The sequence below is a fragment of the Arthrobacter sp. TJ-240 genome (assembly GCF_058269195.1).
This window is the reverse complement of the sequence record NZ_JBZCNG010000001.1, coordinates 283,418-395,086: the sequence shown is the minus strand read 5'-3', so window position 1 is coordinate 395,086 and position 111,669 is coordinate 283,418. Positions and strand designations below refer to the sequence as shown.

At 69.5% G+C, this 111,669-nt stretch carries 105 protein-coding genes and 2 pseudogenes (2 of these 107 only partly in view); 43 read left to right on the top strand and 64 right to left on the bottom strand.

What is annotated here, in order from left to right; genetic code table 11:
- On the bottom strand, positions 1-1,439 hold the 5' portion of the coding sequence (gene pta / locus AC4D2C_RS01875) for a phosphate acetyltransferase (RefSeq protein ID WP_490911976.1). Its footprint begins 640 nt before the window's first position; only the first 1,439 of its 2,079 coding nucleotides appear in the window; the start codon lies at positions 1,437-1,439; the stop codon falls past the left edge of the window.
- 190 nt (positions 1,440-1,629) lie between these two features.
- On the opposite strand from pta, the gene AC4D2C_RS01870 reads away from it, so the two are divergent.
- Together AC4D2C_RS01870 and AC4D2C_RS01865 are read left to right on the top strand one after the other, a co-directional pair.
- Positions 1,630-1,974, top strand: a complete 345-nt coding sequence (locus AC4D2C_RS01870; RefSeq protein WP_490911973.1) for an ArsR/SmtB family transcription factor — start codon at positions 1,630-1,632, stop codon at positions 1,972-1,974.
- 12 nt (positions 1,975-1,986) lie between these two features.
- Positions 1,987-2,487: an SRPBCC family protein gene (locus AC4D2C_RS01865; protein ID WP_490911971.1), complete on the top strand. Its 501-nt coding sequence runs from the start codon at positions 1,987-1,989 to the stop codon at positions 2,485-2,487.
- Between the two features lie 61 nt (positions 2,488-2,548).
- On the opposite strand, the gene AC4D2C_RS01860 is transcribed toward AC4D2C_RS01865, so the two are convergent.
- A complete protein-coding gene (locus tag AC4D2C_RS01860) occupies positions 2,549-3,694 on the bottom strand; it encodes a fatty acid desaturase family protein (RefSeq protein ID WP_490911969.1) in 1,146 nt (381 codons plus the stop codon).
- A 21-nt stretch (positions 3,695-3,715) separates the two neighbouring features.
- Positions 3,716-4,828, bottom strand: a complete 1,113-nt coding sequence (locus AC4D2C_RS01855) for a ferredoxin reductase (RefSeq protein WP_490911967.1) — start codon at positions 4,826-4,828, stop codon at positions 3,716-3,718.
- Between the two features lie 117 nt (positions 4,829-4,945).
- Here AC4D2C_RS01855 and AC4D2C_RS01850 point away from each other — a divergent pair, with 117 nt between their 5' ends.
- Complete coding sequence (locus tag AC4D2C_RS01850; RefSeq protein ID WP_490911965.1) at positions 4,946-6,124, top strand: PucR family transcriptional regulator; 1,179 nt, start codon at positions 4,946-4,948, stop codon at positions 6,122-6,124.
- Here AC4D2C_RS01850 and AC4D2C_RS01845 read toward each other — a convergent pair.
- Positions 6,121-6,990 (bottom strand): DNA-3-methyladenine glycosylase family protein, encoded by an 870-nt coding sequence (locus tag AC4D2C_RS01845; RefSeq protein ID WP_490911963.1) that lies wholly within the window; start codon positions 6,988-6,990, stop codon positions 6,121-6,123. The two genes, AC4D2C_RS01850 and AC4D2C_RS01845, sit on opposite strands and share 4 nt — an antisense overlap.
- The gene (locus AC4D2C_RS01840; RefSeq protein WP_490913004.1) at positions 6,987-7,781 is read right to left on the bottom strand and encodes an SDR family NAD(P)-dependent oxidoreductase; all 795 of its coding nucleotides are present in this window, start codon (positions 7,779-7,781) and stop codon (positions 6,987-6,989) included. The genes AC4D2C_RS01845 and AC4D2C_RS01840 overlap by 4 nt, the downstream gene beginning before the upstream one ends.
- Positions 7,782-8,035: 254 nt before the next feature.
- On the opposite strand from AC4D2C_RS01840, the gene AC4D2C_RS01835 reads away from it, so the two are divergent.
- The 3 genes from AC4D2C_RS01835 to AC4D2C_RS01825 all read left to right on the top strand — a co-directional run bounded on the left by AC4D2C_RS01835 (position 8,036) and on the right by AC4D2C_RS01825 (position 10,109).
- Positions 8,036-8,341 carry a DUF4193 domain-containing protein gene (locus AC4D2C_RS01835; RefSeq protein WP_104048589.1) on the top strand — a complete coding sequence of 102 codons (306 nt, stop codon included), beginning with the start codon at positions 8,036-8,038 and terminating at the stop codon, positions 8,339-8,341.
- 168 nt (positions 8,342-8,509) lie between these two features.
- Positions 8,510-9,151, top strand: coding sequence for an alpha/beta hydrolase (locus AC4D2C_RS01830; protein WP_490911962.1), 642 nt, complete (start codon positions 8,510-8,512; stop codon positions 9,149-9,151).
- A gap of 31 nt (positions 9,152-9,182) precedes the next feature.
- Positions 9,183-10,109 (top strand): AEC family transporter, encoded by a 927-nt coding sequence (locus AC4D2C_RS01825; protein ID WP_490911960.1) that lies wholly within the window; start codon positions 9,183-9,185, stop codon positions 10,107-10,109.
- On the opposite strand, the gene AC4D2C_RS01820 is transcribed toward AC4D2C_RS01825, so the two are convergent.
- Positions 10,099-11,118, bottom strand: a complete 1,020-nt coding sequence (locus AC4D2C_RS01820) for a GlxA family transcriptional regulator (RefSeq protein WP_490911958.1) — start codon at positions 11,116-11,118, stop codon at positions 10,099-10,101. The genes AC4D2C_RS01825 and AC4D2C_RS01820 overlap by 11 nt on opposite strands.
- An 81-nt stretch (positions 11,119-11,199) precedes the next feature.
- Between AC4D2C_RS01820 and AC4D2C_RS01815 the strand changes: the two genes are divergently transcribed.
- A complete protein-coding gene (locus tag AC4D2C_RS01815; protein ID WP_490911956.1) occupies positions 11,200-11,367 on the top strand; it encodes a hypothetical protein in 168 nt (55 codons plus the stop codon).
- Between the two features lie 75 nt (positions 11,368-11,442).
- Here AC4D2C_RS01815 and AC4D2C_RS01810 read toward each other — a convergent pair whose 3' ends face one another.
- Positions 11,443-12,654, bottom strand: coding sequence for a low temperature requirement protein A (locus AC4D2C_RS01810; protein ID WP_490911955.1), 1,212 nt, complete (start codon positions 12,652-12,654; stop codon positions 11,443-11,445).
- Positions 12,655-12,792: 138 nt separating this feature from the next.
- On the opposite strand from AC4D2C_RS01810, the gene AC4D2C_RS01805 reads away from it, so the two are divergent.
- Positions 12,793-13,644, top strand: coding sequence for a YsnF/AvaK domain-containing protein (locus AC4D2C_RS01805; protein WP_490911954.1), 852 nt, complete (start codon positions 12,793-12,795; stop codon positions 13,642-13,644).
- A 93-nt stretch (positions 13,645-13,737) separates the two neighbouring features.
- Here the strand turns inward: AC4D2C_RS01805 and AC4D2C_RS01800 are convergent, their stop codons facing one another.
- From AC4D2C_RS01800 to AC4D2C_RS01780, 5 genes are all read right to left on the bottom strand, one after another.
- Positions 13,738-14,136: a VOC family protein gene (locus AC4D2C_RS01800; protein WP_490911952.1), complete on the bottom strand. Its 399-nt coding sequence runs from the start codon at positions 14,134-14,136 to the stop codon at positions 13,738-13,740.
- Between the two features lie 76 nt (positions 14,137-14,212).
- Positions 14,213-16,306 (bottom strand): iron ABC transporter permease, encoded by a 2,094-nt coding sequence (locus tag AC4D2C_RS01795; RefSeq protein WP_490911950.1) that lies wholly within the window; start codon positions 16,304-16,306, stop codon positions 14,213-14,215.
- Between the two features lie 4 nt (positions 16,307-16,310).
- Entirely contained in the window at positions 16,311-17,306 is a 996-nt protein-coding gene (locus AC4D2C_RS01790) for an ABC transporter substrate-binding protein (protein WP_490911948.1), read from the bottom strand.
- A 41-nt stretch (positions 17,307-17,347) separates the two neighbouring features.
- On the bottom strand, positions 17,348-18,187 hold the full coding sequence (locus AC4D2C_RS01785) for an ABC transporter ATP-binding protein (protein WP_490911946.1): 840 nt from the start codon (positions 18,185-18,187) through the stop codon (positions 17,348-17,350).
- Between the two features lie 175 nt (positions 18,188-18,362).
- Positions 18,363-18,821, bottom strand: coding sequence for a DUF4383 domain-containing protein (locus tag AC4D2C_RS01780; protein WP_490904861.1), 459 nt, complete (start codon positions 18,819-18,821; stop codon positions 18,363-18,365).
- A 355-nt stretch (positions 18,822-19,176) separates the two neighbouring features.
- On the opposite strand from AC4D2C_RS01780, the gene AC4D2C_RS01775 reads away from it, so the two are divergent.
- From AC4D2C_RS01775 to AC4D2C_RS01765, 3 genes are all read left to right on the top strand, one after another.
- A complete protein-coding gene (locus AC4D2C_RS01775; RefSeq protein WP_490911944.1) occupies positions 19,177-19,617 on the top strand; it encodes an iron chaperone in 441 nt (146 codons plus the stop codon).
- Between the two features lie 19 nt (positions 19,618-19,636).
- Positions 19,637-20,398: a class I SAM-dependent methyltransferase gene (locus AC4D2C_RS01770; RefSeq protein WP_490911942.1), complete on the top strand. Its 762-nt coding sequence runs from the start codon at positions 19,637-19,639 to the stop codon at positions 20,396-20,398.
- 121 nt (positions 20,399-20,519) lie between these two features.
- Positions 20,520-21,356 (top strand): SRPBCC family protein, encoded by an 837-nt coding sequence (locus AC4D2C_RS01765; protein ID WP_490911941.1) that lies wholly within the window; start codon positions 20,520-20,522, stop codon positions 21,354-21,356.
- An 87-nt stretch (positions 21,357-21,443) separates the two neighbouring features.
- Here the strand turns inward: AC4D2C_RS01765 and AC4D2C_RS01760 are convergent, their stop codons facing one another.
- The 5 genes from AC4D2C_RS01760 to AC4D2C_RS01740 form a co-directional block, all read right to left on the bottom strand.
- Positions 21,444-24,629: an RICIN domain-containing protein gene (locus AC4D2C_RS01760; protein WP_490911939.1), complete on the bottom strand. Its 3,186-nt coding sequence runs from the start codon at positions 24,627-24,629 to the stop codon at positions 21,444-21,446.
- Between the two features lie 30 nt (positions 24,630-24,659).
- Positions 24,660-26,705: a beta-galactosidase gene (locus AC4D2C_RS01755; RefSeq protein ID WP_490911938.1), complete on the bottom strand. Its 2,046-nt coding sequence runs from the start codon at positions 26,703-26,705 to the stop codon at positions 24,660-24,662.
- 171 nt (positions 26,706-26,876) lie between these two features.
- A complete protein-coding gene (locus AC4D2C_RS01750; RefSeq protein WP_490911936.1) occupies positions 26,877-28,229 on the bottom strand; it encodes an ABC transporter substrate-binding protein in 1,353 nt (450 codons plus the stop codon).
- A 37-nt stretch (positions 28,230-28,266) separates the two neighbouring features.
- A complete protein-coding gene (locus AC4D2C_RS01745) occupies positions 28,267-29,193 on the bottom strand; it encodes a carbohydrate ABC transporter permease (RefSeq protein WP_490904850.1) in 927 nt (308 codons plus the stop codon).
- A gap of 2 nt (positions 29,194-29,195) precedes the next feature.
- Complete coding sequence (locus tag AC4D2C_RS01740) at positions 29,196-30,134, bottom strand: carbohydrate ABC transporter permease (protein ID WP_490911933.1); 939 nt, start codon at positions 30,132-30,134, stop codon at positions 29,196-29,198.
- Positions 30,135-30,229: 95 nt separating this feature from the next.
- Between AC4D2C_RS01740 and AC4D2C_RS01735 the strand changes: the two genes are divergently transcribed.
- A complete protein-coding gene (locus tag AC4D2C_RS01735) occupies positions 30,230-31,264 on the top strand; it encodes a LacI family DNA-binding transcriptional regulator (protein ID WP_490911931.1) in 1,035 nt (344 codons plus the stop codon).
- A 42-nt stretch (positions 31,265-31,306) separates the two neighbouring features.
- On the opposite strand, the gene AC4D2C_RS01730 is transcribed toward AC4D2C_RS01735, so the two are convergent.
- Positions 31,307-31,603: a hypothetical protein gene (locus AC4D2C_RS01730; protein ID WP_490911929.1), complete on the bottom strand. Its 297-nt coding sequence runs from the start codon at positions 31,601-31,603 to the stop codon at positions 31,307-31,309.
- Positions 31,604-31,913: 310 nt separating this feature from the next.
- Here AC4D2C_RS01730 and AC4D2C_RS01725 point away from each other — a divergent pair, with 310 nt between their 5' ends.
- Complete coding sequence (locus AC4D2C_RS01725; RefSeq protein WP_490911927.1) at positions 31,914-32,330, top strand: ester cyclase; 417 nt, start codon at positions 31,914-31,916, stop codon at positions 32,328-32,330.
- Between the two features lie 94 nt (positions 32,331-32,424).
- On the opposite strand, the pseudogene AC4D2C_RS01720 reads toward AC4D2C_RS01725, so the two are convergent.
- From AC4D2C_RS01720 to AC4D2C_RS01685, 8 genes and pseudogenes are all read right to left on the bottom strand, one after another.
- A pseudogene (locus tag AC4D2C_RS01720) lies at positions 32,425-32,523 on the bottom strand (SCO1664 family protein); the annotation flags it as partial.
- Positions 32,524-32,667: 144 nt separating this feature from the next.
- Positions 32,668-33,021: a GNAT family N-acetyltransferase gene (locus tag AC4D2C_RS01715; protein ID WP_490911926.1), complete on the bottom strand. Its 354-nt coding sequence runs from the start codon at positions 33,019-33,021 to the stop codon at positions 32,668-32,670.
- Between the two features lie 312 nt (positions 33,022-33,333).
- A complete protein-coding gene (locus tag AC4D2C_RS01710) occupies positions 33,334-34,020 on the bottom strand; it encodes an ANTAR domain-containing protein (protein ID WP_490911924.1) in 687 nt (228 codons plus the stop codon).
- A 58-nt stretch (positions 34,021-34,078) separates the two neighbouring features.
- Positions 34,079-34,378, bottom strand: a complete 300-nt coding sequence (locus AC4D2C_RS01705) for a hypothetical protein (protein WP_490911923.1) — start codon at positions 34,376-34,378, stop codon at positions 34,079-34,081.
- A 47-nt stretch (positions 34,379-34,425) separates the two neighbouring features.
- Positions 34,426-35,181 (bottom strand): GAF and ANTAR domain-containing protein, encoded by a 756-nt coding sequence (locus AC4D2C_RS01700; RefSeq protein ID WP_490911921.1) that lies wholly within the window; start codon positions 35,179-35,181, stop codon positions 34,426-34,428.
- Between the two features lie 193 nt (positions 35,182-35,374).
- The gene (locus AC4D2C_RS01695; RefSeq protein WP_490911920.1) at positions 35,375-36,208 is read right to left on the bottom strand and encodes a GAF and ANTAR domain-containing protein; all 834 of its coding nucleotides are present in this window, start codon (positions 36,206-36,208) and stop codon (positions 35,375-35,377) included.
- 68 nt (positions 36,209-36,276) lie between these two features.
- A complete protein-coding gene (locus AC4D2C_RS01690) occupies positions 36,277-36,531 on the bottom strand; it encodes a hypothetical protein (protein ID WP_490911918.1) in 255 nt (84 codons plus the stop codon).
- Positions 36,532-37,160: 629 nt separating this feature from the next.
- Positions 37,161-37,610, bottom strand: a complete 450-nt coding sequence (locus AC4D2C_RS01685) for a pyridoxamine 5'-phosphate oxidase family protein (protein WP_490911916.1) — start codon at positions 37,608-37,610, stop codon at positions 37,161-37,163.
- 375 nt (positions 37,611-37,985) lie between these two features.
- On the opposite strand from AC4D2C_RS01685, the gene AC4D2C_RS01680 reads away from it, so the two are divergent.
- The 3 genes and pseudogenes from AC4D2C_RS01680 (at position 37,986) to AC4D2C_RS01670 (ending at position 40,720) form a co-directional block, all read left to right on the top strand.
- On the top strand, positions 37,986-38,891 hold the full coding sequence (locus AC4D2C_RS01680) for a universal stress protein (protein ID WP_490911914.1): 906 nt from the start codon (positions 37,986-37,988) through the stop codon (positions 38,889-38,891).
- 233 nt (positions 38,892-39,124) lie between these two features.
- Positions 39,125-39,496: pseudogene (locus AC4D2C_RS01675) on the top strand (GAF domain-containing protein); the annotation flags it as partial.
- 321 nt (positions 39,497-39,817) lie between these two features.
- Positions 39,818-40,720: a sensor histidine kinase gene (locus AC4D2C_RS01670; protein WP_490913003.1), complete on the top strand. Its 903-nt coding sequence runs from the start codon at positions 39,818-39,820 to the stop codon at positions 40,718-40,720.
- Here AC4D2C_RS01670 and AC4D2C_RS01665 read toward each other — a convergent pair.
- A complete protein-coding gene (locus AC4D2C_RS01665) occupies positions 40,710-41,366 on the bottom strand; it encodes a response regulator (RefSeq protein ID WP_490911912.1) in 657 nt (218 codons plus the stop codon). The genes AC4D2C_RS01670 and AC4D2C_RS01665 overlap by 11 nt on opposite strands.
- Positions 41,367-41,681: 315 nt before the next feature.
- Between AC4D2C_RS01665 and AC4D2C_RS01660 the strand changes: the two genes are divergently transcribed.
- Positions 41,682-41,927, top strand: coding sequence for a hypothetical protein (locus AC4D2C_RS01660; protein ID WP_490911910.1), 246 nt, complete (start codon positions 41,682-41,684; stop codon positions 41,925-41,927).
- On the opposite strand, the gene AC4D2C_RS01655 is transcribed toward AC4D2C_RS01660, so the two are convergent.
- Genes AC4D2C_RS01655 through AC4D2C_RS01645 form a run of 3 tightly spaced genes read right to left on the bottom strand, consistent with a single transcriptional unit; the run spans position 41,924 to position 43,968 of the window.
- Complete coding sequence (locus AC4D2C_RS01655; protein WP_490911908.1) at positions 41,924-42,691, bottom strand: SCO1664 family protein; 768 nt, start codon at positions 42,689-42,691, stop codon at positions 41,924-41,926. The genes AC4D2C_RS01660 and AC4D2C_RS01655 overlap by 4 nt on opposite strands.
- Positions 42,691-43,251, bottom strand: a complete 561-nt coding sequence (locus tag AC4D2C_RS01650; protein WP_490904841.1) for a DUF3090 domain-containing protein — start codon at positions 43,249-43,251, stop codon at positions 42,691-42,693. Before AC4D2C_RS01650 ends, AC4D2C_RS01655 begins: the two co-directional genes overlap by 1 nt.
- Positions 43,252-43,266: 15 nt before the next feature.
- Positions 43,267-43,968, bottom strand: a complete 702-nt coding sequence (locus AC4D2C_RS01645; RefSeq protein ID WP_490911907.1) for a histidine phosphatase family protein — start codon at positions 43,966-43,968, stop codon at positions 43,267-43,269.
- A 238-nt stretch (positions 43,969-44,206) separates the two neighbouring features.
- Here AC4D2C_RS01645 and AC4D2C_RS01640 point away from each other — a divergent pair, with 238 nt between their 5' ends.
- Positions 44,207-45,304 (top strand): TerC family protein, encoded by a 1,098-nt coding sequence (locus AC4D2C_RS01640; protein WP_490911905.1) that lies wholly within the window; start codon positions 44,207-44,209, stop codon positions 45,302-45,304.
- Positions 45,305-45,554: 250 nt separating this feature from the next.
- Positions 45,555-46,484: an NADP-dependent oxidoreductase gene (locus AC4D2C_RS01635; protein ID WP_490913002.1), complete on the top strand. Its 930-nt coding sequence runs from the start codon at positions 45,555-45,557 to the stop codon at positions 46,482-46,484.
- Positions 46,485-46,606: 122 nt separating this feature from the next.
- Here AC4D2C_RS01635 and AC4D2C_RS01630 read toward each other — a convergent pair whose 3' ends face one another.
- Positions 46,607-48,940, bottom strand: coding sequence for a coiled-coil domain-containing protein (locus AC4D2C_RS01630; RefSeq protein ID WP_490911904.1), 2,334 nt, complete (start codon positions 48,938-48,940; stop codon positions 46,607-46,609).
- Positions 48,941-49,265: 325 nt separating this feature from the next.
- Between AC4D2C_RS01630 and AC4D2C_RS01625 the strand changes: the two genes are divergently transcribed.
- The 3 genes from AC4D2C_RS01625 (at position 49,266) to AC4D2C_RS01615 (ending at position 52,221) form a co-directional block, all read left to right on the top strand.
- Positions 49,266-50,096 carry an oxidoreductase gene (locus AC4D2C_RS01625; protein ID WP_490911902.1) on the top strand — a complete coding sequence of 277 codons (831 nt, stop codon included), beginning with the start codon at positions 49,266-49,268 and terminating at the stop codon, positions 50,094-50,096.
- A 71-nt stretch (positions 50,097-50,167) separates the two neighbouring features.
- Complete coding sequence (locus AC4D2C_RS01620; RefSeq protein ID WP_490911901.1) at positions 50,168-51,052, top strand: NAD-dependent epimerase/dehydratase family protein; 885 nt, start codon at positions 50,168-50,170, stop codon at positions 51,050-51,052.
- A gap of 149 nt (positions 51,053-51,201) precedes the next feature.
- Positions 51,202-52,221 carry a DUF808 domain-containing protein gene (locus tag AC4D2C_RS01615; RefSeq protein WP_490911900.1) on the top strand — a complete coding sequence of 340 codons (1,020 nt, stop codon included), beginning with the start codon at positions 51,202-51,204 and terminating at the stop codon, positions 52,219-52,221.
- A 159-nt stretch (positions 52,222-52,380) separates the two neighbouring features.
- Here the strand turns inward: AC4D2C_RS01615 and AC4D2C_RS01610 are convergent, their stop codons facing one another.
- The 16 genes from AC4D2C_RS01610 to AC4D2C_RS01535 form a co-directional block, all read right to left on the bottom strand.
- Positions 52,381-52,629 (bottom strand): hypothetical protein, encoded by a 249-nt coding sequence (locus AC4D2C_RS01610; protein WP_490911898.1) that lies wholly within the window; start codon positions 52,627-52,629, stop codon positions 52,381-52,383.
- 260 nt (positions 52,630-52,889) lie between these two features.
- On the bottom strand, positions 52,890-53,852 hold the full coding sequence (locus AC4D2C_RS01605; RefSeq protein ID WP_490911897.1) for a sugar kinase: 963 nt from the start codon (positions 53,850-53,852) through the stop codon (positions 52,890-52,892).
- Positions 53,849-54,523 carry a bifunctional 4-hydroxy-2-oxoglutarate aldolase/2-dehydro-3-deoxy-phosphogluconate aldolase gene (locus tag AC4D2C_RS01600; RefSeq protein ID WP_490911895.1) on the bottom strand — a complete coding sequence of 225 codons (675 nt, stop codon included), beginning with the start codon at positions 54,521-54,523 and terminating at the stop codon, positions 53,849-53,851. The genes AC4D2C_RS01605 and AC4D2C_RS01600 overlap by 4 nt, the downstream gene beginning before the upstream one ends.
- 57 nt (positions 54,524-54,580) lie before the next feature.
- Positions 54,581-55,348: an SDR family oxidoreductase gene (locus tag AC4D2C_RS01595; RefSeq protein WP_490911894.1), complete on the bottom strand. Its 768-nt coding sequence runs from the start codon at positions 55,346-55,348 to the stop codon at positions 54,581-54,583.
- Entirely contained in the window at positions 55,345-56,370 is a 1,026-nt protein-coding gene (locus AC4D2C_RS01590) for a zinc-dependent alcohol dehydrogenase (RefSeq protein WP_490911893.1), read from the bottom strand. Before AC4D2C_RS01590 ends, AC4D2C_RS01595 begins: the two co-directional genes overlap by 4 nt.
- A 58-nt stretch (positions 56,371-56,428) precedes the next feature.
- The gene (locus AC4D2C_RS01585) at positions 56,429-57,280 is read right to left on the bottom strand and encodes a fumarylacetoacetate hydrolase family protein (RefSeq protein WP_490911892.1); all 852 of its coding nucleotides are present in this window, start codon (positions 57,278-57,280) and stop codon (positions 56,429-56,431) included.
- A 39-nt stretch (positions 57,281-57,319) separates the two neighbouring features.
- Positions 57,320-58,072: an SDR family NAD(P)-dependent oxidoreductase gene (locus AC4D2C_RS01580; RefSeq protein WP_490911891.1), complete on the bottom strand. Its 753-nt coding sequence runs from the start codon at positions 58,070-58,072 to the stop codon at positions 57,320-57,322.
- Between the two features lie 38 nt (positions 58,073-58,110).
- On the bottom strand, positions 58,111-58,824 hold the full coding sequence (locus AC4D2C_RS01575) for a GntR family transcriptional regulator (RefSeq protein ID WP_490911890.1): 714 nt from the start codon (positions 58,822-58,824) through the stop codon (positions 58,111-58,113).
- Positions 58,821-60,020 (bottom strand): fumarylacetoacetate hydrolase family protein, encoded by a 1,200-nt coding sequence (locus tag AC4D2C_RS01570; protein WP_490911889.1) that lies wholly within the window; start codon positions 60,018-60,020, stop codon positions 58,821-58,823. Before AC4D2C_RS01570 ends, AC4D2C_RS01575 begins: the two co-directional genes overlap by 4 nt.
- The gene (locus AC4D2C_RS01565) at positions 60,017-61,504 is read right to left on the bottom strand and encodes an aldehyde dehydrogenase (NADP(+)) (protein WP_490911888.1); all 1,488 of its coding nucleotides are present in this window, start codon (positions 61,502-61,504) and stop codon (positions 60,017-60,019) included. Before AC4D2C_RS01565 ends, AC4D2C_RS01570 begins: the two co-directional genes overlap by 4 nt.
- An 18-nt stretch (positions 61,505-61,522) precedes the next feature.
- Entirely contained in the window at positions 61,523-62,827 is a 1,305-nt protein-coding gene (locus AC4D2C_RS01560) for an enolase C-terminal domain-like protein (RefSeq protein ID WP_490911887.1), read from the bottom strand.
- Between the two features lie 31 nt (positions 62,828-62,858).
- Positions 62,859-64,139, bottom strand: a complete 1,281-nt coding sequence (locus AC4D2C_RS01555) for a TRAP transporter large permease (protein ID WP_490911886.1) — start codon at positions 64,137-64,139, stop codon at positions 62,859-62,861.
- 7 nt (positions 64,140-64,146) lie between these two features.
- Complete coding sequence (locus AC4D2C_RS01550) at positions 64,147-64,761, bottom strand: TRAP transporter small permease (protein WP_490904799.1); 615 nt, start codon at positions 64,759-64,761, stop codon at positions 64,147-64,149.
- Entirely contained in the window at positions 64,758-65,807 is a 1,050-nt protein-coding gene (locus tag AC4D2C_RS01545; RefSeq protein WP_490911885.1) for a sialic acid TRAP transporter substrate-binding protein SiaP, read from the bottom strand. Before AC4D2C_RS01545 ends, AC4D2C_RS01550 begins: the two co-directional genes overlap by 4 nt.
- Before the next feature lie 28 nt (positions 65,808-65,835).
- Positions 65,836-66,894: an Ldh family oxidoreductase gene (locus AC4D2C_RS01540; RefSeq protein WP_490911884.1), complete on the bottom strand. Its 1,059-nt coding sequence runs from the start codon at positions 66,892-66,894 to the stop codon at positions 65,836-65,838.
- Between the two features lie 317 nt (positions 66,895-67,211).
- A complete protein-coding gene (locus AC4D2C_RS01535; RefSeq protein ID WP_490911883.1) occupies positions 67,212-68,675 on the bottom strand; it encodes a protein adenylyltransferase SelO in 1,464 nt (487 codons plus the stop codon).
- 132 nt (positions 68,676-68,807) lie between these two features.
- Between AC4D2C_RS01535 and AC4D2C_RS01530 the strand changes: the two genes are divergently transcribed.
- Both AC4D2C_RS01530 and AC4D2C_RS01525 read left to right on the top strand, forming a co-directional pair.
- A complete protein-coding gene (locus tag AC4D2C_RS01530; protein ID WP_490904792.1) occupies positions 68,808-68,972 on the top strand; it encodes a hypothetical protein in 165 nt (54 codons plus the stop codon).
- A gap of 59 nt (positions 68,973-69,031) precedes the next feature.
- Positions 69,032-69,727, top strand: a complete 696-nt coding sequence (locus tag AC4D2C_RS01525) for a DsbA family oxidoreductase (RefSeq protein ID WP_490911882.1) — start codon at positions 69,032-69,034, stop codon at positions 69,725-69,727.
- Between the two features lie 38 nt (positions 69,728-69,765).
- Here the strand turns inward: AC4D2C_RS01525 and AC4D2C_RS01520 are convergent, their stop codons facing one another.
- From AC4D2C_RS01520 to AC4D2C_RS01510, 3 genes are all read right to left on the bottom strand, one after another.
- Positions 69,766-69,948 (bottom strand): hypothetical protein, encoded by a 183-nt coding sequence (locus AC4D2C_RS01520; RefSeq protein WP_490904790.1) that lies wholly within the window; start codon positions 69,946-69,948, stop codon positions 69,766-69,768.
- Between the two features lie 71 nt (positions 69,949-70,019).
- Complete coding sequence (locus AC4D2C_RS01515; protein ID WP_490911881.1) at positions 70,020-70,862, bottom strand: metal-dependent hydrolase; 843 nt, start codon at positions 70,860-70,862, stop codon at positions 70,020-70,022.
- A 115-nt stretch (positions 70,863-70,977) separates the two neighbouring features.
- Positions 70,978-71,301, bottom strand: coding sequence for a hypothetical protein (locus AC4D2C_RS01510; RefSeq protein WP_490911880.1), 324 nt, complete (start codon positions 71,299-71,301; stop codon positions 70,978-70,980).
- 123 nt (positions 71,302-71,424) lie between these two features.
- On the opposite strand from AC4D2C_RS01510, the gene AC4D2C_RS01505 reads away from it, so the two are divergent.
- The 5 genes from AC4D2C_RS01505 to AC4D2C_RS01485 all read left to right on the top strand — a co-directional run bounded on the left by AC4D2C_RS01505 (position 71,425) and on the right by AC4D2C_RS01485 (position 77,789).
- A complete protein-coding gene (locus tag AC4D2C_RS01505; protein WP_490911879.1) occupies positions 71,425-72,399 on the top strand; it encodes an MsnO8 family LLM class oxidoreductase in 975 nt (324 codons plus the stop codon).
- Between the two features lie 170 nt (positions 72,400-72,569).
- The gene (locus tag AC4D2C_RS01500) at positions 72,570-73,487 is read left to right on the top strand and encodes a PRC and DUF2382 domain-containing protein (protein ID WP_490911878.1); all 918 of its coding nucleotides are present in this window, start codon (positions 72,570-72,572) and stop codon (positions 73,485-73,487) included.
- 111 nt (positions 73,488-73,598) lie between these two features.
- Positions 73,599-74,576 (top strand): D-cysteine desulfhydrase family protein, encoded by a 978-nt coding sequence (locus AC4D2C_RS01495; protein WP_490911877.1) that lies wholly within the window; start codon positions 73,599-73,601, stop codon positions 74,574-74,576.
- On the top strand, positions 74,573-75,706 hold the full coding sequence (locus AC4D2C_RS01490; RefSeq protein WP_490911876.1) for an aminotransferase class V-fold PLP-dependent enzyme: 1,134 nt from the start codon (positions 74,573-74,575) through the stop codon (positions 75,704-75,706). The genes AC4D2C_RS01495 and AC4D2C_RS01490 overlap by 4 nt, the downstream gene beginning before the upstream one ends.
- 253 nt (positions 75,707-75,959) lie before the next feature.
- The gene (locus AC4D2C_RS01485; RefSeq protein WP_490911875.1) at positions 75,960-77,789 is read left to right on the top strand and encodes an immune inhibitor A domain-containing protein; all 1,830 of its coding nucleotides are present in this window, start codon (positions 75,960-75,962) and stop codon (positions 77,787-77,789) included.
- 191 nt (positions 77,790-77,980) lie between these two features.
- On the opposite strand, the gene AC4D2C_RS01480 is transcribed toward AC4D2C_RS01485, so the two are convergent.
- The 5 genes from AC4D2C_RS01480 to AC4D2C_RS01460 all read right to left on the bottom strand — a co-directional run bounded on the left by AC4D2C_RS01480 (position 77,981) and on the right by AC4D2C_RS01460 (position 81,669).
- Complete coding sequence (locus AC4D2C_RS01480) at positions 77,981-78,745, bottom strand: hypothetical protein (protein ID WP_490911874.1); 765 nt, start codon at positions 78,743-78,745, stop codon at positions 77,981-77,983.
- 326 nt (positions 78,746-79,071) lie between these two features.
- Positions 79,072-79,491 carry a GtrA family protein gene (locus tag AC4D2C_RS01475; RefSeq protein ID WP_490911873.1) on the bottom strand — a complete coding sequence of 140 codons (420 nt, stop codon included), beginning with the start codon at positions 79,489-79,491 and terminating at the stop codon, positions 79,072-79,074.
- Between the two features lie 183 nt (positions 79,492-79,674).
- Positions 79,675-80,196, bottom strand: coding sequence for a flavin reductase family protein (locus AC4D2C_RS01470; protein WP_490911872.1), 522 nt, complete (start codon positions 80,194-80,196; stop codon positions 79,675-79,677).
- Between the two features lie 54 nt (positions 80,197-80,250).
- Positions 80,251-80,691, bottom strand: a complete 441-nt coding sequence (gene soxR, locus AC4D2C_RS01465) for a redox-sensitive transcriptional activator SoxR (RefSeq protein ID WP_490911871.1) — start codon at positions 80,689-80,691, stop codon at positions 80,251-80,253.
- 120 nt (positions 80,692-80,811) lie between these two features.
- Positions 80,812-81,669: an SDR family oxidoreductase gene (locus tag AC4D2C_RS01460; RefSeq protein ID WP_490911870.1), complete on the bottom strand. Its 858-nt coding sequence runs from the start codon at positions 81,667-81,669 to the stop codon at positions 80,812-80,814.
- Between the two features lie 152 nt (positions 81,670-81,821).
- On the opposite strand from AC4D2C_RS01460, the gene AC4D2C_RS01455 reads away from it, so the two are divergent.
- Entirely contained in the window at positions 81,822-82,925 is a 1,104-nt protein-coding gene (locus AC4D2C_RS01455; RefSeq protein WP_490911869.1) for a Gfo/Idh/MocA family protein, read from the top strand.
- Positions 82,925-83,707, top strand: coding sequence for a ThuA domain-containing protein (locus AC4D2C_RS01450; protein WP_490911868.1), 783 nt, complete (start codon positions 82,925-82,927; stop codon positions 83,705-83,707). The genes AC4D2C_RS01455 and AC4D2C_RS01450 overlap by 1 nt, the downstream gene beginning before the upstream one ends.
- A 20-nt stretch (positions 83,708-83,727) precedes the next feature.
- On the opposite strand, the gene AC4D2C_RS01445 is transcribed toward AC4D2C_RS01450, so the two are convergent.
- Both AC4D2C_RS01445 and AC4D2C_RS01440 read right to left on the bottom strand, forming a co-directional pair.
- Complete coding sequence (locus AC4D2C_RS01445; RefSeq protein WP_490911867.1) at positions 83,728-85,200, bottom strand: mannitol dehydrogenase family protein; 1,473 nt, start codon at positions 85,198-85,200, stop codon at positions 83,728-83,730.
- A gap of 37 nt (positions 85,201-85,237) precedes the next feature.
- A complete protein-coding gene (locus AC4D2C_RS01440) occupies positions 85,238-85,873 on the bottom strand; it encodes a nucleoside/nucleotide kinase family protein (protein WP_490913000.1) in 636 nt (211 codons plus the stop codon).
- 239 nt (positions 85,874-86,112) lie between these two features.
- On the opposite strand from AC4D2C_RS01440, the gene AC4D2C_RS01435 reads away from it, so the two are divergent.
- Positions 86,113-86,763 carry an SGNH/GDSL hydrolase family protein gene (locus AC4D2C_RS01435; RefSeq protein ID WP_490911866.1) on the top strand — a complete coding sequence of 217 codons (651 nt, stop codon included), beginning with the start codon at positions 86,113-86,115 and terminating at the stop codon, positions 86,761-86,763.
- A 13-nt stretch (positions 86,764-86,776) separates the two neighbouring features.
- Here the strand turns inward: AC4D2C_RS01435 and AC4D2C_RS01430 are convergent, their stop codons facing one another.
- The gene (locus AC4D2C_RS01430) at positions 86,777-87,550 is read right to left on the bottom strand and encodes a hypothetical protein (protein WP_490911865.1); all 774 of its coding nucleotides are present in this window, start codon (positions 87,548-87,550) and stop codon (positions 86,777-86,779) included.
- 194 nt (positions 87,551-87,744) lie between these two features.
- Between AC4D2C_RS01430 and AC4D2C_RS01425 the strand changes: the two genes are divergently transcribed.
- The 5 genes from AC4D2C_RS01425 to AC4D2C_RS01405 all read left to right on the top strand — a co-directional run bounded on the left by AC4D2C_RS01425 (position 87,745) and on the right by AC4D2C_RS01405 (position 94,410).
- Entirely contained in the window at positions 87,745-88,059 is a 315-nt protein-coding gene (locus tag AC4D2C_RS01425) for an MmcQ/YjbR family DNA-binding protein (protein WP_490904769.1), read from the top strand.
- A gap of 412 nt (positions 88,060-88,471) precedes the next feature.
- Positions 88,472-89,932 (top strand): hypothetical protein, encoded by a 1,461-nt coding sequence (locus AC4D2C_RS01420; RefSeq protein WP_490911864.1) that lies wholly within the window; start codon positions 88,472-88,474, stop codon positions 89,930-89,932.
- A 45-nt stretch (positions 89,933-89,977) separates the two neighbouring features.
- Positions 89,978-91,672: a GT4 family glycosyltransferase PelF gene (gene pelF / locus AC4D2C_RS01415; protein ID WP_490911863.1), complete on the top strand. Its 1,695-nt coding sequence runs from the start codon at positions 89,978-89,980 to the stop codon at positions 91,670-91,672.
- The gene (locus AC4D2C_RS01410) at positions 91,669-92,745 is read left to right on the top strand and encodes a putative glycoside hydrolase (protein ID WP_490911862.1); all 1,077 of its coding nucleotides are present in this window, start codon (positions 91,669-91,671) and stop codon (positions 92,743-92,745) included. The genes pelF and AC4D2C_RS01410 overlap by 4 nt, the downstream gene beginning before the upstream one ends.
- Positions 92,746-92,955: 210 nt before the next feature.
- Positions 92,956-94,410, top strand: coding sequence for a hypothetical protein (locus AC4D2C_RS01405; protein WP_490911861.1), 1,455 nt, complete (start codon positions 92,956-92,958; stop codon positions 94,408-94,410).
- A gap of 89 nt (positions 94,411-94,499) precedes the next feature.
- Here AC4D2C_RS01405 and AC4D2C_RS01400 read toward each other — a convergent pair whose 3' ends face one another.
- Together AC4D2C_RS01400 and AC4D2C_RS01395 are read right to left on the bottom strand one after the other, a co-directional pair.
- Complete coding sequence (locus AC4D2C_RS01400) at positions 94,500-95,471, bottom strand: acyl-CoA thioesterase (RefSeq protein WP_490911860.1); 972 nt, start codon at positions 95,469-95,471, stop codon at positions 94,500-94,502.
- Between the two features lie 94 nt (positions 95,472-95,565).
- Positions 95,566-96,135 carry a TetR/AcrR family transcriptional regulator gene (locus AC4D2C_RS01395; RefSeq protein ID WP_490911859.1) on the bottom strand — a complete coding sequence of 190 codons (570 nt, stop codon included), beginning with the start codon at positions 96,133-96,135 and terminating at the stop codon, positions 95,566-95,568.
- A 90-nt stretch (positions 96,136-96,225) separates the two neighbouring features.
- Between AC4D2C_RS01395 and AC4D2C_RS01390 the strand changes: the two genes are divergently transcribed.
- Positions 96,226-97,260, top strand: a complete 1,035-nt coding sequence (locus AC4D2C_RS01390) for an NAD(P)-dependent alcohol dehydrogenase (protein WP_490911858.1) — start codon at positions 96,226-96,228, stop codon at positions 97,258-97,260.
- A 1-nt stretch (position 97,261) separates the two neighbouring features.
- On the opposite strand, the gene AC4D2C_RS01385 is transcribed toward AC4D2C_RS01390, so the two are convergent.
- From AC4D2C_RS01385 to AC4D2C_RS01370, 4 genes are all read right to left on the bottom strand, one after another.
- Positions 97,262-98,302: an alcohol dehydrogenase catalytic domain-containing protein gene (locus AC4D2C_RS01385; RefSeq protein ID WP_490911857.1), complete on the bottom strand. Its 1,041-nt coding sequence runs from the start codon at positions 98,300-98,302 to the stop codon at positions 97,262-97,264.
- A gap of 54 nt (positions 98,303-98,356) precedes the next feature.
- Positions 98,357-99,982, bottom strand: a complete 1,626-nt coding sequence (locus AC4D2C_RS01380) for a BCCT family transporter (protein ID WP_490911856.1) — start codon at positions 99,980-99,982, stop codon at positions 98,357-98,359.
- A 326-nt stretch (positions 99,983-100,308) separates the two neighbouring features.
- Positions 100,309-101,541 (bottom strand): MFS transporter, encoded by a 1,233-nt coding sequence (locus AC4D2C_RS01375; RefSeq protein ID WP_490911855.1) that lies wholly within the window; start codon positions 101,539-101,541, stop codon positions 100,309-100,311.
- Between the two features lie 189 nt (positions 101,542-101,730).
- Positions 101,731-102,651 carry an AEC family transporter gene (locus AC4D2C_RS01370; RefSeq protein ID WP_490911854.1) on the bottom strand — a complete coding sequence of 307 codons (921 nt, stop codon included), beginning with the start codon at positions 102,649-102,651 and terminating at the stop codon, positions 101,731-101,733.
- Positions 102,652-103,069: 418 nt separating this feature from the next.
- On the opposite strand from AC4D2C_RS01370, the gene AC4D2C_RS01365 reads away from it, so the two are divergent.
- The 5 genes from AC4D2C_RS01365 to AC4D2C_RS01345 form a co-directional block, all read left to right on the top strand.
- A complete protein-coding gene (locus tag AC4D2C_RS01365; protein WP_490911853.1) occupies positions 103,070-108,496 on the top strand; it encodes a rhamnogalacturonan lyase family protein in 5,427 nt (1,808 codons plus the stop codon).
- 220 nt (positions 108,497-108,716) lie between these two features.
- The gene (locus tag AC4D2C_RS01360; protein ID WP_490911852.1) at positions 108,717-109,994 is read left to right on the top strand and encodes an Nramp family divalent metal transporter; all 1,278 of its coding nucleotides are present in this window, start codon (positions 108,717-108,719) and stop codon (positions 109,992-109,994) included.
- 29 nt (positions 109,995-110,023) lie between these two features.
- Complete coding sequence (locus tag AC4D2C_RS01355; protein ID WP_490911851.1) at positions 110,024-110,365, top strand: thiamine-binding protein; 342 nt, start codon at positions 110,024-110,026, stop codon at positions 110,363-110,365.
- 50 nt (positions 110,366-110,415) lie between these two features.
- Complete coding sequence (locus tag AC4D2C_RS01350; protein ID WP_490911850.1) at positions 110,416-110,952, top strand: GNAT family N-acetyltransferase; 537 nt, start codon at positions 110,416-110,418, stop codon at positions 110,950-110,952.
- 14 nt (positions 110,953-110,966) lie between these two features.
- Positions 110,967-111,669, top strand: the 5' portion of a protein-coding gene (locus tag AC4D2C_RS01345; protein WP_490911849.1) for a spermidine synthase. Its footprint extends 110 nt past the window's final position; 703 of the gene's 813 nt are visible here — the first part of the coding sequence; its start codon is at positions 110,967-110,969; its stop codon lies beyond the right edge, outside the window.

Below are 111,669 nucleotides of genomic sequence, written 5' to 3'. Positions count from 1 at the left end.
AGCTGCACCATCATGGTCCCGAAGTATGCCCCTTCGAGCATGCGTTCGCCGGCCTGGTCGATGGAGACGTTCTTGTGCGCGCGGAGGCGGGCGTACTCGGCCGCGAACTCGTCGCGCAGCTCGGAGGTGGCCGGATCGATCAGCGTGATCCCGGTGAGGTCGATGCCCTGCCCGGTAGCGAGTTCCCGCACCTTCGCCTCGGGGCCGAGGATCGTGAGGTCGCAGACGTCCCGGCGGTGCAGGATCTCGGCGGCCTTCAGCACGCGGACGTCCTCGCCCTCCGGGAGCACGATGTGCCGGCGCTCGGCCCGTGCCCGCTGGATGAGCTCGTGGAGGAAGCGCAGCGGGGTCATGCTGACGGGGCGGGGGAGTTCGAGGCGCTCGAGCAGTTCGTTCTCGTCCACCTGCCGCGACCAGGCGCCGAGGGCTGCGGCGGCCTTGCGGCGCAGTCCGCTCGCGATCTCCCCCCGCACCTCGCTGACGCGGCGTGCCGCGGTGTAGGTGTCGTCGTCGAGCGCGAAGACGGGGAACGGTGCCTGGGCGAGGAGGGCGAGGATGCTGGGTTCGGGGGCGAGCCCGCCCGTCAGCATCATGCCGGACGGCACGGGGAACTCCGGGGAGAACGACGACGCGAGGGTCGCCACGTGCACATCGGCGCGGTCGCCGGGCACGATCACGAGGGCGCCGTCCTTCAGCAGGTGCAGGAAGTTGCCCACGTTCATGGCGGCCACGCGGATGCTCGTGACGTCGCGTTCGAGGTTGGAGTTGCCCGCGATCTGCCGTGCACCGAGCGCGACGGACACCTCGGCGACGGTGGGCTGCGAGATCTCGGCGAGCTCCGGGATCACGTAGACGGGACGCCCGGACTTCCCGGGCCGCACGTGCTCGCTGATGGCTGCGACGGCGTCGTCCGCCGCACGGTTGACCATCATCGCGAGGAGGGACACCTTGGCGGCGTCGAGTTCACGGCGGGCCACGTCGACGGCGTCGGCGGCCTCGTCCACGGACATGTCCTTGGCGCTGACGACCGCGAGCACCATGGCGCCGAGGTTGTTGGCGAGGCGTGCGTTGAGGTCGAACTCGACCGCGGCGTCGTTGCCCGAGAGGTCCGTGCCCTCCACGATGACGACGTCGCACTCCGCCGCGATCTCGCTGTAGATCGCGACGCAGCGCGCGTCGATCTCGGCGCGGTCGCCGGCCACGAGCAGGGCGCGCGCCTCCGCCCGGGTCAGGCCGCCGCGGGCGCGGCTCGCGGGGAGGTTGAAGGCGCGCTGCATGAGGCCCACCATCGGGTCCTCGGCGGGGTCGCTGCCCTCGACGATGGGCCGGAAGAAGCCCACGCGGTCGGCGTGCCGGTGCAGCATGTCGGCGAGGCCCAGGGAGATCAGGGCCTTGCCGGAGCCGTTGGTCATGGCGCTCACATAGATTCCGCGGGTCATGGGCCCAGTCTTGCAGGCTCCCGGGAGGGCCGCCATAACGGGTGTCACGCTCACCTTCTGCCCGGCCGCGGCGTCGCGACGGCAGCAACGACCACCTGTGGACACCGTGCCCGGTCGTTCCTGCGGTCCCGACGCGGAGGATGCCCCGAGGCATTGACGGTTCCCTGCGTCCGGCGTAACGTACAACCACATGGTTGTAGATAAGTTGCACGAGGACGAGGTGAGCCGCCTGTTCCAGGCGCTCGCCGACGCGACACGGAGGGACATCGTGGCGCGCGTCCTGGTCGCCGATTCTTCGGTATCCCGACTCGCCGAGCAGTACGCCATGAGCTTCGCCGCCGTGCAGAAACACGTGGCAGTGCTCGAGCGGGCATCACTCGTCACCAAGGAGAAGCGCGGACGGGAGCAGATCGTGCGCGGAGAGGTCGACGGCGTGCAGAGGGCCCGCCGCCTGCTCGACGACTACGAGAGGATCTGGCGGCAGCGGGTCGACCGGATCGAGGACATCCTCGCCGAAGACGAGGATCGGAACTAGGAAGGCAGCATCATGGCGGTCATCAGCGCAGACAAGGACACACAGGAGCTCAACTTCCGGATCGTCGCCGAGTTCGACGCCGACGTGAAGCGGGTCTGGCGGATCTGGGAGGATCCCCGCCAGCTCGAGCGGTGGTGGGGCCCGCCCACCTGGCCCGCGACGTTCGACACCTACGACTTCACGGTCGGCGGGCGCGCGGAGTACTACATGACCGGGCCCGACGGCGAGAAGGCGCACGGCTGGTGGGTCATCACCGGCATCGACGCCCCCACGCGCCTCTCGTTCGACGACGGCTTCGCGGACGAGAACCGTGAGCCGATGGACGAGCTCGGCCGGACGCACGCCGTCGTCACGCTCGAGGACCTCGGTGGCCGTACCCGCATGACCCTGGTGACGGGCTTCGAGTCCCTCGAGCAACTCGACCAGATGGTCGGGATGGGCATGGAGGAGGGGCTGAAGGGCGCCCTGGGGCAGGTGGACGCCATCCTCGCCGAGCAGGACGCCGTCGCCTGACGGACACACGAAGGCGCCGCCGTCCCCGAAAGGGACGACGGCGCCTTCGTGCCTGTGCGGTCTACGCCGTCGCGGTCTTCGCCTTGCGGGGCGGCAGGGCGAGCTTGAAGATCTTCGCCCAGGTGGAGCCGACCTGCTTGGGCAGGGGGCCCGTGGTGTAGGGGAGCTTGTAGCGGGTGCAGATCTCGCGGACCCTGACCGCCACCTCGGCGTAGCGGTTGGACGGCAGGTCCGGGAAGCAGTGGTGCTCGATCTGGTGGGACAGGTTGCCTGTGAGGAAGTGCATGAGCTTCGAGCCGGAGATGTTGGCCGAGCCGATCATCTGGCGGACGTACCAGTCACCGCGCGTCTCGCCGTCGACCTCCTCCTCCGTGAACGTGTCCGTCCCGTCGGGGAAGTGGCCGCAGAAGATGACGGCGTGCGCCCAGAAGTTGCGGATGGCGTTGGCGGCAAGGGTGCCGTACAGCGCCTGCTTGCCGGAACCGGTCAGCATCGCGACGGCCGGCGTGGCGGCGTAGTCCTTGGAGAACTGCTTGACCACCTTGACGCCCACCGCCTTGAGGTCGCGGTTCATGGCCTCCTTGGACTTGAGGCCCTCCTTGTACTCGGGGATCTCGAGGTCGTACAGGGCGATGCCCCACTCGAAGACCGGCGCCAGGATGGCGTTGTACAGGGGGTTGCCGAGGTTGAACGGCCTCCACGGCTGGTCGGGGTCCATGCGGAGCAGGTTGTATCCGATGTCCCTGTCCTTGCCGATGACGTTGGTCCAGCGGTGGTGCAGGTCGTTGTGCGTGTGCTGCCAGGAGCGCGCCGGGGTGACGAAGTCCCACTCCCAGGTGGTGGAGTGGATGTCCGGATCGCGCATCCAGTCCCACTGGCCGTGCAGCACGTTGTGCCCGATCTCCATGTTCTCGAGGATCTTGGCGAGGCTCAGCATGGCCGTGCCGGCGAACCAGGCCGGCTTGTACTTGCTGAACAGGAGGGTGCCGCGCCCGGCGAACTCGAGGGAACGCTGCAGCTTGATGACGCGGCGGATGTATGCGGCGTCGGTAGCACCGCGCTTGGCCAGGATGTCGTCGCGGACGGCGTCGAGTTCGCGGCCCAGCTCCTCGACCTGCTCGTCCGTCAGGTGCTTCGCGGCGTCGGGGCGGACCAGGGGGTGGCCCGAGGCCGCGAGGGCGCCGGGGCGGGTCAGGGTGTCGGTCATGGGGACTCCTCTGGTGGGGGATTAAAGGTCGAGGTTCACGGGCCCGGCGGCAGCCGAGACGCAGGTCTGGATGAGTTCGCCGGGGGTGTTGTGCAGTTCACCGGTGCGGAGGTCGCGGACCTGGCCGGCGCGCAGCGGGATCAGGCAGCTGTGACAGATGCCCATCCGGCAACCGCTCGGCATGAGGACACCGGCGTCCTCGCCGATGTCGAGCAGAGGCGTGTCGCCGTCGGCCTCCACCTCCCGGTCGGACTGTTCGAAGGTGACGAGTCCGCCGTCGTGCCCGGCGCCGGCCGTCAGGTCCGTGCTGAACCGCTCGATGGTCAGCGTGCCCGTGCTCGAGGCCTGCCCTTCGGCGCCCGCCGTGACGCCCGGCGCGCTGCGTGCGGTCTCCAGGGCCGCCTCGCGCTCCCACAACTCCTCGGCGGCATTGAGGAAGCCCTCCGGCCCGCAGGCGTAGGCTGCCCGTGAGCGCCAGTCCGGGCAGAGGTCCGCGATGGTCTTCGCGGTGAACTCGAGCCTGCCGCGGACGCCCGTGAACCAGTGGCGGACCGTCAGGTTGGGGAACTGGTCGGCGAGCTCGTCCAGTTCCTCGCGGAACAGGCTCTTCTCGGGTGTGCTGTTGGAGTTGATGAGCACCACGTCGGCGTCCGGCCTGCGGGGGACGAGCGTGCGGATCATCGACATGACCGGGGTGATCCCGCTTCCCGCCGTGAGCATGAGCAGTGACCGCGGGTGTTCGGGCAGCACGAAGTCGCCCTGCGGTGTGGCCAGGAAGAGGACGTCGCCCGGCTTCGTGTCCCGCACCAGCACGTGGGACACCGATCCGGCGTCCTTCACCGTGATGGCGGGATCATGCCCGGCCGCGTTGCTCAGCGAGTAGGAGCGCCACTGGCGCACGCCGTTGAGCTCCACGCCGATGCGCGCCCACTGGCCGGCTTCGTGTGCGTGCCAACCGTGGCCGGGGCGGAAGTAGATGGTGGCCGAGTCCTCCGTCTCGTGCACCACGCGCGTGACGATGCCGCGGAGCTGCCGAGAGGAGTACACCGGATTGAACAGCGCGAGGAAGTCTTCCGGCGTGAGGGGGGTGATGAGCGCGGAAGCTGCACGCGCCAGCTTGGTGAGCCGGATCATTGTATCTACGATATAGCCTCTCCCGCTAGAAATCTTCTCTCTCGGCATACAGTTGGAGGAGAAGAACTATCGTGGCGAAATAGATGGGGTGCTCGAGTGGATCGTGACAAGGTATCCGTGACTCCACCGGAGCCACCGTGGCTGGCCCTTCCGCCGGAGGTGAGCGACCGCCTGAGGCCCCTCACCGCCGATCTGGTCGAGGCGATCATCCAGGCCGTCCCCCAGCTGGTCCCGGCCTATGCCCGGCCGATCGAGGGCGGCTTCGGCCGCGGACTGCGCCTCGGCGTGGCCGTGGCCCTGGACCGGTTCCTCGAATTGCCGGGCACGAGGCTGCCCGCCCTGTCCGACCAGAGCCGCCAACTCGTGGCGGGCCTCGGCCGCGGCGAATTCCAGCACGGACGCAGTATGGATTCGTTGCTCGGCGCCTACCGGATGGGGGCACGCGTGACCTTCCGTGAGATGTCGCGACGCTCCATGGAGGAGGGCCTCGGCTCCGCCGTCGTGGTGGACCTCGGCGAATCGATCATGGCGTACATCGACGAGCTCTCCGCCGTGAGCGCCCAGGCCTATGCGTTCGAGCAGTCCGAACGCGCGGGTGCCGTCGACCGGCGGCGCGCCGAACTGCTCGAACTGCTGCTGCTCGGCCAGGCGGACGAGACGGCGCTGCGCCAGGCGGCATCGCTCGCCGACTGGGCCGTGCCCGCGCAGCTCGCCGTCGTGACGCTTCCGCTGGAGCGGGCCCAGGGGCTCCGGCAGCGGCTCGCGCCCGGGGCGATCGTCGTCGAACGGGAGACCGACGCCGTCGCACTGGTGCCCGAGCGGGGGCCGGCGTCGCGTGCTGAACTGCACCGGGTCCTCGCCGGCAGGAGCGCGGCGATCGGTCCTGCAGGCACTCTCGACCAGGTCGCGGAGTCGCTGCGCCTGGCGGTCCTGGCGGCGTCCATGGTGCCGCCGCGCGAGGGTGACGACGATCCGCCGGTCTGGGCGGACGAGCACCTGACGGAGGTGGTCCTGGCCGCCGAGCCCTCGGCCGTCGAAGAACTGGCCCGGCGGCGGCTCGCACCGCTGGCAGGGCTGCCGGACGGCCAGCGGAAGAAGCTCGAGGAGACCCTGCTGGCCTGGCTGCGGCACTGGGGCCAGCGGGCGCCCATCGCCGAGGAGCTCGGCATCCATCCGCAGACCGTCGGCTACCGCGTGCTGCAGTTGCGCGAGTTGTTCGGCGACGCCCTGAAGGATCCGAAGGTGCGCTTCGAGCTGGAGATCGCGCTGCGCAGCCACCGGCGGGCTGCCGCCTAGGTCCCGCTGTACGTGGCCGCGGTCCAGAGGTGGAACAGCGCGTAGGCGCGGTAGGGGCGCCAGGCCTCCGACAGCCGCTCGGCGTCCCGGATGGTCGGGCCGCCCATGGCGCGGCGTGCCACGAGATCGCCGGGTGTGAACGCGTCGGGGTCCCGCAGGACACGCACGGCCAGGTAGTCGGCGGACCACGGGCCGATCCCCGGGATGGCGAGCAGGTCCTTCCGCAGCATCGCGTGGTCACCCGCAGGGTCGAGCGTCAGGCCGCGGGCGACGGCGCGCGCCACGTGCTGCACCGTCGCGGCCCGCGTCCGGGTCACGCCGACGGCGGCCCGCAACTCCTCGTGCGGAGCTGCGGCGATGGCCTGCGGTGTGGGGAACAATGTGAGGCCGGCGTCGGTCGGCGTCCCGTAGGCGGCGACGAGCCGTCCGCCGAACGTGCCGCCCGCGGCCACCGACACCTGCTGCCCGAGGACCGTCATGATCGCGGCCTCGAAGGCCTCCGGATAACCGACCGCACGGAGGCCCGGGCGGCGGCGGACGAGCGGGCCGAGGAGGGGGTCGCCGTCGAACGCGCGGGCGACGGCGGCGACGTCCGTGTCGAGGTCCAGCCACGTCCGCGTGGTGCGCACGAGGTACGCGAACTCACCGTCGTCGTCCGTGTCCGCGGTGAGCTCGACGTCGTCGGACCGGACGGTGACGGTGACGCGGCGCGGGCCTCCAGGCGTCGGAAGCAGGCGCGTGTGCGTGCGGCCGGACACACCCGAGCCGGCGATCTCGCAGCCGGGGATGGCATGGTTCGCGAGGATCGCCGCCAGCGGACCGGGCTCGAGCGCGCCGTTCGGGGTGAGGACCGCGGTGCGGCTCACGGGAGGATGGCGTCCACGTAGCCGCCGTCCACGCGGACCGCCGCGCCGGTGGTGGCCGAGGCGAGCGGGGAGGCGAGGTAGGTGACCATGTTCGCGATCTCGCGCGGCTCGATCAGGCGCTGCAGCAGTGACTGTGGTCTGTGGTCCTTCATGAACTGCCGTTGCGCGTCCTCCCACTCGAGGTCCTTGTCCACGAGCTGGTAGACGAAGTCCTCGACCCCGCCGGTGTGGGTGGGGCCCGCGATGATCGAGTTCACCGTCACGCCCGTGCCGCCGGCCTCCTTCGCGAATCCGCGCGAGACCCCCAGCAGTGCCGTCTTGGACACGCCGTAGTGGATCATCTCGGCGGGGATGGCGACCGCGGAATCGCTCGCGATGTACTGGACGCGGCCCCAGCCGGTATCGATCATGCCGGGCAGGTAGGAGCGGGTGAGGCGGATGGCAGTGAGGACGTTGACCTCGAAGTAGCGGCGCCACTCGGCGTCGTCGATCTCCAGCGCCGGCTGCGCACCGAAGATCCCGAGGTTGTTGATGAGGATGTCCACGGCGGGCAGGATGCCGAGCGCCGTGGCGACGCCGTGGTCCGCGGTGACGTCGGCCGCGACGGCCACGAGGTCGGCGTCGGGCACGTCCTGGCGGATGGTCTCCATGGCACGGACGACCCCGCGGTTGCTGCGGCCGTTCACCCCCACGCGGGCACCCGCGGACGCGAGACCCGCCGCGATGGCCATCCCGATGCCCTGCGTGGACCCGGTGACGAGCGCCGTCCTGCCGCTGAGGTCGATTGCCAATGCCATGGAAGCTCCTGGGCCGTCGGGGGAGGGGATCGGAACCAACCCTACGACGGCGGCGCCCGGCCGGTGCGTGTAGCACGCGCGGCCCCGGTCCGTCACATCGGGGCGCGGATCGGCGGGCGAGCGGGGCGTGGAGAAAAGTTCCAGTTCCAGCCGGTATATTGCTCCCGGTATATGGAATACTTCCGCCTCCCCCGAGGTTGAGAGTGGCATCTGGGCGTATTCCCGCCCACAGAAGGAGATCTACCCCCATGGCAACCGACTACGACGAACCACGCGTCCGTCCGGAAGACCAGCCAGCCAACGAGTCCCTCGAGGCTATCCAGGCACAGCGCAGCGCGACCACGCAGACCGCGTTGATCGATGTCGAGGACGGCGAGACCGCCGAAGGGATCGACCTCCCCGGGGCCGACCTCTCCCACGAGGAACTCCTCATCCAGGTCATCCCGCAGCAGGAGGACGAGTTCACCTGCATGTCCTGCTTCCTGGTCCACCACCGCAGCCAGCTTGCGCGCGAGAAGAACGGCGACAAGTACTGCACCGAGTGCGAGGGCTGACACGACGTCCGGACCGCTCTACGAAAAGCCCCTGGCCCTTCGGCCAGGGGCTTTCTTCGTCAGGCGGCCGGCGTGCGCAGCCCCGGCTGATCCGCACCGACCAGACGTGCGCGATCGGGTGCTCGTGGTGGGCGTGGTTCCGCGCGTGCCGCCCAGTACGGTGGAGGGATGGAGTCCTCACACGTCATCGTCCTGCCCGGAGGCGGCTACGGCATGCTGTCCGACACCGAGAGCGAGGTCATCGCTGAGCGACTGCGCTCGCTCGGCCTCTCGGCCGGTGTCTTCTACTACCCGGTGCAGACCCGGCACCCCGGCCCGCTCGACGCCGTCCGTGAGGAGATCCGCCGCGTCCGCGCCGCCGGCGTCGAGCGGCTGGCCCTCCTCGGGTTCTCCGCGGGCGGGCACCTCGCCGGTCACGCGGCGCTGACGGCGTCGGCGGACGCCGTGGAGGGCGTCGACGCCGCCGTCCTCTGCTACCCCGTGGTGTCGATGGAGCTCGCGACGCACCGCGGCTCGCAGGACGAACTGCTCGGGCCCGGCGCCGGCGGGGAGCTCCGCGCCGCCACCTCCCTGGACCGCCTCGTGACGGCCGACGCCCCGCCGTTCTTCATCTGGCACACCGCCGAGGACGACGCCGTGCCCGTGGAGCACACGTACCTGCTGGGGCAGGCGCTCGCCGCGCACTTCGTCCCGCACGCCCTGCACGTGTTCGCCGAGGGCGAGCACGGCCTCGGGCTGGCCGAGGGCGCCGGCGCCGCCCAGCAGTGGACCCGGCTCGCCGCCGACTGGCTCACGGCCCAGGGCTGGTGACCGGCCCGGTCCTTCCCGGGGGTGGGGCCGCGTGATCCTGCAGACCCTCGTGGTGCTCGGCCCGGTCATCGGGCTGATCGCGCTCGGCTACGCCCTCCGGGCGCGCAGGTTCCTGGCGCCGGCCTTCTGGCCGCCCGCGGAGAGGCTCTGCTACTTCGTCCTGCTGCCCGCGCTGTTCATCAGCGGCACCGCGACGGCGGATCTCGCGGGTCTGCCGATCGCCCTGATGGCGCCGATCCTCGCCGGGCCGGTCGTCGTGACGGCGCTCGGGCTCGTGGTCGCGCAGCGATGGCTGGACCTCGACGGGCCCGCGTTCACCTCCGTGCTGCAGGGCAGCATCCGGTTCAACAACTACCTCGGCCTCTCGATCGCCCTCGCGCTCTTCGGACCCGGCGGCGTCGCGCTCGCCGCCATCGCGAACACCGTCCTCGTGCCGCTCGTCAACGTCCTGTGCACGCTCGGATTCGCGCGCTACGGGGCGGAGCGGCTGACGCTCGCCGGCACGGTCCGGAGCATCGCCACCAACCCGCTGATCGTCGGCTGCGTCGTCGGGATCCTGCTGAACGTGTCGGGTGTCGGACTGCCGCCGGGCGTCGCCGAGTTCGTGCGGGCGCTCGGCAGCGCGTCGCTGCCGCTGGGGCTTCTCTGCGTGGGCGCGGCCCTGGACCTTCGGAGTATCGGCCGGAACCCGGGCGCCGTCGTCCTGGCCACCGCGGTGAAGTTCGCGGTGCTGCCCGGTCTCGGTATCGCCGGGTGCCTGTTGCTGGGCCTCACGGGGGAGCCGGCCGCCACGGTGATCCTGTTCCTGTCCCTGCCCACGGCGTCCTCGGCGTACGTCATGGCGCGGGCCCTCGGCGGGGACGCGCAGCTCATGGCCTCGACCATCACGCTGCAGACCATCGCCGGGGTGCTCTACCTCCCGGTGGTGTTCTTCGTCATCCGTGCGCTCACCGGCTGAGCGCGCGTCCGCCGAACTGTTCCTCAAGCTCGTGCAGGTCGAGGTCGCAGCCCTTGTCGGATCCCCGGAACGTGCGTCGGTATGCGGCCGGACTGACGCCGAGGGCCTTCTGGAAGTGGTGGCGCAGCAGCACCGCCTGCCCGAACCCTGCCGCACGGGCGACGGCATCCACGGTCAGCCGCGTCTCCTCCAGCAGCGACTGCGCACGCAGCAGGCGCTGCCCGGTGAGCCAGGCGGCCGGTGTGGTGCCCGTCTCCGAGCGGAACCGCCGGGCGAAGGTGCGTTCGCTCATGTGCAGGCGCCGGGCGAGGGTCGCCACGGTGATGTCCTGATCCAGGTGATCGGCGAGCCACACCAGCAGTTCCTCCATCGACGCACCGCACTCGGTGGGGATGGGCCGCTCGATGAACTGTGCCTGACCGCCGTCCCGGTGCGGGGGCACCACCATGCCGCGGGCGATCGCCGTCGCGGCCTTCGGCCCGAATGCCTGGCGGACGAGGTGCAGGCTCGCGTCGATCCCGGCGGCCGTACCGGCACTCGTGAGGATGTTGCCGTCCTCCACGTAGAGCACGTTCTCGTCCACGCGGATCTTCGGGTAGGTGTCGGCGAGGGCGCTCGTGTACCGCCAGTGCGTCGTCGCGGAGCGGCCGTCCAGCAGCCCGGCCTCCGCGAGCGCGAAGGCGCCCGAGCAGACCGAGAAGATCCGCGCGCCCCGGCGGTCCGCGGCCTGCAGGGCCTCCAGGACGGCGGCGGGGACGTCGGTCCCGGCCGAGAAGGGCGCCATGATCACGAGGTCCGCGTCGTCGACTCCGGAGAGATCCTCGTCGACCTGCAGGGACACGCCCGAGGACGTCCGCACCATGCCGGGGGCGGGCGTGCAGATGCGGAGGCCGAAGGCGGGCAGGCCGACGCCGAGCGCCGAGCGGTCGACGCCGAACACCTCGCAGACCACCCCGAACTCGAACAGGGCGAGGTCCGGCAGGACGATGACGGCGACCGTGGAGAACATGCAAGCAGTATGGCAGTTTCTGAGCGTTGCGGGTCGTTCCTGCCACTCTTTTTTACGGCCCAGGAGGATCAGGATCGGTGCATGAATCTTCTCCTGATCCTCCTGGCCATCGTCCTCACGACCCTCCTGGTGCGGTACCTGCTGCGGATCATCCGCACCGACGCGCCGTCGGACCAGCCGGCGTCGCACGCCGACTGGAACGTCGACTCCCTGCCCAGTTCCGCCTACGCCCTGCGGCACGACGCCTAGGGCGACCGTTCGGGTGCCCGTTCAGGCGCCCGCGTCACGCCGGGCCGCCTGGAGCCGGTCGCTCGATACGTGCGCTCAGTGCTGGCCCTTGGCGTGCTCCTCGCGCACGGAGGCCCGCGTCTCGGCGTACAGGAGGCTCTCCACCGCCACGAGTACCGCGGCGATCGCGGCCGCGAGCGCGAGGGCCGCCAGCGGTGCGAGGGGCGCGGCCACGGGGATCAGCAGGATCAGCACCGCCGCCCCGCCGAGCCGCCACTTCTTCCAGTACCCGCCGATGCGGCGCCAGAAAGCGGAACTGCCGAGCAGGAACAGGGCGGCACCGCCGAAGAGCGCGAAGGAACCGAGCACACCGAAATCCTTCGTCTTGTCGATGTACGCCAGGACGTCCTCCACGCCGAACGCCGACAGGATGATCCCGGCGACCAGGGGCAGGTGCAGGTACGTGTAGCCGTCCACCGCGGCCGAGGTGCGTGCGTTGCCCTGCAGGGCTGCGAAGCGGTGCTCGGCGGCAATCGCGGTCACATCGAAGTGGAGCCACCACAGACACACCGACAGGGCGATCCCGAACAGCGCGCCGAGGAGGATCGGGATGCTCACGGGCTCCTGTGAGGCGCCCACCCCGATGGCGACGATCGATTCCCCGAGCGCCAGGATGATCACGAGGCCGTGGCGCTCGGTCCAGTGTGCCGCGGAGAGCACGCGCCAGTCGCCGCCCGAGGAGGTGAGGTAGGTCAGCGTGATGTCGAGGGCGAGTCCGGCGAGCCAGAACCAGGTCTGCGACGGCCCGCCGATGACCGCGCCGGCGGTGATGAGTGCAGAGCCCGAGAACATCGCCACGGAGGTCCTGATCACCTGCCGCTGGAGCGGTTTGTCGTCGACCGACGCGTACAGGTAGAGCAGGAGGTGCAGCAGGCGCACCACGAAGTACGCGAGGGCGAGGACGAGCGGCCCGCTGAGGCCGCCCTCGAGGTCGGTGAATGCCTCGGGGATGGCGAGGGACGCGATGAACATCGCCACCATGACGGCGGACAGGCCGAGGCGCATGATGCCCTCGTCCACGTGCGTCTGGTTGCCGAGCCAGGCGTAGGACACCCAGGACCACCAGAGCAGGCCCAGGACGATCATGCCCTGCAGCACACCGGTGAAGGAGTGCTCGTGGGCCATGAAACCGGTGACCTGCGTGAACGCGAACACGAAGACGAGGTCGAAGAAGAGCTCGAAGGTGGTGACGCGGTGCGATTCGTCCGAGACGCGCGCCGCCCGAAGGGGTCTCCGCGGGAGATGCATGCAGCCAGAATAGGACCGGTACGGCCGATCGCCGAGGGCTCCCGGTAGATGAAGTCGACACCCGAGTAGTAAGCATGCTTGCTATCGCCTCGGGTGGGACCTACGGTGAACGAAAGCAACCTCTTCGAAAGGGACGTCATGATCACGCTTGACCAGATGAAGGACGCCATGAACGCCGGCGCCAACGTGCTGAGCGAGGACGGGGCGGTTCTCGGCCCCATGGGCCAGCTCTACGTCGACGACGCCACGGGGGAGCCCAGCTGGGTCACCGTGGCCACGCACGCCATGGGCAACCCCGAGTCCTTCGCACCGTTGCGAGGGGCGACGCTGACGGGCCGCGACGTCCGCCTGCCCTACACGCATGCCAAGGTGTACGACTCCCCGAAGATGTCCCTGGATGGCCACCTCAGCCCCGAGGAGGAGCAGCACCTGCTGCGGTACTACGGCCTCATGGCCGAGAAGGACGACGCCGCCGACCCGACGGCCGCGGGTGTGGCGGACACGTCCGACACCTCCGACACCTCCGAGACCTCCCGCGCCGGCCGCGCCCGCACGCAGGTCTCCCGCCCCGAGGGCGACTACTCCATGACGCGGTCCGAGGAGCAGCTGCGCGTGGGCACGGAGATCCGCGAGACCGAGCGCGTCCGCCTCGTGAAGCGCGTGGTCACCGAGGACGTCACCATGACGGTGCAGATCCGCCGCGAGGAGCTCGTCGTCGAGCGCGTGCCCGTCAAGGACGGCGTGCCGTTCTACGACGACGGCCAGAACTCCTACACGGAGGCCGAGCGCGAGCGCCTGTACTCCGCCGTCGAGACGGCCTTCAACGGCGACACCGTCGAGGTGGTCCTCTACGAGGAGAAGCCCCGCGTGGAGGTGGACGTGGTGCCGATCGAGCGCGTGCGCGTACGCCGCGAGGCCCGCACCCACGACGAGGTCGTCAGCGGCCAGGTGCGCAAGGAAGTCATCGATACGGAGCGCGTCGAGCTGTAGGCGTCCCGGCCGGGCTTCGGCCCGACCTCGAGAACAGGAGTGACCGTCCCACCGCAGGTGGGGCGGTCGCTCCTGTCCTTCCTCCGTCGGGCCCTAGTGCTCGCGGGCGGAAAGGATGCAGAACTCGTTGCCGTCCGGGTCCGCCAGCACCTCCCAGCTGACGTCGGGCCCCTGCCCGACGTCGACGCGGCGTGCGCCGAGGGCGACGAGGCGCTCGATCTCGGCGGCGCGGTCGTCCGTGCTGTGCGGTGCGAAGTCCAGGTGAAGACGGTTCTTCCCCTGCTTCTCGTGATCCACAGCGACGAACACGAGGCCCGGCGGGACCTGCTCGAAGGAGAGTCTCGGCTCCAGCTCGCGGGCCCACGGCGGCACGACGGCGGCCTCTTCGTCGTCCTCGAAGATCACCTCCCAGCCCAGGGAGTCGGACCACCAGTGCGCGAGGGCGCGATGGTCGGAGGATTCGATGACGGTGGAGTACCAGCGGAGAGTCATGTGTCGATTGTGCCGCGGCCACGGTCCGCGCGCAGCGGGCCGCAGGACAGCTTCCGTCCGCGGTCCCGGCCGCCCATCAGCGGCTGAGGCGGCTCCGGAACAGCAGGTGGATGAAGTAGGGCGCTCCGAGCAGCGCGGTCAGGAGTCCCGCCGGCAGCTGGGCCGGGGCGATCGCAGTCCGGCCGATGAGGTCCCCGAGGCAGACGAGGATCGCGCCGAGCAGCATCGCCGTCGGGATGATCAGCCGGTGCGAGGCGCCCACGAGGGCCCGGGCCGCGTGCGGTGCCACGAGGCCCACGAAGCCGATCACCCCGATCCCGGCCACCGACGACGCCGTCAGCAGCACCGCCGCGGCCAGCAGGAGCACGCGTGCCTGCGGCACCCGCAGGCCGAGCAGGCGCGGGGTGTCCTCATCGAGGGCCAGCAGATCCTGTGTGCGGTGGTGGGACGCGGCGATGGGCAGGGCGATGAGCAGGGACACGGCCATGGGCACGAGGTGCTGCACCGACCGCCCGTAGGTGGAGCCGGACAGCCAGGTGAGCGCCTTCGCCTCGTTCCACGGGTCGGTGAGCACGATCAGCAGCGTGATCACGGCCGTCGCTGCCGCGGAGACACCGATGCCGATGAGCACCAGGCGGTCGGTCTGCATGCCGCCGCGGAAGGACAGCCCGAACACGATCAGGGCGACGACGGCGGCACCGATGCCGGCTGCCGCACTGATGGTCCAGAAGCCGGCCAGCGGCACGAGGGTGATCACGAGGATCGCGCCCACGCCGGCTCCGCCCGAGACGCCGATGATCGCCGGCTCGGCGAGGGGATTGCGGGTCACAGCCTGGATGGCGGTTCCGGCCAGGGCGAGGGAGGCGCCCGCGAGCAGCGCCGCCCCTACGCGCGGAGCCCGGGTGTCCATCACGCTGGACACCACCGGTCCGGCCTGGCCGGAGACCCAGTTGGCGATGTCGCCCAGGAGGAGCTTCGCGTCTCCGAGCAGGAATCCGGCGATCGTCACCGCGACGAGCAGCACGGTGAGCACCACGAGGACCGCCGCGCTGCGGGCCCCGACGGTGTGCAGGGAGACGGTCCGCGCCTCCCGCGTGGGTCCGTCGGAGCGCATGCGGTGTGCGAGGGCCACGAGGAACACGGCGCCGAAGACGGTGGTCACCACGCCGGTGGGCACTTCCACGGCGCTCTCGGCCCCCACCACGGCACGCAGCAGCACGTCGGCGCCGAGCACGAGGAACACACCCGTCAGCGCCGAGGCGGGGATCAGGGCGATGTGCCGGTGCAGGCCGGGGACACGCGGTGCCGCGAGACGCACGAGGGCGGGCGCCGCGAGGCCCACGAAGCCGATCGGTCCGGCGACGGTCACGGCTGCGGCGGAGAGCAGCACGGCGAGGACGATCGCGAGGACCTGGGTGCCGCGCACGTTGATGCCGAGCACGCGGGCCTGGTCGTCGCCGAGCGTCAGCAGGTCCAGGGAGCGCGACCTGAGGAGCAGCACGAGCAGGGCCGCGCCGGCCAGGGGTGCGAGCAGCGCGAACTTCTCGAGCCCGCTCTGCCCGAGGGAGCCCGAGCCCCAGGCGAAGAGGCCGCGCGTCTCCTGGGCGAACAGCAGCAGGAGGGTGCTGGTCAGGGCGTGGAAGGCGAGGGCGATGGCCGACCCCGCGAGGACCAGGCGCACGCTCGACGACTGTCCGGCGCCCGAGAGTGCGAGGACGAGTGCCGCGGCGCCGAGCCCGCCGAGGAACGCCACGCCCACCGATCCGAGCAGGGGCACCTGCAGGCCGAGGGCCGCGACGGCGACCACGGTGAGGTGGGCGCCGGCGTTGACCGCGAGGGTGTCTGGGGAGGCGAGGGCGTTGCGCGCGACGGACTGCATGACGGCGCCGGCCGCCCCGAGCGCGGCCCCCACGAGCAGGCCGGCCGCCAGGCGGGGGATGCGGCTGGCGGCGACGACGGCACCTGTCGTGGTGCCGTCGTCGTTCCCGCTGAGCAGGGCGAGGATGTCGGCGGGACCGACGCTCGAGGTGCCCTGCGTGATGTGCGCGAGGGCGAGAATCAGGGTGGCGGCGGCGAGGAGACCGCCGGCAACGGCCAGGCGCATGCCGGGGCGCGGGGTGCCGGCCCGGGCCGGAGGCGGAGCGGGCCTGGTCAGCGTTGCCGGCGGCACGGCACTACTTCGCGGCCTGGGCGGTGGCGGCGTCGACCGCCGCGTCGACGAACTGTCCCATGGAGCTGGGTCCGCCGAAGGTCCACAGGGCGTCCGGGAAGCGCGTCACGCGGCCGGCTTCGACGAACGGGAGGCCTGTCCACACGGCGTTGTCCTTCAGCTGCTCCTGGTAGGGGTCACCGAAGGCGTCGTTGGCGATGTACCAGAAGTCGGTGTCCTCGGGCAGGGCGGTGAGGCCTTCGACGTCGGTCTGGGCGAGGCCGTAGGCGGGGTCGCCCTCCACGGTCCAGGCGCTGGCCAGGCCGAGCCGGGCGAAGACGCTGCCGACGAGCGAGGCTTCGGTGAAGGGGCGGATCGAGACGCTGCCGGCGTCGACGTATGCGTCGGAGAAGGCCACGGGCGTGCCTGCGCCGCCGGCCTCCTCGATGGCTGTTCTGCCTTCGGTGATCTTCGCCTCGAGCCCGGACTTCAGCTCGGCGGCCTGGTCCTCGGTGCCGGTGACCGTGGCGATCAGCTCGAGGTTCTCGAACATCTGGCCGATGTTGTCGGTGGCGTCGCCGCCGGGGACGACGACGACGGGCACGGTCCTCTCGATCTGCTCGATGGCGCCCTCGGCGAGCTGGTCGGTGACGATGACGACGTCGGGGGTGAGGGACACGAGGGTGTCGATGCTGGGCTCGCCGCGCACTCCGACGTCCGTGATGGATCCGTCGAGCGGCTCGGCGCTGACCCACTGGGCGTAGCCCTCCACGTCCGCAGCCCCGACCGGCATGACGCCGAGCGAGACGAGGTTCTCGACGGCGTTCCACTCCGTGGCGACGACGCGCTCGGCGGGGCCGTCCAGCGTGATCTCCTTGCCACGGGCGTCCGTGACGGTGATGCTCTCGCCGGTGGCGGCCTCGGTGGGCGTGCTGCCGCCGGCCTCCTCCGTGGTGCCGCACGCGGTCAGGGAGAGCAGGGCGACCGCTGCGAGGGCAGCGAGGATCTTCGGTTGTGTCATCGTGTTCATTTCTCTTCGGAGCGCGGGGTGCGCGAGGGGGATCAGGAGGCGGCGGGCGCGCGCGACATCAGAGGGGCCGCGTTGTGGCGCCCGACGGCGCGGGTGGTGACGGCGCCGCCCGAGACGGTGACGTCGACGCGCACGCCGTAGGCGCGGGACAGGTTCTCGGCGGTGAGGACGTCCACGGCCGCGCCCTGGGCCAGAACGGCGCCGTTCTCGAGCAGCACCACGTGGTCGGCGATGGCAGCGGCCTGGTCGAGGTCGTGCAGGACGACACCGACGGCCACGCCGTGGTCGGTGGCGAGGTCGCGGACGACGTCGAGGATCTCCACCTGATAGCGCAGGTCGAGATAGGTGGTGGGCTCATCGAGGAGCAGCACGCCGGTGTCCTGGGCGAGGCAGCTGGCCAGCCAGACGCGCTGGATCTGCCCGCCCGAGAGCGCCGCGACGGGGCGGTCGGCGAATTCGGCGGTGCGGGTGAGCTCGAGGGCCCTGTCCACCGCGGCGGTGCCCTGGGCGTCCTGCCCGGTCCAGCGGCTGCGGTGGGGGTGGCGGCCGAAGCCGACGACCTCGCGGACGGTCAGGCCGCCGGGCACAGGGCGGCTCTGGGCCAGCAGGGTGATGGTGCGGGCGAACTCGCGGGGGGAGAGCGCGAGGACGTCGGCACCGTCGTCGAGCATCACCGTTCCGGAGTCCGGGGCGTGCAGTCGCGCGATGGTGCGGAGCAGCGTGGACTTGCCGCTGCCGTTGGGGCCGATGAGGGCTGTGACCGTGCCCGGCGTGAGCCTGAAGGAGACGGACCCGACCACCTGTCGGCTGCCGTAGGAGACGCCGAGGTCCGCGACGGAGAGGGCTGGCGCGGGGGCGGGTTGCAGGGACACGCTCTTAGGTTAGGTTCTCCTTACCAGCAGTGCAAGAAATAACGTCATGTCCACGTGTCCTAATTCGACGACACGCTGCGGACGCGAAGAAGGCCCCGGGCGCGAACCAGGGGCCTTCTTCGGGTGCTGCCCGCCGAAGTGCGGCGGGATTCCTGCCGGAGTTCCGGCGGAAGGGTTATGCGTGTGTGGTCTTGCGGGTGGTGTTGCGGGTCAGCAGCAGCGCCAGGGCGATCATGCCGACGCCCAGGAGGAAGTGCAGCCAGTTGTCCGCACCGTTGAGGGGCACGAAGTTGGCTGCGGAGTCCTCGCCGATGACCAGGCCGTAGACCCAGAGGACGAGGTAGATGATGCCGCCGTACAGGAGGTAGGAGCGGGCGCCGCTGATGGTGCGGGCCATGGCGATGCCGGCTGCACCGAAGAGCAGGTGGACGATGTTGTGCAGGATCGAGACCTGGAACAGGCCGAGGAGCTTCGCTTCCGACTCGTGGCCGGCGAACATCATCGTGTCGTAGTCGGAGGTGATGCCGGGGATGAAGCCGAGGATCCCGACGAGCAGGAAGACCGCGCCGACGGCGAGGGCTGCTTTCTGGACATTGGTGCGTGCGCCCGCGTGGGGCGTGTTGGCGGTGGTCATGGATGTTCCCCTTCAGGTGTGCGGTGCATCGGCGCGCCGAGAATCGTCGGCTGCCGACGGTGGCGCGGGTAGTCCGCTGAGTATGGTGAGACCTGCCGGGACGATGGGGCGGCTTCTGGTGAAGCATCGCCTGCGCATTGCGCCCGGCATCGTAAGCCTACTGTGTATCGGCCGTCGGGGGGCGGTGATGCGAAAGGATTTCCGACCGTGTCGCCAGGGGGCGCTCCGGATGCTACCGACGGCGCTACTCGTGCCCCGTTCGGGTACCGCCGGCCCTACCCATGCCGCGGCGTCGTCCCTAGGGTGGGAGCACCGCCGGGCATCGACCCGCGGACCACATCGAGGGAGGCAGATCATGGCACGTCAGACCGACACGACTGAGGGATTCACCGAGCAGGAGCGCGCGGCCATGAAGGAGCGGTCGGCGGAGATGCGTGCCGAGGCGAAGCGCGGCAAGAGCCGGGCCGCGGGGGAGAAGGCGATCCAGGAAAAGATCGCCGAGATGCCACAGCCCGACCGCGAGATCGCGGAGAACTACCATGCACTGGTTTCCGCCGTCGCCCCGGACCTCGAGCCCAAGACCTGGTACGGCATGCCGGCCTATGCGCGCGACGGAAAGGTGGTGACGTTCTTCCAGGCTGCGGCGAAGTTCGACTCGCACTACTCGACGACCGGCTTCAACGACGCCGCGAACCTGGACGACGGCGTGTTCTGGCCCAATGCCTTCTCCATCACCGCGTGGAACGGCGCGGTGGAGGAGGAGTTGCGCCGCCTGGTGGCGAAGGCGGTCAGCTGAGCATCCCGGCGGCGACGGTATGGTCGATCAGCAGAAGCTCTGGGACGACGAGGTGGCCCGGCAGTACGACACGCCAGGCGAAGGCATGTTCGCTCCACAGGTCCTCGGCCCCACGGTTCGGGTGCTGGCGGACCTAGCTGCCGGAGGGCGGGCGGTGGAGTTCGCCGTGGGCACGGGCCGCGTGGCCATCCCTCTCGCCGATGCGGGGGTCGACGTCGCCGGGATCGAGGTGTCCCGCGCGATGATCGCGCGCCTTCGGGAGAAGACGGGCGAGGAGCGCATCCCGGTGGTCCGTGGCGACATGACGGAGGCGACGGCGGGGACAGGGTTCTCGCTCGCGTTCCTCGTTTTCAACACCATCGCCAATCTCCTGACGCAGGACGAACAAGTGCGCTGCTTCGAGAACGCGGCCCGCCACCTTGCGCCCGGCGGGTGCTTCGTCGTCGAACTCTGGGTGCCGCAGCTGCGCTCGTTGCCACCCGGGCATGCCGGGACCGTGGAGGTGGGCGAACCGGGGTACCTCCTGGTGGACACCTACGACATGCTGCACCAGCACGTCGTCTCGCATCACGTGCGGTTCGACCCGAAGGTGACCGGTTCGCGGGACGCGCACCTCGGCCGCACCCCGCACCGATACATCTGGCCCGCCGAGCTCGACCTCATGGCGAGGATCGCCGGATTCCGCCTCGAGTCGCGGTGGGCGGACTGGGACCGGAGCGGTTTCACCGCGGAGTCGGGCAGTCACGTGTCCGTGTACCGGCTGGGCGACGGCGCGGCGTAACACCCGAGAGCGCTCCTCGGATGCAGAACACGGAGGCCGCGCTATACTAAGCAGGCTGATGAATTGTTTCAGTTGTTACTCGCATCGCTAGACGCAGTCCGTCCTAACCGAAGGAGACTCCATGAGCACGAAGGTCGAGAAGAGCATCCTGGTCAACGTCCCGATCAGCATCGCGTACAACCAGTGGACCCAGTTCGAAGAATTCCCGCACTTCATGGGTGGGGTCAAGTCCGTCACGCAGCTCGATGACGAGCGCCTGAACTGGATCGTGGAGATAGGCGGCGTCCGTCGCCAGTGGGACGCGACGATTCTCGAGCAGGTGCCCGACACGAAGGTGTCGTGGGCTGCGACCGAGGGCGCGACGAATGCCGGTTCGGTCTCCTTCGAGGACGTCGGAGGCGGACAGACGCAGGTCCACCTCGCCCTCGAGTACGAGCCCGAGGGCCTGGTCGAGAAGATCGGCGACAAGCTCAATGTCGTCGAGAACCAGGCCGAGGCGGACCTCAAGCGGTTCAAGGCCTTCATCGAGGACGAGGGGTACGCCACCGGTGCATGGCGCGGAACCGTAGGTACCGGCATCGACACGGGCGAGCCCGGTGTCGAGGCGGCTGCGGCTTCCCGTGGTGACGGCGGCAAGGCCGGGATCTCCGGCAAGGTCGCAGCCGGAGTCGGCCTGGCCGCTGCAGCGGCAGCCGTAGGGGTCGCTGCCGGCAAGAAGCACGGCGACGCGGACGCCGTGGAGAACGACGTCACGATCACCCCCGTCGACGGCGCAGTGCCCGAGGTGTACACGAGCGAGGAGAGCGAGCTGTCTCCGAGCACCAGGGACACCCTCCTGCCCGTGGACGACGTCGACCCGGTCGGCACCGGGTCACGGCCCGGACAGACCGGTGCGGCCACGGACGCCCTGGATGATCCGCTGGTGGACAAGAACCGCACCACGGGCGGGGCGCTCTGACCAGCGAGTGACGGTCCCGCTCCGGGACGACCGACAGCCACCCACTCCATCGGGAGTGGGTGGCTGTGCGCTTTTCCAGGTACTGCGCTACTTCGTCAGGTCCACCCGGTACTCGCTCGTGGCCGAGCCGTCCTCGCTCGTCACCGAGATGACGGCGGTCCGGTTCCCTCCGGCGGGCTGGGTGACGGTCACCGTCGCGTAGGGATCGGCGGGAACGGCCGAGACCACGGGCGTCTTGCCCCTGATCGGCGCCGAGTAGCTCGTGACCGACGGCGAGAACCCCGCCACCGGGGTGCTGCCGACGCTGATGCCGGGGAGCGTGGCGTCCGACGAGGTGGCCGGGACGTAACCGAGCACCTCGATCTCGCTGACCACCATGTGCGTGTTCGTGCGGGCCGTCATGACCACCCGCACGGACGACGCCGTCACCGCGTTGAGGGGCAGGGTCACCACGGGAGCCGGGGAGCCCGCGGGGACGCCGACCGGTGCGCCGGAGGACGTCCACCGGCCGTCGGGGCCCTGGACCTGCAGCTGCACGGTCTGTGCGTAGCTGTCCGTGCTGCCGTCGCGGAAGAAGTGCACCTTCACGCCGCCGAGGGGCTGCGCCTCGGGCAGGGTCACCGTCAGGGTGTCGGCCGGGTTCTTGGCGCTGGAGCGCCAGTTGGACCAGGCCTTGTCGCGGGTGTCGCCGTTGAACAGGCCGGCCGTGCCGTAGCCCGGCTCGGTGAACGTCGCGGTCGCGGTGGTGCCGCCGTCGTCGGCCACGTTGTCCGGCGTGCCCTCGGTGACCTGGATGCGGACGGTCGCCGGGAGGGTGGTGCCGTTGCCGGCATCGGCGTTCCCGGACAGCTCGTACACGCCCGGGGCGGGGTAGCTGACAGCGGTGTTCCAGGTGACGGGGCGCTCGACGGTCCCGCCCTCACTGCCCACGGCGGTCACCGTGGACGGCAGGGCCGGGAGTCCACCGACCACGGCCTTGGCGCGTGCGGCCTGCGTGGACACGAGGGTGTCGACCGTGACCGTCAGTTCCGCAGGGAACTGCGCGCCGGTGGCGTCCGTCGCGGTGCCCTTGACCCTCACGGTGCCGGGCTTCCTCCAGCGGTTGTCGTTCGGGATCTTCCACTCCACGGGGATGGCCCCGCGGGCGCCGTCGCGGAACACCGGCGTCACGGTCCCGGGCAGCACGGGCGCGGTGCCGGGGAGGGTGAACGCCGTGGCGGGCTCCACGGACAGGACGGTCTCGTCGATGAGCGTCCAGCGCTGGTTGGCGCCGGAGTTCGCGAGGTATAGGGTCACGGGTGCGCCCTCGGCCGTCGATCCGCCGCCCACCTCGAGCAGCAGGTTCGTGGCGGCGTTGACGAAGGTGTAGGTGCCGTCGCCGGTGGTCGAGGCGATCCACTCCGCCCGCGGGTTCGCACCCGTGGGGGCGACGACGGCGGCGCCGCCCTCGTCGGCCAGCTGCGAGGTGCCGTCGAGCGTGGTGATGGAGTAGCGCTCGCGGTTGGTGCCGTCCTCGCCGAGGCTGGTGAAGCGGAAGAGCTGGGCGGCGTCGGCGGGGTCGGTCGTGCTGATGACGGCGGTGCCGCCCGTGGTCTCGATCGACCTGCCGCTCTGCACACCCTGCAGCCGGTACACGGAGCCGTCCCGGATGGCCGCGGCGTCCTCGGCGACGCCGGAGACGCCTTCCACCACGAAGGTGGTCACGGACTCGGCGGGCACGGTGAGGACGGCGGAGCCACCCTCGATCGCGACGGGCTCACCCTCGACGAGCGCGCCGTCGACGTCGCTGACCACGGGGGTCACCGTGGCGCCCTGCGCGACGGAGCCGAACTTCGAGAAGTCCAGCACCACGGGCTTGGCGTCGGTCGACTCGTTGATGTGCACGACGGCGGCGCCGGTCCCGGTGATCGCGGCGGTGGTGTCGGTGTCGTTCACGGAGACCAGGCGGTCGCCCGGCTGGATGTAGTGCGTGTAGTTCCGCACCGTATTGAACTTGGTGTTCGTGTAGATGGGGCACGTGTCGAGGGTGTCCGCATCGGTGCAGTCGAATGGCATCTGGATGCTGCCCCAGTTGGCGCCGGCCGCGCTCTCGCCGCCGGGAGCCATGTTGTCGTAGTCCTCGACGGGCTGCCAGAACACCCAGGCACTGGGCTCGAGCTCCCGGAGGTCGTCGGTGATGCGCTTGGCCATACCGAGGCCCGGCTCCATGCTGGTGAAGCTCTGGCCGTTGCCCCAGGAGCCCTCGACCTCGCTCATCCACAGCGGCTTGTCCTCGCCCTTGGCGATGTCCCGAACGGTGGTGCGCTGGCCGGTGCCGTAGGTGTGGACGTTGAGCTGGTCCACGAGGGCGCGGACGTCCTCGGGGTAGGAGTTCCAGTTGGTCGCGAAGGTGCCAGGGTTGGTCTCGTCCATCGCGGAGATAGTGGCGTCCGTGTCGGCGTCCTGCAGCTGGGTGGCGAGGTCCCGGAGGACCTGCTGCTGCAGCTGCGGGCCCATGTGGGCGCCCTCCTGGCGACCGCCGGTCGGTTCGCCGGCGGCGTCGAGCTGCGTGCTCCAGTAGTTGGTGTTCGGCTCGTTGAACGGATCGAGCGTGTCCACCTCGATGCCGTGCGCCTTCTCGAGCTCCTCGGTGACGCGCACCAGGTAGGCGTTGAAGTCGGAGATGCTCTCGGGCTTCAGCTGGTCGGCGGTTGAGTTGAACCCGCCCGACGTGTAGCCGCTGACGGTCTGGAACCAGGGCGGGGAGTTGCTGAACGTCTCCCAGTGCGTGATGTCCTGCTTGATGCGGTCGATCCACCAGCGCTGCGTGGCGTCCGCCTCTAGGTTCCAGTCGGCCGGGTCCTCGGGGTCGAACCAGTCGGTGTCCTCGCGCGTGGTCCCCTCGGGCGCGTTCCACCAGCCTTCGACGGCGCCGCCGGGACGCAGGTAGTCCTTCACGTCGGGGGCGTTGCCGCCGCCGATGTTGTAGCGGGCGATGTTCAGGTTCAGGCCCTCGGGCCCGAAGACCAGCTCCGCGAGGCGGTTCCGGATCTCGTCGGGGTAGTCCCCCGTGGCGTTCGCGAACCAGACGAGGCTCGTGCCCCAGCCCTCGAACTCCTCACCCTGGTAGGAGGGGTCGGGCGTGAGGGTGAGGGCGCCGTAGGGCACCGCGGCCGGTGCGGGCGGGACCGGAGGTGCGGCCTGCGCCGCACCCCCGATCATTGAGGCGGCGGCCAGGACGGCGGCCACCCCCGTGGCGGCGGCCTGAGTGACACGCCTGGATCGATTCGTCATTGAACGGGTTCCTTCCAGCAAGGGGTTGAACTACGAGACGGTGGTGCCTGAGACCTTCCTCGTGAGGACGGCGACGGAGCGGGGTGTCAGCTTCGACTCCTCGCCGGTGAGCGTGTCGCCGTCTACGCCGGTGATGTCCACGGGCGCGTCGGTGCGGTTGATGAGGAAGACGTAGTCGGCGTCGTCGCCGGTGCGGATAACCTGCTCGACGGCGCCCCGGAGCTCGGCGGGCAGCTCGCTGGCGATCCCGGCGCGGGCGGCGAGGTCAGCGAGGACCGGTGCGATGCCCTCGGCGCCGAGGTGCGCGCCCACGTAGGCGGCGCTGCCGGCCCCGACGGCGCGGCGCGTGACGGCGGCATCACCGCCGTGCTCGCCGCTCGCGTAGCGGGTGAGCACCTCGACGTCATCGGCGCGGGGGTGCACGCGGTCGGCCCACATGGTCGCTACGGTGCCGTTGTCCAGCTGCACGGCCTCGCCGTCAAGCAGGGGGCCGAACTCGTCGATGCGCACGCCGAGCAGGTCGGCGAGGGCGCCGGGGTAGCCACCGAGCCAGATGTGGTCGTTCTCGTCCGTGATACCGCTGAAGTAGGTCGCGACGAGGTGCCCGCCGCCGCCCGCGTACTCCTCGAGGCGCGCCTTCAGCGCCGCGGGGACGGTGTGCAGGATGGGCGCGACGACGAGGCCGTAGCCGGTCAGGTCCGTCGCGGAGGGGACGACGTCGGCGCGGATGCCGAGGGCGAGGAACGCCGAGTACCAGTCCAGGGCCTCCTGCTTGTAGCGCAGGCGGTCGGACGGGTGGGAGTCCTGCTCGGAGGCCCACCAGGAGTCCCAGTCGAAGAGGATGGCGGCGGGTGCCGCGCTGCGGCGCGATCCGACGACGGCGGAGAGCTCGCCGAGCTCGCGGCCGAGGTCCACGACGTCGCGGAAGATCGGGCTGTCCTCACCGGCGTGGGGGACCATCGCGGAGTGGAACTTCTCGGCGCCCGCCTTGGACTGCCGCCACTGGAAGTAGCAGACGGCATCGGCGCCGTGGGCCACGTGGGTGAGGGAGTCGCGGCGTAGCGCACCGGACTTCTTCGGGGTGTTGACGGGCTGCCAGTTCACGGCGCTGGTGGAGTGCTCCATGAGGAACCACGGCCTGCCGCCGGCGATGTTGCCGGTGAGGTTCGCGGAGAAGGAGAGCTCGTCGACGGCCTGCGGACCGGGGACGAAGTAGTGGTCGTTGGCGACGAAGTCCAGCTCGGCGGCCCAGTCGGCGTAGTCCATGCCCTTGGTCTCGCCCATGACCATGAAGTTGGTGGTGATGGGGATCTCCGGGGTGATGCTGCGCAGGATATCGCGCTCCTCGCGCAGGTACTGCTTGAGGGCGTCCGAGGAGAAGCGCTTGAAGTCCAGCTGCTGCGTGGGGTTGGGGTGCGAGGCGGCCTGGCGCGGGGGCAGGATCTGCTCGAACCGCGTGTACCGCTGGGACCAGAAGTCGGTGCCCCAGGCGTCGTTCAGGGCGTCGATGCTGCCGTAGCGGTCGGTGAGCCACGTGCGGAAGGCGCGGGCGGCGTCGTCGGAGAAGTCGTAGATGTTGTGGCAGCCGAGCTCGTTGGAGATGTGCCAGGCGCACACGGCAGGGTGGTCCTTGTACCGCTCGGCCATCACCGCGACGAGCTTCAGCGCGTGCTCGCGGAAGACCGGGCTGGTGGGGCGCCAGTGCTGGCGGGCGCCGGGCCACAGGGTGCCGCCGTCCTGCGTGACGGGGAGGATCTCGGGGTGCTCGGTGGCGAGCCACGGCGGCGGGGAGGCGGTCGCGGTGGCGAGGTCGACGGCGATGCCGTTGGCGTGCAGGAGGTCGATGACCTCGTCGAGCCACGCGAAGTTCCAGGTGTCCCGTTCGGGCTGCAGGCGTGCCCAGGAGAAGATCGCGAGCGACACCACGTTTACGCCGGCCTCGCGCATGAGCCGTACGTCCTCGTCCCACGTCTCGCGCGGCCACTGCTCGGGGTTGTAGTCGGCGCCGAAGGCCATGCGTGCTCGGTCGGGCTCGGACGGCCAGCGCAGCCAGCGGTGGGGAGTGGGTGTCGACACGGTAGTGCTCCTTGACGGTGATTCTCGAGGCGTTCAGGCGCGGTTGCGCCTCCCGCCGTCGTCGGGCGCCCCTCGTACAGGGGCGGGGGCGACGACGGTGGGATACAGCGGGGGAGTGGAACGAACCGGGCGGGTGCGCGCGAGCTCCCGCCCGGTCCGGGTTCGGTGGTACTACTCCGAGACGGTGAAGCCCTGCTCGGTGCCGTACTTGATGCTCGCGTCCTGCCAGCTCTTCAGCCCGTCCTTGAGGGGGGTGTCGGAGACGTAGGCCTGGCCCACGGTGTCGTTGAAGACGCTGTTCGCGTAGACCTGGAAGGGAAGGTAGGACCAGCCTTCGGAGACGTTCTGCGCGGACTCGGCGAAGATCTCGTTGGCCTTCTGGCCGCCGAAGTACTCGAACTCGGCGTTGAGGAACTCCTCGGACTCGAGCGCGGCCGACGTCGCGGGGAACGCGCCGCCGTCGATCCTGGTCTGGACGCCGTCACCCACGTTGGCGTAGTCGAGGAAGGCGTACGCGAGGGCGCCCTGCTCGCTCGCTGCGGGGATGGTCAGCGAGGAGCCGCCGTTCTCGGCGCTCGCGGTGCCGCCCTCTTCCCACTGGGGGAGCGGTGCCGCACGCCACTTGCCGGCGGCCGCGGGGACGCCGGAGGTGAAGTTGCCGGGCATCCAGGCGCCGGTGGCGAGGGTGGCGATGGTGCCGGTGCCGAGGCCCTGGTACCACTCGTCGCTCCAGGAGCTGATGGGGGCCAGGAGGTCCTCGTCGAGGAGCTGCTGCCAGGTCTCGGCGAACTTCGTGGAGCCCTCGTCGGAGAAGTCGACCTTCACGTCGGTGCCGTCCACGGTGTAGGGCTTGCCGCCGGCCTGCCAGATGAGGCTGGTGGCGAAGCCGGCGTCACCCGTGTCATTGGCGATGTACACGTTGGGGTCGGCCGCGTGGAGTGCGCGGGCCGCTTCGACGTATTCGTCCCACGTGGTGGGGACCTCCACGCCGTACTTCTCGAAGACCTCGGTGTTGTAGAACAGGGCCATGGGCCCGGAGTCCATGGGGAGGCCGTAGATGCCCTCGTTGGCCTGGACTGAGCTCCACGGGCCGGGGCTGAAGGTGTCCGCGAGGTCACCGGCGCCGTAGCCGCTGAGGTTCTGGACGGATTCGGCGAGGGCGAACTGGGGGAGGGCGTAGTACTCGATCTGCGCGACGTCGGGCACGCCCGATCCGGCCGCGATGGCGTTCTGCAGCGCCGTGTACTGGTCGTTGCCGGTGCCGGCGTTCACGAGGTCGATGTTCACGTTCGGGTGCTCGGCCTCGAAGTCCTCGACGACCTTCTCCAGGGTGGGCTCCCACGCCCACACGGTGAGGTCGCCGCCGGCCTCGAGGGCCGCCTGGACGTCGTCGGCGCTGACCTCTTCGGGGGCCGCACCGCCGGCGTCGTTCCCGCCTCCGCCACCGCAGGCGGTGAGGGCGAGGGCCGCGGCGAGGGCGAGTGCCGAACCGCGCAGCACTGCCGGGGAGAATCTGCTCTTCATGGGGTTCCTTTTCACATCATCGTTGTCGGAAGGGGCTTTACTCTTTGACGGCGCCGGCGCTGAGGCCGGACTGCCAGTAGCGCTGCAGCAGCAGGAACGCTGCGATCAGCGGGAGGATGGTGAGGAGCGAGCCGGTGATGACGAGGTTGAAGATCGCCTCGCCGCCCGCCGTCGAGGCCTGTGCGTTCCACGCGTTCAGGCCCAGGGTCAGCGGGTACCAGGCCGGGTCCTTCAGCATGATCAGCGGCAGGAAGTAGTTGTTCCAGGTGGCCACCATGGTGAACAGCAGCACCGTGACGATGCCCGGACCCAGCAGCGGCAGGCAGATCTGGAAGAACGTGCGGAACTCCCCGGCGCCGTCCATGCGGGCCGATTCCAGCAGCTCGGTGGGGATGGCCTCGGAGGCGAACGTCCACATCAGGTACAGGCCGAACGGGGAGATGAGGGACGGGATGATCACCGACCACGGGGTGTTGGTGAGGCCCATCTCGCTGAACATGAGGAACGTGGGAACCGCCAGGGCGGTGCCGGGTACGGCCACCGCGCCGATGACGACGGCGAACACGGCCTTCTTGCCCGGGAAGCTGAACTTCGCAAGAGCGTACCCGCCGAGGACGGCCAGGAACGTCGCCCCGCCGGCTCCCACCACCACGTACAGCACGGTGTTGAGGAACCAGCGGCCGAAGATGCCGTCGTCGTAGGCGAGGGTGTCGCCGATGTTGCCGAAGAGGGCGAAGTCGCCGCTGAACCAGAGGCCGAACGAGGTGAAGAGATCGGCCTGGGTCTTGGACGAGTTGATGAGCAGCCAGACCAGCGGGATGAGGCTGTAGATCAGGACGATCCCGGTGAGGACGGTCAGCAGGACGCTGCGCTTCGGGTTGTCGACGCCGCGGCGCGTGCTCTTCATGCGCACGTACGCGGGCTTCGGCTTCTGGGTGCGGGTGGGTTCGACGGCGACGCTCATGGTCAGCCCTCCTTCCGCATGCCGCGCAGCTGCACGGCGTAGGCGATGACCATGGTGATGACGCCCATGATGATGGCCACGGTGGCGGAGTAGTTGTACTGCTGGCCGGAGAAGCTCAGCGAGTAGGCGTACAGGTTCGGGGTGAAGTACGTGGAGATGGAGTTCGGCGCGAGGCTCTGCAGGATGGCGGGCTCGTTGAAGAGCTGGAAGCTGCCGATCACCGAGAAGATGGCGGCCACCACCATGGCCCCGCGGATGGCGGGCAGCTTGATGGCGGTGACGAGGCGGAACTGGCTGGCGCCGTCGATCTCCGCGGCCTCGTAGAGGGACTTCGGGATCACGCTGAGCGCGGAGTAGAAGATCAGCATGTTGTAGCCGATGAACTCCCAGGTGACGATATTGCCGATCGAGGCGAGGATCAGCTCGGGAGAGAGCGGGTTCGGCAGGCTGATGCCGAGGGCGCTGTTGATGTTGCCCACCAGACCGAACCGCGTGCCGTACATGAAGCCCCACATGAGGCTGGCGACAACGGCGGGCACCGCGTACGGCAGGAAGATCGAGATGCGGAAGAAGGACTTCCCGTAGAGCCTGCCGCTGTCCAGGGCCAGTGCCACCAGCAGGGCGATCAACAGCATGACCGGCACCTGCACCGCGAGGAAGAGGACTACGCGGAGGAGGGAGGACCAGAACTGGGAATCCTGCAGGGCCTGGCTGTAGTTGGCGAGGCCGACGAAGCCGTTGCCGCCCACGAGCTGGTTGCGGAAGAAGCTGAGCCAGATGGAGTAGGCGATCGGCGCCAGGAAGACGACCGCGAAGACCGCCATGAACGGGCCGATGAACAGCCAGCCGGACCAGGAGCGCTTCTGGGGGCGCTTCTGCACTCGCTTGGCGGGCTTCGGCTGCATGCCGAGCACGGCCGGTGGGGGAGACGCCGTCGTCATGGGTGGATCCTTCTGACTCAGTCGATGATGTTTGCGTAAACATAGCAGGGCTCAGCTCTGGATGTTTACGTAAACATTGTTGTTACGATGGTCACATGTCCTCCCCATCGCGTCAACACCTCCTCCGTGAGGACCGGCGCGTCTCGATGTCGGACGTCGCCCGCCTGGCTGGCGTCTCGGCGCAGACGGTATCGAGGGTGTCCAACGGCAGCCCCGGCGTCATCGAGGCGACGCGGCAGCAGGTCATCGCCGCGATGGACGAGCTGGGCTACCGGCCCAACAGTGCCGCGCGGGCCCTGAAGCGGGGGAGTTTCCGGACGCTCGGCGTCATCCTCTTCACGCTCTCCACCACCGGCAACGTCCGCACTCTCGAGGCCATCGCCGCGCGCGCCGCCGAGGAGGATTACGCCATCACGCTGATCCCCGTGTCGGCGCCGACGCAGGCGGGTGTACGGGGCGCCTTCTCGCGGCTGAACGAGCTGGCGGTGGACGCGATCATCGTGATCATGGAGGTCCATCTGCTCGACGCCGCGACGGTGTCCCTGCCGCCGGGCGTGCACGCCGTGGTCGTCGACTCCGATGCGAGCGACGGGTACAGCGTGATCGACACGGACCAGGCCGACGGCGCGCAGAAGGCGGTGGAGCACCTGCTGGACCTGGGACATCCGACGGTGTGGCATGTTGCCGGGCCGTCGGCGTCCTTCGCGTCCGAGCGGCGCGTGAACGCCTGGCGTTCCACCCTGGCTGCACGGGGTCTGGAGGAGCCGCCGCTGCTGCGCGGGGACTGGTCGGCGGACTCGGGGTACGTGGCAGGGCTGTCCCTTGCCGCGTCGGACTGCACTGCGGTCTTCGTGGCGAACGACCAGATGGCGCTCGGGGTGCTGCGGGCGTTCCACGAGAAGGGCATCCGCGTGCCGCAGGACGTCTCGATCGTGGGCTTCGACGACATCCCGGACAGCACCTCCTTCAGCCCGCCCCTGACCACGGTGCACCAGGACTTCGCGGAGGTGGGACGGCGCTGTGTGGACAAGGTGCTGAAGCAGATGCGGGAGAACTCGACGGAGCCGGGACGTGAGCTGGTGCCGACGCGCCTGGTGGTGCGGGAGAGCACTGCGGCGCTGAAGGGTTGAGCGCGTCTACGGGTGGTCGGGTCCGTGTGCATCCGCTCCCGCTCAGGCGGTCCAGCCCAGGAAGGTGCCGCCGACCCACATCGCGCCGAACCATGTGACCATCGCCGTGACAGGTACAAGAAGCACCCGGTAGGACTGGCGTAACGCCAGCTTCACGCCGACATAGGTGAGGATCAGCCACCAAACGAGGAACAAGCCCACAGCCCACAGAGGGGCGGCGAGGCCGCTGACCAGATAGAAGTATCCCGCCACCAGTTGCGTGGCCCCGGCAAGCACGGTAGCCACGAGATAGAGCACGAGCCTGGCGCCGTGCTTGGCCGGGCGCAGGGGATAGCGCATGCCTTCAGGGTATTGCGGTCGTGAAGCGGTGTCGCTGACCACGCCATCCCGTGCGCTGGATCTTGATGGGGGTCCGGCGAGAAGCTGTCCACCGGTCCGCGTCCACACGTGGTGAGGACGGGGGCCATCGGGACGTCCACTCGGCATGTTGGGGGGGGTGACCGACGATGGGACGAGTGGAGCGCCGGTTCGACAGCGGGTCCTTGCCTGGCCGCCGACACCGGCTCACACTGGCCGGAGGTGGACGGCGAGCAGCGCCTGGAACGATGTACGAGGAGCCGTAATGGCAGCTGGTCCAGATGTGCGTGGAGTGTACGAGGGAATCATCGATGCGGTCAGCGCCCGTGATGCTGTGGCCCTGGAGGGTCTCATCGCCGCTGATCTGATCGACCACATGCCTGTTCCCGGTCAGCCTGCAGGGCGCGCGGGCTTCATCTTCTGGATGCACAGCATGCATGCCGCGGCCCCCGACATGACGGGCGTCGTCTGTGACACCGTGATGGAGGGCGACAGGGTTGCCGGCCGGGTGCTGTGGACCGGCACGCATACAGGGGCGTTCCTGGGTCTGCCCGGCACCGGCAAGCCGATGACCATCACCGCCATGCACCTTGTCCGGTTCAGGGGTGGCGTGGCAGCGGAATGGTGGGGCGCCGCGGACCTCCTCGGTGCTGCGATGAGTCTGAATGCCCGCTTGCAGCCTTCCCCCCAGGCAGGCGGCCTGCACTAGCCGTCGTGCCGGCTCTCCTTCCCGGTGACCCTGAAACCGCGTGAGGGTCGCAGGATCTCTGCCGCGGCGTGAGGAGTCTGCAGCCGCAGCACGTCTAGAACAGCGGCCAGGGCACTGCCGGCATCTCACCACGCGGCGCCGGAAACCGCCCCGCCGAACGCAACCGGGCACACCGTGCGGCGAGTGCAGGGACAGCACCTCCTTCAGCCCACCCCTGACCACGGTGCACCAGTGGTCCACGCCGTACCGGTGCCCGCCGTTCATGGCGAGGATCTCGCAGCAGGCTGGGGAACGCGGAGGCGCCGGTCCGCGGTGCCGGACGGGATCGCCGGTGGGCTCAGTGTCCGGGGTCGGAGTCCGCGTCAGGGCAGCCGGGGTGATCCGCGAGGAATGAGAAGGCCATCGAGCACTGCGGAACGAGGCTCAGGCGTCGTCTGTGGGCGTCGAGCACGATGTGGCGCATCAGGGTCACGTCCATTCCCTGGTCTCGGAATCCGGCGTGTTCCACTCCGTCGGTCAGGACGACCTGCCCTCCCCTCACCGTGTACGTGAGGTGAGCGGCGAGGGCGCCACCGATGAGTAGTTCGAAACGACCGTCGACGGGATTGTCGCGGAATGTCTCCTCGAGCCGGTGTGCGTGACCGCGATCCATTGCCTGCTGCGCCCGCGCACCGGGTTCGCCGGACGTCACCTGGTGATCCTCGTCCGGACCGCTGGCCGGATGGGTGGGTATTGAGCGCCCCGGAGGCGCGGGACGGCGGGGCAGACGGGATCTGTCCGGGCCGGATTGGGAAGTTCGTGCATGGCCGTTCTCTGTTTGTCCGAAACCTGGCCCGTGGCTAAACCCCGGTCTCGTGACCAGCCTAGCGGGCAGTTCGTTCCGAGAACCAACCAGGCTAGTCCTTGCATTTCCCAGCACGTCCGCCTCGCTCGGCGACCGACGCCCAATTCTGCGCAGCACTTCCGGAATCGGCGCCCATCAGGAGCATCAGGGGTGTTCGGGTCAGAGTGCGTGGAAGAGCTCCAGCAGGGCCTGATCTCCGGACTTGGGCTGATCCTGGGTGAGCAGGCCCGCCCGGTCGATGATCTCCTGTGAGATGACGACGACTTTGCGGTTGGTGTGCTGGCTGTGGGAGCTGATCCGGTCGAAGGCCTCGGTGGCGTTGAGGCCGGCCCGTCCCATGAGGATGCCCTTGGCCTGCTCGATGACGGCCCGGCTTGCCGCGGACGCGGCGACGGCTTCGTTGGCGAGGCGGTGGGTGTCGGCGTGAATGGAGCGGGTGAGGTCGACGACCAGCGCCCACACCCCGACGGGTTCGGTGTCATTGAGGATCAGGTCCGCCGAGATGAGGAGTTTGTGGGTGTGCCCGTTGAGGTCACGCAGGGAGGTGTAGACCGATGAGGGTCCTCCGACCGTGGTGACCTTGGTCCAGAACGCCCGCACGGAGTCCCGGTCCGCCGGCTCGACGTGGGACATACCGAGTTCGAGGGTGGGGACGACGTCGCCGCGTTCGTAGCCGTGGATCCGGTACAGCTCATCCGACCAGTGGTAGACGTTCTCGGCGAAGTAGTGCTCGACGGTGCCGGTGGGGCAGTCGATGAAGTACTCGACGCTGGACACGGCCCCGGACACGGGTACAGCGGGCTCGTTGGTGGTGGTCATGGGGAAGCCGTTCGACGTGCTCGACACGGGCTGGCGTCTTAACCCGTGTCCAAACGGACAGATTAGCAAAAACCCGCGCCTCGTCCTATCCCGCGGTATCCGGGCCGTGTCCTCCGCCGTCCTCGCTCAGCTCATCGAGGATGTTCAGGACACCTGTTGCGTCCGGGGCGATCGGGTCGTTGGTGGGGTCGTTGTTGTAGGGGGCAGTGGGTGGGGGTGTTTCGGTGATGAGTTCGTTGACTGCGTGGGAGACGAGGTTGCGGTCCTGGGGGGTGAGGGGGGTCAGTCCGTTCAGGTAGGCGTCGATCTCGAACTCGTCAGCGTTCCCGGTGAGGGAGAAGTAGCGGAGCCAGACGTTCTGCAGCTCGAGCCCGCTGGCGTGCATGGCGTGCAACGTGCGCTGTCGTTGCTCCTCGGGGGAGTATCCGGACATCACTGACCCGGGGTGGTGGGTCTGGTGCCGTCCTGACGCTCGCTGATCCTGGCGGCCATGGCGCCGATGGTGGTGTCCGCGTCGGTGGCGAGCTCGATCAGGTGGTTCATGGCCGCCTGCCGGTCCAGGTCGAGGCGTTCCATCAGGATGCCGCGGGCCACGCCGATGGTGTCCCGTTCGGCCAGGGACGCCTTGACGTCGTTGCTGATCCGCTGCGGGGTGTCGCTGGCCTGGATGTGGCCGAGCAGGGTTGCGGCGGAGCGGGCGAGGTTGATCAGCAGCCGCCGGTCCTCGTCCGTGAAGGCATCGACGGTGTTCGAGTAGACCTTCATCGCCCCCAGTCCTGCCGGCGTGTTCAGCAGGGGCACGCTCAGGCAGGAGCGGACACCGATTGGTTCCACCGCCGAGGCCCACCGCGGGAATCGGTCATCGGTGCGGATGTCGGGGATGTAGACGGACTGACCCAGCGACCAGGCCGTGATGCACGGCCCTTCCCCGAATTCGTACTGCAGGTCATCGGCTTCGAGCACGCGCGGGTCCGTCGCCCCGACGCTCATCCGGGTGCCGTCCGTACCGATGATGCTCACACCCGCGCCCTCGGCGGCGCCGATGATGTCGCGGGCGATCTCGGCGAGCCCGTCGACGGCGTCGTGGGCGGTCTGCTCGGTGAGGAGGTAGCCGTTGGTGCGCCCGAAGACCGCCAGGAGCTCAGGAGGAAGAGAGGAAGAGGAGGAGGGTTGGGCGGTCGTATTCACGGTGGGCCTTCAACTGTGCTGCAGGGGTGCCACCCCTGCCGGTTGGGGGCTGTCTGCTCAACCCCGATGGACCCCGCTCACACGGCATCCGCCCCAGAATATTACCGACACGGCCGGCATAGGGAAATTCCGGGCGCGGCCTGGCTCCCTGCTTCCTGTGCTGCCTGGCAGGAAGGTGCCGCCGGGGTCAGGTTCAGGAGTCGAAGTGTGCGGTGGGTGGGTGCTGCCCGATGGAGAGCAGGACCGCGGCGGCCACGTCCTTGAGCTTGATGTTCCTGCCGCTGGAAGCGGACTTCAGGATGGTCATCGCGGTGTCGTGGCTGCACCTGTTCTGCCCCATGATGATGCCGGCCGCGAGCTGGATCGTCGCCCGGCTGTCCATCGCGCTGTGCAGGTTCCGCGCTGTGTCGCTGAAGCGGGCGATCCGCACCGCGGTCCGCAGCGCCCGGGACGCCTCCGCGGCGAGATGGAGTGCTGCCTGGAAGCGTTCCTCATCGAACTCACCGGGCCGAGAGGAGTACAGGTCCAGTGCCGCCAGCGCATCACCCTCGAGCGGTATGGGAATCCCGAGGGCGGACCGTATCCCGGTGTGCAGAATGCTGGTGGTATATCTGCCGAAGCGGGTGTCGGCCCGGAAGTCCTCCACCGTGCACGGTGCCTGCTCTCGTGCTGCTCGCAGGCAGGGTCCGTCGTTGTACCTGAACTGGACCTCGTCCATCGCCCTGGCTTCGGGGCTGCTGCCCGCCATTGTCGCCCGCACCCGCGGCCGCTCCAGCAGGACAGCACAGTGGATCTCGGAATCCGGGCGCGACAGGGTGGTGGCGGCCTGCCGGGAAAGACCCTCGAGGAAGGCACCGATGTCGGGGCTGTCCAGGACGAGATCCTGAATCGTGTCCGAGAACGACCCCGGTTCTACCCGCTCGGGATCGATCAGGCGCTCAGCAGGGTGGCCGGCAGGGTGGCCGGCAGGGTGGCCGGCAGGGTGGCCGGCAGTGAAGGAGGATGGCGAGTTGCCGGGTACGGACATCGGGTGACCAGCTTTCGTGCGGACCGTCCCGCCGCTCGGGACCGGTGGGTGGCACAGGGGAAAGAGTGCTAGTCCAGGGCCGGACCGTGCACGAATTCGGCTTTGGGGCGTGGGGGGAGATCGTCGATCAGTTCGTTCAGAGCCATCGCGACGAGGTTCCGCTCGCCCTGCGGCAGTGCGAGCATGCCGTGCAGATAGGCGTCCAGCTCGAAGAGCGTCAGGTTGCCGCAGATGCTGTAGTAGTGGAGCCACAGGTCCTCGGCGGTCAGGTCTGCGTGGTGGGCTGCGAGCCAGGTGCTGTGTTGCTGGGTGTGAGCGGTCATTCGGGGCCTGCTTCGGCTTCGACCGGGAAACGATGCGTGTCCGTGCTCTTCAAAACACCACCGAGGAACCGGAATAGCCCCGGGCAGACACTTAGTACGGCCAGTTTAGCCTCTGCTGGGCAGAGTTCGTGCGTTATCTCCGTCATGAACGAACGAGGAACGCGGAGCAGGCGAGGGAGGCGTGTCGCGCGCGTTCGCCGTGCCGATCAATCTCCTCGGGAAAGCTGCGCGGAACACACCCACTGGATCCGGCGACCCTGACGACCATCCGTTCCTGTTGCCCGTGACAGGTGGGGAAGGATCAGCGCCGATCGTCGTGAAGGACGACGTACATCACGTTCAGGTCCGCGATCGCCGCACGCAGAAGGGCCTGCCTGTCCTCGGAAGGGACACCGGATTGCTCCGGGGGGCGGGTCTCCGAGCTTCCATGGGGCATGCGCAGGGGTATCGCCCGCGCGAGCAACGCGACGTCGGCCGCCAGGGCCGAACGAGCGTCGTCCAGTGAACCAAGCTCACTGTGCTGGGCGCTCTTCTGATCCTGAGAGCTGTAGCGCGTCAAGTTCTGTCTCGTCTCTCTGGTCGCGATGCTGGATGGCCCTGATGGTTGTCCTCGGTGGCACTAGCGGGCACTAGTGGGTGGTGCCCACCCGGCGGCCCCTCACGAGGGTGGGGGTCAGGCTGTAGAAGAGATCACGCTGACCCGGCGCCCAGGGCTCATCGACGGCTTTGCCCCACAGGATCGTCAGGAGCGCGGAATCCGTCACAGGCGTGGCGGGACCGTTGAGGAGGATGGTCCAACCGTCGGGGGTGTCCTTGGCCACGTGGTCGATCTGGAACGCGGCGTGGTCGAGGTAGCTCGTGGCGATGGTGCCGTCGGCGGAGGTGCGGAAGTACACGTGGTCGTCCAGGATGAAGTAGTTCACGGGGAAGATGTCCAGGAGCCCGTCACGGTAGAAACCGAGCCGGCCCATGGTCTGTGTCGTCGCCAAGGCCCAGCACTGGGAGGGCGTGAGCTGCTCAGAGGTGCGCAGAGTGCCGGGGGAGTCCCAGTAGGCGTCCTGGTTGGGCGTTGTCGTCATGGTGCGTCCTTGTCCCTTGCTGATGGAGACCCTTTGTCGGTGGCTCGAAACAGCGGCGGACGCGGGAGTGCATCGCCTGCCTTCGACCGGCGCTGATGCTCGGCCGTCTCCTCGACCCACCGTACGGAGAAATGGCTCGCCTAATCAGGGCCGAAAGGCCCTGACCGAGTGGGCTGCTTACGGCGATGGTTGAATGGAAGCGGCCCGCCCCGGGTCGTGAGTGTCGCCCCGTCGAAGGGGCGCTCGTGCTGCAGCAAGTAAATCTTCTGCGGTCGCGCCAACGGTAAGGACAGGGCAGATGACGATCCGGCACCGCAACATCGACCGACCCGTACACCGACCAGTACACCGACCAGTGGCAGGCGTGAGATTCCCGTGCTGACGGTCGCTCGACCTCAGGACCCGGTACTGCCGTCTCCCGTGGAGCGGCGGGCTATTCTGGTCGCCATACGGGGTCCGTTGTCAGTCAATGTGTCCCTCGAGTGGGCTGCCCGTCGTGCGAGAGCAACCGATCTTCCGCTGACACTCGTCCATGCTGTTCCCGCCGCCGATTCGATGCCTCCCGGCACCTGCTATGCAGACGTGGTCACCGCGGGCCGGAGAATGCTGCAGGACGAAGCCACTCGGTTGTCCATCAAATACCCGACCGTGCAGGTGGGCACCTATCTGCACTGCGGCGATGTCGTCAATGCCCTCCTGGGACTCTCAGCCGACGCATCTCTGCTCGTCGTCGGCGCGGACCGGGTGAACACCCTCACTGGTGTCTTCCAGGGTTCCGTGGCCATCCAGGTCGTGTTGGGGTCGCTCGCCCCGGTCCTGGTCATCCCGACCGGTCCTCTGGACAACGGCGACAAGAACGGTACCGCCCACGGGCACGTCGTGGTCGGCGTGGATGGTTCAGCGGCGTCCGACGCGGCTTTGATCCGGGCGGCTGCCGAAGCACATCGGCTGGATGCTGCACTACGAGTGATCGCAGCCGTGAAACCGGGATCACAGGCCTCGGACACGCTGGCCGCCAGTGCTCCCAGAATGCTTTCGGCCATTCACGCCGCCTACCCGTCCCTGGGAGTGAGCTGGATCGTGGACGCCCAGCGCGCCCCGGCACGGGCTCTGACCAGACACAGCCAGGACGCAGCCCTCCTGGTGATCGGTCGCCACGGGCGCGGCGCCGGGGCAGGGATGGGAATCGGCTCGGTGACACACACAGTGCTCCTGCGCCCGCCCTGCCTGACCCTCGTCATCACACTGTCCGAGACGGACACGGGTGCCGGTCCCGTCTGAGACCCGACTCTTTCGGGTATCTGCTGCACGAGGATCCCGTGCCTCCACACCTCGCCATCGTCAGCACAAGGATTGCATCGACAAGTTGCCAGTTCCTGGGGCGAGGCCCACCGACACCCTTGGAGCGTCCAGTGGTCGCAATTGCCAAGCACCGATCAACAGCGACGACCCGAGTGGACCCGACCGGTGGCACGACTGCCGGGATCAGTAACCTGCTCGCCGGTTTCGCGGCGATGGCTGAGGACATTGATTTGGATACCGTCCTTGACCGGGTGATTACGGCCTCCTGTGAGCTGGTCGACGCCCGTTTCGGGGCATTGGGTGTGATCGGCGCGGACCGGACGCTGGGTCCTTTCATCACCGTCGGCCTGGGTGATGGTGAGGTCATACGGGTGGGATCTCCTCCTCAGGGGCTTGGTGTCCTGGGTTTGTTGCTCTCTGAACCGCGCCCGGTGCGGCTTCGTGATCTGCGCGGGCATGGGCTTTCCGTCGGGTTCCCCGCCCATCACCCGCAGATGCGTTCCTTCCTCGGTGTCCCGATCCGGATCCACGGAACTGTTTTCGGGAATCTGTACCTCACCGAGAAGAACGGGGGAGGGGATTTCACTGATACCGATGAGGAACTGCTGGTCGCGCTGGCGGCCGCGGCGGGCGTCGCGATTGAGAATTCGCGTCTCTTCGACGACTCGAGCCGGCGGACGCGGTGGCTCGAGGGAGGGCTGGACGCTGCCCGGGAACTCCTCGAGCAGACCGACGATGTCCGTGACGACCTCGAGCTGGTCGCACATCATGCTCTGCGAGCGTCCCACAGCGGCCTCACGGTCGTCCTGCGTGATTTCGGTCATCAGCGCGGCCTGATCTGCGAAGCTGCCAGCGGCGTCAGTGCCGGCGCTCTGGTCGGACAATCAGGAGCTGACAACATCCAGTTGGATGGGCTGACAGCGCAGTCGGCGCCCCTGCTGCTGACGGAAGAGGATATCAACAGACTCCTTCCAGGAGCTCCGCCGGCGAGCATATCGACCGCCCTCATCACACGACTGGCGGGCTCGGGGGAGCGGCAGTTCCTTCTCTTCGGCCGGCAGGAGAGCTCCTCGGGGTTCTCCGACGTCGACCTCGAGATGGTGCGCTCGTTCACCTCCCACGTGTCCCTGGCCCTGGAACTGCTGCGCGTCCACCGGCAGCGGGAGCAGGAAGCGGTGTTCGGTGACCGGGACCGGATCGCACGCGATCTCCACGACCTGGTCATCCAGCGTCTTTTCGCGGCGGGCCTGAGCATCCAGAGTCTGCGCAAGTACCTGCCGGACGCTGAAGTACGTGATCGGATCGACGCCGTCACAGGCGAACTGGACGCCACGATCAGGGAACTGCGCGACACCATCTACTCGCTTCGCTCCATCCCTCAGAGCACCCTGAGGTTCACCTCCAGCATCTTCGCCCTCGTCGCGGCCGCGTTCGACGGCCACGACCTCCAACCCGTCCTGCAACTCGCCGGGCCCCTCGACGCCGCCATCGATACCGAATGCGCCGACCACGTGCGAGCGATCCTTCTCGAGGGCCTGTCCAACGCACTCCGGCACGCCCACGCGCGATCCATCACGACGACGTTGCGGGCTCTTCCGGACCGTCTGGAGTTGAGCATCACCGATGACGGGTCCGGGTTCGAGCGGACCCCTTCCCGCAGCGGACTGGCGAACATGCGCCGCCGCGCCGAACTCTGCGGAGGCACCCTGTCCATCTCGAGTCCCCCGGGCAAGGGAACAACTGTCCTGCTGACCGTGCCCCTCACCTCCTGTCCAACACCTTCACCGATACGTGCAACTATCGAATAGGGGTCGGGGCCGGCGGTTCTACAGGCCCGGTGATATAGACGGCGGCCTGCGTGCGGCGCTGGAATCCCAGCTTCGCCAGGAGCGAGGACACATAGTTCTTCACGGTCTTCTCGGCCAGGAACAGCTGCGCGCCGATCTCCCGGTTCGTCAGCCCGCCCCCGATCAGGGCCAGAACCTTCTTCTCCTGCGTCGTCAGGCCGGCCAGGCGTACGTCTTCCTCCGGCGCGTCGTGAAACCCGGCGATGATGCGCTCCTTGAGGCCGGGCCCGAACAGGGACTCACCCGCAGCGGCCCGGCGGGCCTTGCCGACCAGGTCGGAACCGAGGATCTCCTTCAGGATGTAACCCGAGGCGCCGGCAAGCACCGCACCGCGCACCGCCAGATCATCGTCGTAACTGGTCAGGATGAGACACGCCAGGGACGGATCGATCGACCGCACATCCCGGCAGACCTCGATGCCGGTTCCGTCCGGAAGCCTCGCGTCCAGGATCGAGATATCGGGCGACAGGGCCGGAATCCGGCGCGTGGCCTCCTCGGCGGAACCGGACTCTCCGACGATGATGCACCCCTCGGCCTCCAGCAGCTCCCGAAGACCCCGCCGGACCAGCTCATGGTCATCCAGAAGGAACACCGTGACGTCCTTCATCTGCTTATCCTCATCGCCGGCGACCCCGCACTTTCCCTTTTCACCTAAGACCCGACGCCCGCTGACGCCAACCATCAGCATGACGTGTCCCCCTTCCTCACGGCAGGGCCTTACGTCCCCTTGCCATCGCGGCCGAGGACGGGACGTACGGCTGATGCCGGTGCGGGTGACCCCGTCTGCGCCGACCGCCGGTGCCACGTACCGCCGGGACGTTGTGCCCTACTGCCCCGCGCGGGCACAGGGTTGTATGAAGTGGAACCCGGGGCACGCCGCACCGGGGCGCTTCTGTCACAACCCTGGCCCGAAGGACACATCATGACCAGCATCAGTGCTTTGTGGACGACGCTCGACACCGATATCCAGCAGTGGCTTCTGCGCAATCCCGGGACGATGGTCCTGCCGCGGGCCTTCGTCAACCAGGTGCAGAGCGGCACGGGTGAGACCCTCCACCTCGACGAGCGTGGAGAGCACTGGTTGTCTCCCGATGAGATGCTCTTCCTCAAGGCGAAGAGAGACGAAACCCTGACCGCCGGCACTGATCCACGCCCGCAGCGAGCCTAGAACAGGGGCCAGGGAACCGCCGGCATCCCGCCGCGCGGACCCGGGAACCGCCCCGTGGCGCGCAGGGCGGCACAGCGTGCGGCGAGTGAGGAGATCTCGTCGGCGGTGAGCAACTCTGCCAGGTCCCGACCCAGATCGCCCTGCAGCGCATGGCTGACACGGTTGATGCCCTCGGACTCCTCGGCAGTCAGCGCCTCGCCGACCCACCCCCACAGAACCGTCCGCAGCTTGTGGTCGCTGTGGAAGGTGAGCCCGTGGTCCACGCCGTACCGGTGTCCGTCCGCCATCTCGAGGATGTGGTCGCCCTTGCGGTCGGCGTTGTTCACCACGACGTCGAACACCGCCATGCGCCTCAGCGCCGGTGTGTCCTCATGGACGAGGGCGACGATGCGTCCCTCCTCGTCCTGGCCGTCGAGGACGTGTCTCCAGCCCGTCTCCGGCACGTCGTCCATCGGGACGAGGTCCACCGCGTCCTGATCGGGGTCCGTCTCCTGCCAGAACTGCACCATGCCCTCGCCGAACGGGCCCTCGCGCAGCCAGGTGCGCGGCACGATGTTCCATCCGAGGACCTCCGAGACCAGGTACGCGGCAACCTCCCGATGGGCCAGGTGCCCATCGGGGAAGTCCCACAGCGGCTTCTCGCCCCGGACCGGCTTGTACACGACCGCCGCGTCGCCGATGCTGCCCAGGAAAGTGGCGTTCGACGCCGTCGTGATCCGGCCCGTGAGCGTCAGCTCGGTGGTCACGAGGTCCGGCGCCGGCATCAGACCTCGGGGAGGGTGCAGGTGTGCCCGTCTGCGTCGATGGGGTACCCGCAGATCGGGCACGTGGGACGGCCTGCCCCCACGACCTCGAGGGTGCGCTTGGCGAAGGCGCGGGCGGTGCCGACCGGCATGCGCACGCGCAGCACCTCGGATGCGTCGGCGTCGTCGTCATCGAGGAACACCTCGACGGCGTCGGACTCGTTCTCGACCTCGACGATCGGGTAGGCCTCGATGACGATCTGCGCCGTCGTCGGGTCCCACCCCAGGCTCATGACGCCAGTGCGGAACTGCTCCTCGACGGGCTCGAGCTGGTCGTTGTCGACGAGTTCGATCGGCGTGCTCGTGGGAACGCTGAAGGGGTTGCCCTCGAGGGTGATCAGCTGGTCGAGGATCTCGTCGATCTTCTCCGCCAGCTGGGCCGACTGCTGCTTCTCCAGGGCGATGCTCACGATCTGCTTCCCCGTGCGCACCTGCAGGTAGAACGTGCGCTCCCCCGGAACGCCGATGGTGCCGACGACGACGCGGTCAGGCCAGGCGAACTCGTGAACAGTTGTAGGCATGGCTCTATTTTAGGCTCATCGGGCCGGCGGGGCCGTGTGTCCCGCACCACCGCCCACGGGCGCGTCGCCCGTGGGCGGTGTGTTGGCCAGCCAGGACAGGTCCCCGGCGTCGGTGTTGGTCGCGTGGACGGTCGGCCGACCGGCGCCGTAGCGCACGATCGACACCGAGGCCGGCCCGACGTCGATGCGCTGGAAGAGGTCGAGGTGCATGCCGAGCGCGTCGGCCAGGATCGACTTGATGATGTCGCCGTGACTCACCGCCACCCACACGGCTCCCGGTCCGTGCTCGGCCTCGAAGGCCGCGTCGTGGCGTCGGACCGCTGCCACCGACCGGGCCTGCATCGCGGCCATGGATTCGCCGCCGGGAAAGATGACGGCGGACGGCTGCGACTGCACCACCGACCACAACCCCTCGGTCGCGAGCTCCTTGAGTGCGCGGCCCTGCCACTGCCCGTAGTCGCACTCGGTGAGATCGGGATCGACCGGCGCGGGCGGCGTCGTGGTCTGGCGGTCGAGGATGAACCGGGCCGTCTGCCGGCACCGCTCGAGAGGGCTCGACACAACGCCGACCACGGGCACGGGGGCGAGCCGCGCGCCGGTCCGGGCCGCCTGGTCGCGCCCCACCTGGTCGAGGCTGACGCCGGGAGTCCGCCCGGCCAGAACTCCGGTGGCATTGGCTGTGGTGCGTCCGTGCCGCACGAGGATGACTGTGGCCATCCGCCCAGCCTAGCTACCCGCACCGTCCGAGAATGCGAGCGGGGTGTGTCCGTGCACCGCTGGGAGCGACGGGCGGTTACCCATGCGTTAGCATGGACGTATCAAGGGGAGTACTCCCGACTGCGATTGGCTCGTCACTACGGATGCTGGAAAGCATCCCGGGCCATCGGTACCGGCTCAGGCCGGGCGGAGGAGACCTTGGCGCCTATGTCCGACGCCTACCCCTTGGAGCACCCTCATGCAGGTCACCCCCACCATCTGGTTGATCACCATTGCCGTGACGATCCTCTTCTTCGTCTACGAGTTCTTCGCGCATGTGCGCAAACCCCACGAACCGACCATCGGCGAATCCGCCCGCTGGTCCGCCTTCTACATCGGCCTGGCCCTGCTGTTCGGCGTCGGTATCGGCGTCGTCTCCGGCTGGACGTTCGGCGGTGAGTACTTCGCCGGCTACCTGACCGAGAAGGCCCTCTCGATCGACAACCTGTTCGTCTTCCTCATCGTGATGACCGGCTTCGCGGTCCCCAAGAAGTACCAGCAGAAGGTGCTGATGATCGGCATCATCATCGCCCTGATCCTCCGCGGCGCGTTCATCGCCATCGGCGCCGGCCTGATCGAGAACTTCTCCTGGATCTTCTACATCTTCGGCGCGCTGCTCCTCGTGCTCGCCTACAAGCAGGCCTTCGGCAGCCACGACGCCAACCCGGCGGACGGCAGGTTCATGCAGCTCGTCCGCCGTGTCCTGCCCGTCACCGACGAGTACCACGAGGACAAGCTCACCGTGAAGAAGGGCGGCACGCGCTACGTCACGCCGATGCTGCTCACCATCATCGCGATCGGCTTCGTGGACCTGATCTTCGCCGTGGACTCCATCCCGGCGATCTACGGCCTCACCAATGAGGCGTACATCGTCTTCACCGCCAACGCCTTCGCCCTCATGGGCCTGCGCCAGCTGTTCTTCCTCATCGGCGGACTCCTCGAGCGTCTGGTCTACCTCGCCCAGGGCCTCGCGGTGATCCTCGGATTCATCGGCGTGAAGCTCGTGTTCCACGCCCTGCATGTCAACGAGCTGCCCTTCATCAACGGCGGCGAGCCGCTCCTCTGGGTGCCCGAGATCCCCATCTGGCTCTCGCTCCTCTTCATCGCCGCGACCGTCTTCGTCGCCACCGTCGCGAGCCTCATGAAGACCCGGGGCGACGGCGCCAAGAAGAACCGCGAGCAGGTCGACGGCGAACCTGTCATCGCAGCCGACGCCGAGCTCGCGGACGCGGACACGGACGCGGACACGGAGTCCGGGCTCGACGACGACAAGAGCACCGCGACGAGCCGGAAGTAGCCCGCTGCACGACGAATGTCCCGGTCACCTGCTGCAGGTGGCCGGGACGTTTCGCGCGAGCCCGGTGGAATTGTTCGTGCCGACCCTCTGTTCTGGAGAGAACGGGACTCGGAGGTCCACGTCGCGGACGCCGACGGCCACAGCCAGGGGTGGTTGGTCATCGCGATGACGGATCCTTGCCCCGACCTGCCTGCCTGGGACTGCAGAGTCCCCGGCAGCACCGAACACGAGATCTTGGAGTTGATGCGTCATCAAAGCAATCGGAGTCACCGAATTCGGCGGTCCGGACGCCCTGACCCTCCACGACCTTCCCGAGCCGCACCCGGGCGAGAAGGAAGTCCGTATCCGGGTCAGGGCGGCTGCGGTCAGCCCGACGGACACGAATGTGCGGACGGGTGCCTATGACATGAGCCAGTCCAAGCCGCCCTACCTGCCCGGCATGGACGCTGCCGGCGTCATCGACGAAGTCGGTGCCGGCAGTGCGTGGACGGTCGGTGACGAGGTCATGGCCATCGCCCTGCCGCTCGGAGAGCACGGGGGTGCGTATGTCGAATACCTCGTGGCCTCCGATGACTCGGTTGCACGCATCCCGGCCACCAGCACGCTCGAGGAGGCTGCCACCATCCCGATGAACGGGCTGACGGCCGTGCAGATCCTCGAGTTCGCCACTCTCGAACCCGGGCAGGTCATCGCTGTCACGGGTGCCGCCGGAACGCTCGGCAACTACACGATCCAGCTCGCCAAGCAGCAGGGCCTGACGGTCATCGCAGACGCAGCACCGAAGGATCGCGATCTGGTGCAGAGCCTCGGCGCCGATCACATCCTTGATCGCGGCGAGGGCCTTGCCGGTCGCATCAGGGAGGTCTGCCCGGACGGCGTCGACGCGATCGCGGACACAGCGCTGCTGCACGACGACGTCGTACCGGCCCTTCGTGACGGCGGAGTCTTCATCTCCGTGCGCGGCTGGAAAGGTGAGGCGACCCGTGACATCCGCTTCGAGGCGGCCTGGGTGTTCGACGAGTACCACTCGCAGGCAAAGCTCGACTCCTTGAGGCAGGCCGTCGAGGACGGAGTGCTCACCCCGAGCATGGCGGGCACCCTTCCTGCCGAGGAGGCACCCGAGGCACACCGACGCCTGGAGGCAGGCGGCGTCCGTGGCCGGCTGGTGCTGACGTTCTAGCCGGTTCGCGAACAGGCGCGCCGACCTGCGCAGGGCCTCCTCCACGTTCTGCCTGCTGATCAGCTGAGGAGGGCCCCGGAACACATGGTCCCGGAGCCCTCCCAGATCAGCGTGCGGGTGCGTCAGACGACACAACCGCCGAGCGCGATTTGTCCGTCGATGGCCTTGATCTGGCCCTGGACGGCCCCGAGCTTGTCCTCGAGTCCATCGACCGTCACCTTCTGGGCGGTGATGGCTGCCTTGTTCTGCTTCTTCTGTGCCTCGAGTCCACGGAGCACGGTCTGGGCGTCCGTCACCTGCTTGTCGAGGGTGGTGAGCTGACCCTGGAGGGACGTGAGCTTGGTCTCGGTCGCGCTGATCTCACCGTTGAGCTTGTCCAGCTGCGCGAGGAGCGGAGCCACCCGGCCCTGCAGTGCCAGGACATCCGACTCCTTGCCGGCGATACCGGTGTTCAGTGCGGCCAATGCGCCCACCAGGCGATCCATCTCGGCACTGAGGGTGATGATCTCCGACTGCCTGTCCGACACTGCCTTCGCCGTGCTGTCGGCTGCGGCCTGCAGGGTGGGCAGGCGATCCTGCAGCCCGGTGAGTTCCGCCGACTTGGTGGCCACGGCGCTGGTCGCCGACGCCAGTCGGGCCTCCGCGCCGGAGAGGTCGGTACGCAGTCCGCTCAGGGCGTCCTTCTGGGCGGTGATGGCGGCCTCGGCAGCGGCGACACCGTCGGTCAGGTCGGGCAGCTCGGCGACGAGATCGTCGACCACCTTCTCCTGGGTTGCCACAGCGCTGCGGGCGGTATCGGCAGCCGTGACGAGGGCCGGCAGCTGACCCTGCAGGGCAGTCACGTTCCCCTGCTGGGTGGCGACGAGGGCCTTGGCCTCGGTCAGCGCTGTCTGCAGGGCGGGCAGCTGGGACTTCAGGGTCGCGATATCGGCTTCCTTCGTCACGACGACGGCGTTCGCGGCGGTGAGCGTGGACTGCAGGGGAGCGGCCTCCCGCTGCAGGGCACTGCTCTCCCCCTGCTTCGCCAGCAGCTGTGCGTTCAGGGTGTCCACCTGGGTCTTGAGCCCGGTGAGGTTGCCCTGCAAACCCGAGATCTGAGCGTTCGCGTCCGTGATCCGGGTGTTCAGACCGGCCAGCTCGAGCTCTTTCTGTGTCTTGGTCGCCTCGAGCTCGCGCTTGCGCTGGGAGTTGCCATTGATGGCATTGATGTCGGTGGTCAGGCGGGCGATCTCGCCCTGGAGCGTGGTCCTCTGCTTGGTCAGGGCTGCCAACTGGGTCTGCGCCGTCGTCAGCGCGGTCTGCTTCGCGGTGACCTCGCTGTTCGCCGCTGCGATGTTCTTCTGCAGCTCTGCGATCTCCCCGGCAACCGTGCTCTGGAGTGCTGTGTTCGCGGCGACCGCGTCGCCAGCCTTCGTGGCGTCGGCACGGAGCGGGACGAGTGCGGCCTCGGCGGTCGTGACAGCCGTGGTCTGCGTGGTGACAGCATCAGCGGCACGGGCGGCAGCTGTCTGCAGGGTGGCCAGTTCGGTCTGCGCGGCCGTGATGGTGGTGTTCTTGGCCGTGACCGCCGCACCAGCCGTCGCGGCATCGGCCTGCCGTGTCCTGAGGGCTTCCCCGGCCCGGGCGATGTCGGAGCGCAGCACGTCGAGCTCTGCCTGGGCGGTGGTGCCGGCGGCGACAAGCTGTCCGAGGAGGTTCTCGCCGTCCGAGACGGCCTGCTCGGCAGCGGTGACGGCACCGGCAGCGTCCTGTGCCTTCGCAGTCAGCCCGGCCAGTTCACCCTTCGCCGTCGTGACGGCGTCGTCCTGGCGCGTGACACCGCCGGCGGCCTGGACTGCGGCGGCTTCGAGGCCCGCCAGGGCATCGCTCGCGAGACGCACAACCTCGCGCTGGTCATCGACCTGCGCAGTCGCCATGACGGCCTGCTTCCGGAGGTCGGCCGCAGCCGCTTCGGCTTCCGCCAATTGCGCCTGGACCGGAGCGAGGGCCGTGATGGCGGCGGTCTGCTGCGACTGCAGAGCGGTCAGCTGATCCTTCGTCGTGGCGATGGTCCTGGTCACGGACGCCTGTTCCGCGGTCACCCCTGCCAGGTCCGCTCCGGCTGCCGTGAGCGCGGTGGCGAGGCGAACGTCCTCGGCTTCGAGGGCAGCAATCGCCTTGTTCGCCTCGTCGATCTGGGTCCTCAGGGTCGTCGCGCTTGCCTGCAGCGCCGACCGGTCCGCCTGCAGCTTGGTGATGGTGTCGGCGTTCTTCTTCGCCGCGGCCTTGAGGAGGTTCTCCTGCACCGTGCCGCGGTGTGCCAGCTGATTCACCACACCGTTGCAGATACCCGACGTCGGCCCGGTGGTGGCCGAGGCCTGGGGGGCGAGGAACAGCGCCCCACCGAGGAGCCCCGGCAGCAGGACCGCGGTGGCGAGGCGGCGGGTGAGAGGGGTTGCGGTGAGACCAGTGCGCACGGAGTTGCTCCTGAGTGAGTGAGTGAGGGCAGCTACGTCGCCGCCTCACCAAAGGTAGGGAGCCTTATCGGATCGGGACACAGTGCTGCGTACTTGTCTCTTCGGTCCCGCTACTCGCGTCCGCGCTCCCAGCTACCTGTCAGGAAACACCAAGCTGGCTGCGTTCTTCGCGGGTATGTGTCAGCGCCTGGGCGTCACGTTCCACGGGGTGTCAAACAGACCGGGCATCGCGTGTGTGTGTTTCGTCACGGACCGCACGAAAACCCGGGGCATGGCGTTGACTGGGTGAACAGTCGGTAGAGCGCCGGCCCATGAAGGAGACATCATGACCACCTGGCTGATCACCGGCTGCTCCACGGGACTCGGACGCGCCCTCGCGGAGGCCGCCCTCGGGCGCGGGGACACCGTGGTGGCCACGGCCCGTGACGCCTCGACGGTGGAGGAGCTCGCTGCGGCGTATCCCGATACGGCGCTCGCCCTCTCCCTCGACGTGACGGACGCCGGCCAGGTGCAGGCGGCCGTGGAGCGCGGCACCGGGACGTTCGGCGGGATCGACGTGCTGGTCAACAACGCCGGCTACGGGTACCGGGCCGCCGTGGAGGAGGGCGACGACGGCGATGTGCGCACCCTGTTCGACACGCACTTCTTCGGCACCGTGGACATGATCAAGGCCGTCCTGCCGCAGATGCGGTCCCGCCGCAAGGGCACCATCGTGAACCTGTCCTCGATCGGCGCGCGGGTGACGCCGGCCGGCTCCGGCTACTACGCGGCCGTCAAGTCCGCGGTCGAGGGGCTCACCGGCTCGCTGCGCAAGGAACTGGAACCCCTGGGCATCACGGCGATGGTCGTCGAACCCGGCGGATTCCGCACCGACTTCTCCGGCCGGTCCCTCCAGCAGTCCGCGGACGCCATCGACGACTACGCCGACACCGCGGGCAAGCGCCGCAAGGAGAACGACACCACCCACGGCACGCAGCCCGGGGACCCCGCCAAGGCAGCCGCGGCGATCATCACCGCGGTGGATTCCGCCGATACCCCTGAGGTGCTGATCCTCGGGGCCGATGCGACCACCGCCCACGCCGGCGTCCTCCAGGCGCAGCTCGCCTCGCTCGAGACCTGGCGGCAGCTCAGCGAGAGCACCGGGGTCGACGAGTAGCCCGTCCGGGCCGCCCCCCCCTTCCATCCCGGTCGACCGGCACCCCGGCCGACCCCAACCGAGGAGACACCATGAAGGTCCTGATCACCGGCGCCCACGGGAAGGTCGGCCGCGCCACCACGCAGGCGATGATCGACGCCGGCCACGAGGTACACACCACCGATCTGACCCGCCCCGGCTTCGAACGCAAGGCCGACGACGCGCCCCGGTACACGATGGCTGACCTCACCGACGCGGGGGAGGCCTACGCCGTCGTCCACGGTGCGGACGCCGTCGTGCACATCGCCGCGATCCCCGAGCCGACCGGCAACCCGCCCCACGTCGTGTTCAAGACCAACCTGATGGCCACGTTCAACGTCCTCGAGGCGGCGGTCCGCTTCGGCGTCAAACGCTTCGTCTACATCTCGAGCGAGACCGTGCCCGGGTTCTTCTTCCCCGAGCGCGACTTCCTGCCCGACTACGCACCCGTGGACGAGGAGCACCCGATCCACCCGCAGGACCCCTACGCCCTGTCCAAACACTTCGGCGAGCAGCTCATGGACGCCGCGGTGGCCCGGGCGGACATCCGCTGCATCTCCATCCGGCCCAGCTGGGTCCAGTTCGAGGGCAACTACGAGCACAACCTCGGACCGCAGGTCCGCGACGCGTCGAACCTGAGCGCCAATCTCTGGAGCTACATCGACGTCTACGACCTGGCCGACGCCATCGTCCTCGCCACCGGGTCGGACCTGCCGGGGCACGAGGTCTTCTACATCGCATCCCCCGACAACGTCGGCGGCTACGACTTCGCCGAGATCCTCACGAAGTACTACGGCGATCAGATCGAACTGCGCGACCTGGACCGCACGGACGCGTCGGGCATCTCCAGCAGGAAGGCCCAGAAGATGCTCGGCTGGACAGCCCGGCGATCCTGGCGCGACTACCTCGACGCCGAGGGGAAGACCCTCCCGAAGTAGACCGCAGCACCGACGGACGCTCCCGGCCACCACCGACGGCGTCGACAGCATAGTCGTCCGCCCACGTATACTCCGAGCATGCCGAACGCCCGCCTTTCCTATGGCATCCCCGCCCTGAATCCCTCTCCTGAGCACCACGGGAGCGAGCTGTGAGCGGCGGTCTCGTCGCGCTCCTCGACGACGTCGCAGCCCTGGCCCGCATCGCGGCCGCCTCGGTGGATGACGTCGCCGCCGGGGCCGCGAAGGCAGGGGCCAAGGCCGCCGGCGTCGTCATCGACGACGCCGCCGTCACCCCGCAGTACGTCTCCGGTGCCGATCCGTCCCGCGAACTGCCGATGATCAAGCGGATCTTCTGGGGCTCGCTGCGGAACAAGCTGCTGTTCATCCTGCCGGCCCTGCTGCTTATCAGTGCGTTCATTCCGGGCATCATCCCTTTCATCCTCATGCTCGGCGGCACCTACCTCTGCTACGAGGGCGCCGAGAAGGTCTGGCACAAGCTCCGCGGCCACCACGAGTCCAAGAAGGCGCCGGCGGTCGAGCGGGGGCCGGAGGCGGAGGCCAGGGTCACCAAGGGCGCCATCACCACCGACTTCATCCTCTCCTGCGAGATCATGGTCATCTCGATGAACGAGGTGGCCGACGAGTCCCTGGTGGCCCGGGCGCTCATCCTGGTCGTCGTCGCGCTCGCCATCACGGTGCTCGTGTACGGCGCGGTCGCGCTGATCGTCAAGATGGACGACATCGGCCTGCACCTGACCACCAAGGACTCGGAGGGCTCGCAACGCCTCGGCCGGATGCTCGTCAAGGGCATGCCCGGCGTCCTGGCGGCGATCACCCTCGTGGGGACCATCGCGATGTTGTGGGTGGGCGGTCACATCATGCTGCAGGGCGCCTACGACCTCGGGTGGCACGCGCCGTACGACCTGGTCCACGTGCTCGAGCACCCGTTCGTCGGCGTCCCCGTGGTGGGCGGTCTCCTTGCCTGGCTCGTGAACACCCTCTGTTCGGCCGTCCTCGGACTGGCATGGGGCCTCGTGGTCATGGCGGTCGTGCAGCCCCTGCTGAAGCTGCTGCCGTTCGGCAAGAAGGGCGAGCACGAGGCGGGCGCCATCCGCGCCGCCGTCGCCGGCCATCGGCCGGCGGGACGGGACAGCGGACCCAGCGCCTAGCCGCACCCGCAGTCGGCCTCGCTGAAGACGGCGCTAGCGGTTCGCCACCGGCTGGCGACGCTCCGCCGCCGTCGGATTCCCGGGCAGTTCGGCGGAGCGAGCACCCCACGGTCTCCCTCGCGAACGGGAGCGCCGCCATCCTCACCAGGCACGCGGCCATCAGGTAGAAGGCCGGCACGAGGAGATTGCCGGTCGCGCCGATGAGCGCCTCGTTGACCAGGGGGCCGTGCCGCCGAAGAGCGCCGTGGCGATGTTGTAGGTGATGGCGAACCCGGCGAAGCGGACGTGGGTGGGGAACATCGCCGGGAAGGTCGCCGAGATCGTGGCCAGCTGCAGGACGTACAGGATGCCGAGGACGGCGAAACCGATCAGCGCTCCGGTGAAACCGGTGCCGATCAGCAGGTACATCGGTCGTTCCTGCGTTTCGGTGACATGGGTCGATGACCTCCCTGCAGATCGTGCGCCGGGCGTTCAGCCGCTGCGGCAGAGCGCTCTCCGGTGGCGCATCAACGGTTTCCAGCGGGATGGTCGCCGGGGAGTGCTGTCCTGCCGGGGAAATTCCTCCCCGGCGCCGCGGCGGGTGGTGTAGGGCCCGGCGTCGGGCTTCTGCGTGGTTGTGGTGCACTGGCGGAGCTCGGAGCTCGGAGCTCGGAAGCCGGTTCCGCCGGTTATCGCGTGACCGACTCGCCCTGATCGAGAAGGGCGAGCTCAGCACGTGTCGGGAGTCCTTCCCAGTCTCCGTAGGCCAGGCAGGCGAACGCTCCGGTCCTGGCGGCCAGCTCGAGCCGCTCCGACGGGGCCTTTGCTGCCATCAGCTCCGTCAGGTACCCGGCGACGAATGCGTCACCGGCACCGACGGTGTCGACAGGTTCGATCAGCACCGCGGGCTGGTGATGCATCACGCCGTCGATGCTCGCCACTGCGCCTTTGCTGCCCAGCTTGATGATCGTCTGCGAAGGGCCGAGTCCGGTCAGCCGCTGGGCCAGGTCCGCGGGGTCGGCCGCGGGTCCGACGGCCAGCGCTGCCTCCTCGTCGCCGGCGAAGACGATGTCGGTGAGGGGGATCAACTCCCGGTACGAGCGCCCCGCGTCCGCTGCGTTCCAGAGATTCGCCCGGTAGTTGAGGTCGAACGAGACGACCACCCCTGCTGATCGGGCAATCTCGATGGCCTCGCGGATCGTCGCCGCAGCCGAGTCCGAGAGAGCGGGCGTGATGCCGCTGACATGGAGGATCGCGGCTCCCCTGATGAGGGCGGCATCCAGGTCCTCGGGAGCCAGCCTGGATCCTGCACTGCCCGCACGGTAGTAGCTCACCTTCTGCGTCGCCATCGTCCGGCGTTCCTTCAGCATCAGGCCCGTCGGCGCGGCCGGATCCTCGGTGGCGCGGACGGTGACTCCTTCGGCGCGTATCTCGCGGCGGACGAGCTGGCCGAGGGAGTCTGCTCCCGTGCGCCCGCACCACACCGCGTTTCCGCCGAGCCGCTGGACGCCGATCGCGACGTTCGATTCGGAGCCGCCGATACCGAGACCCATCGATGACACATGGGCGAGTGGTCCGGGATGCTCGGCGGTGAGGAGCGCCATCGTCTCCCCGAGAGTCACCATATATGGCCCCGCAAGCTCCGTACTCACGATGTCGCCCGTGCTTCGTCGACGAGGTCCCGGAGGCGGCTTGCCCGTTCGGTGAGGCGCCGCAGATCCCCGCCCCGGAAGGCATCACCGAGCAGCGGGCCACCGAGGCTGACTGCCAGCGCTCCTGCCTTCAGCCAGGCGGCCGCATCGTCGATGCCTACGCCCCCCGAGGGGACGACCTGGATATCGGGGAAGGGGCCCCGCAGCATGGACACATAACCGGGACCGACGACCGATGCGGGGAAGACCTTGACCGCCGTCGCTCCGGCCGCCCAGCCGTTGAACAGCTCGGTGGGGGTCAGGCCACCCGGATAGATGGCGACGCCGTGCTGCACCGCGGCGGCGATGGTCGCGGTATCCGTCACGGGGGTGACCAGGTAGGACGCGCCGGCTTCGATCGCGCGGATCGTCTCGTCGACCGTGGTGACGGTGCCTACGCCGAACTCGGCCGCGCCGCCGAACCGTTCCTGCAACCGCGGGAGTTCCTCGAAGACCCCGGGCGTGCTCAGGGTCAGCTCGATGCTGAGCACCCCGCCGCTGACCAGTGCTTCCACGACGGGGGCATAGGCGCTCGCCCGGGAGGCACGCAGAACCGCAACGGTCCCGGTCTCCAGCAATATCCGGGACGCGGAGGCGCGTCCGACGGCGGGCGGTTGTTCTGATGGAGACACGACGGATCCTTCGGATGGTGGGGAGCGGGCACCGTTGCGGTGGCAGGAGGCTGGGTGTCAGCGGCCGAGCCAGCCACCGTCGACGGGGAGGACGACGCCGTTGACGTAGTCGGACGCGCGGGATGCGAGGAAGACCGTGGCGCCGGCGAGGTCCTCGGGGCGTCCCCACCGTGCTGCGGGGATGCGCTCGAGGATTCCCCGTTCACGGTCCGGGTCGTCCTGGAGCGCCTGCGTGTTGTCGGTGGCGATGTAGCCGGGAGCTATCGCGTTGACGTTCACGCCACGCGGTGCCCACTCGTTGGCGAGGGCCTTGGTCAGGCCCGCGATGCCCGACTTCGACGCGGTGTAGCCCGGGACGTTGATTCCGCCCTGGAAGCTGAGGAGCGAGGCTGTGAAGATGATCTTCCCGCTTCCCCTCTCCAGCATCTGCCGGCCTACCTCGCGGCTGAGGATGAACTGGCTCGAGAGATTGACCTCGATCACCTGGTCCCACATGTCGTCCGGGTGCTGGGCCGCGGGCGTCCGGGCGATCGTGCCGCCGTTGTTCACCAGGATGTCGATGGGCCCTGCCGCCGTCAGGTCGGCGGCGAGTCGACGGACCGCCGTGCGGTCCGCGAAATCCGCGCGCATCGCCGTGAAGCTGCGACCGAGCGCTGTGACCGCGTGTCCGACGGCGCTGCCGTCGGCCTCGAGGTTCGCGGAGACTCCGATGATGTCAGCTCCCGCTTCGGCGAGGGCTACGGCCATCGCCATGCCGATGCCTCTTCTGGCTCCGGTGACGACGGCGGTCTTCCCGGTCAGGTCGAAGGGACCCGCGGTGCTCATGGCGTCACCTCGCGGCAATCGACGAGGACCTTCATCACGCCGCCCGATTCGAGGGCGAGGAACCCCTTCTCCACATCCCCCAGGGGGACGACCTGCGAGATCAGCTGCCGGGCGGGGATGGCGCCGTCGGCGACGAGACGTACGGCTTCCTCGAAATCCTCGCGCTGGTACAGGCGGGCACCGAACATCTCGAGCTCCCGCCAGAAGAAGCGGTGGAGGTCGATCTCCTTCGGCTTGGGGTGGATCGCCACCATGACGAGCCGCCCCCGGGTGGTCAGGACCTCGACGGCGGAGTTGACCCCGGCAGCCGCGCCGGAGACCTCGAATGCCACGTCGGCTCCCGCCCCGTCCGTCTCCTGCAGGACGTGGCCGACGAGGTTCACCTCGCGCGGATCGATCGCGGTGATACCGAAACCCTTGGCAGTATCCCTCCTGCCGGGGTCGAGCTCGACCAGCACGACCCGGGCACCCTGCTGCAGGGCGACGGAGGCGATGAGTTGCCCGACCGGGCCGCCGCCGATCACGACGACGAAGTCCGAGGCCGCGAGCTTGGACCGTCGGACGTCGTGCACGGCGACGGCGGTCGGCTCGATGAGCGCCGCCTCGTCGAGGGCGAGGCCCTCGGGCAGGGCGATGAGGATGTCGGCCGGGACGTTCCAGGCGTTCTGCATCGATCCCTCGGAGTCGATCCCGACGAAGTTCAGGTTGTGGCAGATGTGCGTGTTCCCCCGGCGGCACGCCGGGCAGGAACCACAGGAGAGGGTGGGCATGACCGTCACCGGCTGGCCGACCGACCACCCGGTGACCCCCTCACCCAGGGCGGCGATGGTGCCCGACATCTCATGGCCGATCACCGCGGGCATGCTCACCCGCGCATCCATGTCCCCGTGGAAGATGTGCAGGTCCGTACCGCACAGTCCCGTGTAGGCGACGGCGATCTGCACCTGGCCGGGTTCGGGCGGTCCGACCACAGGCTCGGCGGTGGTGAAGGTTCGTGAACCTGTGTAGGTGGCAGCGGTCATGAGTTTCGCTCCTTCGTATGCGGGGGTGCTTGGGTGGGCCGCGGGGCGGGTGGGCGCGTCAGTGCGCCACCACCTGCTGGTGCTGCTCGCCGAGCCCTTCGACACCGAGGATCATGGTGTCCCCGGGAGCGAGGTACGGGAACCGTCCCGAGAGGGCTACACCCTCGGGCGTTCCGGTATTCACGACGTCCCCCGGATCGAGTGCCATGTACTGGGAGAGGTCCCGGACGATCTCGGCGACGCTGAAGACCATGTCGGCGGTCGTCGACCTCTGCCGTTCCTCCCCGTTCACACTGGAGTACAGCTGTAGTGACTGGGGATCCGCCACCTCGGACGCAGGGACCAACGCCGGACCGAGTGGGTTGAACGTGGGGGCGCACTTACCCTTCGACCACTGACCACCGGAGTGCCGGAGCTGGTAGTCCCGCTCCGACACGTCATTGCTGATGGTGAACCCGGCGATGCACTCCATCGCCTCCTCGTGGCTCTGCAGGTAGGAGGCGCGTTTGCCGATCACCACCGCGAGCTCCACTTCCCAGTCGACCTTCTGGGCTCCGGGGGGAAGGATGACGTCGTCGTTCGGGCCGACGACGGTGTTCGGGTGTTTGAAGAAGATGATGGGCGCTGGGGGTGGTGCGTCCCCGGTCTCGGCGGCATGGGCTGCGTAATTCATACCTACACAGACGACGGCGCCGATCCCGGACAGCGGAGGCCCCACCCGCAGGGAGGCGGCGTCCGCGAGCTCTGGCAGGGATCCGTCCCGAAGGGCATCGCGCACCTGCCCGATGAGCCCGGCTCCGAGGGCGGCCCCGGTGATATCCGCCGCGATGCCGCGCAGATCGTAGTAGGTGCTTCCTACCCGGACCGCCGGTACTTCCCGTCCGGCCTCTCCCAGTCTCATCAGGTCCATCGACGACGTGCTCCTAGCTCGTAGTGGGTCAGCAGTGCTTCAGGAGGAGGGCCGGAGGAGGAGGCTGTGCATGCCGCCGTCCACCGCGAGTGAGACACCGGTGGTGGATCCATTCGCGGGGTCGGCCAGGAACAGCACGGAAGCCGCTACTTCGTCCGGGGACACCAGCCGACCGTGCGGTTGCCGCGCCTCCAGCGCCCGGCGCTCGCCCTCCGGATCGGTTGCGGCCCCCAGGAGACGATTCACCCAGGGGGTATCCGCAGTGCCGGGGTTCACGCAGTTGACCCGGATCCCCTCACGCAGGTGGTCCGCGGCCATCGCCCGCGTGAGGGCATCGACGGCTCCCTTGCTCGCCGTGTAGAGGGCGCGTTGCGGAAGGCCGTGCGTGGCGGCGATGGACCCGGTGTTGACGATAGCCGCGCAGTCCGATCTGCGGAGGTACGGCAGGGCGGCTGTCGATACCCGGGCGATGCCCACGACGTTCACACCCAGCACGCGCAGCCACTCCTCGTCGTCGTTGTCGGCGACGGTGCCGATGGCGCCCATGCCTGCGTTGTTGATGACGACGTCGATCCCGCCCAGCGAGCGCGCGGACGCTTCCACGGCGGAGGTGACGGAGGCGCGGTCGCCGACGTCGCACTGCTGGCCGAACACGGCGTCGGGCAGGTTCGTGGGATGCAGGTCCAGGACGGCGACGCGCGCCCCGCGGTCGACCAGCGCTGCCGTCACGGCCGCACCGATGCCGGACGCCCCGCCGGTGACGATGGCGCGAACGCCGGAGAAGGAACCCATGTGCACTCCTGGAGGTATGAACGATGAAGGCGGGCAGATCAGCAGAGCTTGGCCGGCGGTGGAACCCGGAGGGTTCTCCCGGACTCCTGGGAGAATGCTTCCGCGAAGCGGTGGTAGGCCCCGATCAGGTGGGCGTGCATCGCGTCCTCGGCGGCGTCCGGGTCGCAGGCCCCGATCGCATCGACGATGTTCCGATGCTCTTCCACCGTCTGTTTCCCCCGGTAGTCCGCAGGGTGGAGGCGGAAGAGGTGCAGGTGGCAATGCGTGGCGCGGTAGGCGTGCAGTGCGAACTGGTTGCTGCTGGCCTTGAGGATGCTGTCATGGAAGTGGGTGTCGTGCGCCACGAGGAGGTGCCGTACGCTGGGCGCCGTCTCGGTGCCCTCCTCGAAGTTCGACAGTGACTTCTGCAGCGCGCGAGCCGGATTGCTCAACCGGTTGACCGCCGCGACCCGGGCGGCCCAGGGCTCCACCATCAGCCGGAATTCGAAGAGTTCACGAAGCTCGGCGATGCCCAGCAGCTCTGTGGTCCTGTATCCCTTGCCGGGGGTCTTGATGATGAGGTTGTCACCCTCGAGTTGGCTCAGTGCCTCCCGGACAGGTGTCTGGGAGACCCCGAATTCGCGGGCGAGGGCATCGATGTTCACCTTCTCGTCGGGTGGGATTTGAAGGTCGAGGATCTTGGTCCGCAGCGCGGCATAGACGTCGACGGAGGGCCGTGCCCGGCTGTCGAGTTCGAGGGAGCCGTCAGTCATGGTGTGCCGGCAGGGACGGCGGGGCGGGCTTTTCCATCATGCAGTACATACTCCAGCAGGTTGCCGATCCCGTAGGTCCACGGTGCGAGGTCCTCGGTGGGCTCCACCGTGTTGCTCAGCGTTCCGAGGCGGCTGCTGCTGATCTCGACGACGTCACCGGTCTCGTGGGTGAAACCCATGCCAGGCGCGTTCCTGTCCTCGTTCGGGGCGAAGAGCGTCCCGGTGAACAGGGCGAATCCGTCGGGGTACTGGTGGTGCCGGCCGTAGGCAGCGCCGACGAGCTCCTCGAAGGGGCGGCTCAGTCGCTGCACGCTGTTGGTCCCGGTGAGGGTGTACCCGTCGGTTCCGGTCACGGTCAGCCGGATCGTCTCCTGCCGGGCGTCGTCGAGCGTGTAGGAATCATTGAACAGGCGGAGGAACGGGCCGAGCGCGGCGGATCCGTTGTTGTCCTTCGCCATGCCGAGCAGAAGCGCGCTGCGCCCCTCGACGTCGCGCAGGTTCACGTCGTTGCCCAGGGTGCAACCACGGATCCGCCCCTGGTTGTCGACCATCAGCACCAGTTCGGGTTCGGGGTTGTTCCAGGAGGAGAAGGAGGGGATGCCGATGCGCTCGCCGTAGCCGACCGTCGAGAGGACAGGCGCTTTGGTGAACACCTCCGGGTCCGGGCCGATGCCGACCTCGAGATACTGGGACCAGAAGCCTTCACGAACGAGTACTTCCTTGACCCGTGCGGCTTCCTCCGAGCCCGGCCGCACCCCGGCGAGGCTTCCTCCGATCGCCGCCAGCACCTGCGAGCGCATCTGCTCCGCGAGAGTCAGGTCCCCGGCACACCGCTCTTCGATGACGCGCTCGATCATGCTGTCCACGAAGGTGACACCGCACGCCTTCACGGCCTGCAGGTCCACCGGCGAGAGGAGGTGGAGTGCGTCGTCACCGTTGCCACGGGGCGTGTCCAGGGCATCGCGGAGTTCCCACGCACGTGCCCCGTCCCGTCGTACACGCTCCAGCATGTCGGGCAGATCGTCGCGGTTGAGCAGGGCGGACACCGTGGGAGCCTGGTCGAAGAGGTCGAGCAGAACGCCTTCGTGGAAAAGGACGGGGCGGGGGCCCCGGGTCTCCGGGTCCCATAGCCGGCCGATGAGCCGGGCCTCGGAGGCGTCCTCGGGCAGGATCGCCTCGGGTTCGACCGGCGTCATCGGGATCCTCCTGCCGGTTCCATGCTGCCGTCCACCCGGCGGGCGATGCCCCAGGGGTTCGACTCCTGGAGCGCCGGTGGCAGCGCGGCATCGGGCACATCCTGGTAGGCCACCGGGCGCATGAAGCGGTCGATCGCGGCTGTGCCCACGGAGGTCGTACCCGGTGCCGTCGTCGCCGGGTAGGGCCCGCCATGCTGCTGCGCGTAGGAGACGGTGACGCCGGTGGGCCAGCCGTTCCACAGCACCCTGCCGGCGATGCCGGTCAGGGTCGCGAGCAACTCGCCGGTCGGATCGCCGTCGTCCGCGTGGATGGTGGCCGTCAGCTGGCCCTCCATCCGGGCCGCGAGCGCCGGCAGGTCTGCGACGTCGCGGTACCGGACCACCACGGTTGCAGGACCGAACATCTCCCGTTGCAGCACCTCGGGGTCGGACGCGACCGACTCCGCATCGACCAGCAGGACGGTGGGGGAGGGCACTTCGCCGTCGGAACCGGGTACGAGGGCCTGGACGCCGTCGAACGAAGCCACCTCGTCGCGTGCCTTGCCGAAGGAATCCCGCAGGCCGGGAGTGAGTAGCCTGGCCAGCGGAACGTTCTCGAGCGCATCTCCCAGGGTGCTGCGCAACTGCTCCTCGGACGCGGAGTCCGGCACGAAGAGCACGCCTGGCTTGGTGCAGAACTGGCCCATGCCCATCGTGAACGAGCCGGCATAGCCGGTGAGGATGTCCTCGGCCCGGGCGTTCCAGGCCGTCGGCAGCACGAAGACCGGGTTGATGCTGCCCAGTTCCCCATAGAAGGGGATCGGTACGGGCCGTGCATTGGCACGGTCGAAGAGCGCCCGGCCCCCGACCGTGGAGCCGGTGAACCCGATGGCCTTAACGAGTGGGTGATCCACCAGCGCCTCCGCGGCGGGACGACCGTCCACCAGGGCGAACAGTCCGGAGGGTGCACCGGCGTCCGCGAGGGCAGCGACCACTATCTCGCCCGTCCGTCGCGCAAGCTTCTGGTGCCCAGGATGGATCTTGTGCAGGACGGCACAGCCGGCGGCGAGAGCCGAGGCGCTGTCACCGCCCATCACGCTGAACGCGAAGGGGAAGTTGGACGCTCCGAAGACACCGATCACGCCGAGTGGCACGTTGACCCTGCGGATGTCCGGCCGTGGGCCCATGCCCCAGTCAGGATCCGCGTGGTCGATGGTGGCGTCGAGGGCGACTCCGGTGCGGACCTCGTCGGCGAACAGGTCCAACTGGAACGCCGACCGCTTCAGCTCTCCCTGGAGCCGGGCTTCGGCGAGGTTCGTGTCGGTGGCGGCGAGTGCGACCAGTTCCTCGACGTTGGCGCGGAGCGCATCAGCGATAGCGTTCAGTCGTGCGGCTCGTGTCGCGGGGGACTCGTCGGCGATGCTCAGGAAGGCGGCGTGCGCCTGCCTCGCGGCCTGGTCCACCTGCTCGGGAGTGGTGGCGATGGTCAGGGTCGTGGTGCTCATGGAAATCCTTCCGGAATCTCAGCGTGCGTTCAGTTCCTGCCAGACCGCGCCGCTCGGGTACGACCAACGTGAGGTGGACTCGGGCAGCATCTCGGCACCGACGCCGGGAAGCTTCGGTGCCTGGTACCGGCCGTTGGAGACCACTGCCGGTTCCGTGAAGTGTTCGTGGAGGTGGTCCACGAACTCGATGACGCGGTCCTCCATGGTTCCCGTGATGGCGGCGTAGTCGAAGAAGGAGAAGTGCTGCACCAGTTCGCACAGCCCGACGCCACCGGCATGGGGGCATACAGGTGTCTCGAAGCGGGCCGCGAGCAGCAGGTTGGCGATGTTCTCGTTGACGCCGGCCACTCGGGTCGAGTCGATCTGCATGATGTCGATCGCCCCGGCCTGGAGCATCTGCTTGAAGATGATGCGGTTATGGACCGCTTCTCCGGTGACGACCTTGATGGGGTGGACAGCCTTGCGGATGGCCGCGTGGGCGAGGATGTCGTCCGTGCTCGTCGGTTCCTCGATCCAGTAGGGCTTGAAGTCCTGGAGTTGGTTGACCCAGTCGATGGCCTCCTGCTCCTCCCAGCGCTGGTTGGCGTCGATGGCGATCCGGACATCCGGTCCCACCGCCTCCCGCGCCAGGGACAGCCGGCGGCGGTCGTCCTCGATGCTGCCGGCGACCTTGAGCTTGATCATGCCGAAGCCGTCCGCCGCCGCTTCCTTGGACAGGCGCACCAGCTTCTCGTCGCTGTACCCGAGCCATCCGGGCGTCGTGGTGTACGCGGGGTAGCCGTTCTCCTTGAGCTCCGCGATGCGAGCCTCCTTGCCCTCCTGGCCCCGCTGGAGGATGCCAGCGGCATCTTCGGGAGTGAGGGCATTGCGGATGTGGGTGAAGTCCACCGCACTGATGACCTCCTCCGAGGACATCTCGCTGAGCAGCAGCCACAGCGGCTTCTTCTCCCGCCGTGCCCGGATATCCCACATCGCATTGATCAGCCCACCGGCTGCCATGTGGGAGACGCCCTTCTCGGGGCCGAGCCAGCGCATCTGCGAGTCGTGGACGAGGCGCCGCGCCGACTCTCCGAGGTTGTTGACCAGTTCATCCGTGTCCCGGCCCACGAGTAGCTCGCCGTAGCTGTCCATCGCGGCGGTGACGATCTCATTGCCGCGGCCACAGGTGAAGACGAGGCCGTACCCGCTCTCACCGTCGTCGGTGTTGATCTCCACGTAGGCCGCCGAGTAGTCGGGGTCGACGTTGACGGCGTCCGAGCCGTCCAGTTCGAGCGACGTGGGGAAGCGGACGTCCGTGGTGCGGACGGATTCGATTTTCGACATGAAGGTCTCCTTGGAGGTCGGTCGGGGCGGGTCAGAGGAAGCCGAGCAGTACCGGCAGGCCGAGGGTGACGGCGGGAATGAAGGTGATGAACAGCAGGGTCAGGACCATCGGACCGAAGAACGGGAGGATGCCCTTGATCACGACGGGGACCGGTGCCTTGGTCACGCTCGAGAGGACGAACAGCACGAGTCCCACGGGTGGGGTGATCAGTCCGATCAGGAGATTGAAGATGACCATGATCCCGAAATGGACCGGATCGATACCGAACGTCTCCGCGACGGGCAGGAGGACCGGGACCAGGATCAGGATCGCGGCCGTCGGTTCAAGCACGCAGCCCACCAGCAGGAGCAGCACATTGACGAGGATCAGGAACATGATCGGCTGGTTCGTGATGTCCAGGATGAGGTTCGCGGCCACCTGCGGCGCCTGCTCCCGCGCGAGTACCCAGCCGAACAGTGCCGCTGCGGCGACGATCAGGAGCACCGAGCCGGAGGTCTCGACGGTGGTCAGCAGCGTGCGGTACATCTTCCGCCACGTCAGCGCCCTGTAGACGACGGCAAGAATCGCGATGTAGACGACGCCGATGCCACTCGCCTCGGTGGGGGTGAAGATGCCGCTGAGGATTCCGCCCAGGATGATGACGGCAGATCCGAGGGCAGGTACTGCACCGAGGGCTGTCTTGCCACGGGTAGCCCAGGTCGCCTTGGGCAGGCGGAGTTCGTTCTTCTTCCGCATGAGAATCCACACGGTCAGGCACAGCGCGGCCACCAGGATCAATGCCGGGACGATGCCGGCCATGAACAGGGCGCCGACGGACACACCTGCCGTGACGGCATAGATCACTGCCGGAATGCTCGGCGGGATCATCGGGGCGATCAGGCTGGAGGCACCCGTCACGCCGAGTGCGAACTCCTGCTTGTAGCCACGCTTGACCATCGCCGGCACCTGCACCCGCCCCATGGCCGCGGCATCGGCGATCGCGGCGCCGCTCATCCAGGAGAACCCGAAGCTGGTGGCTACGTTCACGTACCCCAGGCTTCCCCGGAGGTGTCCGATCGCGGCAACCGCGGCATCGTAGAGCTTGTCGGTGACGCCGGACACGTTGGCCAGGTTTCCCAGCAGGATGAACATCGGGACAGCCAGGATCGAGAAACTGTCGACACCGGAGACGGTCTGCTGGACGGCGGTGCCGAGCTGCACGGAGGGATCCGTGATCACATATCCGAGGGAAGGGATCAGGAGCGCGAAGGACACGGGGACACGGAGGGCGAGGAGCAGCAACAGGCTGATCACCATGATGAGGAGAGTCATGTTCTTCCTAGACCGCTTCCCGTTCGAGGTTCTCCATCGCATCCGGAACGAGCTCCGGATGACGGATGTTGAGGTACATGTGCACGAGGGCGTGGAAACAGATCAGGATGAATCCCACCACCGCCGAGCTGTAGACCAGGCTCATGGGCAACGACGTCGCAGGAGCCTGCAGGCGTGCCGCCCCGGCGGCGAATTCCGCCCCGGCGAAGGCCATCATTCCTGAAGCGATGATCACCATGAGCAGGGCGAAGGTGTCGAGGACCACGGTTCCTCGCCGGCCGAGTTTGCTGGCGACGATGTCCACCGCGATGTGGATGCGACGCGCCATCACGAATCCGGCGGACACGAAGGTGAACCACAGCAGGGCGAACCGGGCGAGTTCTTCCGTCCAGGTGAAAGGGGAATCGAAGATGTAGCGGCTGACGACCTGCAGGATGATCAGGCCCAGGGTGCCCACGAGGAAGGTGCAGGCGGCGATCCGCTCCGCGACGACCAGATACCGGTACAGGCCGTTCCGTTGCTCCGGGAAATCCGGGTCGTCAGGCTCCTGCGGGACCCGGAGGCCGGTGGCGAGGTTGTTCTCGTTGCCGGAGGATGGCCGCGGGTCGACCGCTTCGCTCATCGGGACGCCTGGATCTGCTCGTACAGGTCACCCCAGGGCTGCTCGCGCATGGCCTCCCCGGCCGCGGCGGCGAGGGAGTCACGGTCGACGTCCTCATTGACCTGGATGCCGCTACCGGCTTTCCATTCCTCGAGGATGGACTGCTCCTGTTCCTCGACGCATTCGCGGGTGGCGTCCGCGGCGGTCTGCATCGCGTCCTCGAGCGCGGTACGCTCCTCGTCGGTCAGGCCCTCGTAGACGGCGCGCCCGGTAGTGAGCTCGACGCCCTGGATCATGTGCCCCGTCAGGTTGATGTAGTCCTGGACCTCGTTGAACTTCGCCGTCGCGATGGTGGGGATGGGGTTCTCCTGTGCGTCGATGACGCCCTGCTGCAGCGCGAGGTACACCTCGTCGAGCGCCATGGGGGTCGCCGTGCCACCCATCGCGCTGATGTTCGTCAGGTAGAGGGGGGCGTTGGGCGTCCGGATCTTGAGGCCGCTGAAGTCGGCTGCGGTGCTGATCTCCTTGTTCGCCGTCACATGGCGTGTGCCGTAGTACCAGCTCGAGAGCACCTTGATGTCGGAGGATTCGTACAGGTCGTCGAAGACACCCTGCATCTCCTCGCCATTCGCGGTCTCGACGAAGTGGTCCACATCCTGGAACAGGTACGCCGCATCGAGGACCGCCGCGTTCTCCTCCCAGACGCCGAGGAAGGACGGGCCCGCCACGGCCATGTCGAGGCTGCCCGAAGCGACCTGCTCGAGCAACTCGGACTCGTTGCCGAGCTGTGCGGACGGGAAGCTCTGGATCTGCAGACCGCTTCCCTGCAACTCCTCCTTCAGGGCGGCGACGCCGCACTCTTCGACCGGGTGGGCCGCGTCGTAGACATGGGCCAGCCGCAGGGTCTTCGCTTCTGTGTCCACTTCTTCCACGCTGTCGCGGTCCACCGCAGTACCGACGTTGCACCCGGACAGCAGCAGGGCCGCTGCCGCGGCAACGCCCAGTACGGCCTTACGGTTGCCGCGGCGAGCTGTGGAACTGCAGGTGGAGTGAGTTTCAAGCTTCATTGCTGAATCCTTCCGAGAAGTGCGGTGGTTACGGTGCTGGATGGGTTTTGAGGGGCGATAGGGACAGCTCGTCGGCCAGCGTGGCCAGTTGCCTGATGGTCGAGGATGGCAGGGGGACTGCGTCTGCGGCTTCCGTCTGGCGTCGACGCTCCGGATCTCCCGGAGCGTCGACGGGCACGCCCCCCGGGCCGGAGGAGCGCACGCGGTCCTGAAGTGTGGCGACCCGTGAAGCGGTGCGCGCGTTCCCGGCGAAGGCGGCGGTATCGAGTCCGATCAGCAGGTGGCCGTTGTTCATGCGGGAGGCCGGGTTGGACCAGATGTCGATCGTCTCGAAGGCGAAGGTCGCGTCCGTCAGGGACGCGGCAAAGGCTTCGAGCAGGACGGCGACTGCTGAACCCTTGTGTCCGCCGAAAGGAATCATCGACCCCTTCTCCGCTTCGACGGGATCGGTGGTCGGGTTGCCGTCGGCGTCGACGGCCCAGCCCTCCGGCAGTCGGGTGCCTTCGTTCTTCGCGGCGATCACCTTGCCGTAGGCGCCGTTGCTGGTCGCCAGATCGGCTGTGAGGGGCCAACCGGAAGAGCTGGGAACCCCGAGGGTCAACGGATTGGTGCCGAGGACTTTGCTCGTGCCGCCGTGAGGCGCCACGACCGGTCCGGTCGAGGAGGTGAGGAAGGACAGGAAGCCCGCCTCTGCGAGTTGGTCGCTCCAGAAGGCGCCGGCGCCGTAATGGCTGCTGTTGTGGACGGCGACGGCGGCGATGCCCTGCACGCGACCGACATCGATCACGCGGTCCACAGCAGCCTGCATCGCGACCTGACCGAGCGCGGCATCGGCGTCGAGTACTGCGACGCTGCCCTGATCCTTGGAGAACTTCAGGTCCGGCAGCGGATTGATGCCTCCGAGCCGCAGCGCTTCGCAGTACAGCGGAAGTCGAAGCAGGCCATGGGAGTAGATGCCGCGCTGATCAGCCTGCACGAGCGAGCGGGCGGTCAGCTCTGCGTCATTCCGCGGAACCCCCCGAGCGGTCAGTGCGTCGGATGCGAAGCGGACGAGATCCTGCGGGGGCAGGAGTTGCTGGGAATTCATCGGCGAATGCCCTTCTCATATAGGAAGCTCGTTTATCCTATATTCAACGTGCTGCAGATCACAACCCCTCGCGGCAGTGGCCATCCCCATTGCGTCCCTCATGGCCGCCGCACTGCTCTGCAGCGTGGTACCGAGGACCCGCGTCAGGCGCTACCGCCGTGGGGGCGAGCAGGAGGAAACGAGCGCCGGCGATGACGCCGCCCCGGCCTTCACGAAGATCCCAGGCACCCGGAACGAATCTTCTCTCGCGTGCCCGGTGCCTCTCAACGTCTCGAGGCCACCGCTGATGCAGCGGTGCCCTGGTGGTGGCTGCGGCCTCAGGTGCCGCAGTACGTCGTGTACTTGCCGAAGTCCTCCGGCGCCCCGGCGGCGTACCGCTCCAGTCCCGGGCGCTCCTCGAAGGGCCTGATGACGACGTCCACGAGCCGTTCGAGCGGCTCGAGGTCGCCGACGGTGGCGGCGTCGAGCGCCTCCTCGACGAGGTGGTTCCGCGGGATGTACACGGGGTTCACGCGGTCCATCGCGCCGGCGTCGGGCCCGAGGGTGAGCCACCGCTCGGCCCAGGCGTCGAAGGCGGCGACGTCGAGCACCTTGTCCCGCGCGGGGCGAGCGTCGCCGTGCACGACGGAGCCGAGGCCCCGGAAGAACGAGGTGTAGTCGACGTGGTTCTCCTGCAGCAGGGTGAGGACGTCGTTGGCGAGGGCCGAGGCGACCTCGTCCTCGACGCCGCCGGGCAGCCCCAGCTTGGCCTTCATGCCCGTGAGCCAGGCGCCGCTGTACCGGGGGCGGAAGGATTCGAGCACGCCGACGGCGAGGGCCACGGCCCGCTCCTGGTCGTCGTCGATGAGCGGCAGCAGGGTCTCGGCGAGGCGGGCGAGATTCCACTCGGCGATCAGCGGCTGGTTGGCGTAGGCGTAGCGGCCGCCGCGGTCGATCGAGCTGTAGACGGTGGCATAGTCGAAGACGTCCATGAACGCGCAGGGTCCGTAGTCGATGGTCTCGCCCGAGATGGTCATGTTGTCCGTGTTCATCACGCCGTGGATGAAACCCACGAGCATCCACCGGGCCACGAGCGACGCCTGCGCGGACAGGACCGACTCGAACAGTGCGAGATAGGGGCGCTCGGCGGACGCGGCATCCGGGTAGTGGCGGTTGATCGCGTGGTCGGCCAGGCGCGTGAGGAGGTCCGCGTTGCCGGTGGCGGCCGCGTACTGGAAGCTCCCGACGCGCAGGTGGCTGCTCGCGACGCGCGCGAGGACGGCACCGGGCAGCAGAGTCTCGCGGCGTACGTCACGCCCCGTGGCGACTACGGCGAGGGAGCGCGTGGTCGGTATGCCGAGCGCGTGCATGGCCTCGCTGACGATGTACTCGCGGAGCATGGGCCCGACGGCGGCGAGTCCGTCACCGCCGCGCGCGAACGGGGTACGGCCGGAGCCCTTGAGGTGGAGATCGCGGAAGCGGCCCGCCGCGTCGGTGACCTCGCCGAGCAGCAGCGCCCGGCCGTCGCCGAGGCCCGGGTTGAAGCTGCCGAACTGGTGGCCGGAGTAGGCCTGGGCCACCGGGGTCGCGCCGTCCGGCACCGAGGTGCCGAGCAGCAGGGCGAGGCCGTCGGGGGAGCGGAGGAACCCGGGATCGAACCCCAGCTCCGCCGCCACCGGTTCGTTGAGGGCCAGCAGGCGCGGCGCCGGGGCGTCGGCGGCCTGCCAGGCGACCGCCATCTCGGGCAGTTCCCGCGCGAAGCGGCCGTCGAAGGTGACCCTGGACTCTGTAGGCACGCTCATCCTTCCACCGTACGCCGGGCGGTCCGGCGCCGCGTTTCGGACCGAGGGCTGGCCGCCCGCGCAGTCGCGCCCTAAACTGACAAGCCACCTGATGTTTTCGGGGTGACGAGGCGATGATCGAAGGAGATCAGCATGGGCATCAGCAACAGGATCAGGACGGCCGCGAACCGCTACCTCAGCAGGTCGGGCACCGGGACGACGGGCAAGCCCGTCGGAGGTACGGCCGGCCGGCGCGGCACCCCCGTCCCCTCCGGCAAGACCGGCGGGTTCATCCGCAACCTGCTCAACCGCAAGTAGCGAAGACGCCCGGGCCCCCTCCGGGAATAGGGCCTGGGCGCTCCGCGGTTGCGCTGGATGTGCACATAGAGATCTGGTCCGACGTCAAATGCCCCTGGTGCTACGTAGGCAAGCGCCGCTTCGAGAAAGCCCTCGCGGAGTTCCCCCACCGGGACACCGTGGAGGTGACCTGGAAGAGCTTCCAGCTCGACCCCTCCCTTCCCGATCACTACGACGGCACCGAGCAGCAGTACCTCGCCGAGCGCAAGGGCATCGCTCCGGAGCAGGTTCGGGAGATGTGGCAGCATCTCTCCCGGCAGGCCGAGGGTGAAGGACTCTCCTTCGACTTCGACCGGGTGGTGGTGGGCAACAGCTTCACCGCGCACCGCTTCCTCCACCTCGCGAAATCCCACGGTCAGGGTGACGCAGCGAAGGAGGCCGTCATGTCCGCGCACTTCGAGCAGGGACTGGACACCTCCGACGTCGAGGTGCTCGTCCCCCTCGGCGTGGGCATCGGCCTCGGTGAGGACGAGATCCGCGAGACCGTCGCAGGCGACCGGTTCGCAGCCGACGTCCGCCACGACATCGAGGAAGCCCGCACGCTCGGCGTGCAGGGCGTCCCCTTCTTCGTCATCGACCGCAGGTACGGGATCTCCGGCGCACAGCCCGTCGAGCTGTTCCGGCAGGCACTCGACCAGGCCTGGCGCGAGTCCCACCCCCTGGTGTCACTCACGCCGTCGCCCGACGGCCCCGCCTGCGGCCCGGACGGCTGCTGAGCCCGGACCGGCTGATGCGCTGACGGCGCTCTGCCGCCTCAGCGGCGCGGTGACCCCGTCGCCATCCTCCGTAGTTCGTCCTGGACGCGTGCCAGTTCGCGCTGACGCTGGGCCTTGAGGTCCTCGGGGTCCGGCCGCCTGCGCCGCGTCGGCCCGGGCTCGCGCACTGGCGCCTCCTCCTCCGCCTCGAGGGGATCGAAGAACAATCCGTCGCGGTGCATTGACCTTCCCTTCGTCCGGTGTCAGAGCAGACCCTAGCCCTGCCGTGTTTCCGGCACTTTACGGAGCCGACTCAGCCGGCTCCCGTCACGCGCGCCACCACCATCGCGCCGTCGTCGAAGCGCGCGATGGCCCAGCCGATACCGCAGACGGCATACAGGGAGATCGGCACGAGGAGGCACCACTCACGGAGGGAGCCGGCGTTGCCGAGCACGGGCACGGCGATGTTGCCGTTGGGCCGCCAGACCTGGGCGATCACGGGCACCTTCGCCAGGCTGCGGGGCCTGCGGAGCCGGAACGGGTACACGGGATTGCAGCCGCCGGTGGTCAGCATGTCGCCGAGGATATGGGCGACGACGCCGATACCCACGGCGAGCGGGAACCAGAACTGCTCCTCGGGCGCGAACGCCGTGACGAACGCGCCCGCGGTCAGGCCGACAGCCCACGGTGAGCGCCGCATGCTGTCCGGAATGATCTTCAGGGCCTTGGCCGCGAAGGAGACGAGCAGCACCGTGAGCAGGCCGGCACCCGGGTAGATGGTGCCGAAGTCCGCCGTCTCCACGGTCCACAGGCCGGCGACGAATGCGACGGCGACGAACGCGGCGACACCGAGCAGCGAATGCGTGCCGCGCCGGTGCCCTCCCGAGATGGCCCCGACCCCGGCGCACAGCAGGTTGGACAGCGGCGGCAGGGAGTGCGCGATCGTGGCGCTGTGGTGGTCGGCGTCCGGCAGCAGCGCGGCACCCGCGGTCACGAGGGCGCCCGTGACGACGCCGACGGGGCTGACCTCCAGCAGCCCGAGGCCGAGGGTGACGGTGTCGGGCAGGACGGGCAGCAGATGGCCCGGGTGCACGTCGATCCGGGTGGTGGCGGCTACCCAGGCGGCGGCGCCGCAGGCAGCATGGTGGGCGCCCATCATCGCGGGAGTCCTTTCGGTGAGACCGCGCCGGCTGCAGGATCGCAGCCGGCGACGAGATCCCATCCTGACCCGCGCCACCGTCATTATCGTGAGAAGGGGAGCACCGCCGACGTCAGTGGGGGCGGAGCTGCCGGTCGTCGGCGCCGGACGGCGTGGTGATGGTGCACAGCCACAACTCGGCGTCGTCGCCCAGGCCGGTCGGCACTGCGACCTTCTCCAGGCTCCTCCGGAAGCTCTCCGTGATCTCGCACTGGATGCGCACTCGGGCCTCGTCGCCGGGCTCCGCGCGGCCCGCGGCGATGCGGTCGGCGACCAGCAGGAGCCGTGCCTGCGAGTGGGCGATGCTGTCCGCGAGGCGGAGGGCGCGGTTCCCGTCATGCGCCGGGGGTGCCGGCGCGGGCTGCTGTGGACGACGGTCCCTGGTGAAGATGCCCATGACGCTGACTCCGCTGGTGGTCGGCCGGCCGGACCCCGTTGTTCGACTGGCACGGGCGACGTCGACGTCGCCCGTGGCGCAACACTACCGGAATGGCCCGGCGGCGTCGCTGGTTCCACGGATATGACCTCCCTCTTCGCCGGCGTGTCCCTCCTCGACCGCGCCCAGTCACGCCTCGGCTCCCCCGAGGCCCGGACGCTGCAGGACGTCATCGTGCGGGCCCGCCGGGCCGAGCGGTCCGGTTTCCAGCGGTTCTGGGTCGCGGAGCACCACGGCGTGCCCGGCATCGCGGGGTCGGCGCCCACCGTGCTTGCAGCAGCCGTCCTCTCGGCCACGACGACGATCCGCGTGGGCACGGGCGGCATCATGCTGCCGAACCATCAGCCCCTGGTCGTGGCCGAGCAGGCCGCGACGCTGGCCGCCCTGTCCGGCGGGCGCTTCGACCTCGGGATCGGCCGGTCGCTCGGTTTCACGCAGGCCGTGCGGTCGGCACTGCGGACCGGGAAGGAGGAGGCGGACCGGTTCGGGGAGGACATCGCGGAGCTGCTCGCCTTCCTGGGCGGCACCGCGTCCATCACGGCCCGCCCGCAGGACGGCGGTCATACGCCCGTCTTCGTCCTCGCCACGGGGCGGGGCGTGGACCTCGCCGCGGAGGCCGGACTCGCCGTCGTGCTCGGGGGGCCCGCGCTGTTCCGTGACAGCCAGCCCGCCCTCGACCGTTACCGCGCCTCCTTCCGCCCGTCCGCGTGGTGGGGCGCCCCGCACATCACGGCATCGCTGAACGTGGCCGTCGCGGGCACGACGGCGGAGGCGCGGCGGTTGCTCCTGCCCGAGGCCCGTGCGCTAGCCGTCTCCCGGACACGGGGGTACTTCCCGCCGCTCGAGGCCGCCGACGGACCGTTGTCCGCGCGGGAGGAGGGCCTCGTCGGGGAATCGCTCACCACGGCCGTGTACGGGACGGCGCCCGAGGTGGAGCGACAACTCGTCGAGCTGAAGGCCCGTACGGGGGCCGACGAGTTGCTCGTCAGCGGCGGGGCGTACGACCTCGAGGCGCAGGCCGCCTCCGACGAACTGCTGGCCACGCTCGCCCTACGCTGACGCGGACCGTCCGGGCACGCGCCGGGCGGCGACGCGCGCCGGAGCGCAAGCACCGTCCGTCTGCCAGGCTCCGACACGGATAGTAAGCATGCTTGTTATGTTGGGCTGAACCGCTCTATTCTGTCGAGATGCGTCGCCTCAGGCGGGCGGCACCGACGACAGGAACCCCCATGCTCAACATGCCCGATCTCGAACCCCTTCTCGGCCACCGCAGCGCCGTCGTCACGCACCAGGGGGACAAGGTGGGCACGGTGGGCGAGGTGTTCCTGGACGACGCCACCGATACGCCGGCCTGGATCACCGTGCACACCGGCCTGTTCGGCACCAGGGAGTCCTTCGTGCCGCTCGACGGCGCCGCGGTGCAGGACGGCAGGCTCGTCGTCGCGTACCCGCGGGACCTCATCCGCCACGCCCCCTCGACCGAGCGCGACGGCCGGCTGAGCCCCGAGGACGAGAGCGCGCTGTTCCGGCACTACGGCCTGGACTCGACGACGACGACGACGACGGCGACGACGGCGTCGGCGAGTGACGACCCGGCGCTGCACGAGGGGCGCGACGACGACGGCGAACCGTGGATGATCCGCTCGGAGGAACGGCTCCGCGTCGGGACGGAGACGTACGAGGCGGCCCGTGTCCGGCTGCGGAAGCACGTTGTCACGGAAGAAGCCGCACTGCGCGTGCCGGTGCAGCGGGAGGAGCTGCGGATCGAGCGCGAGCCCGTCACGAGGTCCGAGGCAGCCTCCGGTGACTCGCTGTTCCAGGAGGAGATCGTCGAGTTCGTGGGCCACGAGGAGCATGCCGTGCTGGTGGGCAAGGAGACCGTGCCCGTGGAGCGCGTCCGGCTGGGCAAGGCCACCGTCACCGGCAGGACGACGGTGAGGGAGCAGGTGCGGAAGGAGCGCATCGCCGGCAGCGTCGACGGCGAGGCGATGACCGATCCCGATGCCGGAGACTCCAGGGGCGCCAGGGGCCGTGGGCGGCGCGCGGCCGGTAGTGCAGGCCGCGGACAGGCGGCAGAGGACGAGTCCGCCAGGATCGTCACCAACAGCCCCAACGCGCTCCTCAAGGGCAGGAACAAGCGGCGCTGAGGCCGAGGGGGCCGGTTGCCGCCCGGGAGTCCGCTCGAGGCTGGGTGCCCCCAGGTGGCCGGCGGATCCGCTAGCGTCTGGGAGGACGCCGACGAGCACGTGGAGGAACATATGACGAGTCCGATCGTCCGGCCCGCGGGCACCCCTGTCCGGGCAGGCCTGGGATCCTGGCCGACGCCGCTGGAACCCGCGCCCCGCCTGTCGTCCGCCCTCGGCCTCGATCCCGAGGACCTCTGGATCAAGCGGGACGATCTCATCGGCCTCGGCGGTGGCGGCAACAAGGTGCGCAAGCTCGAGTGGACCGCCGGAACCGCGCTCGCGGAGGGCGCCGACGTGCTGGTCACGAGTGGGGCGGCCCAGAGCAACCACGCCCGCCTGACCGCTGCTGCGGGCGCCCGGCTCGGGGTCGACGTCGTCCTCGTGCTGACGGGGGAGTCCGCACCGATCGGCAACATCGCCCTCGACACCCTGCTCGGCGCCACCGTGCACTGGTGCGGCGACGTCGCGGACGAGGAGCTCGCCGCCCGTGTGCAGGACGTGGCGGACGGGCTGGCCGCGCAGGGCCGACGGCCCGCCGTCATCCCCTTCGGTGGGTCGAACGCCCTCGGTGCCACCGGCTACCGGACGGCGGGCGAGGAACTCCTGGGCCAGGATCCCGCCGTGGAGCAGGTCGTGGTGGCGGTCGGTTCGGGCGGAACCATGGCGGGCCTCGTCTCGTCGCTCGGCGCCGGCCGCGTCCTCGGGGTGGATACCGGGGCGATGTCCGAGCCGGCCCCGGCTGTCGCCCGGATGGTCGCGGAGCTGACCGGACAGCCCGCGGATGCCGCGGCCCTGCGGATCGACGGGAGCCTGCTCGGGCCCGGCTACGGCTCCGTGACGGACGCCGTCCTCGAGGCCATGCGCCTCGCCGCGCGCGCCGAGGGCCTCGTCCTCGATCCCACCTACACGGCACGCGCCATGGCCGGGCTCCTGCGCGCGGCCCGGCACGGCGAGCTGGTCCGCGGTCGGCGCGTCGTGTTCTGGCACACCGGGGGACTGCCCGGGCTGCTGGGACACACCGAAGCGCTCGAGAGGATCATGGCCGGATGAGCAGCCCCGCCGAGCACGACGCCGCGGCCTTCGCGTCCTACCAGGCGTCCTTCACCGAAGCGCACGGGTACCTGAACTTCGCGAGTTTCGGCCCGCCGTCGCGTGCCGTCCGCGAGCGGGTGGCACATCTCCTGGGAATCGCCGGCGACGGGGGCGAGGCGGGTGAGGCCCTGTACGGGGAGGACCTCCGCGCTCGGGAAGCCTTCGCGCGGCTCAGCGGATTCCCCCTCGAGAACGTCGGCCTGACCGCCAGCACCTCGCTCGGACTGTTCCAGGTGGCGTTCGGCCTGACGGGCGGATCGGTGCTCGTCAGTGCCGGAGAATTCCCGGCCAACACCTATCCCTGGCTGCGCACGAGCGCCGCGGGACGGGCGCGCGTGGAGCTGGTCGGTGGACCCGGCACCCGGATGACGCCCGACATCGTCGCCCGCGGACTGACGGACGACACCGTCGCGGTGAGCGTCAGCGCCGTCGACTTCCGCACCGGCTACCGCGCCGACCTCGCGGGGATCCGCGCAGCGATCGGGCCCGACCGGCTGCTGGTGGTCGACGGCATCCAGGGCTTCGGCGTCGCGGACCTGGAGTGGACGCTCGCCGACGTGCTCGTCGCCGGGGCGCAGAAGTGGATCCGCGCCGGCTGGGGCGTCGCGGCGCTCGCTGTCTCTCCGCGGGCCCTCGAGCGGATCGACCCGCTGCTCACCGGATGGACCGGCGTCACCGGGTCCCGCCGGTACGACGGCGAGGAGCACCCGCCGCTGCCAGGAGCGCAGCGCTTCTCCATCTCGAACCTCTCGCCGTATGCGACCGGGGGCTTCGCGGAGGCCCTCGCCCTGATCGAGTCGGTGGGCGTGCCGGCGATCGAGGGCATCGTCGCCACCCACGCCCAGGCGCTCATCGAGCAGCTCGATACCGCGGGTGTGGACGTCCTCTCACCGCGGGAGCGTGCGGACCGCGCCGGGATCGTGGTGGCCGGCATCCCCGGGCGCGCGGCCGAGGCGCATGCGGCGCTGGCGGACGCCGGCATCACCGTGACGCTGCACGGGGAGGACCGCATCCGCTTCTCCGTCCATGCGACCACGCGCTCCGAGGTGCTCGGCGAGGCCGCGAAGGTCCTGGCGCCGTTCGCCTGACGTGTCGCGCCGCTGCGCCCGGGTCATCGCTGCGCCCGGCCGTCGTTCCCGCACGGCACTATAGGACGCCGATCGCCATCACGCCAGACTGCAGCACGCCGATGGTTCACAGAACGCAACCGATCCTGAAAGTGTCCGGGGCCGGTGCTAGCGTCCCAGTCAGAACATGTGACCTAGGCAACATGTTCGTGATCTCAGGCATCTGACCTGAGCGCGCTTCACATCAGCTGGGATATTTCATGAAGGAGAACCCTTGAATCTCACCACTCGTCCCCGGGGGCTACGGTGCGCGATGGCGCTCGCCGTGACCGCCGCCGTCGTGCTCGCTCCCGTGAGCGCGCAGGCCACTACCGGCATCGCGGCCGACTCGCCGACCGCGGCGTCGTCGTTCACGTCCTCGCCCAGCGCCGACGGCGCCGCGCAGAAGCTCGATGACCGCTCCGATCCTGCGGCCGAGGAGCGCCGCGACCTCAACCAGCAGGGCGTGGAGAAGGTCATCTCCGGCGAGGCGAAGGTCGAGGACCGGAACGGCTCCAAGTCCGTCAAGGTCGCTCCCGGCCAGTGGGCGCAGTACGGCCTGCAGGAGAGCGACCAGATCCTGTCCTTCCTCGTCGACTTCGGCGACAAGGTGGACCCCCGCTTCCCGGCCTCCACCCCGGGCCCCACGCACGGCGCGATCAAGGAGCCGAACCGCGCGGTGGACAACTCCACCTACTGGTCCGACACCTTCGACCGTGAGCACTACCTCGACCTGTTCTTCGGCACGGAGGGCGAGTCGCTGAAGGGCGTCTACGAGGAGATGTCGAGTGGCCGGTACACGGTCGACGGCGACGTCAGCGACTGGGTGACCGTCCCCTACACCTCTGCCAGCTACGGCGAGACCGAGAGCCAGGCGGACATGACCCGCTTCGTGCAGGACACCGCGAACGCCTGGTACGACGCGCAGATCGCGGCCGGCAAGACGGCCGCCGAGATCGACGCGTACCTCGCGGGCTTCGACCAGTGGGATCGCTACGACTTCGACAAGGACGGCGACTTCAACGAGGCCGACGGCTACATCGACCACTTCCAGGCCATCCACGCCGGTGAGGGCGAGGAGGCCGGCGCGGCGTCGTCGGCCATCTGGTCGCACCGCTGGGCGGTCGGTCAGGCGGGCCGCGGCACTGCCGGCCCCGCCGCCAACCCCTTCGGCGGCATCAAGATCGGCAAGTCGAACGTCTGGATCCGCGACTACACCACGGAGCCCGAGAACGGCGGCCTCGGTGTCTTCGCGCACGAGTACGGCCATGACCTCGGCCTGCCCGACCTGTACGACACGAGCGGCGGCGAGAACGGCACCGGCTTCTGGACGCTCATGAGTTCCGGTTCATGGCTCGGCCACGGCGACGGATCGATCGGCACCACGCCCAACCACATGGGCGCCTGGGAGAAGCTGCAGCTCGGCTGGCTCGACTACGACGTCGCCACGACGGGGGTGAAGTCGACCCACAAGATCGGCCCCTCGTTCCACGCGACCAAGGCCCCGCAGGCCGTCGTCGTGAACCTGCCGAAGGACGCCGCCGGCAAGAACCGCTTCTACATCGCCGAGAACCGGGTGTACGCGGGCTACGACGCCACACTCGCCACCGGCCCGTACAACTTCGGCTGGGGCGTGACCGCCCCCGACACGGTGGAGCACTACAGGTATCAGGACGGCCTGAGCATCACGTACTGGAACACCGCGCAGGCAAACAACAACACGCGCCAGCACCCCGGCGCCGGCCTGGCCCTGCCCGTGGACGCACACCCCAAGGCCCTCACCTGGTCCGACGGCACCGCGCTCCGCAACCGCATCCAGAGCTTCGACGCCACCTTCGGCAAGGAGGCCACCGATCCGCTGAGCCTGCACCGTGAGACGGCCGCGGGCATGACGACGGCCACCGTGCCGTCGCAGTCCGGCGTCCCCGTCTTCGACGACACCAACCCCAACGCCTACTACGACGCCACGAACCCGCAGGGTTCCGTCGTCGTCGCCGGTACCGGGACGAAGATCGAAGTGGTGCAGTCCAATTCGACGGGCATGCTGACCCTGCACGTCCGTTAGTCCCTTCGCGACAGCGGAATGCACGGAAGGAGCCGGGAGGTCACTCCCGGCTCCTTCTGCGTTCCCGTCCGCCCCGCCGTCCTTCCCGGGTTCTGCGCGTCCGAGGGCCGGGGTGCGGCAGGTTTCCCTGCCACGAGCGGCTCCGGTGCCGGAAGGGACGAACGACGGCGGGCCGGGCCCGCGCGGGCGCCCTAGGGCGTGTGCTTGCGGCGCCTCGGCCAGACGACGACGGCGACCGCGACTGCCAGCGCGAGCACCACGAGGCTGAGTACGCCGGCGGCGACGTAGCGCCCCGACGGGGCGAGGCTCGCCTGCTCCACGTCCTCACCCGCTGCTGCCTCGTCCCGGGGCGGTGACCCGGGGGTGGTCGACGCGGTAGCGGACGTGCCCGGGAGCGGGTCCGACGGCTGCTGCGCCGGGGCCCGGAACACCTGCCCGCCGGAGGCGTCGTTCCGGGTTCCCGCGGGAGTTGGCGCCGGTGGTGGCGCCCGTGTTGGCGCCCGTGTTGGCGCCCGTGTTGGCGCCGGTGCTGCCGGTTCCAGCGGCGCGGGCACCAGGGGTGCAGGCTGCTCGGGGTCGGTGGGTGGAGCGGGATCGGGTCCGGGCGGCACGGTGGGCGGAGCCGGCGGGTCCGTGACCCCGCCCGTCGGCGGGATCACGGGAGGCGCGGTGGGCGGGACGGCCGGGGGAGCCGTCGGTTGGGCCGGTCGGACCGGCGGGATGGTGGGGTCCGTCGGCGGCGGAGCGGGATTCGTCGGCGACGGAGCGGGATCCGCAGTGGGCGGCCCGGGGGCGACGGGCGGTGCGATGGCTTCCTCAGGGGGAGGCAGGGCGGGCTCCGAGGACGGGATGCCAGGTCCGACGGTCGCAGGGCCCATCGCCGGGGCCGCTGCCGGAGCCGAGAGCAGGATCCCGCTGCTCAGGGCCAGGGCGCTGACGATGGCGGGAAGGTGCATGGCGGAGTCTCTTCCGAGGGGCGGCGAACGGCTGCGGGAGCGACGGGGCGGCCGCCGGCAGCACGCTGACAGGTCCGTTCCGTCGTACGGTCCGCCCGTGGTCGCCGGCGGGCCTCATGCCCTGGTCCGGACGCTTGCCAAGGGGCGTCGGATCCGGGTAGCCGGGGTCCTCGGCTGCCGTCCCGGTACCCTGCAGGGGGAGCGCCCGCCGTCGGCACCGGGTCTTGGGCGACCGGTGGTCGAGCCGCTGCGTGTCCCGGTCCGCCGCGCGGTCCATACACGGAAGGCGGGAAAGACGGCGAGCGCATCCGGTGGAGCCGCCGCGCTCAGGCATGTTCGAGGGCCGACGGGCGGAAGACGAAGAAGCGGTAGGCGAGGTAGCGGAACACGTTGCCGAGCAGGAGGCCCACGACGTTCCCGGAGATGTTGTCGGCCAGCGGACTCGTGAGCCCGAGGACGTAGTGCGAGACGAAGAGGCAGGCGGCCGCGATGCCGAGGCCCACGAGGTTCGTCAGGCCGAACAGGACGGCCTCATCGCGCTTCGGGCGACCGGCGAACTGGCGGAAGGTGACGTAGTGGCTGCCCAGCCAGGAGACGCCGGTGGCCAGGGTCACGGAGGCCATCTTCGACGTGATCGGCCCGACGCCGAAGCCCGAGGCGAGGATGTTGTACACCGAGATGTCGACGACGAACGCGACCGTCCCGACGACCGTGAAGGAGCCGAGGCGCTGCAGTGCTCCGCTCATGGCTTTCCTCCTTCGATGACGACGCTCCGTGCTATTTCTTAGGTTGCCTAAGCAACTGATTGAGCGCACTGCCCTCGGGGCTTCGTCAAGGCGCGGCATCCGGCAGCGTGGGTCGCCCGGGCGACCGTGTCGAGGGTTGGGCGCCGGGCAACCCGGTCCGGCTGATCCCGGTGCCGTGAGGAGTCAGGCCATCATGGACCGGTCGTCCAGCCGGTGGTAGGAGCGGTTGTGGTAGACGAGCGGCGTGGAGCCGTCGGGCCCGCTCTGCTCGATGGCCAGGACCTCCGCGGCGACGATCATCGATCCGCCGACCGGAAGCCGGTGCAGGATGCTGCAGCGCAGCGCCCACGGTGCATCGGCCAGCAGCGGCTCGCCCGTCGGTAGCGGGCGCCAGGCGGCTGCCCCGCCGAAGCGGTCGGCGCCGCGGGTCGCGAACAGCCGGGCGATCTCGAGCTGGTCGGCGCCCAGCAGGTGCACCACGAGGGTGTCCGACCGGACGAGGGCCGCGGCCGACGACGACACCGTCGACACGGAGAAGGCGAGGACGGGCGGTTCGGCCGAGACCGACGACACCGACGACGCCGTCAGGCCCACCGGTCCGTCCGGTCCCTGCGCCGTGATGACCGCGATGCCCGCCGGATGGGTGCGGAAGGCGTTCTTGAAGAGGTCGGCGGTGAGGAGCGCGTGGTCCGCGGGGGCAGTCATGCCGTCAACGCTAGAACCTCAACAAAGGTCGAGGTCAAATCGAGGGATCAGGGATCAGGGATCGAGGAGTGTGGACGGGATGCCGCGCCGCCCGGCGTCGTCGTCGGGGTTGACGAAGCCGCAGGTGGCCAGGGACAGGCAGCCACAGCCGATGCAGCCGCCCAGCCGGTCCCGCAGGTGTTCGAGCTGCGCGATGCGTTGCTCGATCTCCTGCTGCCACGCGGCGGACAGCCGCTGCCAGTCCTCCTGATCCGGGACGCCGTCCCTCGGCAGTTCGGCGAACGCCTTCGCGACCGTGGCGAGGGGGATGCCGGCGCGTTGCGCGGCCCGGATCACGGCGACGCGGCGGAGGATCGCGCGGTCGTAGCGGCGCTGGTTGCCCGAGGTGCGGCGGCTCTGGATCAGGCCCTGGCGTTCGTAGAAGTGCAGGGCGGAGACGCTCATGCCGCTGCGCGCGGCCAGCTGTCCTACGGAGAGGCCCTGCTCAGGGGGCACGCTGCGTCCTTCCGGTTGCGCCGTCGTCCTGCCAGCGTAGCGCCGCGTCCGTCGGGCCCGCCGACACGCACCAGCAGGCCCGACATCCGGGAAGACGGCGGCCGGCCGGACCGCGGGAACCTACTGGTCCAGCAGTTCGGCGACGTACTCCCTCAGCGGCGTCGTCGGGCGGCCGATGATGCGCGCCAGGGCGCCGTCGCTGTCGGCCAGGACCCCGTCGGCGATGTTGGCGTCCAGCGCGGCCGTGAAGCGTGCCGTGCCCTCGTCGAGCCCCGCGGCCATGAGCGCCGCGACGTACTCGTCCCCGGAGAGCTTCTCCACGGTGACGGGTGTGCCGCTCACCTCGGTGACCGTCGCGGCGAGCTCGTCGAACGTCCAGGGCTCGTCGCCGCCGAGTTCGAGGATCTCGCCCGCGTAGTCGTCGGACAGCAGGACGACGGCGGCCGCCTCGGCGAAGTCGCGCCGCGGTGCGCTGGCGACCCTCCCGTTGCCTGCACCCGTCAGGAGGCCGCCCGTGGACGCGGCCTGGCGGATGACGCCGTCGTAGTTCTCGGTGTACCAGTTGTTACGCAGCACGGTGTACGTGAGGCCGGACCCCTCGAGCAGTCCCTCGGTGGCCTTGTGCTCGGGGGCGAGGACGAGCGGCGTCGTCGTGGCCCTCGGCGCGCTCGTGTAGACCAGCGACGCGTTTACGCGGCGCGCGGCGTCGATCACGGCCTTGTGCTGCACGGACCGCTTGCCCGGCTCATTGCCCGAGATGAGGAGGACCTTCTCCACGCCGGCGAAGGCGGCGTCGAGCGTGGACGCGTCGGCGTAGTCCATACGTGCCGTGCGGACGCCCTGCCCGGCCAGGCGGGCGAGTACGTCCTCGTTGCGTCCGCCGGCCACGATGGTCGACGGGTCGACGCCGCGCGCCAGCAGTTGCTCGACGACGAGGCGGCCGAGCTGGCCGGTGGCTCCGGTGATGGCGATGGTCATGGCTGTCCTCCGATTCGGGCACCCGGACGGTGCGTCTACCAGCGGTAACGGGGTGCGGCCGAAAAGACTTCCCGGGACGCCGCGTGGACAGTACCCGCGGCGAGGCGGTAGGACTGCAGGGAGAAGACTCCCACCCACGAAGGACCTCCGCCGTGCACCAGACCCCGCCCGATCCGCAGCGCCCGAAGCAACGCCGCCTGAAGGTGGGGGTGGTGGGCATCGGCTGGGCCGGCCGCCAGCACCTCGAGGCCTATGCGAACAGCGCCGACGTCGAGATCCTCGGACTGGCCGGCATGGAGCCGGACCTCCTCGCCGGGCTCTCTGACGAGTACGGCATCCCGCACGCGGTCGAGCGCTGGGAGGACCTGATCGCCCTCGAGGGACTCGACGCCGTCAGCGTGGCCGTGCCCACGTTCCTGCACGCACCGATCACGGTCGCAGCCCTCGAACGCGGCCTCCATGTGCTCAGCGAGAAGCCGATCGCCCGGAACGGCGACGAGGGCCAGCTCATGGTCGACGCCGCCCGCAGTGCCGGGCGCGTCCTCGAGGTGGCCTTCAACCACCGGCGCCGCGGCGACATCACGGCGCTCAAGCGCGTGATCGACGACGGCGGGCTCGGCCGCCCCTACTACGCCAAGGCCTCCTGGCTGCGCCGCTCCGGTATCCCCTCCCTGGGCAGCTGGTTCACGAACCGGGAGATGGCCGGTGGCGGTCCGCTCGCGGACATCGGCGTGCACGTGATCGACTACGCGCTGCACCTGCTCGGCGAGCCGAAGGTCCTGTCCGTCTCGGCGTCGGCCTACTCCGAGCTCGGACCGCAGGGCCGGGGCGGCGGCGGCGGATACAGTGCCCAGGCCATGGGTTCGGCGTTCGAGGTGGAGGACTTCGCCTCGGCGTTCATCCGCCTCGAAGGAGGCGCCACGCTGCTGGTCGAGGCGGGCTGGGCCGCCTACCGCGACGCCGACGACCTGCTGGACTTCCGCGTCTACGGCACCGACGGCGGGGCAGAGCTGACCCGGCGGGGCGGACCGGACGACGCCCGGGAATCCCTGCATGTCTTCAGCGAGAAGGGCGACTACGACCCGGAGGTCGGTCCGTCGCTCGGCCACCAGGGCGTCGTCGACGAGTTCCTCGCCGCCATCCGCGCGGGCGAATCCGAGTGGGGCCGCCACGACGGCTCGCTCGCGCTGGGCCGTGCCCGGATCATCGACGCCTGCTACGCATCCGCAGCCCAGCACCGGGAGATCCAGCTCTGATGACGACCGACACGACAGCGAGCACCACGTTCGACGGCAAACCGACCGTCGTCGTCTGGAACGAGGGCGTCCACGAGGCCCGCAACGAACCCGCCACCATCGGCGAGATGTACCCGGGAGGCATCCACGGGGCCATCGCGGACGCCCTCGCCGGCTACTTCCCGGGCTCCGACATCAGCACGGCCACCCTCACCGACCCCGAGCACGGCCTCACCGAGGAACGGCTCGCGGGCACCGACGTGCTGCTGTGGTGGGGGCACATCGCCCACGGCGAGGTGTCCGACGCCGTCGTGGAGCGTGTGCACCGCCACGTCCTCGGCGGCATGGGCCTCGTGGTGCTGCACTCGGGGCACTTCTCGAAGATCCTCACGCGGCTCCTCGGGACCACGTGCTCGCTGAAGTGGAGGAACGACGGCGAACGCGAGCTCGTGTGGACCGTCAAGCCGTCGCACCCGATCGCGGCGGGCATCGAGAGCCCGATCGTGATCCCCGAGCAGGAGATGTACGGCGAGCTGTTCGACATCCCCGAACCCGACGATCTGATCTTCATCAGTTCCTTCGAGGGCGGCGAGGTGTTCCGCTCGGGCGTCACGTTCTCCCGCGGGAAGGGCCGGATCTTCTACTTCAGCCCCGGCGACCAGGAGTACCCGGTCTACCACCACCCGCAGGTGCAGCGCGTGCTCGCCAACGCCGTCGACTGGGTGGCGCAGCCCGGCACGGAGCGCGCGCGGCGCGAGGCACCCGGCGTCGAGAATCCGGCCCGGAACTGGTTCCTGACCTGATCGGGCAGGCCGCGCGGGGGCTAGTCCGCCAGCGCGGCCACGAGCGCCGCGGCGCCCTGGGTGTGGAGCGTGTCCAGCGCCTCGAGGTAGGACTTCACGAACACGGGCTGCTCGGCGAGGTCGAGGAACAGGTCCTGCTGCCGGAGGAACGCGAGCGGGTCCGTCCGGGTGCGCGCGGCTGCCGCCGTGACCTGGTCCCGCAGCCGGTCGACGACCTCGATGGGCTCTCCCGCCTCGTCCGTCCCCTCGGCGTAGCGTGCCCAGGTGGCGATGATCGCGGCGCCGTAGCGGATGCTCCTGCCGGCCTCGAGGTTGTCCCGGATGACGGGGACGAGCCACTTCGGGATGCGGTCCGAGCTCTCGGCGCACAGCCGGGGGACGGTGTCGCGGACGGCCGCGTTCGAGAACCGCGAGATGAGCTGGCGCCGGTAGGCGTCGAGGTCGACGCCGGGCACGGGCCGGAGCGTGGGAGTGGCCTCCTGCTCCATGTAGTTCAGGAGGTACCCGGCGAAGTCCGGATGCTGGCAGACCTCGTGCACCAGGCGGTACCCGGCCAGGTAGCCGGGGTAGCAGAGCGCCTGGTGGCTGACGTTGAGCAGCCGGAGCTTCATGAGCTCGTACGGTTCGACGTCGTCCACGAGCTGCACGCCCGCGTCCTCCCAGGCGGGGCGTCCCTGCGCGAAGTGGTCCTCGAGGACCCACTGCTCGAAGTCCTCGCACACCACCGGCCAGGCGTCGGCGAGCCCGAAGTCGGTCGCCACCTCGTCGCGGTCCTCGTCCCGTGTCGCCGGGGTGATCCGGTCCACCATGGAGTTCGGGAAGGTGACCTCCTGCTCGATCCACGCGGCGAGGTCCGGGTCGCGCAGCCGGGCGAAGGCCGCGAAGACGGACCGGGCGGTATCGCCGTTGCCCTGGATGTTGTCGCAGGACATCACGGTCAGCCCCGGCAGGCCGCGACGGCGTCGACGCGCCAGCGCCTCCGTGACGAGGCCGAAGACGGTGCTCGGCACCGCACCCGGCTCCAGGTCGGCGCGCAGGGTCGGATGGTCGGGGTCCACCACGCCGGTCACGGGGTCGATGCAGTAGCCGCCCTCCGTGATGGTCATGGACACGATGCGGACCGACGGTGCCGCGATCGCCTCGATGACGGCCTCCGGATCCTCGGGAGCGAGGAGGAAACCGATGATCGACCCGATGACGCGGGCCTCCCGGGAGCCGTCGGGGGCCTTGGAGACAAGGGTGTAGAGACCGTCCTGGCTGTCCATCACGGCCTTCATCCGGGCGTCCGAGGGCAGCACCCCGACACCGAGGATCGCCCAGTCGCGCGCCTGGCCGGTCTCGAGCAGGCGGTCCAGGTACATGGCCTGGTGCGCACGGTGGAACCCGCCGACGCCGAAGTGGACGATGCCCGCGGTCAGCCCCGACCGGTCGTAGGTGGGAACGGACAGCGTGGACGGGAGGGAGGACAGCGTGGAGGCCGAGAGTCGGGTCATGGCGCGCCTTTGCGTAGTAGTCGGTGGGCTGTCTGGATCAGGTGAGCTGCCACTCGGAGACGTCGAGGACGCGGTCCGCGCGGTCCCGGGTGGCCGTGACGAGCGCACCGTTGGGCCCGTCCACGCGGCGCACCCATTCCTCGGCGGCCGCCGGTGTCTTCCCGAACAGGATATGCCGGGCGACGAGCCGGCGGCGGCGCACCTCGGGGTCCACGTCGATGAACCAGACCTCGTCGAGGAGATCCCGTGCGTCCCGCCAGCCGGGCTCCTCGAGCAGCAGGTAGTTGCCCTCGGTGACGAGCAGGGTCGACGACGGCGGCACCGGCAGGGCGTTGGCGAGCGGCTGTTCGAGGTCCCGTTCGAAGGCAGGCGCGTAGACGGTGTGATCGGGCCGGCCGCGGAGCCGTGCCAGCAGGGCGGCGTAGCCGTGCGCGTCGAAGGTCTCCGGGGCGCCCTTCCGGTCGAGGAGCCCGAGGCCCGTGAGGGCCTGGTCGGCCAGGTGGAACCCGTCCATGGGCACCAGGGCATGGGCGGCCGGGTCGAGCGCGGCGACCGCGACGGCGATCGTGGATTTCCCGGCGCCCGGGGCGCCGACGATCCCGAGCAGCGCCCGCCCGCCGTCCACAGGGCGCGGGAGGATCCCGCGCAGTTCGGCGGCGTTGCGGACGGACATGCTGGCCACGGCACTTCCTTCAGGGATCGGGGGCGGTGCGGTGCCGCTCGTTCCGTCCATCATGCCGTGCCGCACGGGGTTCACCGGCCCAAATGGGCAATTGCCTCGGGACGGCCGGGCTGCGTGCCGGACGCGGCGGGCGCGGTGAGCGACACCGGGCGCTTGTACCCCGATTCCCGCGCCGCGGTGCATGCGGTGCGCGCTGGCGGCAGAACCACCGGGCGGGCCACGATGGGGGGATGAGCGCACCAGGAGGCCGCACGGGACACGTGGTGCTGCTCGGGGACTCCATCCTCGACAACGGTCGGTACGTGTCCGGCGGGCCCGACGTCGTCGCGCAGGTCCGCCACGCCCTGCCCCAGGGATGGCGGGCCACGCTGCTGGCGGTCGACGGCGATGTCACCTCCGGCGTCGCGCGTCAGCTGCGCGCCCTGCCGCCCGACGCCACGCACCTCGTGGTCAGCGCCGGCGGCAATGACGCGCTCGGGTACCGCCACCTGCTCCAGCGCCCGGTGGGAGATGTCGTCGAGGCCCTGCTGGTCTTCGACGGACCCCGGCGAACGTTCGCGCAGGACTACGGGGCCATGCTCGACGGCGTCCTCGCGGCGGGTCTGCCTACCAGCGTGTGCACCATCTACGACACGCCCTCCTCCGAGCCGGGCTCCGCGGTGATCCGTACGGCGCTGAACTTCTTCAACGACTGCATCACGCGGGAGGCCTTCGCGCGCGGTGTGTCCGTCGTGGACCTCCGGCTGGTGTGCGACGACGACGGCGACTACGCGAACCCGATCGAGCCGTCCGTCCAGGGTGGAGGCAAGATCGCCGCCGCCATCGCCGCGTTCCTGCTGCCCGATCCGGACCACCGGCGGCCGGCGGTGATCGTCCGGTGACGCGGTAGGACGATCAGCCGGCGGGACGCAGCGACGTGATCATCGCCCTGATCCCCTGATACTCCGCCGTCTCCATGTAGGCGTGCGGCGTGTCGATGTGCGGCGGTTTCCCGGGGTACACGAGGAAGGGGTCGTAGATGCCGCCGAAGGCGGCGCCCGACGGCGGCCACGGGAAGAAATGGGCGAGGGGACAGGCCGTCGCCCCCGTGGGCTCGGGGGCCGCCGTGATGCCGTACGCCAGCGTGGAGGCGGCCACCGGGTCCGCGACGGCGGGGTCGGTGCGTCCCTCGAACACGAACCGCGGGGTGACCGTCCCCTGGGCGAGGGCCGGGAGCGGTTCCGCGTCGAGCAGGGAGTACGGGAGCTCCGCGGGGCATACGGCCCCGGTGACCAGGTCCGTCTGCAGCGTGGCCAGGTGCCGGCCCGTGGCGTCCCCGACGACGACGGACACCCCCGCGGGCGGAGGCTCCGGGGCGTCCGCGACGGTCCACTCGGCCGGGTGGTCGAACGCGAGGCTCCCGTCCGTCGTCGTGTAGGTCACCCACCCCTCCGGCGGCCCGGCCGCGCCCGGCTCCGACGGCGTTCCCGCCGGCGTCGTCGAGTCCTGCGTGGGGGTCGGGGGGAGGGTCGGGGCGGGGGATGGGGCCGAGGTGGCGGCCGCGGGACGGGCCTGCTGCGACTCGGAGCCCTCGGGCGCGGCGCCCGGACCGGCACCGCAGCCGGCGAGGAGGATTGCGAGGCCCACGGCCCCGGATGACGTCAGTACTGGTGCGGTCGGACGACCCATGGCTACTCCTTCGTATCGCGGGTGGACCGTTCCATGGTGCGGTCTGCCCGGGCGCCGGTACAGGGCGGTGACCGAATCGTGGCACCGGACGCGGGATCGTTGCCGTTCCGTGTGCACTCCGTAGGCGATCCGTGATCTTCCGGGGGAGCCCGGAATCACTGGACCGGCCCGGTGGCCGGTGCGAAGGTTGGTCCATGGTCAGCGAAGACGACGTCCGGTCCATGTGCCTCGCCCTGCCCGGCACCTCGGAGCGGCTGAGCTGGAACCGTCCGGCGTGGTTCGCCCGGACCCTCTTCGCGCGCATGTGGGACGACACCGTCCTGACGGTCAAGACGGACGAGCGTCCCGCGCTGCTCGCGACGCAGCCGGGCGTCTTCCTGCTCCACCCCCACCACGAGCGGTACGACTCCCTGGTCCTCGTGCGCCTCGGACGTCTCGATCACGACCAGCTCGGGGAGCTCATCGAGGAGTCCTACAGGATCGCCGGCGAGGTGTCCGCCCGGCGGTGATCCCTCGGACGGGACACTCTGTGGCGTTGATCACAGGGCGAGGGCGCCGGGGGTGCCGCAGCAGTCCCGCCGGAGCGGGGATGCAGGTAGTGCGCGGCCCGGTTCGCGAGTAGGGCGGTACCCGCTGTCAGGTAGGGAAGGGGAGGAAGGGGTGCAGGTGGCCTCCCGAGGTCGCGGGACCCGTACTCGTGAGGCGGCCCCCGCGTGCTCGATACCTTGAGCCAGGTGCTCGCTGGCAGAGCCGGCGACGACGCACCCTACCCCTTCGGGGCGGGTGGACGAACCGGCCCGGCCAGGGCACACAGCTACCGGGCGGCCTCCGCCGGCCCGCGGCTGGAAGAACTCCTGTCCCACTTCCGTCTCACACGAGGCCGTCGATGCCGTTCCGGCTGCGACCGGCCCAGGGGAAATCATGACCTCTCTGCAGTCCCTCCTCCAGGACTCGTACGCCCGACGCCGCACGGTGGCCATCATCGTCGCGCTCCTCCTGACGGCCCTCGTGCCGCTCGCCGACACCCTCCTGCCCGCCGGCTGGTCCTCCGTGCTGCTGGCAGCGGGCGTCCTGCTGCTGATGGCCACGCTGCTGATGCTCGCGCGCCCCGGCTCCTCCGGCGGCATCGATCCGCGGCAGTCCGACGGCGGCAACCGCCGCGGCGCCGGGCTGCTGCTGTACCTCTCGCCGGTCATCCTCCTGAACCTCGTGTACCCGCTCGTGAGCCCCGCCATGGCGGCGGTCAACGTCGGAGGCGTGCAGCTCACGCTCGTGGTGCTCGCATCCTCCATCACCGTCCCGTGGCTCGCGCAGGCCGCCTGCCTGCCCGCCTACCGCGCCATCGGCGACCTCATGGCGGAACGGGACATGACCGCCATCACGCGCCGTTTCTGCACCACGTGGCCCGCCATGTTCGTCCAGTCGCTGCCGCTCGTCGTCGTGTTCGCCGTCCCGCTGTGGCTCGCCACGCGCTGGTCGCTCCCGGCCCTCGCCACCTACGCAGCACTCTGCGCCCTCCACCTGCTCTTCGTGCAGTCGCTCATCCTCGCGAACGTCGGGGAGCGCCGCGGACTGTGGGCCATCGCCTGGGCGGCGTACGCCGCGGCACTCTTCGTCGTGCCCACCATCTGGTGGCTCCCGCCGCTGCTCGGGGCCCTCACTCAGATCGCCGCCATGGGACGAGGCCTGGTGGCCGTCCGGCTCGCCCGCCGCCTCGATGCCCGTCACTTCTCGACCGACCTCGTCCGCGGGCTCCTGCTCGGTGCCGTGCTCTGGGCCGACAAGTTCGTCCTGTTCCTCGTCACGGACGGCGACTTCCAGGTGGTGATCGTGTTCCTGGCGATGCTGCCCGCCGTCGTCGCCTACAACTACTACTTCGTGAATCTCGCCCCGCGGGTGGACCGGGCCGTGGCGACTCTGCACCGCGCCATCGCCGAGGAGCCGCTGACGGTCCTCGCGACGCGGTCGAAGCGGCTGAGCCGGACCGTGGACCGTGCCATCCTCAGCACGGGCGCCGTCGGCATGATCCTCACCCTCGTCGTCGTGCTCCTCCTCGAGGGGATCCAGCCCGTCAACGTGCTGCTGGCCGTCTCGGTGGGCGTGGCATCCTGGGCCTTCATGATCCTGACGCTCCTCAGCTACGAGCTGGACTACATCGGCGAGAAGGTCCTGCCGCAGGTCCTGGGCGGCATCCACGTGGCACTGTGCGCCGCGGCCTTCCTGCTGGTCGGCGCGGTGCAGGGCTCCGCTGGAGCCGTGCTCGCGTACGGTTCGCTCGTGGTGGCGGACCTCGTGCTCGTCGCCGTCGCCTGGGTGCTCTACAAGCGGCACTGGACCCAGCCCGAGTACACGCTGTTCTGGCGCCACGCCACGTCCTGGTAGCCCCACCCCGCCCTACCGACCCGCACCCAGCGACAAGGAAGCCCCATGTACGTGTTCAAGACCCCGAAAACCCGCCGCGCCGCGCTCGCGCAGTCCCCGGCAGCCGTCCATCCGGCCCAGGCCGCCGCGCAGGCCTCCTACGCGGATGTCGACGTCGCCATCGTCATGGAGTCCACCTACCCGTACCTCAAGGGCGGCGTCTCGGCCGTGGTGCACGACATCGTGACGCACAACCCGGACCTCACGTACGGCATCATCCACATCACCTGGGACTCCTCGTCGCCCCAGGAGGACCTGTACGGCATGCCGGAGAACGTGGTGTGGGTGCGTCCCGTGTACCTGAGCATGCAGGAGCACCGGCACGACTTCATGGCGGTCTCCTCGAAGGACCTGGGCATGAGCCCGGCCGAGCGGTCGGCGCTCGCGGACCGCCTGTTCGACGCGCTGTACGCGCTGTCCGAGCGGCGCGAGGTGGAGCCGCTGTGGCAGCTGATCGACGAGGGCTTCAACGAGCGCACCCGCGCGTACCCCCTGTGGGCCCTGCTGGGGTCGAAGGAGTTCATGGAGGCACTCTCCGTGCGGATGCCCCAGCTCGACCTGTCCCTGGCCGACTCCTTCTGGACGCTGCGGAACTTCCTCTCGCTCGCCTTCGCCATCCTCGGCGAGACCATGCCGAAGGCGCGCGTCTACCACGCCCACACCACCGGCTACGCCTCGCTCCTGGGCGCCGCGGCGGCCCGGGACCACGACACGTCCTTCCTGCTGACCGAGCACAACCTGTACGTGCGTGACACCGTCAACACCCTGCTGGACCGCAACATGGCGCTGTCCATCACCTCCGAGGACTACCGGACCTTCGACGTCACGCCGGACCAGCGGGCCTGGATGGCATGGTGGACCGAGATGGGCCACTTCTGCTACCCGAGCGCCACCCTCATCACCTACCTGTACCCGACGGCGATCACGGAGGCCGCGCGCCTCGGCACGGACATCGACAAGGCCGTGGTGGTGCCCAACGCCATGGTCATCGAGGAGTTCGACGACAAGTACCGGTCACGGCGGGCCGCCCAGGAGTTCCTGGAACGGCACGGTGACAACCACACCTGGAGGCTGGTCTACATCGCCCGCGTGGTCCCCATCAAGGGGCTGCTCGATCTCCTCTCGAGCATCGACATCCTGCGCCGGCACGGCTTCCCGAACCTCCACCTCGACGTCCTCGGCCCCACCGAGCACGTGCCCGAGTACTACGAGGCGTGCCTCGCGAAGATCGAGAGCCTCGGACTGCACGACCACGTCACCGTCCACGGGACCGTCAACGTCCGGGACATGCTCGACCAGTTCGACCTCCTCGTGCTCCCGAGCTACAACGAGGGACAACCCATCGTGGTGCTCGAGGCAATGGCGGCCGGCATTCCCACCGTGGGCACCGACGTCGGCGGCATGCGCCAGCTGATCGGTGACGAGCTCAACACGCGGGACGGCCGCACGGTGGGACCGTGCGGTGAGCTGGTCCTCGCGGGTGACGTGGAGGCGATGGCGGACAACATCCGTGCGGTCATCGGCGACCTGGACCTCTACAGGACCTACGCGGAGAACGCCCGGGTCCGCGTCCAGGAGTTCTTCCAGATGCACGAGATCATGTCCTCCTACAACGAGATCTACCGGACGGTGGGTGACATCACCGACCTCGGCACGCTTACCACCACCGGGCTCGGCGACTTCGTGCGGTCGGGCTCATGACCGGGGTCGGCGCCTGGATCCGCTACGGCGACCCCCTGCTCCCGGGACAGCTCGCGTTCGCGGCGGAGCACTACCGGGTGGCCATCCTCCAGCCGTGGGAGCTGCAGGCCGCCGAGGAGCTGAAGCGCCTCCGGCCGGACATGACGGTGCTCTGCTACAAGTGCCTGTCCTCGGTGCGGAGCTACGAGCCCGGACCGGTTTTCACCTCCGGCGTCTCCTACCGGGAGGTGGACGCCGACGGCGCCTGGTTCGCCACGCGCCTGGACGGCACGCGCATCGAGTGGGAGCGCTATCCGGGGCACTGGCAGATGCGGGTGTGGGATCCCGCCTACCAGCGCCGCTGGGTGGACAACGTCGTCGAGGAGCTGCGGGACTCGCCGTTCGACGGCATCATGGCGGACAACGACGTGTTCGAGGACTACTACGGTCTGCGGCTGCCCATCGAGGGGGCCACGGAGATGGCGGAGCTGCGGGTGGCCCTCGGCGACCTCGTGCACGCGGCAGGGACGGCGCTCAACGCCGTCGGCAAGATCGTCGTACCGAACATCGCCGAGTCGCGCCGCGAACCGGGCCGGTGGCAGGCGCACGCCGCCTTCGGCGGGGGCTTCGAGGAGGTCTGGCTGGGGTACAGTCCCGTGGATCTGTTCGACCCGGTCACGGCCGAGGCGCAGCTCGCGCAGGCCGCGGGGCCAGGGCTGTCCATCCTCCGCGTCCCCACCGACGGCGACGACCGGCACCCCAACTTCACCTACGGACTCTCGGCGTTCTGGATCTTCGGGGAGGGCCGCGGTGCCTACAGTGCCACCGCCCACGACGACTACAGCCGCCTCCAGCACGCGCCCGAACTCGACTGGCAGCTCGGCGCACCGCGGACCGCGCCCCAGGGCGGCAGGCATGCCTGGTGGCGGGAGTTCGACGGCGGGTTCGCCGCCGTGAACTTCAACCGGGACGGCAGGCGGCGCCGCAGGGTGCGCGTCCCGGCCGGCATGGTGGACGCCGAGGGCCGGCCCGCGCCGAAGTCGGTGGTCCTGCAGCCGCAGCGCGGCATCCTGTTCCGCCGCCCGGCCTCCTGACCTGCGTCTCTTCCTGACGTGCGTCTCTTCCTGACGTGCGTCGCTTCCTGACGTGCGTCGCTTCCTGACGTGCGTCGCCTGACCGGCACGTGCTGACCGGCGCCTCCTGACCGGAGTCTTCCGCGGCCCTTTGCTCAGGTTCTGCTCAGGATTGCCGACGGTCGCACTCCTGCGCTGTCCCGGCCCTCCCGGCGCACCCATGATGTGCGTATGAAACCGAGTGCCGCTGGGGCAAGAATCGTTTCCACCGCGCTGGCCGCCGCCTTCGCCATCTGTTCTCTCACCGCACCCGCGAGCGCCGGCACCGTGCCCACGGGCACTGGTCAGCAGCTGCCGGCCTACCTGCAGGGGTACCGGCAGGGCCAGCTGCTCTGCCCGGGGCAGGCACTGACGGGCAAGGTCTCGGTCGCGATCGTGGATCCCATGATGGCCACCACGGATGCGCCGGGCGACTGCACGCTCTCCGACATGAAGGCCGCCAACCCCGGCACCACTTTCCTCGCGTACCTGAACATCGGCGCCATGCGGGACGCCGAGCCCTGGAACGGGGTGTTCCACAACTCCTGCGCGGACACCGCGACGGCGGCGGGGAAGCGGTTCGCCGTCACCACGCCCAATCCGAAGGTGGCGCGGAACGAGGACGGCTTCGCCTCCTACCCGGGCTTCCCGTACCTCACCGTGGCGGACCTCTCCCCGGCCTACGCCGACGCCTGCGCGGCGACGGCGCGCACCATCCTCACCACGGACGCGCAGCGGGGCACAACGAACGCGCCTCCCGCCCGGTTCGACGGCATCTTCCTCGATGACGCCTCGATGTCCCCGTCACACGGCCAGGACATGGTCGACGTCGGGCAGTGGGGGCCCTGGGCGAGCGACGACGCCTACGGCAGGGCCCTGATCTCGGCCGTGCAGCGCTTCGACGCGACACTCACCCGGACCCTCGGGCGCGACGTCCCCGTGGCCGTCAACCTCGGCGTCTACCCCGCGTGGAGCAACCAAGTGGGCCTCGCCCGGCAGCTCGCCGCCACGGGCAGCGTGGACTTCGCGCTCCGCGAACACACCGTGGCCGGCGGCACGGGCAGCCCGCTGCCGCTCGTGGACCTGGAGCAGGCGACGACGGCGTACCGGGCCATCACGGCCGCCGGGATGCCGGTGGTGGAACACGACTACTCGGTGCCGCTGCGGGAGCTCCCGGCCACCGCGTACCGCCAGGGCGCCGACATCGGCTCCTCGGCCCCGTGCCTGCGCGACACGTTCGGGTCCAAGGCCTCGGTCGTGGCGGCCGGCAAGGTGCGGCGCACCCTCGACCACCGCATGACGCTCGGACACCTGCTGCAGACCCGGACGGCCGCCGCCCGGCAGATGACGGCCACGCTCTCCCAGGCGGAGCCCACCTGTCAGGACAACGCGTGGGACGACGACGCGAACTTCGAGACCGTGACGACGGCCTCGGTCGACGCCGCCGACGCGCAAGTCACCGCCCTTACGAAGGCCGTGACCGGCGGGGCCTACGCCACCGTCGGCCCGACGAGGTTCAGCGGGGTGAACGTGGTGAAACTCTCGAACGGGAGCGTGGTCGCGGTCAACACCACCACTGCCTCACGCACGGTCACCGCCCACGGCAAGACGCTCAGCGTGCCCGCGCGGTCGGCCACCATCGGCTGACGCGATGGCTGATGAGACGGCTGACACGACGGCTGACGCGATGGCGGACCGGCCGCGCTGGCGTTCGGCCGGCGCGCTGCGGTCCGCGCCTACGCCGGGTCGGCCGCCGCCCGAAGGTGGGTCGGGAGCACGCTACCCGGGGCACGGCTGCGGATGAGGGCCAGGTTCCGGGCATGCTCGTGCAGGCGCCGGTCCTCCTCCGAGCGGGGCACCCACGGCGGCACCGGAACGGCCGAGCCCTCGTCGTCGCGCGCGACCATGACCGTGAGGCACGTGGTGGTGAGGTCCATCTCCCGCGCCCGGGGGTTGCCCGAGCGGACGTGGACCGCCACGTGCATGCCCTTGGAGCCCGTGTACACGAGGCGCGCCTCCACCTCGACGACGTCCCCGATGTGCAGCGGCTTCAGGAACCGCACGCCGCCGGAGAACACCGCCACGGTGTCGAGGCCGCAGTAGCGCGTGGAGCAGACGTACGCGGCCTCGTCGATCCAGTCCATCACCGTGCCGCCGTGCACCTTCCCGCCCCAGTTCACGTCGGTGGGAGCGGCGAGGAACCGCAGCACCGTCCGCTCGGCGGTGCCGGCGTCCGTGTACGCCTGGCGGTCCATCTCCTCCACGATCTGCTTCCGGACGTCGATGCGCGCCACGGCGTGCTCGCTGTCGAGCCGCTCGGAGTCGGTCCGCGGCTCGAAGGGAGGCACGCGGACGGGCCTGCCGTCGGGGCCGACCGCCACGAAGATCACGAGGCATTCCGTGCGCTTGCCGCCGTCGTCCCCCGACACCGAGCCGGAGGAGACGACGGTCCGGATGTGCATGGACGAGGTGCCGGTGTGCACGATCGTCGCCTCGACCTCCACGAGGTCGCCGACCCTGACCGGGTCCGCGAAGTGGATGTTCCCCACGTAGGCGGTCACGCAGTACGTCTTCGCCCAGCCGACGGCGGCCGCGTAGGCGGCCTTGTCCACCCACTCGAGTACCGTGCCGGCGTCCACCGACCCGCTGTGGCCGAGGTCGGTGGGGGAGGCGAGGAATCGCAGGGTGACCGCGTTCGAGGGCTGCATGACCCAGTATCACCACGTCCGGTCGGCATCCGGAAGCGTTCCGGGAGCGCGGCGGGCGGGCCGCCTGCACACGCGGCGGTCAGGCGAGGGTTCGTCAGGGGGTGATCAGGCGTTGCACGGCGAGGCGGATCAGCTGCCGCCGTTCCTCGTGCTGCGCCTCGTCGTCGTCGGGGGAGGCCGCGATGGTGGTGCTGACGGGTGACCACGTCATCGACAGGGCGATCACCAGCGAGAACAGGTGGGCCGGGGGGATGGCCGGGTCGACGAGCCCTCGAGCCTGGGCTGCCGCGATCGCGTCGAACTTCGGTCCGTCGAGTGTGCCGATCTCGGGCCCGAGCCCGCCGGAGGGCGCGCGCTCCAGGCGCGTCCAGACGGCCAGCTTCACGATGTGGGGATGCGCGAGGTAGTCGTCGTACAGGCGCACGGCGTACCCGGGAAGGTCCTCGCCGTCGATCGGCACGGCGTCGACGATGGCACGCAGCTGGTCGCGGAGCACGGCGCTGAAGAGCTGCTCCTTGTTGCCGAAGTAGGCGTAGAGCTGTGCCTTGTTGGCGCGGGCGGCCGTGGCGATGCGGTCGATCCGCGCCCCGGCGATCCCGCGCTCGGCGAACTCCGCGGTGGCCGCCTCGAGGATCCGCTTCCTGGTCGCGTCGCTGTTGCCCATCCCTCCACCCTATTCCAACCGTTTGGTTTCTTTCTCCGTCAACGTCGCGTAAGGTCGATCCAACCAAACGGTTAGTTCTGGAGGAGTCCCATGAGACACATCAACGGATATGCATCCGTGCACGGCGGCAGCGGAGTGACGCCGTGGACCTTCCAGCGGCGGGACCTCCGCTCCGACGACATCGCCGTCGGGATCGACTACTGCGGCGTCTGCCACAGCGACCTCGACGCGCTCGCCTCGGCCGCGCGGGGACCGGCGCGCCTCGTGCCCGGCCACGAGTTCACCGGGACGGTCACCGGGATCGGCGCGGCCGTCACGCGCTTCGCCGTCGGCCAGCGCGTCGCGGTCGGCAACATCGTCGACTCCTGCGGGACGTGCGCGGCATGCCTGGCCGATCAGCAGAACTACTGCCATGCCTTCCCCACCCTCACCTACGGCGGCGTGGACCGGCACGACGGCCTGCCCACGCAGGGCGGCTTCTCCGAGGAGTACGTGGTCCGGGAGGACTTCGCCTACGCCGTCCCCGCGCAGCTGGACCCCGCCGCCGTCGCGCCCCTGATGTGCGCGGGAGTGACCGTCTGGGAGCCGCTGCGGCGCTGGCAGGTGGGCCCGGGCAGTACGGTGGGTGTCGTCGGGATCGGCGGGCTGGGGCATCTCGCGGTCAAGCTCGCCAAGGCGCTCGGCGCGCGTGTCACGGTCTTCACCACCTCACCCGCGAAGGCGGACGCGGCCTACCTGCTGGGGGCCGACGACGTCGTGCTCTCCACCGACGACGCCGCCATGGCCGCGCAGTCCGACACCCACGACCTGATCCTCGACACCGCGTCCGCCCCTCACGACATGACGCCGTACCTGCGGGCTCTGTCCATGGACGGCACGCTGTGCAGCCTCGGCATCACCGAACGCCTCGAATTCGACCCCATGGCGCTGCTGATCGGCCGCAAGAGCCTCGCCGCGGCGGGAAGCGCCGGCACCCGTGCCACGCAGGAACTACTGGACTTCTGCGGCGAGCACGGCATCACGGCCGACGTCGAGGTGCTGCCCGTGGCCGAGGTCAACGAGGCACTGGACCGGCTGCGGCGCAACGACGTGCGCTACCGGTTCGTCCTCGACCTGAACGCGTAGGTCAGGCCCCGACGTCGATGACGGTCACGCCGGCGGAGCGGTCGCCCGCCATCACGACGAGGGCGCCCGGGACCTCGTCGAGGGTGATCCTGCGCTCGATGAGGTCCTGGGGGCGCAGCCGGTCCGCGGCCACGAGATCGAGCAGTCCCGCGTAGTCCTGTGCAGGCATGCCGTGGCTGCCGAGGATCGACAACTCCCGGCCGATCACGGCGCCCATGGGGATCACGGGGTCGGCGGGGAACAGGCCGATCTGCACGTGCCGGCCGCGGGGCCGCAGCGAGAGGATCCCCGCGGCGGCGGTCTCCTCCCGGCCGAGGGCGTCCACCGAGACGTCGAACCCCGAGGGCGCGGCCTCGGCCAGGGCGGCGAGCACCGCGGCTCGGGAGAGACCGGAGGAGTCGATGGTGTGGACGGCGCCGAAGCGGGCCGCGCGTGCCAGGGCGGCGTCGTCGATGTCCACCGCCACCACGCTGGCGCCGAGCGCCGCGCCGATCATGACGGCGCTCAGTCCCACCCCGCCGCACCCCACCACCACGAGGTGTTCCCCGCCCTCGAGGCGGGCCTGGTGGACCAGGCCGCGGTACGACGTCGCGAAGCGGCACCCGAGGAGTGCGGCGGCGCCGGCATCGAGGGAGGCGGGGACGGCGATCAGGTTGGTGTCGGCGTCGTGGAGCGCCACGAGGTCCGCGAACGAGCCCCAGTGCGTGAAGCCCGGCTGCGTCTGGTTGCGGCACACCTGGCCGTTGCCGGACCGGCACTCGGGGCAGCGGCCGCACGCGCAGACGAACGGTGTGGTGACCCGGTCGCCGACGGAGAAGCGCCGGACGTCGCCGCCCGCCGCCACGATGGTGCCCACCAGTTCGTGGCCGGGGACGTGCGGGAGGGTGATGCCGGCGTCGTGCCCGAGCCAGCCGTGCACATCGCTGCGGCAGAGGCCCGTCGCCTCGACACGGACGACGACGCCGCCGGGCGAGGGGACGGGGGCGGGGACGTCCCGGAGGACGGGGCGGGCGGAGAACCCGTCGAAGCAGACAGCGCGCATCGCACCATTCTGCCTCGCGCGTTCCCCGCCCGGTGCATCACTCCCGACGCCGGGTCAGCCCTGCGGCGGGGCGACCCTGCGTGCGATCCGCGACCCCGTGCGCCGGGCGCCGGTGATGAGCGGGTCCTTCGCGAGGTCCATCATGAGCGCCACGCACAGGCCGATCATGACGAGCAGGAACGGGGCCGCGGCGATGATGGTGAGCGTCTGCAGGGCCTCGAGGCTCCCCACGGAGAGCAGGACGGCGGCCACGGCTCCGGTCAGGGTGCCCCACAGGATGGTCAGCCACTTGCGCGGGACGGCCGCGCCGAAGGAGGACAGCGAGCCGAGCACGATCGAGGAGGCGTCGGCACCCGAGATGAAGAAGATCGCTACGAGCACGACCACGAGGATGGAGGTCACGGAGGCCAGCGGGTACTGGGCGAGGAGCGCGAACATCGCAGACTCCTGGCTCTCGGCGTTGGCCGCCGCGATGTCCACCCCGTTGTTCTGCAGGTGCAGGGCCGAGCCACCCCACACGCCGAACCAGATGATGCTGATGACACTGGGGACGGCGACGACGCCGATCACGAACTCGCGGATGGTGCGCCCGCGCGAGATCTTCGCGAGGAACGAGCCGACGAAGGGCGTCCACGAGACCCACCAGGCCCAGTAGAAGATGGTCCACGCCGCCAGCCACTCGTGGCCGCCGAACGCGCCGGTGCGGGACGACATCTGGGGCAGGTCGATGAGGTAGCTGCCGGCCGACGCCGGGATGAGTTCGAGGATGAAGACGGTGGGGCCGACGACGAACAGGAAGAACAGCAGGGCCAGGGCCAGGATCATGTTGCCGTTGGAGAGCCATTTGATGCCCCGGCTCACGCCGCTGACGGCGGAGACGACGAAGCAGACGGTCAGGATCGCGATCAGCGTGATCTGCAGGGCCAGGCTGCTGCCCATGCCGAAGACCTCGGTGAGTCCGCCGTTGATCTGCAGGACGCCGAGGCCGAGGGACGTGGCCGAGCCGAAGAGGGTCGCGAAGATCGCGAACACGTCGATGGCGCGCATCCCGGCGGGTGTGGGGCGGCCGCGGAAGAGCGCCGTGAAAGCGCCGCTGAAGCCGGCGCCGCGGCCCTTCCGGAACGCCGAGTAGGCCAGGGCCAGGCCGACGACGGCGTAGATGGCCCAGGGATGGATGGCCCAGTGGAAGAGCGTGTAGTTCATGGCCTGCCGGGCAGCCTCCTGGCTGCCGGGCTCGATGCCCTCGACAGGCGGTGCGAGGTAGTGGGAGATGGGCTCGGTGACGCCGTAGAACATGAGCCCGATGCCCATGCCCGCGCTGAACATCATCGCGATCCAGGACGCCCGCGAGTACTCGGGCTTCTCGCCGTCCTTGCCGAGAGGTATGCGCCCGTACTTGCTGAAGGCCAGGAACAGGGCGAACACCACGAAACCGGTGGCAGTGAGCACGAACGCCCAGCCGAAGTTCACGACGAGGCCGTTGAGTACGGAGGAGGTGAACCCCGAGAACGGGGTGGGGAAGACCACGGCCGCGAGCATCAGCAGGATGACGATCGAGAGCGAAACGAACAGAACCGGCTTGTCCAGCGCAGCCTTGGCGGGAGCCTCTCCTGGAGGGACCTCGAAGGGTGTGTCCTCGCTGGGCGGTGATCCGTGAATGGGCTCGGTGGAATTAGACATACGGCTTACGGTACGCGGACCACGAGGGCAGGGTCCGCGCGGGTCCGGGGCGAAAAGCCGCTTGCCCGGGCCTCCGGCCGGTGGTTCCGACCGGCCGGAGGGGCCCGCCGGACGGCATCGGCCGCGCGGGTCGGGAGAGCACTGCTTCCCAGTACCCGCGGCGATCCTGGCGTCTCCGCCCGGCGCCGGCGGGGCGGCCGGCGCCGGGCGGAGGGCGGCGGACCGAACCCCCGCCGCCGCCGGTCGGGGAGGCCTACCACGACCTCCGACTGTGACGAAGGACCCATCCAGGGGGCTCGCAGGCGTGCGAAGATGCCCCGCGCGGGTCAGGCCGCGTGGAGCCGGTGGCGTTCCCGGCGGTCCTTCACGGTGTCCGTGGAGAGGCTCAGGGCGAGGCCGGCGGCCACGAGCAGGATCATCACGAAGGGCAGGGCCTCGAGCCCGATGCCATCGAGGAGCAGCCCGCCGAGGAGCGCGCCGCCGCCGATCCCCACGTTGAACGCCGTCGTCTGCAGGGCCGCCGAGAGGTCGCGGGTGCGGAAGGACGCGGTGCGCAGCATCCTCGTCTGCAGCATGGCCGGGATGCCGCCGAAGGCCGCGCCCCAGACGATCACGGCGATCAGGACCACCACGGTGTTGGCGGTGAAGAGGGCGAGCGTGAGGACTGCGGCCATCACCAGCAGCACGACGCCGGCGAAGGCCTTCCGGGGGAAGCGGTCGGCGGCGTAGCCCGCCCCGACGAGCCCGATGATGCCCGCGCCGCCGTAGAGGAACAGGACCAGGGCCACGGAGCCCGGCTCGAAGGACGAGACGTCCGTCAGCCAGGGGGCGATGTACGTGTAGAACGTGTTCTGGCCCGTCAGCAGGATCAGGATGACCGCGCACAGCAGGAGGACGCCGCGGAAGCTCGGGTCCCGGCGCAGCGGGACGTGCGCCTCACCGGCCGCGCGCTCCACGTGGTGGTTCACGGGCGGCAGGTACTTCACGATCACGAGGGCGAGGACGGCCACGACCACACCGATGATGGTGAAGGCGGCGCGCCAGCCGAGGGCGTTGCCGATCGCCGTCCCCACGGGGACGCCGAGCACGAAGGCCGCCGTCCCGCCGCCGGCCGTGATGGCCACCGCCTTGCCGAGCTGGTGGGCCGGGACGAGGTGCGCGGCGTAGGCGGCGACCACGGCCCAGAAGAGGCCGTGCGCCAGCCCGCCGAGGATGCGGGCGGCGACGAGGACGCCGTACGTGGGGGCCACGGCCGCGAGGATGTTCGCCACCGCGATCACCAGCAGCACGACGACGATCAGCGACTTGCGCGAGAACCGCTGCGTGACGGCGGCGAGCGGTGTGGTGGCGACGACCACGGTGCCCGCGAAGATGGTCACGAGGTAGCCGGCGGTGGAGATGCCGACGCCGAGGTCGCGGGCCATCGCGGGCAGGAGGCCGGTGGGCAGGAACTCGCTTGTCACGGAGACGAAGATCGCCCCCGCGAGCGACAGCAGCCCGATGTAGGGGAACGGCGCGGAGGCCTTCGCGGTGGTTCTCGGCGGGAGGGAGACAGACAAGGGGTACCAATCATGGGAAGTGCCGGCGGTCGTCGCCCCGGTTGCGCCGTCGAGAACCGGGAGGCGGGGAGCCAAGTCCGATCGGAACCTGACTCCACCGGTGGTAACACGTCGGGGCGGCGAAGCATTCCTGCTCCGGCTTCCGAAAGTGGTGCCGCCGCGGTTTTGCCCGCGGAAGCCGGGCCCGGGTCAGGCGAGGAGGGCCGCGACGACGACGAGCGCCGGGATCGCGAGCAGTGAGGACAGCAGGACGGTGTCGCGGGCCAGCGGTACACCGCGACCGTACCGGGCCGCGAACATGAAGACGTTCTGGGCGGTGGGCAGTGCTGACACGACGACGGCGCCGAGCAGCCTTTCGCCGTCGAGCCCGAAGAGGTGCCGCGCGATGAGGTACGCGGCCACCGGCATGAGTGCGCTCTTGAGGATCGTGGCCGTGAAGACCTGCGCGCGGTCCGGGCTCGGTCTGAGGGGCCGGCTTCCCGGCAGCGACATGCCGAAGGAGATCAGCACCATCGGGACGGCGGCGCCGCCGAGCAGCGCGATGGATTCCCAGAGGGGGGCCGGCGGCCTGAACCCCGATGCGGACACGGCGACCCCCAGGAGCGAGGCGATGATCATCGGGTTGCGGAACGGCTGCGTCAGGACGGCACGCACGGAGGGCTTCCGGTCGGAGGTCAGGTCGAGGATCGTCAGGTAGAGGGGTGCCAGGAGCAGGAGCTGCACCAGCAGCACGGGCGCGATCAGCGTCGCGTCGCCCAGCGCGTAGACAGTGATGGGGATACCGATGTTGTTGGCGTTGACGTAGGAGCTCGCCATCGCGCCGATCGCGGTCTCGGCCGCCGCGCGGCGGAAGAGGAGCCTGCTGACGAGCACGTAGAGGACGGCGATGGCGAGGGAGGAGATCAGGGCGATCGGCACGTATTCGGTGAACACCGACCCGAGGTCGGCCTCCGCCAGGACGATGAAGAGCAGCGCCGGGTTGGTCACGAAGAACGCCACCTGGTTCAGCGCGAACCCGGCCTGGGGTCCGCCGATCACGAGGCGTCCGGCGATGTAGCCGACCAGGATGACGGCGCCGACGACGGCGAAACCGCCGAGCAGTCCCAGCATGCCCTCTCCCTCCGCACGGTCCCTCCGGCCCCCTTAGAACCTAGTGCGTCGCGCCCGGAACGCAGGAAGCGTGACGCTCATGGCCCCTGCGGGTACCCGTACCGGGGCCTTCCGGTGGGGGTGCCGCCGCGGCTGGTGCCCAGGCCCGTTGGTTCTGCCCGCCGGGTTCGGTCATGTGCCGCGGGTTCGGCAGGGAGGACTTGGGAAGCGTTTTCCCAAAACCCTTGATCGCTGTAGCGGGCCCGGTTAGGCTGGCGGCACGTCACCGCTGGTCCGCTCCCTCACCCCGCCGTACCCGGGGTATGGGAAGGGCGGTGGACACCCGCATCCGTTTTCAATGACGAAACGAGAAGGTACTAACTCCATGCCACACTCCGGTCTCAAACGCGCCCGTCTTGCGTCTCCACTCCTTGCAGGGGTGACCATTCTCAGCCTTGCACTCGTGGGCACCCCGGCCCACGCCGCCGATCCACCCCGCACCTATTCCTTCGACTTCGGGACCGCCTCCAGCCCGGTAGGGGAGGGCTGGAGCCGCGTCACTGAGACGACCACCTACGCACCGGGTTCGAGCTTCGGCATCGTTCCCGTCGACGGGACCACCCCCGTATCGCGCTACCGCACCGGTGGAACACCGGACGCCGTCGCCAACGACTTCGTGCTCGGGGCCAGCTGGGGGTTCGTGGCCGACGTGCCGAACGGCACCTACGACGTGACGGTGCTCTCGGGCGACCAGCTCGCCGGCACCAGCACCACCAAGACCTCCGTCTCCCTCGAGGGAGCACCCGCCGGCGTCGTCCAGGCCCGCCAGGCGGTGGAACAGCAGACGTGGAGCACCATGGTGAGCGACGGGCAGTTGACGGTCGATATCAGCGGCCCCGGCGCGGGCGGCTACGTGAACGGGATCGTCATCACCGAGGCCGCGGCACCGCCCGCGGAGCCGGATCCGGAGGAGCCGGTGTCCGCCCTTGCAGCCCCGGCGGACCTCCGCCTCGCGCACGTCAGCGCGGAAGGCGTCGTCCTTCGCTGGAACGAGGTGGCCGGCGCCGCGGGCTACGTACTGTCCCGCGCCGCGTCCGCGGCCGGTCCGTTCACGCAGGTCGCAGAGACCGCCGCCGGCCGCGACGTCTTCGTCACCGACCCGACGGCCGACACCTCCACCCCGAACTTCTACCGCGTCCAGGCCCGCGGAGCGGACGGCCTCTCGTCGCCGTCGGCCCTGACCGTCTCCAACCCGCTCGACGATCCTCCCGCCCTGCCGGACGGCGGCGTCCTCACCTTCGACTTCGGGAGCGGGTCGACGGCGCCGGGTGCCACCCGGATCGACACCACCTCCGCCTACTCCGCGGACTCGAGGGTGGGATTCATCGACTCCACGAAGGTCACGGCCACCGATCGCGGCGGTGCGGACGCCACCCGCGGCGACTTCGTCACGGTGGGCGATACCGAACTCGTCGTGGATCTGCCCAACGGTGACTACACCGTGGATCTCATCGCGGGCGATACCGGTGGACCGACCGACATCGCCATCACCGCCGAGGAGATGGCCAAGGTGCAGCCCACCACCAGGGCGGCGGGGGCCTTCCTGGAGATGTCGTTCGACATCGCCGTGGTGGACGGCCAGCTGAACCTGGAGTTCGCGGGCACCGCCCCCAACCTCAACGGCCTCGTCCTCACGCGTCAGGCGGAGCGCACCGAAGGCGCCGAACCGACGGTGTGGATCACCGGCGACTCGACGGTCCAGACCTACACCAGCGACTACGCACCGCAGGCCGGCTGGGGACAGATGATCGACCGCTTCCTCGACGACGGCGTCACGGTCGAGAACAAGGCGATCGGCGGTCGCAGCTCGAAGAACTTCATCAGCCAGGGGCGCCTCGACGAGGTGCTCCGCACCATCCGCCCGGGCGACTACCTCTTCGTGCAGTTCGGCCACAACGACAACAGCTACGGCGTCGACGACCGGTACGCGGCTCCGGGTGACTACTACGAGTACCTCCGCACCTATGTCGACGGTGCCCGTCAGCGAGGGGCCACGCCGGTGCTCGTAAGCCCCGTCTCCCGCCGGTCCTTCGACGCCACGACGGGGGAGGCGAACGTCTCCTTCCCTGCCTACGTGGACGCCGTCAAGTCCCTCGCGGCCGACACGGGCACGCCCGTCGTCGACCTCTCCGCCTCCAGCCGCGACTACCTGTCCGGGATCGGCGCCGAGGCCGCGAAGTCCGTCTTCCTCCACGTCCCGGCGGGGGTCTATCCGAGCCGCCCGACCGGGACCGCGGACGACACCCACTTCCAGGACTATGGAGCCATCCAGATGGCCCGGCTCGTCGCCACCGACGTCGCGGCCCTGGACATCCCGCTCGCCGGCAACGTCGCCGCCGTCGAACCTCCTGCCGCTGTGCCTGCCGCCCCCACCGGGCTCGCAGCCAGCAACGTCTCCAACGCCGGCGCGCAGCTGACCTGGGCTGCCGTCGAAGGATCGGACATCTACAAGGTGTTCAGCAAGAAGGCCTCCGACGCCGATGACGCCTATGAGCTGGTCACGACGTCGACCCTCCCGCAGGCAGCGATCGGTGGTCTGACCGAGGGGGAGTCCTATGATCTCCGCGTCGTCGCGGTCAACGGGCGCGGTGACTCGGCGCCCTCCGCGGCTGTCAGGATCACCACCAAGGCGCCCCTCTACGCCTTCGACGTCCAGCTCGCGGGCAACCCGGTGATGCCGGGCTACCTCGAGGTGAACCAGAACAGCATCTACGACGCCGACCGCGGATGGGGCTTCCTCGACGTCTCGGGACTCGGCGGCCGAGACCGGGGCATCAACTTCACCCCGGCGCCCAACGACCTGGAGCGGGACTTCCTGCTCCCGACCACGGCCCACGAGTTCGCGGTGGACGTGCCGAACGGCTCCTACGCGGTGACGACCTACAACGGTGACTGGATCGGTACCAGCCGCTCCACCATCCAGCTCGAGGGCAAGAACTTCGGTGACTCGAACGCGGGCCGCGCCGCCGTCTCCCAGAAGGTCAGCCAGCCGGTGCAGGTCACGGACGGGCAGCTGAACCTCGTGCTCACCGGATCGTCGTCCAGGCTCAACGGCATCGAGATCACCCCGCTGATCCTGGCGCCGTCAGGCCTGGTGCTCGACGATCTCAGCATCGACGGCTCCGTCGTCACGGTCGACCTCGGCTGGGAGGCCACCGAGGGCGCTGCGGGGTATCGCGTGTACCGGGCATCGGCCGGTAATGCCCCGGTCACCGTCGGCGACACCGACGGACCCGACTTCAAGGACACCACCGCGGACGTCGGACTGGAGTACACCTACACCGTGGTGGCGCTCGACGCCGCCGGCACTGAATCCGTTCCCTCCAACCCGCTCGAGCTGACCACGGTCGATCCGGATGTCCCCGTGGCGCCCGTCCCCACCGGCCTGGCCCTCGGTGCGGTCAACAAGAACGACGTCACGATCACGTGGACACCGTCGGACGGCGCCCTGTTCTACCAGGTGTACCGTGCAGAGCCGACGGCGGACGGGTCACTGGGGGACTTCGAGCTGGTCGGCCGCACCGACGACGCCTCGTTCAAGGACACCGACGTGCTGACGACCATCGAGTACACCTACGCGGTGACTGCAGTGAATGCGGGCGGTGCATCCGAGCGGTCCTCGACCATCACCTCCCCGGCTGTGACGACCCTGAAGCGCCAGGCCGAGCGGCTGAACCGCGCGCCCGTCGCCGTCGACGGCACGGACGGGGTGTACGTGGGATGGCGCATGCTCGGGCTGGACGACGACGCCATCGCCTTCCACGTCTACCGTGACGGCGAACGCGTCACGAGCAAGCCCGTCACGGGCAGCACCAACCTGCTCGACGCCGAGGGCTCGGCCGACGCCACCTACCGCGTCAGCTCGGTGGTCGACGGCGTGGAGCGCTGGGCCACGGAGGATTTCACCGTGTGGGACCAGCAGTACCTCGACGTGCCCCTCGACAAGCCGGCCGACGCCGTCACCAAGGACGGTCAGCCCTACTCCTACAAGGCCGGCGACGCCTCCGTGGGCGACGTCGACGGCGATGGTGAGTACGAGATCATCCTGAAGTGGGACCCGACCAACGGCCGCGACAACTCGCAGGCCGGGTACACGGGCACCGTCTACGTCGATGCCTACAAGCTCGACGGCACGCGCCTGTGGCGGATCGACCTGGGGAAGAACATCAGGGCCGGCGCGCACTATACGCAGTTCCAGGTCTTCGACCTCGACGGCAACGGCAAGGCCGAGGTGACCATGAGGACCGCCGACGGTACCGTCGACGGCGCAGGTACGGTGATCGGCAGCGCGACCGCCGACTACCGTAATTCCTCCGGTTACGTGCTCAGCGGCCCCGAGTTCCTCACCGTCTTCGACGGCGAGACCGGTGCTGCGATCGACACCATCGACTACGTGCCGGCCCGCGGCGATGTCGGCTCGTGGGGGGACACCTACGGCAACCGCGTGGACCGCTTCCTGGCGGGCGTGGCCTACCTCGACGGGGAGAAGCCGAGCGTCATCTTCAGCCGCGGCTACTACACCCGCGCGGTCATCGCGGCCTTCGACTTCGACGGCACGAACCTCACCTCACGCTGGACGTTCGACTCCGACGAGTCCGGCAGCGAGTACCGGGGCCAGGGGAACCACCAGTTCTCCGTGGCGGATGTCGACGGCGACCAGAAGGACGAGATCGTCTTCGGGTCGATGACCATCGACGACGACGGCGATGCGCTCCACAACACCGGCCTCGGGCACGGCGACGCGCTCCACGTCGCGGACTTCGACCCGTCCAGAGAGGGCCTCGAGGTCTTCGCGGCCCACGAGGACATGGGTGCGTCGGGAAACCGTGGCGCGACCTATCGCGACGCCGCGACGGGGGAGATCCTCTGGTCCATCCCGGCCGCGCGGGACACCGGCCGTGCAGTCATGGCGGACATCGACCCGAACCACGCCGGTGCGGAGGGCTGGGCCATCGGCGGCGACGCCGCCTACAACTCGCCCGTCGGGCAGTTGCGCTCGTCGGCGGGGGAGCTGGTCTCGGAGAAGATCCCCGCGGCGAACTTCGTCACCTGGTGGGACGGCGACCTGCTCCGGGAGATCACGGACAACGACTACGACGCCGCGGCTGCGGCCGGGGTCCCGACGATCTCGAAGTGGAATCCCGAGACCGAGGCGGCCGAGGAGATCTACCGGGCGGAGGGAACGCTGAGCAACAACACCACGAAGGCGAATCCCGCCCTCCAGGCGGACCTGTTCGGCGACTGGCGCGAGGAGATCGTGACGCGCACGGATGATTCGGCGGCGCTGCGCATCTCGACGACGGTGGACCTGACCGAGCACCGGCTGCGGACCCTGCAGTCGGACCCTGTGTACCGTCTCGGCGTGGCATGGCAGAACACTTCCTACAACCAGCCACCTCACACCTCCTACTTCCTGGGTCACGACATGGAGGCACCACCGGCGCCGAGCATCGCCTACACCGGTGAGGACACGGGGCCCGGTGAACCGGTGAACAAGGAACCGTCCTTCGTCCCGGAACCTGCCGGCGCGAAGGACCTCAAGGCGGGTACGCGCGTCGACCTCGGCCTGGCCGGCGTGAAGTTCGACCGCGGTGCGAACGAGGTCACGCTCGAGAACCTCGAGGCCGGCGCGTGGTTCTACGTCTACCTCAATGACGCGGGCCTCGGCTGGCGGCAGGCGTCGGGCGACGGTGAGGTCACGGTGACCACGCCGGACGGCACGCGTCCCGGCAACAACAAGGTCGTCGTCTTCTCGGGTGACGGGGAGCTCTACGGCTGGGAGGCCCTGCGGGTCACCGGCCCCTGAGCGCGGCACAGAAGGGTCAAGGCCCGGGCATCACGCCCGGGCCTTCCCCCGGGGCCGGTGTCCACCCGTGACCGTCACCAAGGCTGTTGCGGAACGCACGGCAGCTCCCGGGCACCCGGTGACGGAAGCCCCGGTCCTCGCCGACCTGCACCCAGAACGGGCACAATGCTCATCACCCTTGCTAGGCTCATCCCGACCATCAGGACTTCGAGGGAGCAGCATGAGCGCTGATCGCGCGGGAACGGACGTCGACGGACTCGAGAAACCGAAATGGAGACTCGTCGGACCCGGCCTCCTCGCGGCGGCCACCGGCGTCGGCGCCGGTGACCTCGTCGCCACCCTGATCGCCGGCAGCCAGTACGGGTACGCGCTGCTGTGGGCGGCGGTGATCGGGTGTGTCCTGAAGATCATCCTCGTGGAGGGGGTGGGCCGCTGGTACCTCGCGACGGGCAAGACGATCTTCCAGGGCTGGCGGACCCTCGGCGTCTGGACCAGCTGGTACTTCGGCCCGTACATCATCATCTGGGGCTTCGTCTACGGGGCGACGGCGATGAGCTCGACGGCCCTCCCGCTCCAGGCACTGTTCCCCGCCATCCCTCTGAACGTTTTCGCCATCGCATCCGGGCTGATCGGCCTCGCCCTCGTCTGGTTCGGCCGGTACGGGCTCTTCGAGAAGATCATGACGGTGATGGTCGGCATCATGTTCGTCTCCGTCGTGGGCTCGGCGATCCTCGCCACCCCGAACCTCCCCTCGATGCTGACCGGACTCGTACCGACCCTCCCGGCGGGGTCGGTGTTCTACGTCCTCGGACTCGCCGGTGGTGTCGGTGGCACCATCACCCTCGCCGCCTACGGCTACTGGTTGCGGGAGAAGGGCTGGAACAAGCCCAAGTGGATGAAGGTCATGCGGGTCGACAACTCCGTGGCCTACACGATGACCGGCATCTTCGTGGTGTGCATGCTCATCCTGGGCGCTGAACTGCTCTACACCGCGAACATCTCGCTCCAGAGCGGCGACCGCGGCCTGCTGGACATGGGCGTGGTGCTCGAGGAGCGCTACGGGGTGGTCTGGGCGAAGGTCTTCCTCATCGGGTTCTGGGCGTCGTCGTTCTCCTCGCTCCTCGGCGTGTGGCACGGCGTCAGCCTCATGTTCGCCGACTTCTGGGCGAACTTCCGGAAGAAGGCGGACGACCTGTCCGACGACGACGCTCCCGGCTCGCACAGCAAGCCCGCCCGCGCGTACATGCTGTGGCTGACCATCCCGCCGATGCTGCTGCTGCTGCTCGGCCGCCCCTTCTTCCTCATCCTCCTGTACGGGGTCCTCGGGTCCTTGTTCATGCCGTTCCTGGCCATCACGCTCCTGGTGCTGCTGAACAGTTCTCGACTGGCGAAGGAATGGCGGAACAGGTGGCTGTCCAACGTGTTCCTCGGCGTCACAACGGTCGTCTTCCTCGCCCTCGGAGCGAACGAACTCGTCAAGGCGGTCGTCGGGGGCTGATCCGGGTCACCGCATGCCAGACTGGGACCATGCTCGTAGCCTTCAGCGTCGCCCCGTCCGGATCGTCCGATTTCTCCCGCGAGAACCCCGACGGGTCGGTGCACGACGCCGTCGCCGCAGCGGTCGCCGTCGTGCGCGAATCCGGACTGCCGAACTCCACCGACTCCATGTTCACCACCATCGAGGGCGAGTGGGACGAGGTGATGGCGGTCGTGAAGAACGCCACCGACGCCGTCGCCCGCTACGGCAGCCGCGTGTCGCTGGTGCTGAAGGCGGACATCCGCCCCGGGCGCACCGGCGAGCTGACCGGCAAGGTGGAACGGCTGGAGGCGGCCCTCGCCGAGCAGGAACAGTTCGAGGGCCACTCGTGACGACCGCCCGCCCGCCGCATCCGGTGTCCTCAGGCCACTAAACTGGCACGGTGACACAGCCCCTGCTGACCCTGCCCTATGTCATCCGGCCGGCCACGGTCGACGACGCCGAGGCCTACGCGCGCACGCACGTCGCCGGGCTGCACGAGACGTACGAGCAGATCATGCCGCGCGAGTACCACGAGTACTACGACGCGGAGCTGCCCGCGATCATCGAGCGGCGGAGGAGGGCCTTCGAGGACGCCGAGCTCACTCCCGGCAGCGCCCGGAGCTGGCTGGCGTTCGACGACGACGGCGAGCCGGTGGCGATCGCGACGTCGGGCCCCGGGCGCGACGAGGACAGGCCCGACTTCGAGCTGCACCACATCTACACGCTGCGCTCCACCCACGGCACAGGCCTGGGGCAGCGGCTGCTGGACACCGCGATCGGCACGGGAGCCGCTTACCTGTGGATCCTCAACGGCAACCCGCGGGCCGAACGCTTCTACGTCCGCAACGGTTTCACGCCGGACGGCACGTCGATGCTGTGCGGACCGACATGGCACCACAGGCCCATGTTCCGGATGCACCGCCCCGACCAGGAATGACGAGGCCCTCGAAGATGGCGAAGCCCGCGGGGCCCCGCCCCGAGATCGGCGAGTTCCCCATCGACACCGGGACGTGTGAGCTCGAACCCGACCCGTACAACTCCCACGGCTGGGTGCTGCGCATCAACGGCGTGCCCAGTTCGCACATCGACCTCGAGGACCCGCTGCAGCTCGACTTCGAGTACATGCGGTGGATCGCCTCGCTCGTCGACTCCCGCTGGGCGTCCTCCGACCGGCTCCGCGTGCTGCACCTCGGCGGTGGAGCCTGCTCGCTGGCGCGACGGTTCGCCGCCAGCCATCCCCAGGCCCGCCAGGTCGTCGTCGAACTCGACGGACGCCTGGCCGAGCTGGTGCGCGAGTGGTTCGACCTCCCGCGGGCACCCCTCGTCCGGATCCGGGTGGGGGAGGCGCGCGCCGTGACCGAAGCCCTGAGCGAGAACAGCCGCGACCTGGTGATCCGCGACGTGTTCGCCGGAGCCCTGACCCCGGCGCCGCTGACCACGCGCGAGTTCACGCGGGCCGCCAAGCGGGTGCTCGCGCCCGACGGCGTGTACGTGGTCAACTGCGGTGACGGCCCCGACCTCGCGATGGCGCGGCGGGAAGCCGCGACCATCGCCGCCGCGTTCACCTCGACGGCGATCATCGCGGACCCCGCGATGCTGAAGGGCAGGCGCTACGGGAACGTGATCATCGCCGGGAGCGATGCGCCCCTCGGCG

Excerpts from the sequence above, each read along its gene's own strand:
- AC4D2C_RS01655 (WP_490911908.1), bottom strand. The coding sequence starts at position 42,691 with ATGCCGGCGCCGGACCTCGTGACCACCGAGCTGACGCTCACGGGCCGG.
- AC4D2C_RS01515 (WP_490911881.1), bottom strand. The coding sequence starts at position 70,862 with ATGGGCGCCCACCATGCTGCCTGCGGCGCCGCCGCCTGGGTAGCCGCC.
- AC4D2C_RS01495 (WP_490911877.1), top strand. The coding sequence starts at position 73,599 with ATGACGAGTCCGATCGTCCGGCCCGCGGGCACCCCTGTCCGGGCAGGC.
- AC4D2C_RS01790 (WP_490911948.1), bottom strand. The coding sequence starts at position 17,306 with ATGACACAACCGAAGATCCTCGCTGCCCTCGCAGCGGTCGCCCTGCTC.
- AC4D2C_RS01730 (WP_490911929.1), bottom strand. The coding sequence starts at position 31,603 with ATGCGCTATCCCCTGCGCCCGGCCAAGCACGGCGCCAGGCTCGTGCTC.
- AC4D2C_RS01540 (WP_490911884.1), bottom strand. The coding sequence starts at position 66,894 with ATGAATTCCCAGCAACTCCTGCCCCCGCAGGATCTCGTCCGCTTCGCA.
- AC4D2C_RS01705 (WP_490911923.1), bottom strand. The coding sequence starts at position 34,378 with ATGCACGCCAGCGGGCTCGAGCTGCAGAACGTCTGGCTCCGCTACTTC.
- AC4D2C_RS01750 (WP_490911936.1), bottom strand. The coding sequence starts at position 28,229 with ATGAAGAGCAGATTCTCCCCGGCAGTGCTGCGCGGTTCGGCACTCGCC.
- AC4D2C_RS01765 (WP_490911941.1), top strand. The coding sequence starts at position 20,520 with ATGAGCACGAAGGTCGAGAAGAGCATCCTGGTCAACGTCCCGATCAGC.
- AC4D2C_RS01400 (WP_490911860.1), bottom strand. The coding sequence starts at position 95,471 with ATGCAGCCCTCGAACGCGGTCACCCTGCGATTCCTCGCCTCCCCCACC.
- AC4D2C_RS01385 (WP_490911857.1), bottom strand. The coding sequence starts at position 98,302 with ATGCGCGCTGTCTGCTTCGACGGGTTCTCCGCCCGCCCCGTCCTCCGG.
- AC4D2C_RS01870 (WP_490911973.1), top strand. The coding sequence starts at position 1,630 with ATGGTTGTAGATAAGTTGCACGAGGACGAGGTGAGCCGCCTGTTCCAG.
- AC4D2C_RS01510 (WP_490911880.1), bottom strand. The coding sequence starts at position 71,301 with ATGGGCATCTTCACCAGGGACCGTCGTCCACAGCAGCCCGCGCCGGCA.
- AC4D2C_RS01650 (WP_490904841.1), bottom strand. The coding sequence starts at position 43,251 with ATGCCTACAACTGTTCACGAGTTCGCCTGGCCTGACCGCGTCGTCGTC.
- AC4D2C_RS01770 (WP_490911942.1), top strand. The coding sequence starts at position 19,637 with ATGGTCGATCAGCAGAAGCTCTGGGACGACGAGGTGGCCCGGCAGTAC.
- AC4D2C_RS01475 (WP_490911873.1), bottom strand. The coding sequence starts at position 79,491 with ATGAGCGGAGCACTGCAGCGCCTCGGCTCCTTCACGGTCGTCGGGACG.
- AC4D2C_RS01860 (WP_490911969.1), bottom strand. The coding sequence starts at position 3,694 with ATGACCGACACCCTGACCCGCCCCGGCGCCCTCGCGGCCTCGGGCCAC.
- AC4D2C_RS01390 (WP_490911858.1), top strand. The coding sequence starts at position 96,226 with ATGAGACACATCAACGGATATGCATCCGTGCACGGCGGCAGCGGAGTG.
- AC4D2C_RS01740 (WP_490911933.1), bottom strand. The coding sequence starts at position 30,134 with ATGACGACGGCGTCTCCCCCACCGGCCGTGCTCGGCATGCAGCCGAAG.
- AC4D2C_RS01745 (WP_490904850.1), bottom strand. The coding sequence starts at position 29,193 with ATGAGCGTCGCCGTCGAACCCACCCGCACCCAGAAGCCGAAGCCCGCG.
- AC4D2C_RS01735 (WP_490911931.1), top strand. The coding sequence starts at position 30,230 with ATGTCCTCCCCATCGCGTCAACACCTCCTCCGTGAGGACCGGCGCGTC.
- pelF (WP_490911863.1), top strand. The coding sequence starts at position 89,978 with ATGTACGTGTTCAAGACCCCGAAAACCCGCCGCGCCGCGCTCGCGCAG.
- AC4D2C_RS01445 (WP_490911867.1), bottom strand. The coding sequence starts at position 85,200 with ATGACCCGACTCTCGGCCTCCACGCTGTCCTCCCTCCCGTCCACGCTG.
- AC4D2C_RS01685 (WP_490911916.1), bottom strand. The coding sequence starts at position 37,610 with ATGACGACAACGCCCAACCAGGACGCCTACTGGGACTCCCCCGGCACT.
- AC4D2C_RS01440 (WP_490913000.1), bottom strand. The coding sequence starts at position 85,873 with ATGTCCGTCCGCAACGCCGCCGAACTGCGCGGGATCCTCCCGCGCCCT.
- AC4D2C_RS01560 (WP_490911887.1), bottom strand. The coding sequence starts at position 62,827 with ATGTCGAAAATCGAATCCGTCCGCACCACGGACGTCCGCTTCCCCACG.
- AC4D2C_RS01450 (WP_490911868.1), top strand. The coding sequence starts at position 82,925 with ATGACGACCGACACGACAGCGAGCACCACGTTCGACGGCAAACCGACC.
- AC4D2C_RS01625 (WP_490911902.1), top strand. The coding sequence starts at position 49,266 with ATGACCACCTGGCTGATCACCGGCTGCTCCACGGGACTCGGACGCGCC.
- AC4D2C_RS01695 (WP_490911920.1), bottom strand. The coding sequence starts at position 36,208 with ATGTCCGTACCCGGCAACTCGCCATCCTCCTTCACTGCCGGCCACCCT.
- AC4D2C_RS01420 (WP_490911864.1), top strand. The coding sequence starts at position 88,472 with ATGACCTCTCTGCAGTCCCTCCTCCAGGACTCGTACGCCCGACGCCGC.
- AC4D2C_RS01835 (WP_104048589.1), top strand. The coding sequence starts at position 8,036 with ATGGCAACCGACTACGACGAACCACGCGTCCGTCCGGAAGACCAGCCA.
- AC4D2C_RS01410 (WP_490911862.1), top strand. The coding sequence starts at position 91,669 with ATGACCGGGGTCGGCGCCTGGATCCGCTACGGCGACCCCCTGCTCCCG.
- AC4D2C_RS01425 (WP_490904769.1), top strand. The coding sequence starts at position 87,745 with ATGGTCAGCGAAGACGACGTCCGGTCCATGTGCCTCGCCCTGCCCGGC.
- AC4D2C_RS01430 (WP_490911865.1), bottom strand. The coding sequence starts at position 87,550 with ATGGGTCGTCCGACCGCACCAGTACTGACGTCATCCGGGGCCGTGGGC.
- AC4D2C_RS01775 (WP_490911944.1), top strand. The coding sequence starts at position 19,177 with ATGGCACGTCAGACCGACACGACTGAGGGATTCACCGAGCAGGAGCGC.
- AC4D2C_RS01545 (WP_490911885.1), bottom strand. The coding sequence starts at position 65,807 with ATGAAGCTTGAAACTCACTCCACCTGCAGTTCCACAGCTCGCCGCGGC.
- AC4D2C_RS01760 (WP_490911939.1), bottom strand. The coding sequence starts at position 24,629 with ATGACGAATCGATCCAGGCGTGTCACTCAGGCCGCCGCCACGGGGGTG.
- AC4D2C_RS01660 (WP_490911910.1), top strand. The coding sequence starts at position 41,682 with ATGACCAGCATCAGTGCTTTGTGGACGACGCTCGACACCGATATCCAG.
- AC4D2C_RS01815 (WP_490911956.1), top strand. The coding sequence starts at position 11,200 with ATGAATCTTCTCCTGATCCTCCTGGCCATCGTCCTCACGACCCTCCTG.
- AC4D2C_RS01505 (WP_490911879.1), top strand. The coding sequence starts at position 71,425 with ATGACCTCCCTCTTCGCCGGCGTGTCCCTCCTCGACCGCGCCCAGTCA.
- AC4D2C_RS01570 (WP_490911889.1), bottom strand. The coding sequence starts at position 60,020 with ATGACGCCGGTCGAACCCGAGGCGATCCTGCCCGAGGACGCCTCCGAG.
- AC4D2C_RS01865 (WP_490911971.1), top strand. The coding sequence starts at position 1,987 with ATGGCGGTCATCAGCGCAGACAAGGACACACAGGAGCTCAACTTCCGG.
- AC4D2C_RS01665 (WP_490911912.1), bottom strand. The coding sequence starts at position 41,366 with ATGAAGGACGTCACGGTGTTCCTTCTGGATGACCATGAGCTGGTCCGG.
- AC4D2C_RS01620 (WP_490911901.1), top strand. The coding sequence starts at position 50,168 with ATGAAGGTCCTGATCACCGGCGCCCACGGGAAGGTCGGCCGCGCCACC.
- AC4D2C_RS01810 (WP_490911955.1), bottom strand. The coding sequence starts at position 12,654 with ATGCATCTCCCGCGGAGACCCCTTCGGGCGGCGCGCGTCTCGGACGAA.
- AC4D2C_RS01590 (WP_490911893.1), bottom strand. The coding sequence starts at position 56,370 with ATGACCGCTGCCACCTACACAGGTTCACGAACCTTCACCACCGCCGAG.
- AC4D2C_RS01805 (WP_490911954.1), top strand. The coding sequence starts at position 12,793 with ATGATCACGCTTGACCAGATGAAGGACGCCATGAACGCCGGCGCCAAC.
- AC4D2C_RS01435 (WP_490911866.1), top strand. The coding sequence starts at position 86,113 with ATGAGCGCACCAGGAGGCCGCACGGGACACGTGGTGCTGCTCGGGGAC.
- AC4D2C_RS01595 (WP_490911894.1), bottom strand. The coding sequence starts at position 55,348 with ATGAGCACCGCGGGTCCCTTCGACCTGACCGGGAAGACCGCCGTCGTC.
- AC4D2C_RS01575 (WP_490911890.1), bottom strand. The coding sequence starts at position 58,824 with ATGACTGACGGCTCCCTCGAACTCGACAGCCGGGCACGGCCCTCCGTC.
- AC4D2C_RS01640 (WP_490911905.1), top strand. The coding sequence starts at position 44,207 with ATGCAGGTCACCCCCACCATCTGGTTGATCACCATTGCCGTGACGATC.
- AC4D2C_RS01610 (WP_490911898.1), bottom strand. The coding sequence starts at position 52,629 with ATGTACCTGCTGATCGGCACCGGTTTCACCGGAGCGCTGATCGGTTTC.
- AC4D2C_RS01855 (WP_490911967.1), bottom strand. The coding sequence starts at position 4,828 with ATGATCCGGCTCACCAAGCTGGCGCGTGCAGCTTCCGCGCTCATCACC.
- AC4D2C_RS01690 (WP_490911918.1), bottom strand. The coding sequence starts at position 36,531 with ATGACCGCTCACACCCAGCAACACAGCACCTGGCTCGCAGCCCACCAC.
- AC4D2C_RS01500 (WP_490911878.1), top strand. The coding sequence starts at position 72,570 with ATGCTCAACATGCCCGATCTCGAACCCCTTCTCGGCCACCGCAGCGCC.
- AC4D2C_RS01830 (WP_490911962.1), top strand. The coding sequence starts at position 8,510 with ATGGAGTCCTCACACGTCATCGTCCTGCCCGGAGGCGGCTACGGCATG.
- AC4D2C_RS01520 (WP_490904790.1), bottom strand. The coding sequence starts at position 69,948 with ATGCACCGCGACGGATTGTTCTTCGATCCCCTCGAGGCGGAGGAGGAG.
- AC4D2C_RS01535 (WP_490911883.1), bottom strand. The coding sequence starts at position 68,675 with ATGAGCGTGCCTACAGAGTCCAGGGTCACCTTCGACGGCCGCTTCGCG.
- AC4D2C_RS01550 (WP_490904799.1), bottom strand. The coding sequence starts at position 64,761 with ATGAGCGAAGCGGTCGACCCGCGGCCATCCTCCGGCAACGAGAACAAC.
- AC4D2C_RS01585 (WP_490911892.1), bottom strand. The coding sequence starts at position 57,280 with ATGGACCTGATGAGACTGGGAGAGGCCGGACGGGAAGTACCGGCGGTC.
- AC4D2C_RS01405 (WP_490911861.1), top strand. The coding sequence starts at position 92,956 with ATGAAACCGAGTGCCGCTGGGGCAAGAATCGTTTCCACCGCGCTGGCC.
- AC4D2C_RS01555 (WP_490911886.1), bottom strand. The coding sequence starts at position 64,139 with ATGACTCTCCTCATCATGGTGATCAGCCTGTTGCTGCTCCTCGCCCTC.
- AC4D2C_RS01355 (WP_490911851.1), top strand. The coding sequence starts at position 110,024 with ATGCTCGTAGCCTTCAGCGTCGCCCCGTCCGGATCGTCCGATTTCTCC.
- AC4D2C_RS01800 (WP_490911952.1), bottom strand. The coding sequence starts at position 14,136 with ATGACTCTCCGCTGGTACTCCACCGTCATCGAATCCTCCGACCATCGC.
- AC4D2C_RS01565 (WP_490911888.1), bottom strand. The coding sequence starts at position 61,504 with ATGAGCACCACGACCCTGACCATCGCCACCACTCCCGAGCAGGTGGAC.
- AC4D2C_RS01395 (WP_490911859.1), bottom strand. The coding sequence starts at position 96,135 with ATGGGCAACAGCGACGCGACCAGGAAGCGGATCCTCGAGGCGGCCACC.
- AC4D2C_RS01380 (WP_490911856.1), bottom strand. The coding sequence starts at position 99,982 with ATGTCTAATTCCACCGAGCCCATTCACGGATCACCGCCCAGCGAGGAC.
- AC4D2C_RS01470 (WP_490911872.1), bottom strand. The coding sequence starts at position 80,196 with ATGACTGCCCCCGCGGACCACGCGCTCCTCACCGCCGACCTCTTCAAG.
- AC4D2C_RS01460 (WP_490911870.1), bottom strand. The coding sequence starts at position 81,669 with ATGACCATCGCCATCACCGGAGCCACCGGCCAGCTCGGCCGCCTCGTC.
- AC4D2C_RS01370 (WP_490911854.1), bottom strand. The coding sequence starts at position 102,651 with ATGCTGGGACTGCTCGGCGGTTTCGCCGTCGTCGGCGCCGTCATCCTG.
- AC4D2C_RS01530 (WP_490904792.1), top strand. The coding sequence starts at position 68,808 with ATGGGCATCAGCAACAGGATCAGGACGGCCGCGAACCGCTACCTCAGC.
- AC4D2C_RS01645 (WP_490911907.1), bottom strand. The coding sequence starts at position 43,968 with ATGGCCACAGTCATCCTCGTGCGGCACGGACGCACCACAGCCAATGCC.
- AC4D2C_RS01780 (WP_490904861.1), bottom strand. The coding sequence starts at position 18,821 with ATGACCACCGCCAACACGCCCCACGCGGGCGCACGCACCAATGTCCAG.
- AC4D2C_RS01580 (WP_490911891.1), bottom strand. The coding sequence starts at position 58,072 with ATGGGTTCCTTCTCCGGCGTTCGCGCCATCGTCACCGGCGGGGCGTCC.
- AC4D2C_RS01490 (WP_490911876.1), top strand. The coding sequence starts at position 74,573 with ATGAGCAGCCCCGCCGAGCACGACGCCGCGGCCTTCGCGTCCTACCAG.
- AC4D2C_RS01820 (WP_490911958.1), bottom strand. The coding sequence starts at position 11,118 with ATGTTCTCCACGGTCGCCGTCATCGTCCTGCCGGACCTCGCCCTGTTC.
- AC4D2C_RS01360 (WP_490911852.1), top strand. The coding sequence starts at position 108,717 with ATGAGCGCTGATCGCGCGGGAACGGACGTCGACGGACTCGAGAAACCG.
- AC4D2C_RS01480 (WP_490911874.1), bottom strand. The coding sequence starts at position 78,745 with ATGCACCTTCCCGCCATCGTCAGCGCCCTGGCCCTGAGCAGCGGGATC.